The sequence below is a fragment of the Citrobacter sp. Cb004 genome (assembly GCF_030337065.1).
GTDB lineage: Bacteria > Pseudomonadota > Gammaproteobacteria > Enterobacterales > Enterobacteriaceae > Citrobacter > Citrobacter braakii.
In genome coordinates, this window is sequence record NZ_JAOWCH010000070.1 from 172487 (window position 1) to 283817 (window position 111331).

Genomic DNA, 111331 nt, shown 5'->3' on the forward strand with positions numbered 1-111331 from the left:
TGACCAAAGAGTCGCTGGAGTCGAGCCGTTATATTCTCACCGACAGCGTTGGCGTCGCCGCGGGGCTGGCCTGGAGCCTGAAGCGTGACGACATCATAATGTACGGACAAACGGGCGAGTTAAAATATGGCCTTAACTACCCGGATGCCCAGGGGCGTTTTGTCGGTCGGGGGAACTTTGCCGAGTGGTTAGCGCAACATCGTCAGCAAGGAAACATTACGCTCGTGCTCACAATTGATAAGGATGAAGATATTAATCGACTTGCTATCCCTCCCGCTGACTATATCGATAATCAGGGGCGCCTGGTCCTGATTCAGTATCGGCCGAAATGATCTGGATAGCCTTAGTTCTCGCCAGCCTGCTCAGCGTCTGCGGTCAGTTATGCCAGAAGCAGGCGTCGCGACCCGTTCCCGTTCAAGCGCGAAAGCGCCACATTACGCTATGGATTGGGCTTGCTCTGGCAAGTCTCGGTCTGGCCATGCTGCTATGGCTGGCGGTGCTGCAGAACATTCCGGTCGGCATCGCCTACCCCATGCTGAGTCTTAATTTTGTATGGGTGACTCTGGCTGCCTGGAAAATCTGGCGCGAACCCGTCACCCCGCGCCACTGGCTGGGAGTGGGGTTAATCATCACCGGCATCTTTATTCTTGGGAGCGCGGTGTAATGGGCATCTTTTGGGGATTATGCAGCGTTATTATCACTTCAGCCGCCCAGTTGAGTCTTGGCTTTGCGATGGATAATCTGCCGCCAATGCTGCAGCCGCAGCAATTCATTTCCGCCGTATTCTCTCTTAGCGTCGGCGCATTTGCTTTGTATGCCGGACTGGCAGGGTATTTACTGTCGGTGATTTGCTGGCATAAAGCGCTGCACCAGCTCGCACTGAGCAAAGCGTATGCCCTGCTCAGCCTGAGCTATGTACTGGTGTGGGTTGCATCAATGATCCTGCCCGGCTGGCAGGGAATATTTTCAGCGAAAGCGCTCGCCGGAGTGCTGTGCATCATGGCAGGGCTACTGACGATTTTTTTACCTTCACACCAGCGCCAACCCTGAGATTATTTATCTTCAGACAGTCGTAACAGGCGTTCCCATTCCTCGCACGTGTACTGTCTGGCATCAATTATTTTGATTAACCGTGAGGTATCGCGATTAATGCAATACAGTGCATCTTTCAGCGGTGAAAGGAGGTCTCCGGGCTTAACCCACTCGGAAGAGTGCGCCTCAGCCAGCATCTTTAGCGAACCGCCGCCATCACAAAGTACGATATAGAGCCTGCCTGCTTTTTTGTGACAGCAAGACTTCTTCACATGCCATTCCATAGCGCACCTTTTGTTAAAAAATTTCACAACAGGTTACACATTAGCAGATAAACAAAATGACAATAGCGACTCAATAGCGAAAGTGAGAAATGTAATTACTGTTTGCTTAATTTTAAGAATGAAGCACTTACCCAATCTGACAGCGCACGACGAGAGATTTTAATCCCTCCGGATTTTAGTTCGGGTGGCAATGTCAGCCAGCATACCGGTTGCTGAAAGCGGGCCAGCTTATCTTTCACCCACTCTGCCAGATTGGTGTCACCCGCATTGGTGTCATACTCAACGACCGCCACCGGGCGATGACCAAACTCTTTGTCTTCTATCGGCACAATGAAGGCTTGCAGAACATGCGGATGCGCAGCAATCACGCGTTCCACCTCTTCCGGCTGTATGCCTTCCCCGCCGCTAAAGAACAGATTGTCCATCCGACCGACAATGGTTAACTTGCCGTCCTTCAACACCCCGCGATCGCGGGTGGCAAACCAGCCTTCCGCGTTTACTAAAGGAATCAGTTGCCCGTTACGCCAGTAACCTTGCGCCATGCTGGCGGCACGCAGCCAGACTTCACCATCAACGATTCTGACTTCTCTGCCTGCCAGGGGCGACCCCACATCTGCCAGGCCATCCGCTTCTTTCGCACAGACCGTAGAAGCAAACTCCGTTAAACCGTAACCGCACCAGCAGCGAATCCTTTGCTCGCGCGCCTGTTCCGTCAATTCAACAGGAATTGCCGCGCCACCCAGGAGCACTGCTTTGAGCGTTACCGCCGTTTTGTTGACCAGCAGGCGCCACAGCTGCGTGGGCACCAGCGAAGCATGAGTGCATCCAGCCAGCATTTGTTCCAATGGTTGCTTGTCGCGCACGGTCATTCGTGCCCCGGCAAACAACCAACGCCACAAAATACCCTGGCCGGAAACATGAAACAGCGGCAGCGAGAGCAGCCAATCATCTTCAGCGTCAAACGGCATTAATGACAGCACGCCCTGCGCGCTTGCCAGATGAGCCTGACAGGTATGCACCGCCGCCTTTGGCAATCCGGTAGAACCTGAGGTTAACGTCATCGTGCTCAAACGCTGGGGTAACCACGCGGCGGCATGCTTGCCTGGTACTGCCTGCATCTGCAACGGATGGAGTCCCGCGAGAACATTAGCTGCCTCAAGATCCAGCGCAAAACGCAGCGTTAAGCCCGGGACCAGCGCGTCAAGCAGCGATTGAGGCAGCTGTGGGTTCACAGGTAAAACCCGCGCCCCACATTGCAGCAATGCCAGCCAGGCCAGCAAAGCACGTGGATGATTCCAGGCGCGAAGCAGGACGCCATCGCCCTCTTCCACGCCCTGAGCGGCAAAACCGCTGGCCAGATGGTCAACGCGCGTGCAGAGCTCGCTCCAGCTTAATACTTCATCGTTGAGGCGTAGAGCAGGCACCTCTGCACGAACCTGTCGCCAGTGACGCCACGGCCAGTCATCGGGTTGTACCAGGCCCGATATGCTTACGCTATCGGGCATTTCCCGCTGGGTCATAGCAGGCGTTCCAGCGCATCAACATCGATACACGGCAATGCGCTACCCGGCCAGGTGCGTACCTGCTGGCACTGCATCAGGCTCAGGGTATCCAGCCCCGGAATGGTCTGCGGCGTCAGCCAGGCGGCAATTCGCGCCAGTTGGGTTAAGCCCAGGCTCGACTCGATCGACGAACTAATAACAGCGGTGAGACCAAGCGCATGCGCCGCTGCCACCTGTTCGCGCACTTTATCGAGACTACCCGTCAGCGTAGGTTTGATAACCACTGCCTTGACGCCCTCTTCGGCTTCGAAGAGGAAATCCGCTTCACGCAGGCTTTCATCCCAGGAAATGGCAATGCCGGTTTCACGCGCAAAAGCACGAGAGTCATCGCGGGTTTTGCATGGTTCTTCGAGAAAAGCGATGCGCCCGCGGTACTCTGGATTAACGTACTTCGCGAACTGCTGGGCTTTCAACGGCGTCCAGGCTCGGTTAGCGTCAAGCCGTAAATGCAGCTCCGGGATAGCCTCAAGCAGCAGGTTGGCGACCATACCGTCACGAACCGCTTCATACAGTCCGACCTTGATCTTCGCTACTTTTTCACCCGGCATGTCCGCCAGTTGCAGTACCAGATCATCAGGATCGCCCGTACACAGCGGTGCTGCACGGTAGTCTGCGTCTTCTGGCAATACGCCAGCCAGTTCGGCCAGCGCACAGCTTGCGCCAAAGGCGACCGAAGGCAGCTGCGGTAAGGAAGAATCCCCCTGTAGCCAGCCGTTGACCCAGGACAGCAGCTCGGTTTGCGCCTCTTCCCAGCTCTCCTGACTGAAGCCCGGCAGCGGGGAGATCTCTCCCCACCCTTCGCGCTCGCCGTCACAAAGGCGAACGTACAGCCCGTCACGCGTTTTTAACCGCCTGTCGCGCAGAATCACCCCCGCGTCCATGGGGATCTGCCAGCGGTATACCTGCGCGCTACGCATTACGGATTCCGTTTAAATTTGCTGAAATCCGGCTGACGTTTCTGGTTAAAGGCGTTACGGCCTTCCTGACCTTCTTCCGTCATGTAGAACAGCATGGTGGCGTTACCCGCCAGCTCTTGCAGACCAGCCTGACCATCGCAGTCGGCGTTCAGTGCAGCTTTCAGGCAGCGCAACGCCATCGGGCTGTTTTGCAGCATTTCACGACACCAGCGTACGGTCTCTTTTTCCAGATCGGCCAGCGGAACCACGGTGTTTACCAGGCCCATATCCAGCGCTTGCTTCGCATCGTACTGACGGCACAGGAACCAGATTTCACGCGCTTTTTTCTGACCGACAATACGCGCCATGTAAGAGGCACCCCAACCGCCATCGAAGGAACCAACTTTCGGACCGGTCTGGCCGAAGATGGCGTTTTCAGCCGCAATGGTCAGGTCACACATCATGTGCAGCACATGGCCGCCGCCGATGGAAAAGCCTGCAACCATCGCCACTACCGGCTTCGGACAGGTACGAATCTGGCGCTGGAAGTCCAGTACGTTCAGGTGATGCACACCGGAATCATCCTGGTATCCGCCGTAGTCACCGCGCACTTTCTGATCGCCACCCGCGCAGAATGCTTTGTCGCCAGCACCGGTCAGAATAATCACGCCAATGTTGTCATCATAGCGAGCATCCGCCAGCGCCTGGATCATCTCTTTCACGGTGACCGGACGGAAGGCATTGCGTACCTGCGGACGATTAATGGTGATTTTTGCGATACCGTCGGTGGATTTCTCGTAGAGAATGTCGGTGTAGCCTTCAGAGCAATCGTGCCATTCTACCGGTGCGTAAAGCATTGTTTCATCAGGATAGATCATAAAATGTCCTATAGTCAGCGATGCAGAATCTGAGCCAGACAGTCCACCACGCCAGCGGGATTGTCCCGATGCGCGTTGTGTCCGGCATTACGAATCACATGGCTTGGTACGGATATTTCCGCCGCCAGAGCACGGAATTTATCGTCACGTTCACCACATAAATAATAAAACGGAAATGTGCGCGTAGTGAGTTGCGCACGTAAATCAGGTTGTACGGCTAGCGAGGTGGCCTCCAGCATCGCTGCCAGCGTATGCCCGTTATTCTGGCTACGCAGTGCGACCAGCGCTTCTCTTTGCGCCGCATTCAGCGAGGGAAAAACCGGCTGTTGATACCAGTCAATAAACACCTCGCACAACGGCTCAGCGCGAAAACGCGCAGCCCAGCGACCATCAGAGAGGCGACGCTGAACGCGCGCCTCCTCACTTTGCAAGCCTGGATGTCCACCTTCAACCACCAGACCGCACAGCCCTGGCATCTCCTGACAAGCCGCCATCATCGCGACTCTGCCGCCAAGAGAGTAGCCTACTAGCCAGTATTTAAGTATGTTGTAACTAAGTAACGTGTTACGCAGCAAAGCGCTTACGTCGTCGAATCCGCTCACGCTGATGTCAGCGGAGCCACCGTGTCCCGGCAGGTCGATATACAGCCGCGAATAATTCTTAAACGCTTCGCCAACCGTCTGCCATTCCCGACAATCACCGGAAAAACCGTGCAGGAAAACCAGCCAGGGAAATCCCGTTTGGCCCACTTTCGCCTGCGCGTGCAGGATCATAGATGGCTTACCTGCGCCAGCAGTTGCTGCAGGGTTTGCGCCCCATCAGTTTCGTTTACTACCAGCTCAATCACCGTTGCCGCCGGAGTACGCCAGGCGTTAGTCAGCGCGCTCTCCAGTTGCTCCCAATTTTCCGGGCGCTGGTATTTAAGGTTAAACATGGCGGCAGCATGCTCAAAATGCACGTTCTGCGGCATCAGGTAGAACCGTTCGCGTTCGCTTGCTGGCGTCGGCAACAGGGAAAAAATTTGCCCGCCGTTATTATTGACCACTATCAGGACAAACGGCGCGGAAACCTGGCGCAATAACGCCAGCGCATTGAGGTCATACAGCGCAGATAAATCGCCGACGATAGCCAGCGTCGATTTCGCACTGGCACGCTGTACGCCTGCTGCCGTTGACAGCAGGCCGTCAATGCCGCTCGCGCCACGGTTGCTATAGACCGGGTAACCCGCCGGAAGCTGCGACAGCGCATCAATCAGGCGCACCACCAGACTGTTACCCACGAACAGTTGCCCCTGCTCCGGCAAGTATTCGCGGATACGGTGGGCTAATTGCGCTTCACCAAACGCGTCGCGACGGGCTTCTACCGCCTGCCAGGCCAGTTGCGCCAGGCGTGGGATCTCCACGCACCAGGGCTGACGTTTCTCCGCCGGATGCAGCTCCAGCCAGTCGCCAACCGCCGCTACCAGCCTGCGCCCACGATGGTGAGCTGGATCAAGGCGGCCTTCGATATTATCGACAATCCAGTATTCCTGCGGATCACAGCTGGCCTGCCACTGCAGGAGCCGTTTTCCGGTCAGGCTACTGCCAAGCTGCACCACAATCTGCGCCTGCTGTAATTCAGTGACCGCTTTCGCATTTCCCAGCCACAGGTCGGCGCACGGCAAAGGTTGTCCGGTTTGTGACAGAACATCGCCAATCAGCGGCCAGCCTAGCATCTGCGCCCACTGCGCAACCTTTTTGCCCTCTTCCGCGCTCATGCGGCCTGCAACAACAACGCCGCGTTTTTGTCGCCAGAAAAACCAGTCACGCTGTTTGTCGCTTTCCAGTCGACGCGCTTCACGCAGCCAGGGTTTATCATCCTGCCACCAGTCGCCAAGGCGCTGCTGCCAGTCAATCCCCGTTTCGTCCATGTCGCCATACAGCGGTTCCGCAAATGGGCAATTGATATGAACCGCCCCGCTATGCAGCGCAGCTAAGGCGTTATCAATGGTGGATACCAGCCAACTAGCCGGAATGTTCTGGGTCGGGCGCGGTAAAGAGAGCGTTTGCGATGGATGCGAGGCAAACATTCCGGCCTGACGAATCGCCTGGTTAGCGCCGCAGTCGATAAGCTCAGGAGGTCTGTCAGCCGTGAGTAGAATCAGCTTTTCACCGGTCAGGCCCGCTTCAATCAACGCGGGATACAAATTTGCCACCGCCGTACCGGACGTCACTATCACAGCGACAGGCTGCCGGCTGACTTTTGCCAGACCTAAGGCCAGATGCCCAAGGCCACGTTCATCAAAATGAGTATGGTGAATAAAAGCCGGGTTTTCCGCAGCCGCCAGAGTCAACGGTGTAGAACGAGAGCCAGGGGCAATGCAGACATGCCTGACGCCGTGGCGAGTGAGTGCTTCCAGAATGACCGCCGCCCAGCGTCGGTTAAATGCGCTTACTGACATGAGATTGTCCGGTATCAATATTGCGACACAGTATAAAGAATCGAATAAATGGATTTTTGATATGAGTCGGTAATATACAACTCATTACCCTTCCATCTGTAATAAAGTGCGCAGTCCTGCCGCTTTATTGTCTATTTCTTGCCATTCCTGTTCAGGATCTGAACCACGCACGATCCCTGCCCCGGCATACAGGCGTACCACGTTTTCACTAATTTTCGCCGATCGTAATGACACGCAAAACTCGCTTTGGCGCAGAGAAAGGTAACCCGCAGAACCGGCATACCACTCGCGTTCAAACGGTTCATTATGTTGGATAAATTCACGCGCCAGCTCACGCGGAATACCTGCGACTGCCGCCGTGGGCTGGAGCTGCATCAGACAAAGCGTATCATCAGCCTGATTCAGTTCCGTCCAGATACAGCGGCGCAGGTGCTGCACTTTGCGCAGTCTAAGCACCTGCGGCGGCAGCACATCAAGAGTTTGCGTACAGCCTTGCAGACGCTGGCAAATATCTTCGACCACCAGCATATTCTCGCGCTGGTTTTTATCATCTTTCATTAGCCATTCCCCCAACTGCCAGGCCCGATGATCCTCAGGGTGGTTGGCAACAGTTCCCGCCAGCGCCTCGGTGCGCAGCGCCGTGTCACGCCGCCGATACAAACGTTCAGGGGAAGAACCAAGAAACGCACACTTTGCGGAGAACGCCATAAAGAAATGGTAGCAGTTCAGGTTTAGACGACGACTGGAAGCCATCACGGCCGCGGCGTTAACCGACTGGGAAAACTGTAAATCGGTCGCCCGCGCCAGCACGACCTTATCGAGCTGTTCCCCATTGATCGTTTGCGTGGCGAGCTTTATCAGGTCTATCCAGCCAGTTTTATCCGGCCAGTTCTGTTCTCCCGTCAAACGCAGACGCAATGCGGGCAGCGGCTTTACGTTAGCGAGCGATGAGATAAACGCCACCGCCTGCGCGGCGTCTTCACGCAGCGACACGTCGCTAAAGAGATGTAAGCGTAAGCTCGCCACCCCGGCGCAACGTCGCCACTCCAGCCGTGGCAATAACAAATGGCCGCGCTGAGGCTCAAAGGCATTCAGGCCCCAGATACGCAGGTCAGGATTATCATCATGCTGGTGTAAAAAATGCTGGGCTAATTCGAGCGAGGAAAATGTGGCAACAGCGCCCAGTACGGCGGCTTCTTCATCGCCATTACGCTGTTGCCAGTAAAACTGGGGCCAGACAGGTTGACTGGCCAGCCATCCTAAAGCGTCAAACGCATCATTCAGTGGGAAAGGGATATCGTAAATACGAATTCCAGGTGCTGCTGGTATCTCTTGCGACAAATGACGCATCAGACTTTCCAGCGCAGTAGTGATTGAATGCACGCGGACCTCTCCCTGTTAAAAACCTCACATTATACGGGGTACTGAGCAGAAAAAGCAGTACCCCCAGTTAGGGAGTACGTACAAATGCGCTGACGGAATGGAATTTATCGCCGTGCTAACAATAATCCCATCACTAAACCGACCGTGGCACCAACGCCGATTCCGCGCCAGGGTTTTTCATGCACATAATCATCCGCCCGGCAAACGGCTTTCTTCGCGCGGTAATAGTAGCTGTCAGAGGCATGGCTGACGCGATTTCTCACCTCTTCTAACGCCCGCTCTGCCCGCGCTTTTAACTCAAGGTATTTTTGATCGGCTGGATCGCCGGAAGAACGCAGCACCTCCTCCAGCGTTTCACTCAATAATTCCAGATCGTCATCGATACGTGATTCATAAGAATGAAAAGACATTTTATTCTCCCTTTCTATTGACGTACCCGCTAACTATAGACAATCAGGCGTGTTTGCGCCTGTTTACGCCTGATGTGCTTCCCGCGCCATTCCGACGTGTGGAATACCGTCTTCGTCATAGATATCCGTGACCGGCACAAAGCCAAAGCGCGCATAGAATGATTGCAAATGTGCCTGCGCCCCCAGATACAGCGCCTTGTGCGGCCAATGCTGCGTACAGGAGGCCAACGTCTGAGTCATTAGCTGTTGCCCCAATTTTTCACCCCGCAGCGCTTCGCTTACGATCACCCGCCCAATGACGACCGGCTCAAGTTCATCATCGCTTTTCAGAATCCTCGCATACGCCACCAGTTCATCGTTATGCCAACCCAGAATGTGCCGGTTTTCACCACTGAGGTCATCACCATCCACATCCTGATACGGACACCGTTGCTCAACAACAAATACCGCACAGCGAAGCTCAAGAATGGCGTACAACTGCTGTGTATTGAGCTTTGCATGGTGGAGATCTTGCCAGTGAATCATAGTCTGCCCCTTTGTTGTGATAACCTGAACACCCTGCCTTATTGATGGCGAAAAGTGTAACGCGAAGATGGAATTACTATTTTTAGGCACGTCTGCGGGAGTCCCCACGCGCTCACGCAATGTAACGGCAATTTTACTGAATCTGCAACACCCGACTCAGGCGGGGCTGTGGCTTTTCGATTGTGGTGAAGGAACGCAGCATCAGATGCTGACCACGCCATTTAACCCTGGAAAACTCGAGCGTATTTTTATCAGCCATCTACACGGCGATCACCTGTTTGGTTTACCGGGGCTGCTGTGCAGTCGCTCAATGGCCGGGAACGTCCAGCCACTGACGCTTTACGGACCAAAGGGATTGCGAGAGTTTACCGAAACGGCTTTGCGTTTGAGCGGCTCCTGGACCGATTATCCGCTGGATATTGTCGAAATCACCGCGGGTGAAATTGTTGATGACGGCCTGCGTAAAGTAACGGCGTACCCGCTGGAGCATCCGCTGGAGTGCTACGGTTTTCGTGTTGAAGAGCACGACAAACCGGGGGCACTTGACGCCAGCGCCTTGAAGGCGGCTGGTGTTAAAGCGGGCCCGTGGTTCCAGGATTTGAAAGCCGGGAAAACCATCGTGCTGGAGGATGGTCGAGCGATTAACGGCGCCGATTTTCTCGGCCCTGCCACCAGAGGAAAATCTGTGGCTATTTTCGGCGACACAGGACCTTGCGCGTCCGCCATTGAACTGGCACGCGGTGTGGATGTGATGGTACATGAAACCACACTGGACTCCTCAATGGAGGAAAAAGCCAACAGCCGCGGTCACAGCTCGACCCGACAAGCCGCCCAGCTGGCGCTTGAGGCCGGAGTGGGACGCCTGATCATGACCCACGTTAGCTCACGCTACGATGAAAAAGGTTGTCAGCGGTTACTCGAAGAGTGCAAAGCGATATTTCCAGACACTGAACTGGCTCACGATTTCGCCATTTTCACCGTTTAATGCTCCATTTTTCCGCCTCAGTGCCGATAACAGTGGAAAGGCTGGCTTTCACACTGAGGACAGGATGAACAATTTCCAGAAAGATATTGATGACAGGACAAACCTAACCCTGTCTAACCGTTTTGAACTGCTGCTGTTTCGCCTTGGCAAATCCGTCGAGGAGCAGAAATCAGAACTGTTTGGCATCAACGTATTCAAACTGCGTGAAATCGTACCGATGCCGACCTTTACGCGTCCCGCAGGTATGAAAGCCCCGTTGCTGGGTATGGTTAACATTCGCGATCAGGTGATCCCGGTGATTGATCTGCCTGCCGTCGCGGGCTGTAAGCCAGAGACCGGACTCAACATCCTGTTGATCACGGAATATGCCCGCAGCGTTCAGGCGTTTGCGGTGGAGTCGGTAGAAAACATTATGCGTCTGGACTGGCAACAGGTGCATACCGCCGAAAAAGCCGTCAATGGTCGCTACATTACCAGTATCGCCTGTCTGGACGACAACAAAGAGACTAACAATCTGGCGCTGGTGCTCGATGTCGAACAGATCCTGTACGACATCGTACCGTCGAACCACGACCTGCGCGCAACAGAGCTGAAAACCAATAAGTTCAACATTACGCCGGGTGCGGTGGCGATTGTGGCTGATGATTCCAAAGTGGCTCGCGCGATGCTGGAAAAAGGGCTTAACGCCATGGAGATCCCACACTTGATGCATGTGACGGGCCAGGATGCGTGGGAAAAGATACAACAGCTATCTGAAGAAGCAGAAGCGGAAGGTAAACCAATCAGCGAGAAGATTGCGCTGGTGCTCACCGATCTGGAAATGCCGGAGATGGACGGTTTTACGCTTACCCGTAAGATAAAAACCGACGAACGCCTGAAGAAGATCCCGGTCGTTATCCACTCCTCACTTTCCGGTAGCGCCAATGAAGATCACGTACGCCGAGTGAAAGCAGATGGTTACGTGGCCAAATTCGAAGTCAATGAGCTGTCTTCAGTAATTCAGGAAGTGATGGATCGCACAGCGAAAGGCATCAGCGGCCCGCTGGTGAGCCGTCAACTTTCGGCCTGACACCCCAGCAACTTGAAGTATGACGAGTATAGACAGGTAAAAAAAAGAGTCTGGACATTGTCCAGACTCTTTTTCGATCACAGCATGACGAATTACATCAGCGGAGCCGCTAACTGCACGATGCTGATCAACGGTTGCGGGTAGATACCCAGCACCAGTACCAGCAGGGCAGAAATCAACACCACGATACCGCCCGCGCTGTACTGCCAGTTGGACGGCGCATCGCGATTTAGCTGCTGCGGTGCGCTCAGGTACAGGCTCACGGCAACGCGCAGGTAGTAGTACAAACCAATCGCGGAACCCACCACCACGGCGGCAACCAGCCACCACAGATTAGCCTGCACACCCACCGCCAGTACGTAGAACTTACCGATAAAGCCCAGCGTCATCGGAATACCCGCCAGAGACAGCATCATCACCGTCATCACCGCCGCGAGGATTGGGCGATGCCAGAACAGACCACGGTAGGAGAACAGAGAGTCTGCATCCGGACCGCGGTACGGGCTGGACATCAGGCTGACCACACCGAACGCACCGAGGCTGCTGAACAGATAACCGGCCAGGTAAACGCCAACCGCTTCCATCGACATCTCGCCGCTCTGCAGGGCAATCAGCGCCACCAGCAGGTAACCGAGGTGAGAGATAGAAGAGTAACCAAGCAGACGTTTGATGTTGGTCTGGCTCAGCGCCATCAGGTTACCGAAGATAATAGAAGCAAAGGCAATCACACCCAGCACGATCCGTACCGCTTCGCTATCACCTACCGGTGCGTACAGGAACAGACGCATCACCACGCCGAAGATAGCGATTTTGCTCGCCGTCGCCAGGAAGGTGGAAACCGGAGCCGGAGCGCCCTGGTATACGTCTGGCGTCCACAGGTGGAATGGAACCAGCGAGAGTTTAAAGCCGAGGCCAACAATCATCAGACCGAAGCCCGCCAGCAGCAGCGGTTCTTGCAGCATACCGTCGCCGAGGCTCTTACCGAGCGCGACAAACGACAGGTTGCCAGACTGCGCGTACACCAGCGCCATACCAAACAGCAGGAAGGAAGACGCTGCGGCAGACAGAATGGTGTATTTGATACTGGCTTCCAGCGAACGTTTCTGACGGAACGCATAGCCAACCAGACCAAACAGCGGCAGAGAGATAAGCTCAATACCAAGGAACAGCGCCGCCAGATGATTAGCGTTAGCCAGCAGAATACCGCCGAGCGCGGCAATCAGCACCAGCAGATAGAACTCTTCCCGGTTGTCGTCGTAGCCTTCCAGCCACGGGTAAGCGAAGGTACAGGTGGCAAGACTCGCCAGCAGCACCAGCCCGGTGTAGAGCATGGCGAAACCGTCAACCCGCATCAGCGGGGTGACGTCCATAGCGCCCGCCTGGCCAACAAACCAGAGCGAAACCAGTGCGGCGTTAAGCCCAATGACCGACAGCGTGGCATTGAGGAAGTGATTGCGTCGCCACGCAATGGAGAGCATCACAACCACCACCGTCAAGCCGACGATCAGCAGCGGTAGCAGCGCAATCAGGTGTTGTGGAGTTATTGTCATGGCGATTTACGGCCTTGTAGTAGTAACGGAATTAACAAACCACTGCTGGATGTTGCTCATCGCAGAATGCGAGGTATCCAGAATCGGCTGCGGATAGAAGCCAAGCAGTACCAGAAGCACGACCAGCAACAGGATGATAAACAGCTCACGCAGCGACATCCCTGGCAGTTCAACACTGGCAATCTGGCTCTTCGCCTTACCGAAGTAAGCGCGATGCAGCATCGCCAGCGAGTAAACAGAAGCAAACACCAGACCAAATGTCGAGATCACGGTAATAACCGGAACCACCTGGTAGCTGCCGAACAGAATCATAAATTCGCCAACGAAGTTACCTGTACCCGGCATACCCAGCGTACACACTGCGAAGAACATTGACAGCGCAGGCAACCATTTCATTTTGCCCCACAGGCCGCCCATCATACGCATATCACGCGTGTGCAGACGTTCGTACAGCTGACCACACAGGATGAACAGACCGGCTGCGGACAGGCCGTGCGCGATCATCTGAATCACCGCACCCTGGTATGCCAGCTGGCTGCCGGTGTAGATAGCAATCAGCACGAAGCCCATGTGGGATACGGAGGTGTAAGCAATCAGACGTTTGATGTCGTACTGATTAAAGGCCATCCACGCGCCGTAGAAGATGCCGATGACGCCAAGCCACATTGCGATAGGTGCAAACTCCGCTGACGCATTCGGGAACAGCGGCAGGGAGAAGCGCAGCAGACCGTAGGCTGCGGTTTTCAGCAAGATACCTGCCAGGTCAACGGAACCTGCGGTCGGTGCCTGGGAGTGAGCATCCGGCAACCAGCCGTGCAGCGGAACCACCGGCATTTTCACCGCGAAAGCGATGAAGAAGCCCAGCATCAGCAGGTATTCCACGCCGTGGGACATCGGAGTATTCAGCAATTCTTCATAGTTGAAAGTCCACACGCCGGTCGCTTTGTAGTGCACAAACACCAGCGCCAGGATGGCAATCAACATCACCAGACCACTCGCCTGGGTATAAATGAAGAACTTGGTTGCTGCCGTGATACGCGTTTTACCGTCAGAGGCTTTATGCCCCCATAGCGCGATCAGGAAGTACATCGGCACCAGCATCATTTCCCAGAAGAAGAAGAACAGGAACATGTCGATGGCAAGGAACACGCCGATTACGCCGCCTAAGATCCACATCAGGTTCAGGTGGAAAAAGCCCTGGTATTTTTCGATTTCATTCCAGGAGCAAAGTACCGCCAGAACACCGAGCAGGCCGGTCAGCACCACCATCAGCAGCGACAGACCGTCGATAGCAAGATGAATCGAGATGCCAAAGCGTGGGATCCACGGCAGGACAAACTCAGACTGCCACTGCGGAATGCCAGTGGATTGCGTCAGTGAATAGCCGCCCTGCAACCAAAGTTGCAGGCCAAGCGCCAGCGTCAGTCCCATGGTAATCAGCGCGATCCAACGCGGCACCTTCACGCCAAAGCGTTCGGTCTGCCAGCACAGGAAGCCACCGATAAAGGGAATCAATATTAGCCAGGGTAGTAACATGGCGATTTTTATTCCTTTTTAAGGCCCCTAATAGAGGCCTGATTTTCAACGAATTTGGATAAAATTCACTTTACGATCAACGCAGTACCATCAACAGAGCCAGCACAACGACGGCACCGATGCTCATTGATGCTACATACCAACGCAGATAGCCGTTCTCGCTTAACAACAGGCCTTTACCTGCAAAGCGGGAAAGGATCGCCGGAATGTTCATCATTGCGTTCAGCGGATCGCGTTTCAGCAGCCATGCAACGCCCAGGAACGGCTTGACGAACACTTTGTCGTACAGCCAGTCGAAGCCCCAGGCGTTATACCACCAGGTACCCAGCAGACGGCCTGGCGCACTGTTGGCAATCGACGTCACCAGCGTACGTTTACCCAGCCACAGCCATGCAGCGATCAGAATGCCTGCAATCGCGACGATACCGGAGGTAATTTCCAGGGTCATCACGCGACCATGCTCAAGCTCGGTCGTCGCAGGCAGTACACCCTGCAGCGGTGGCACAATCAGTGCGCCAACGAAGGTGGACAGGATCATCAGCACAATCAGCGGCAGATGATGTGTAATCCCCTTCCCTGCGTGAGCGTGAATTTGCTCTTTACCATGGAACACGATGAAAATCATACGGAAGGTGTACAGAGAGGTCATGAACGCACCGACCAGACCTGCAACCATCAGATTGATATGACCGTTCGCCATCGCACCGGCCAGAATCTCATCCTTACTGAAGAAGCCTGCGGTAATCAGCGGCAGAGCCGACAGCGCCGCGCCACCGATCAGGAAGCAGAGATACACCAGCGGAATAGACTTACGCAGACCGCCCATCTTGAAGATGTTCTGTTCGTGGTGACAGGCCAGGATAACCGAGCCGGATGCCAGGAACAGCAGCGCTTTAAAGAAGGCGTGCGTCATCAGGTGGAAAATCGCCGCGTCCCACGCCTGAACCCCGAGAGCCAGGAACATATAACCAATCTGGCTCATGGTGGAGTATGCGAGAACGCGTTTGATGTCGGTCTGTACCAGCGCGGCGAAACCAGCCAGTACCAGAGTGATAGCCCCGATAATCCCCACCAGATGCAGGATTTCCGGCGTCATCAGGAACAGGCCGTGAGTACGTGCAATCAGGTAGACACCGGCGGTAACCATCGTCGCGGCGTGGATCAGCGCGGAGACAGGCGTCGGACCTGCCATCGCGTCAGCAAGCCATGTCTGCAACGGCAGCTGCGCGGATTTACCCACCGCACCGCCCAGCAGCATCAGGGTTGCCCACATCAGCATGTTGTTACCATCTGCAAAGTGAGCAGGTGCCAGTTCCACCATTTCGCGGAAGTTCAGCGTGCCCAGCTCGTTGTAGAGGATAAACAATGCGAAGGCGAGGAACACGTCACCCACACGGGTCACGACGAAGGCTTTCATTGCCGCAGCGCCATTCTTCGGATCGGTGTAATAGAAACCGATCAGCAGATAGGAGCACAGGCCCACGCCTTCCCAGCCGAGGTACATCAGCAGCAGGTTATCCGCCAGTACCAGAACCACCATGCTGGCGATAAACAGGTTGGTGTAGGCGAAGAAACGGGAGTATCCCTCTTCACCGCGCATATACCAGGAGGCGAACATGTGGATCAGGAAACCCACACCGGTCACCACACTGAGCATGGTCAGCGACAGGCCGTCCAGCACCAGGTTAAAACCGATATTGAAGTCACCGACAGACATCCACGTCCACAGCGGCTGGCTGTAGGCCTGTTGACCATTAGCAAAGAAGTCAACGCCAACAAACGCGGTCACCAGCGCCGCCAGGCCAATCGACCCGACACCCACGGTCGCGGACAGATTTTCTGACCAACGACCGCGAGAGAACGCCAGTAATACAAAGCCAATAAATGGCAGAATAATGGTTAAGGCAAGCATGTTCATCCACGCATCTCACTTACTGAATCGATGTTCAGGTTCTGGCGACGGCGATGAAGTTGCAGCAACAGCGCAAGTCCAATGCTCGCTTCCGCAGCCGCAAGGCTGATGGCGAGAATATACATCACCTGACCATCGGTCTGGCCCCAGTAGCTTCCGGCGACCACGAAGGCCAGCGCGGAGGCGTTAATCATGATTTCCAGCCCGATCAGCATAAACAGCAGATTGCGGCGGATAACCAGACCGGTTAAGCCCAGTACGAATAAGACAGCCGCGAGGATCAGTCCATGTTGTAAGGGGATCATGCGTGCTCCTCCGTTTTTCTTTTCGCGCGGTCATCGGTGCGATTGCTCAGCACTTCACCAGAACGCTCTTCGCGCCCTACGTGGAAGGCCACAACCAGACCTGCCAGCAGCAGCATCGAAGCCAGCTCGACCGCCAGTACATACGGTCCGAACAGGGAAATACCGACAGCTTTCGCGCTAATTGGCGTCCCGTCGATGCCCTGATCGTTAACACCCAGAATGGCATAAACAATAACCGCCAGCATGATGGCCGACAAAATCGCCGGTCCAATCCACACCTGCGGTTTCAGCCACTGGCGTTCCTGTTCAATTTCAGAACCACCGAGGTTGAGCATCATGACCACGAACACGAACAACACCATGATGGCGCCCGCGTAGACGATTATTTCCAGCGCCCCCGCGAAGTAAGCACCTAACGAGAAGAACACCCCGGAAATCGCCAGCAGCGAAATAATCAGGTACAGCAGTGCGTGTACCGGATTGGTGTGGGTGATCACCCGCAAGGTTGCGAGAATGGCTATCAGGCCACAGATATAAAAAGCGAACTCCATTGCCCCTCTCCTTACGGTAACAGGCTCTTGACGTCGATAGGCTTGGCTTCGTTCTCTGCTTCGCCCTTATCTTTGCCGTCGATTGCCATACCTGCCATCCGGTAGAAGTTATATTCCGGGTATTTACCCGGACCGGAGATCAGCAGATCCTCTTTCTCGTAAACCAGGTCCTGGCGCTTGTACTCACCCAGCTCGAAATCTGGAGTCAGCTGAATAGCCGTTGTCGGACAGGCTTCTTCGCACAGGCCGCAGAAAATGCAGCGTGAGAAGTTAATGCGGAAAAACTCCGGATACCAGCGGCCATCTTTGGTCTCTGCTTTTTGCAAAGAGATACAGCCTACCGGACACGCTACCGCACACAGGTTACAGGCAACGCAACGCTCTTCGCCGTCCGGGTCACGGGTCAGAACGATACGACCACGAAAACGGGGCGGTAGATAGACCGGCTCTTCCGGGTACATCTGCGTTTCGCGTTTCGCGAACGCATGCAGGCCGATCATCCAGATACTGCGTACCTGGGTGCCGAAACCTACGAACAATTCTTTTAAGGTCATGGTCTTTGTGTCCCTTATTGCGCCTGCCAGAGAATGACAGCCGCCGTTACCAGCAAGTTGACGAGCGTCAGCGGCAGACAGACTTTCCAGCCGAAGGACATTACCTGGTCATAACGAGGACGCGGTAACGACGCACGAATCAAAATGAACATCATCATGAAGAACGCGGTTTTCAGCGCGAACCAGACGAATGGCGGTAAGAACGGACCATGCCAGCCACCGAAGAACAGGGTAACCATCAGTGCAGAAATGGTGACGATGCCGATGTACTCACCCACGAAGAACAGACCGAATTTCATACCGGAGTATTCAATGTGGTAACCGTCGGCCAGTTCCTGCTCGGCTTCTGGCTGGTCAAACGGGTGACGGTGACACACCGCCACGCCCGCGATGGCAAAGGTGACAAAACCAAAGAACTGCGGAATAACGTTCCAGATATCAGCCTGGTTGTTGACGATGTCGGTCATGTTAAATGAACCGGCCTGCGCCACCACGCCCATCAGGGAAAGTCCGAGGAATACTTCGTAGCTCAGCGTCTGCGCAGACGCGCGCATCGCACCGAGCAGCGAGTATTTGTTGTTACTGGACCAGCCTGCGAACAGCACCGCGTATACCGCGAGGCCTGCCATCATCAGGAAGAACAGGATCCCGATGTTCAGGTCAGCAACCACCCAGTTCGGGCTCACCGGCACGATGGCGAAAGCCAGCAGCAGCGAGGTGAAGGCGATCATCGGTGCCAGGGTAAAGATGACGCGATCCGAGAATTTCGGGATCCAGTCTTCTTTAAAGAACATCTTGATCATGTCCGCAACCAGCTGGAGCGAACCGCCCCAGCCAACACGGTTCGGTCCGTAACGGTTCTGGAACAGACCGAGCAGACGACGTTCGCCAAAGCTCATGAATGCCCCGCAGGTGACCACCACCAGCAGAATCACGACCGCTTTGAGAACGCTCAGCAGGATCTCAATCAGATCGGGTGTAATCCAACTCATTGTTGTGCCTCCTGCAGATCCTCAAGACGTGCACCAGCCAGAACCGGCGCGATGCCAGGCATACCCATTGGCAAACCAACCTGCCCTGCCGTTAATCCTTCAGCGATTTCAACCGGCAGCGTAACCGTGTTGCCATCGTAGCTGAAAGAAACGCGCGTACCGGCATTAACACCCAACTTCGCGGCATCAGCCGGGTTGAGTTTGATGTACGGCTGCGGCATACGGGTCTGGAAGACAGGCGCACGCTGGGACATTTCGTCACTACCAAACAGATGATAGTAAGGCGCGACACGCCACTGACCATCCTGAGCCTGGAAGCTCGCCGGAACGGTTGTGAAGTAATCCAGACCATCTGCCGAAGCTTCGATCAGACGCACGCCCGGATCGCCATGACGCAGTTTACCGCCCACTTCATCCTGGAACTTGTTCCACGCCTGTGGGGAGTTCCAGCCCGGAGCCCAGGCAAACGGAATTTGCGAACGCGGCGCAGACGGTTGGTTGTTCCCTTCCATAGAGAAAGCGAACATGGTGTCTTTGTCCTGCGGCTGACGCGGTTCGTGGACGCTGATGTTGGCGCGCATTGCGGTACGACCACTGTAGCGGTGCGGTTCACGTGCCAGTTTCTGTCCACGGATACGGAAGCTTGCATCCGGCGCGGCATCTTTAATACCCGCCAACTGCGGTAACTTCTCAACGACCGCGTCGATAACATGGTCGAGCTGCGTCCAGTCCACTTCACGGCTCTGCACGGTACTGTGCAGCGAGTGCAGCCAGCGCCAGCTTTCCAGCATTACGGTGTTGCTGTCGTAGTAGGATGGGTCATAGACCTGGAAGAAACGCTGGGCGCGACCTTCGTTGTTAATTACCGTACCATCGCTTTCGGCGAAGCTAGCGGCGGAAAGCACCAGATGGGCGTTTTCCATAATAGCCGTGCGCTGATGGTCAACAACCAGTACCAGCGGCGCTTTCGCCAGCGCGGCGTTCACACGCGTTGCTGAAGCATGGCGATGCAGGTCATTTTCCAACACCACAACGGCGTCAGCACGACCGGTTTCCAGCTCGGTCAGCGCGTCGTCAAGGGAACCACCGCCAATCATACCCAGCCCCATGCTGTTAACAGAGCGAGCAATCATGGTGATCCCGACGTCTGCGCCACGGCCTTTCAGCGCCTTCGCCACGTTGGCAGCAGCCTGAATCACGTCGGCGCTACCGGCGTTGGTACCGGAAATAATCAGTGGTTTCTTCGCCCCGGCCAGAGCCTGAACGATGACGTCAATTTTGTTCTGCAGGTCACGGTCGATACCGTCAACCGCCGGTGCGTTGTTATCCAACGCATGGGCGATAGCGAAACCTAAACGCGCCTGATCTTCAACCGGCGCACGGTAGGTCCATGCCGCGATATCATCCAGACGGGTGTTATCGACGTTGGTAACGAACAGCGGGTGCTTGGCGCGCTGGCCAATGTTGAGGATTGCCGCAATCTGCCAGTCGGCCACTTTCTGCGCCGCCGCCATTTCACGCGCTTTACCTTTCACCGCCTGACGCACTGCCAGCGCAACGCGCGCGCCGGTTTGGGTGACATCTTCGCCCAGGACCAGAACCGCATCGTATGACTCGATTTCGCGCAGTGCCGGGGTATGAATACCGCCGTCACGCAGCACGCTCAGAGCCAGTTGCAGACGTTCCTGCTCGCCCTGGGCAATACCGGTATAGAAGTTATCCGCACCGACCAGTTCACGCAGCGCGAAGTTACTTTCAACGCTGGCACGCGGGGAGCCGATACCAATCACTTTCTTCGACTGACGCAGAATATCTGCCGCGCCCTGCATCGCCTGTTCGGCGTTCAGCGTGATCAGGTCATCGCCACGACGCTGTACCGGCTGACGCGGACGGTCTTTCAGGTTCACGTAACCATAGCCAAAACGACCACGGTCGCAGAGGAAGTAGTGGTTAACGGTACCGTTGTAGCGGTTTTCGATACGACGCAGTTCACCGTAGCGCTCGCCCGGGCTGATGTTACAACCGATAGAACACTGCTGGCAGATGCTCGGCGCAAACTGCATGTCCCATTTACGATTATAACGCTCGGAGTGCGTTTTATCGGTGAAGACGCCGGTCGGGCAAATTTCCACCAGGTTACCGGAGAATTCGCTTTCGAGCGTACCGTCTTCCGGACGACCAAAGTAGACGTTGTCATGTGCGCCATAGACGCCCAGATCCGCGCCATCGGCGTAATCTTTGTAGTAACGTACGCAGCGATAGCAGGCGATGCAGCGGTTCATTTCGTGAGAGATGAACGGCCCCAGGTCCTGGTTGCGGTGTGTACGCTTCGTGAAGCGGTAGCGGCGGAAGCTATGACCGGTCATGACGGTCATATCCTGAAGGTGGCAGTTACCGCCCTCTTCACAGACCGGACAGTCGTGCGGGTGGTTAGTCATCAACCACTCCACTACGCTTTCGCGGAACTGTTTCGCTTCTTCGTCATCAATTGAAATAAAGGTGCCTTCGGTGGCCGGTGTCATACAAGACATCACCAGGCGACCACGCGTGTCTTCCGCGTTTTGATATTGCTTCACCGCACACTGGCGGCAAGCACCGACGCTTCCCAGCGCCGGGTGCCAGCAAAAGTACGGAATATCAAGGCCGAGAGACAGACAAGCTTCCAGCAGGTTGTCCGCTCCGTTGACCTCATATTCTTTGCCGTCTACATGAATCGTAGCCATAGTCAGCATGCTTCCAGTTGGCTCGGTCTAAAACCGAGCGTTAATCGAATTTCTGATCGCGATTCAGGGTTACCCTGCTATTACCAGCGCTCTTTCAGCAGGTTCGGCTGAATACCACCAATCTGATGGGTATTGCTGAAGGACTGCTTGATGCCAGCTTCGAATTCTTCGCGGAAATATTTAATGGCGCTCTGCAGCGGCTCCACCGCACCCGGGGCGTGTGCACAGAAGGTTTTACCCGGGCCGAGGAAACGACACAGTTGCTCAAGCGTCTCGATATCCCCAGGCTGGCCTTCGCCACGCTCCAGCGCGCGCAGAATTTTCACACTCCACGGCAGACCGTCACGGCACGGCGTACACCAGCCGCAGGACTCGCGGGCAAAGAACTCTTCCAGGTTACGCACCAGAGGAACCATGCCAATCTCGTGATCGACGGCCATTGCCAGCGCGGTGCCCAAACGGCTACCGGCTTTACCAATGCTTTCGAATTCCATCGGCAGATCGAGGTGCGCTTCAGTCAGGAAGTCAGTACCCGCGCCGCCCGGCTGCCAGGCTTTGAATTTCAGGCCATCACGCATGCCGCCCGCGTAATCTTCGAGGATCTCGCGCGCGGTAGTACCGAAAGGCAGTTCCCACAGGCCAGGGTTCTTCACGCGACCTGAGAAGCCCATCAGCTTGGTGCCCGCGTCTTTGCTCTGCGAAATGTTCTGGTACCACTCCACGCCGTTCGCGAGGATAGCTGGTACGTTACACAGGGTTTCGACGTTGTTAACGCAGGTCGGCTTACCCCAAGCGCCAGAGCTTGCCGGGAACGGCGGCTTAGAGCGTGGGTTAGCACGACGACCTTCAAGGGAGTTAATCAGCGCCGTCTCTTCACCGCAGATATAGCGCCCTGCCCCGGTGTGGACAAACAGTTCGAAGTCGAAACCGGTGCCCATGATGTTTTTGCCAAGCAAGCCGGCTTCGGTTGCTTCGGCAATCGCGCGACGCAGATGCACAGCCGCTTCGATATATTCACCACGCAGGAAGATGTAACCACGGTACGCTTTCAGCGCAAACGCGGAGATCAGCATGCCTTCCACCAGCAGGTGCGGCAGCTGTTCCATCAGCAGACGATCTTTATAGGTACCCGGCTCCATTTCATCGGCGTTACACAGCAGGTAACGGATGTTCATGGATTCGTCTTTCGGCATCAGGCTCCACTTCAGACCGGTGGAAAAGCCCGCACCGCCGCGCCCTTTCAGGCCAGCGTCTTTTACCTGATTAACGATTTCGTCCGGTGACAGCCCGGTCAGGGCCTTACGTGCACCTTCGTAGCCGTTCTTGCTACGGTATTCGTCCAGCCAGACCGGCTGTTTGTCATCACGCAGACGCCAGGTCAGCGGATGCGTTTCGGGAGTACGGATAATGTCTTTCATTTATACCGCTCCAGCAGTTCGGGAATGCCTTCCGGGGTCAGGTGAGCATGAGTATCCTCATCGATCATCATGTTCGGCCCTTTATCGCAGTTCCCCAGGCAACAGGTCGGGAGCAGCGTAAAACGACCGTCAAAGGTCGTCTGCCCCGGCTTGATGTTGAGTTTTTTCTCAAGCGCAGCCTGGATCCCCTGATAGCCGTTGATATGGCACACCACGCTGTCGCAGTAGCGGATCACGTGGCGACCTACCGGCTGACGGAAGATCTGGCTATAGAACGTGGCAACACCTTCTACGTCGCTTGCCGGGATCCCCAGCACATCAGCGATCGCATAGATCGCCCCATCCGGCACCCAGCCACGCTGTTTCTGAACGATTTTCAGCGCTTCAATGGACGCCGCACGCGGGTCTTCGTAGTGGTGCTTCTCGTGCTCAATCGCTTCACGCTCAGCCGCACTCAGCTCAAAAGCCTCGGTTTGTGGTTGTTGATTCTCGTGCATAATTAGCGGTCCACATCTGACATAACAAAATCGATACTACCCAGGTGGACGATAAGGTCAGACACCAGGCTGCCACGTACCGCTACCGGGATCTGCTGCAGGTGCGCATAGCTCGGGGTACGGATACGGGTACGGTAACTCATGGTGCTGCCATCGCTGGTCAGGTAGTAACTGTTAATACCCTTGGTCGCTTCCACCATCTGGAAGGACTCGTTTGCCGGCATAACCGGTCCCCACGAAACTTGCAGGAAGTGGGTGATCAGGGTTTCGATATGTTGCAACGTGCGCTCTTTCGGCGGCGGCGTAGTCAGCGGGTGATCCGCTTTGAACGGGCCTTCCGGCATGTTATTGAGGCACTGCTCAAGGATGCGCAGACTCTGGCGCAGCTCTTCAACTTTCAGCATCACGCGGGTATAGCAGTCGGACACGCCGCCGCCAACCGGGACTTCAAAGTCAAAGTTTTCGTAGCCAGAGTATGGACGCGCTTTACGCACGTCAAAATCAATACCGGTCGCACGCAGCGCAGCACCGGTACAACCCCAGTCCAGCGCTTCTTTCTTACCGTAAGCGGCAACGCCTTGCGAACGGCCTTTCAGGATGGTGTTACGCAGTGCGGCTTTCTCGTAGGAATCCAGACGTTTTGGCATCCAGTCGAGGAAGTCACGCAGCAGTTTGTCCCAACCGCGCGGCAGATCGTGTGCCACACCGCCGATACGGAACCAGGCCGGGTGCATACGGAAACCGGTGATCGCTTCCACTACGTCATAGATTTTCTGACGGTCGGTAAAGGCGAAGAAGACCGGCGTCATCGCACCGACGTCCTGGATGAACGTGGAGATGTACAGCAAGTGGCTGTTGATACGGAACAGTTCAGACAACATAACGCGAATCACGTTGACGCGATCCGGCGTGGTGATGCCAGCCAGTTTCTCAACGGCCAGTACGTAAGGCATTTCGTTAACGCAGCCGCCGAGGTACTCGATACGGTCGGTGTACGGAATGTAGCTATGCCAGGACTGACGTTCACCCATCTTTTCAGCGCCACGGTGGTGGTAGCCGATGTCAGGCACGCAGTCGACGATTTCTTCGCCATCAAGCTGCAGCACAATACGGAACGCACCGTGAGAAGACGGGTGGTTAGGACCGAGGTTGAGGAACATGAAGTCCTCGTTTTCGGAACTACGCTTCATGCCCCATTCTTCTGGTTTGAAGGTCAGTGATTCCATTTCCAGATCCTGTTTGGCTTTAGTCAGCTCAAACGGATCGAATTCGGTCGCACGCGCCGGGTAGTCTTTACGCAGCGGATGACCTTCCCAGGTATGCGGCATCAGCAGACGCGTCAGGTGCGGGTGACCTTCGATGTCGATGCCAAACATTTCCCAGGTTTCACGCTCATACCAGTTGGCGTTCGGGAACAGTTTGGTGAACGTCGGTACGCGCAGGTCGTTTTCAGACAATGCCACCTTGAGCATGATATCGCGATTGCGTTCAATGGAGATCAGGTGATAGAAAACGGAAAAATCCGCGGCAGGTAACCCTTCGCGGTGCGTACGCAGACGTTCGTCCATGCCGTGTAAGTCAAACAGCATGACGTAAGGTTTCGGCAGTCTCTTTAAGAAATCGCCAACTTCCAGTAATTGTTCACGCTTGACCCAAACAACAGGTACCCCGGTGCGAGTCGCCTGAACGGTAAAGGCATCCGGCCCAAAACGGTTGCGCAGTTCGCCAATGACCGGGTCATCAAGGTGATCCCGTGTTTGCCATACAGCGTCTTGCGCGGTTAAGTCGGTCATATTGTTCACCATTGCAAATGGTCCGTGGTGGTCGGCAGTGCTTCGCGCTATTTATGTAGTGATAAGCGAAGGAAGTGCTGCTGCCGACAGGCGCAAATTAAATCTCGTCTGGTGTACGAAGATTCGTTACAGCAATACGTTCGCCGCGTTTACGCTCGCGTTCTGACTGCATATTGGCGCGATAAACGCCTTGATCGCCAACCACCCAGGAGAGCGGACGGCGTTCTTTGCCAATGGAATCTTGCAGCAGCATCAGAGCCTGCATATACGCTTCCGGACGCGGCGGGCATCCCGGGATGTACACATCGACCGGAATAAATTTATCAACGCCCTGCACCACAGAATAGATGTCGTACATACCGCCGGAGTTGGCGCATGCGCCCATGGAAATAACCCATTTCGGTTCCAGCATCTGATCGTAGAGGCGCTGAATAACCGGCGCCATTTTGGTAAAGCAGGTTCCGGCTACGACCATCAGGTCAGCCTGACGCGGCGATGCACGCAGTACTTCCGCACCAAAACGGGCCACATCGTGCACGGCGGTAAACGAGGTCACCATCTCAACGTAGCAGCAGGAAAGGCCAAAGTTATATGGCCAAATTGAGTTTTTACGGCCCCAGTTAACCATGTCATGCAGCTTGCCCATGAACACGTTTTTGTTAACTTCTTGCTCCAGGGGGTCGGTTACGATCTCCTGTTTTTGCAGGGGGTAACGGTCGTTCTCACCGTTAGGATCTATGCGGGTGAGCGTATAATCCATCTTAATGCCTCGCGGTTAGCGTTGACGATTAGCGATACTGTTCGTTTCCGGGTTCATACGCTCGCGGCGTGAACGCGCGGGCGTCCAGTCCAGCGCGCCAATACGCACCAGATAAACCAGACCTGCCAGTAACACAAAAATAAAAATTGCAGCTTCCACAAAGCCAATCCAGCCGCTTTCACGGATAGAAGTTGACCATGCGAACAGATACAGCGCTTCAACGTCGAAGATAACGAAGAACATGGCTACCAGATAAAACTTGGCAGACAGGCGCAAGCGGGCGGTGCCGACCGAGTCGATACCTGATTCAAACGGCACGTTTTTAGATCTCGCGCGCGCGCGACCACCTAAAAACCAGCCGCCGACGAGCATCAGGCAGCACAGGCCAATGGCAACAATAAGAAAGATAGCGAATGCCCAGTGATGAGCGATGATTTCAGTGGATGTTGACATACTCATTGCTTACTCATCAAAAGTAGCGCCAAATTCTCTGCTCTTTTCGGCAGATGAACGCCACATCGATTCATGGGGAGGAATAAAAAAAACCTTACAATCACTGTGAAAAACCATTTTATACAGCTAATTGATGGGGTTTTTTACTCCTTTCTATAACCTTTTGTCAACTTTAACAAAAGTTTCCTCACATTATTTTACACCGCTCCAACTTCATTAACATAAAGTGCTATTTAGACCAATTTCGATCGCATCATAGGTCATTTTTAATGTTGTTGAATCGTGTCCGTAGTGAAGTAAAAAAGATAATACTCACCTATTTTGACAGGAATTCACCCAGATGCCTCCCCCTAAATGGGAGTATTTTCTTGATCTGTGACACGCTTTTGTTAATTCACCATAAAAAACAGCAACAATTTCTCTAGTTTTTTAACATGGAAACAATTAGTAACGCTGCTGCTTATTTTTCAGCCAGGCGTCAGGCCGTTTTTTTACCTCCTGATTTTGTTAAGTTTTAGGATAGCAAATGACATAAAGCGGCAATATTTGCATAAAAAAAGAGCCGCTGGATGTTTTTTCATCACCAGTGGCTCTTTTTTACACTAACATTTTAAAACGATTTTTTGTGACGGATTACTCAAAGTCGCCTTCAACAATCAGCGAGTCATCTCCCCCTTCCGGGGTAAACTGATTGTATTGCCAAGGATTTTGATACGTTTGCATCGACTTAAAGATAACTTCTGCCAACTCATTTTGCGTGGACGGATCGCAGCACAACAGATACTCAGTATCAGGCAATGGCGGTAATCCGTCGGCGGCGCCCAGTACGCGTAAATCTGGACTCATCATTTCAACAGGCCGCGCAGTGACGCCGAGCCCTGCTTTTACCGCCGCGCGAACCGCAGGTAATGTTGAAGCAACATAAGCCAGACGCCACGGGATCTGAGCAGCATTTAATGTCGCCAGCACGATATCGCGAAACGGGCTCGGATCGTCCAGCAGAACCAACGGTACCGGCTCACCTTTTTGCAGAATATATTCGGCAGCACAGTACCAATGCGTTGGCGAGGTACGCAGATTCAGACATTCAAAATCGCCAGGACGGTTGGTAGTCACAACCAAGTCCACTTCTTGCGACTTCAGCATATCCACCATGTAGGCGTTACGCTTGACCCTCACATCCAGCGCAAGCTTCGGATAAACCGAACTTATCCGGTTGAGCAGGAAAGGCAGTATGGTATCGGCAGATTCATCAGAAGCACCGATAGTTAACACTCCCTGAAGATTATTAAACATTAATGATGAGCATGCCTCATCATTAAAGCGCAGTATTTTTCTGGCGTAACCCAACAGTTGTATACCATGTTCGGTCAGTAGTTTGTTGCGTCCATGGCGCGCGAACAACTCTTTCCCCACGAGTTGCTCAAGACGCTGCATTTGCTGACTCACCGCAGACTGAGTTCGACATACCGCAGCTGCCGCAGCCGCAAAGGTATTCAGGTCGGCAACAGCAACGAAGGTTCTCAGCAGATCGAGGTCGAGGTTAATTATCGGACGATTTGCATTTATCATAGTTTTTCACTTACTCGCGGGTCATACCGGGTTAATGCTGTGCATTTGGAATCAAACAACTCCATTTGTAATGTGCCTCCCTCGCAGTTTCGCTTAGTGTAACCAAGTGAAAATAAGGATGTATTTGGTTTAACAAACGAAACAATTCTCTTTCCTGGCTATTTTAATTCCCGTGATATTCATCGGAATATAGCAACGAGAAAGAGTCGAATTTTTAGCTGCTGGATGATTCTGACTTAGGGAAAACATGTAAATTTTGTAAATTTAAAAAAAAGTTAACGAACAATAATTTACACATTAAAAACTAACTTTTCAGTGTGTTAGGAACAACCAACAAACATTTGAATTATCTTAAAATTCAGACTACTTACCATTTCATGAGACTTATCTTAACCTAAAACCACTATATTTATAAGTGTTATCGTGAATAATTCCAGGCTACCAGGTGTTATGTCAGAGCAGCGGTTTTGCTATTATTGGCCCATCCAATTTAATGTCGTTTAAATATTAAATAATAATTAATTAAGAATTCTTCAATTCATTAATTATGCTTAACAATGAATTCACACCGTATCACGTACGGATCAGGCCGATAACAGACCCCGCAGATAAAACCTCAGTATTTTCGAATTACCTCATCCAGCTTAGACGCCCGTGACATTTCGCTTTACAGGCTTAACTTTTTTTGACCAAACAAATCACCACAACCAAACCAATAAAACAAAACATACTACCAACAAAATACATATAGATAGATTATTATCTCATAATATTTACATTATTTAGTTGTTAACAGTTAATTATCACTTCATAGCTTTTCAAAATCTTCTACTAAAGACCCTTCAAAACTCACCGCCGTGGGAGTACATTGTGCTGGGCTGACTTCCATGGCAGGGAGTGGCATTCACAGCTAAAAAGGTCAACGTTCATGTCCCCCATTGAAAAATCCAGCAAATTAGAAAACGTCTGTTATGACATTCGCGGCCCGGTTCTGAAGGAAGCAAAGCGCCTGGAAGAAGAAGGCAATAAAGTTCTGAAACTGAACATCGGCAACCCGGCGCCATTCGGGTTTGAAGCGCCAGATGAAATACTGGTGGATGTGATCCGCAATTTGCCAACAGCGCAAGGATATTGCGACTCAAAAGGCCTTTATTCCGCCCGTAAAGCGATTATGCAGCATTACCAGGCCCGTGGTATGCGCGACGTAACCGTGGAAGATATTTATATCGGCAACGGCGTTTCTGAATTAATTGTGCAGGCTATGCAGGCATTGCTGAACAGTGGGGACGAAATGCTGGTTCCTGCTCCTGATTATCCGCTGTGGACGGCGGCTGTATCGCTCTCCGGCGGTAATGCCGTGCACTACCTGTGTGACGAATCATCAGACTGGTTCCCGGACCTGGATGATATCCGCGCCAAAATCACTCCGCGTACGCGTGGGATCGTCATCATCAACCCAAACAACCCAACCGGCGCTGTTTACTCTAAAGAGCTGCTGATGGAGATTGTTGAGATTGCTCGCCAGAACAACCTCATCATCTTTGCGGATGAGATTTACGACAAAATTCTCTACGACGACGCTGAACACCACTCCATTGCTGCAATGGCGCCGGATCTGCTGACCATCACCTTCAATGGCCTGTCAAAAACCTATCGCGTTGCCGGTTTCCGTCAGGGCTGGATGGTGCTGAACGGGCCGAAGAAACATGCTAAAGGATATATTGAAGGTCTTGAGATGCTGGCCTCTATGCGCCTGTGTGCCAACGTTCCGGCGCAACATGCCATTCAGACCGCACTGGGCGGATACCAGAGCATCAGCGAATTTATCATGCCTGGTGGGCGTTTGTATGAACAACGCAACCGCGCCTGGGAACTGCTCAATGACATTCCTGGTGTCTCCTGCGTAAAACCGCGCGGCGCGCTGTATATGTTCCCGAAAATTGATGCTAAACGCTTCAACATTCATGACGACCAGAAGATGGTGCTCGACTTCCTGCTGCAGGAAAAAGTACTGCTGGTTCAGGGAACAGCATTCAACTGGCCGTGGCCGGATCATTTCCGCATCGTCACGCTGCCGCGTATTGACGATATTGAAATGTCGCTGAGTAAATTTGAGCGTTTCCTGTCAGGGTATCACCAGCTGTAATTAAACAAAGGCTGTCGGATGGATGACGAGTATTTGCATCTGACAGCCTTCTCTGCGCAAAATGACTCTTAGGTTGCCATCATATAAGGGTCGTTATGAAGCAGAGCCATTTTTTTGCCCACCTCTCCCGTCTGAAGCTCATTAATCGCTGGCCGCTGATGCGCAACGTGCGCACCGAAAACGTGTCTGAACACAGTCTGCAGGTTGCCATGGTTGCCCATGCGCTGGCCGCGATCAAAAACCGCAAATTTGGTGGTCAGGTTAATGCTGAGCGTATTGCTCTGTTGGCGATGTATCACGATGCGTCAGAAGTGCTGACCGGTGATCTCCCTACCCCGGTGAAATATTTCAACTCGCAGATTGCGCAGGAATATAAAGCGATAGAGAAAATTGCCCAGCAAAAACTGGTCGATATGGTACCTGATGAACTGCGCGATATTTTTGCGCCGCTCATTGATGAACATGCCTTAAGTGAAGAAGAGAGATCGATTGTTAAACAGGCCGATGCCCTGTGCGCGTATCTGAAGTGTCTGGAGGAACTCTCTGCCGGTAACAACGAATTTCTGCTTGCCAAGACGCGTCTGGAAAAAACGCTCGAGTCGCGACGCAGCGAAGAGATGGACTACTTTATGGACGTGTTTGTCCCGAGTTTTCACCTCTCATTAGATGAAATCAGCCAGGATTCTCCGCTATAAACGCATGACCCGGTGGCGGCGAAGATATCCCCGTCGCCATCCGCCAACAACATCAAAACGGAAACAGCATCGGGATCATCACCACGCACACCGCCATCACAATGATGGTAAACGGTACGCCAATCTTCACGAAATCGCTAAAGCTGTAGTTGCCAGGTCCGAGCACCAGAGTGTTTACCGGCGAAGAGACCGGTGTCATAAAGGCTGCGGATGCCGCCATCGCAATCCCCATCGCAAAAGGATACGGTGAAACGCCCATCGACTTTGCAGCCGCCAGCGCGATTGGCGCCATCAGCACCGCCGTCGCGGTGTTGGAGATAAATAACCCGATAGTCGCACACAGCACGAACAGGCAGCCCAACATCATATACGGGCCATACCCGCCGCCGACATCCATCAGCCCTTTCACCACCAAATCGACACCGCCGGTTTTTTGTAAAGCCAGCGCGAAGGGCATCATCCCGACAATCAAAATAATGCTTGGCCAGTGAATCGCTTTATAGGCACTTTCGGCATCAATACAGCGAAATTTCCCCATCAGCAGACAGGCGATGATCGCAGCCACCGTATTGGGAATTTCATCAGTGAGCATCAGAGCAACCATCAGCACCAGACAGAAAATCGCATGCGGTGCCTGGCTGTGCGCCGGAGAAGCTTCACTGACTTCCTCGGGCATATTCAGCACGACAAAATCACGCCCTTTTTGTCCCAACAGTGTGATGAGCTTCCAGTTGCCCACCACTAATATGATATCGCCCATCAGCAATGGCTCATCCACCACCGCTCCAGCCAGAGCCGCACCATCGCGCTTCAGCCCAACGACATTCAGCCCGTAGCGGGTACGAAAAGCGATTTCCCGTACCGTTTTGCCGATCAATTCCGATTCAGGAATCAGAGAGATCTCGGCCATCCCCACATCAAGCGCCTGCTCGGAGAAGTATTCGCCGCGCAGTACCATTGGTTCCAGAAACTGTTCACTGCAAAATTCACGCAGGTCGACATCGGCCGCGGACATATCAATCAACAATACGTCACGGGCGCGAAACTCAGAAACCCCGTTAACGTCGACTATTACGCGACGAAAGCGACGCCAGCGTTCCACGCCAATCACGTTTGCCCCGTAGCGCTCACGCAACTTCAGATCATCCAGACGCTGGCCAATCATAGGAGAACCGGGACGAATCGCCAGGCGACGCGCGCGCCCGGTCAGGCGATATTCTTTAATCAGATCGCGAAAGGTCCGGCGTTTCCAGCCGTCTCCCGGCTGCCTGGAATCTTCTCCCTTGAGCATAAAGCGCATCAGCAGCATATAAATTATGCCGAGTACCAGAACCACCAGCCCCAGCGGGGTAACGCTAAAAAAGCTGAACCCGTTAAGTCCTTCACGTAACAGTTCACTGTTGACGACCAGGTTCGGCGGCGTCGCCACCAGCGTCATCATGCCGCTTATCAGGCCGGCAAAGCTCAGCGGCATCATCAGGCGTGAAGGGGAAATTTCCATGCGCATGGAAACGCTTAAGACCACCGGGATAAAGATGGCGACCACGCCGGTCGAACTCATAAACGCCCCGAGCCCGGCAACGGTAATCATCAGCAACACCAGCATTTTGACTTCACTGCTGCCAGCCACCTTCACCAGCCAGGCACCCATTACCGTCGCCACCCCGGTACGCACCAGGCCGTCGCCGATAATGAATAATGCCGCTATCAAAATAACGTTAGGATCGCTGAATCCGGAAAAGGCTTCTGTGATGCTCAATGTTCCGCTCAGAACAAAGGCAATGATGACCAGCAAAGCGACCGCGTCCATACGCACTCTGCCAGTGACAAACAAGACGACGGCAATCGCCAGCAATGAGAGAACCCATGTCAATTCACCGTTCACAACATATCCTTGTTAAATGAGAGGGATGGATCGATTCTGCCATAAAAAAGCCCCAACAATCTGGGGCTAAATCATGTTCAGGTATTTCTTACAACGACCACATTGCCGTTGGGCTGTTTGGTCACAGAAATATGTTCCAGACTGGTCAGCGAAAAATCGACCTCATCCAGACGCGGCGTGTCCACAGGCGCGTTGACCGCTATCACATGACACCCTGCAGCCAGTCCTGAAAGCACCCCAGCGGGGGCATCTTCCACCACCGCGCATTCCTGTGGCGCAAGACCCAGAAGCTGGGCGCCTAACAGATAGGCGTCTGGCTCGGGTTTGCCTCTTTTTACCCGCTCGGCGGTGACAAACACTTCAGGAGCAGGCAGCCCCGCGACACGATGACGCGCTCGTGCGACCGGCATGGATCCGGAGGTCACAATTGCCCATGGAATACCCGCTTTATTGAGGTGGTTGAGTAAATCAACCGCTCCCGGCAGCGCTGTGATCCCCGCGGTTTCCGTCGCTTCGATCTGCTCCAGGCGGGTGAATTCCGCGGCGATCTCAGCCTCAGATTTGCCCACCATAAAGTGTCGCAGGGAGGTAATGGCCTGCTTGCCATGAATAAAGCCGAGCACCTCGGCGTGATCGAGGCCAAAACGATCGGCCCAGTTGCACCACGCGCGTTCTACTGCGGGTAAGGAATCGACCAGCGTTCCATCCAGATCAAACAGAAAACCTTTGCACTGCACGCTCGCCCCCTCAGGCATTAATGATTTGGTTAATTTCATTCGCACTCAGGTGATACTGGCGCGGGCAAGAGTGCCAGACATTCAGCATACGCTGATATTTTTCCCACATTGGGGTCTGGGCGTTGAAGCCATGCGTACCCGCATCAAAGTGGGTATAACGACCTTCCACATTAACCATAAAACGTACGTACCCGAGGTAACGGGCTTCCGTTGCGGCGTCAAAGCCAAGGAAGGTCACGCGGCGCTCATCAATAGCCTGCGCGTCCTTAAGATTAGTCCAGGACACATGTAATGCGTGATACATCTCCATAATATCGATAATCGTACGACAGGTTTCTTCCGTCAGCTCACCAAACTCACGATCCAGCTCGCGCATCTGCAAGCCGTAACCGCGTTCAATAATCGTCTGCAAACGACGATAACGCTCGGCGTTAGTGGGATCGAGCATAGTCATCATTTTGTACTGATTAGACAAAATCAGACGTTGAGCGTTGGTCATTTCCATTTGGGACTCCTGTATCACTACTACTGCGATGAAAAAAAAGAAGGCATCTTGTGCCTTCTTTTATATGCGTAATCAGGGGTCAATTACAAATCATCAAGGAAAGTTTTATCCAGTTGTTTGAAGGCGCGCTTAAGCGTGTCAGCCAGCGCCTGATAATCAGGCTTTCCTTCTACCGGAGTGAGCGCCTGCCCGGCTTCTTGCAATTTACCCCGAACTTCGTAGAACCAGTTGAGTATTGAAGGCGGCAGCGGCGTTACAGAACGTTTACCCAGCCACCACATGCCCTGCATCGGCAGGCTGAGCGCAAACAGCGCAGTCGCCACGGCCGGTCCCAACTGCCCACCTAACGCAATTTGCCAGCATAAGGTGAAGACGGCGATAGGCGGCATAAAACGGATCGCGTAACGCGTCATGCGGATCACGCGGTTCTCTACAAACACAGGTGCGAGGCGCTTTTCCATTGGCCACGTCTTCGCATAGTGCTGCCCCCGGCGAAACAAGCTAAAAAAATTGACGGAACGATTATCCGGTGTCGACATGGCGGTTACCTCAACTTCACATATAAAAATTAAAAAATTTGTGCAAAACAACAACTACAAAGGACATCGTTCAAAACATTTTGTCTTTAATACCCACATTCAGGTATCCTGTGCCGGCCTGTAAGGCCTTTAGTCCAAAATCATTGAGTCGTCAAATTGACACATAGTATGCCATTGGCTGAAAAATACGCAAAATGACATAGACTCAAAGGTATTTATTCCATCGTGCCCAAAAAGACTATGGCGCATGATGTTAATCATAAACGTCGGTGTCATCATGCGCTACGCTCTATGACTTCCTGACGTTTTTTTAGCCACGTATCATAAATAGGTACTTCCATGTCGAGTAAGTTAGTACTGGTTCTGAACTGCGGTAGCTCCTCACTGAAATTTGCCATCATCGATGCAGTAAACGGTGAAGAATACCTCTCTGGTTTAGCCGAATGTTTCCATCTCCCAGAAGCACGTATCAAGTGGAAAATGGACGGCGGTAAACAAGAAGCGGCTTTAGGTGCAGGCGCCGCTCACAGTGAAGCGCTGAATTTTATCGTTAATACTATTCTGGCACAAAAACCAGAACTGTCTGCTCAGCTGACTGCGATTGGTCACCGTGTTGTTCACGGCGGCGAGAAATACACCGGCTCTGTGGTTATCGACGATTCTGTTATTCAGGGTATCAAAGACGCAGCCTCTTTTGCACCGCTGCATAACCCTGCACACCTGATCGGTATCGCAGAAGCGCTGAAATCCTTCCCGAATCTGAAAGACAAAAACGTGGCTGTATTCGACACCGCGTTCCATCAGACCATGCCGGAAGAGTCTTACCTCTATGCTCTGCCATACAGCCTGTACAAAGAACACGGTGTTCGTCGTTACGGCGCGCACGGTACCAGCCACTTCTTCGTGACTCAGGAAGCGGCAAAAATTCTGAACAAACCGGTTGATGAGTTGAACATCATCACTTGCCACTTGGGCAACGGCGGTTCTGTTTCTGCTATCCGTAACGGTAAATGTGTTGATACCTCCATGGGTCTGACCCCGCTGGAAGGTCTGGTGATGGGTACGCGTTCCGGTGACATCGACCCGGCGATCATCTTCCACCTGCACGACACCCTGGGCATGAGCGTTGACCAGATCAACAAAATGCTGACCAAAGAGTCCGGCCTGCTGGGTCTGACCGAAGTCACCAGCGACTGCCGTTATGTTGAAGATAACTACGCGACTAAAGAAGACGCTAAACGTGCAATGGACGTTTACTGTCACCGTCTGGCGAAATACATCGGTTCTTACACTGCGCTGATGGATGGTCGTCTGGATGCAGTTGTCTTCACCGGTGGTATCGGTGAAAACGCAGCGATGGTTCGTGAACTGTCTCTGGGCAAACTGGGCGTTCTGGGCTTTGAAGTTGACCACGAACGTAACCTGGCCGCACGTTTCGGCAAATCTGGTTTCATCAACAAAGAAGGTACCCGTCCTGCGGTGGTTATCCCAACCAACGAAGAACTGGTTATCGCGCAAGACGCGAGCCGTCTGACTGCCTGATTTCACACCGCCAGCCTAGCTGGCGGTGCTGTTTTGTAACCCGTCTACATCGACGGTAACGAAAGAGGATAAACCGTGTCCCGTATTATTATGCTGATCCCTACCGGAACCAGCGTCGGTCTGACCAGCGTCAGCCTTGGCGTGATCCGCGCAATGGAACGCAAAGGCGTTCGTCTGAGCGTCTTCAAGCCGATCTCTCAACCGCGTGCCGGTGGCGATGCGCCAGACCAGACTACCAGCATCGTCCGTGCTAACTCTTCTCTGCCAGCCGCTGAGCCGCTGAAGATGAGCCACGTTGAATCTCTGTTGTCCAGCAATCAGAAAGATGTGCTGATGGAAGAGATCATCGCGAACTACCACGCGAACACTAAAGACGCTGAAGTTGTACTGGTTGAAGGCCTGGTCCCAACCCGTAAACATCAGTTCGCACAGTCTCTGAACTACGAAATCGCGAAAACGCTGAACGCAGAAATCGTCTTCGTAATGTCTCAGGGTACCGATACCCCGGAACAGCTGAACGAGCGTATTGAACTGACTCGCAGTAGCTTCGGCGGCGCGAAAAACACCAACATCACCGGCGTAATCGTTAACAAACTGAACGCACCGGTTGATGAGCAGGGCCGTACTCGCCCAGATCTGTCCGAGATTTTCGACGACTCTTCCAAAGCAAAAGTGATCAAAGTTGATCCGGCTAAACTGCAAGAATCCAGCCCGCTGCCGGTTCTGGGCGCGGTGCCATGGAGCTTCGATCTGATCGCAACGCGTGCAATCGATATGGCGCGTCATCTGAACGCCACTATCGTTAACGAAGGTGATATCAATACCCGTCGCGTGAAGTCTGTGACTTTCTGCGCACGCAGCATTCCGCACATGCTGGAGCACTTCCGTGCCGGTTCTCTGCTGGTGACTTCCGCCGATCGTCCTGACGTGCTGGTTGCAGCATGCCTGGCAGCCATGAACGGCGTGGAAATCGGTGCCCTGCTGCTGACTGGCGGCTACGAAATGGACGCGCGTATCACTAAACTGTGCGAACGTGCATTTGAAACCGGCCTGCCGGTATTCATGGTGAACACCAACACCTGGCAGACCTCTCTGAGCCTGCAGAGCTTCAACCTGGAAGTTCCGGTTGACGATCACGAACGTATTGAGAAAGTTCAGGAATACGTTGCTAACTACATCAACGCTGACTGGATTGAATCCCTGACCGCGACCTCTGAGCGCAGCCGTCGTCTGTCTCCGCCAGCGTTCCGTTATCAGCTGACCGAGCTGGCACGTAAAGCCGGCAAGCGTGTTGTTCTGCCGGAAGGTGACGAGCCGCGTACCGTTAAAGCAGCGGCTATCTGTGCTGAACGCGGTATCGCAACCTGCGTACTGCTGGGCAACCCGGATGAGATCACCCGCGTTGCGGCCTCTCAGGGCGTTGAGCTGGGCGCTGGCGTAGAAATCGTTGATCCAGATGTGGTTCGCGAAAGCTACGTTGCTCGCCTGGTCGAACTGCGTAAAAACAAAGGTATGACCGAAACCGTTGCCCGCGAACAGCTGGAAGACAACGTGGTTCTCGGTACCCTAATGCTGGAACAGGACGACGTTGACGGTCTGGTTTCTGGTGCAGTTCATACCACCGCGAACACCATCCGTCCGCCGCTGCAGCTGATCAAAACTGCACCGGGTAGTTCCCTGGTGTCTTCCGTGTTCTTCATGCTGCTGCCGGATCAGGTTTACGTATACGGCGACTGCGCGATCAACCCGGATCCGACTGCAGAGCAACTGGCAGAAATCGCGATTCAGTCCGCTGAATCCGCCATTGCCTTCGGTATCGAACCGCGCGTAGCAATGCTCTCCTACTCCACCGGTACTTCTGGTGCAGGTAGCGACGTAGAAAAAGTTCGTGAAGCCACGCGTCTGGCGCAGGAAAAACGTCCTGACCTGATGATCGACGGTCCGCTGCAGTATGACGCCGCCGTTATGGCTGACGTAGCAAAATCCAAAGCGCCGAACTCTCCGGTTGCAGGTCGTGCTACCGTGTTCATCTTCCCGGATCTGAACACCGGTAACACCACCTACAAAGCGGTACAGCGTTCTGCCGACCTGATCTCCATCGGGCCGATGCTGCAGGGTATGCGCAAGCCTGTGAACGACCTGTCTCGTGGCGCGCTGGTTGACGACATCGTCTACACCATCGCTCTGACCGCGATCCAGTCTTCCCAACAGCAGCAGTAATCTGTCGAGTGTGCCGGATGTCTTATCCGGCAACACTTCTGCTTATTAAACCGGAAATAGCTTATATTTCCGGTTTTTTTATACCTGTTTTTCTCGTTGGCATATTCTGAAACATTTGCCAGGATGCGCTGCATCAATGAATAACTATTCTCCTGTTTGCATACTTATCCTCTTTTGCATTGCAACAGGGATAGTCTTTCATGTCAGCAGTAACAGAAACACAGCCAGCTAAAAAATGGGCGATGCCCGATACGTTGGTGATTATTTTTTTCGTTGCCATTTTAACCAGTCTGGCGACATGGGTTGTTCCCGTCGGGATGTTCGACAGTCAGGAAGTGCAGTATCAGGTTGATGGACAAACCAAAACCCGTAAGGTGGTCGACCCCCACTCTTTTCGAATTCTGACCAACGACGCGGGCGAAGAGCAGTATCACCGGGTGCAGTTTTTCACCACCGGTGATGAGCGCCCGGGCCTGATGAATTTTCCGTTTGAAGGGTTAACCTCCGGCTCTAAATTCGGCACTGCCGTCGGCATTATTATGTTTATGCTGGTGATTGGCGGCGCATTCGGCATCGTTATGCGTACCGGAACCATCGATAACGGCATCCTGGCGCTCATCCGCCATACGCGAGGAAACGAAGTCCTGTTTATCCCGGTGCTGTTTGTTCTCTTCTCATTAGGCGGCGCGGTGTTTGGCATGGGGGAAGAGGCGGTCGCCTTTGCCATTATCATCGCACCGTTAATGGTACGGTTAGGTTACGACAGTATCACCACCGTTCTGGTCACCTATATTGCGACTCAAATTGGATTCGCCAGCTCATGGATGAACCCGTTTTGCGTGGTCGTCGCGCAGGGGATTGCGGGCGTGCCGGTGCTCTCTGGTTCCGGTCTACGTATCATTGTTTGGGTGGTTGCGACCCTGATAGGGCTGACCTTCACGCTGGCCTATGCGGCACGCATCAAAAAGAATCCGCTTTTGTCCCGGGTACATGAATCCGACCGTTTCTTTCGCGAACAGCAGGACGACGTTGTGGAACGACGCTTCACGCTGGGCGACTGGCTGGTGCTGCTGGTGCTGACTGCGGTAATGATTTGGGTTGTCTGGGGCGTGATCGTCAACGCGTGGTTTATTCCTGAGATCGCCAGCCAGTTCTTCACCATGGGCCTGGTAATTGGCATCATCGGCGTGGTCTTTCGTCTCAACGGCATGACGGTCAACATCATGGCCTCCTCATTCACTGAAGGCGCGCGAATGATGATTGCCCCTGCCCTGCTGGTCGGTTTTGCCAAGGGCATATTACTGCTGGTCGGTAATGGAGAAGCGGGGGAAGCCAGCGTGTTGAACACGCTGCTGCACAGCATTGCCAACGGCATCAGCGGGCTGGATAACGCCATCGCGGCGTGGTTTATGCTGCTGTTCCAGGCGGTGTTTAATTTCTTCGTTACTTCCGGCTCTGGTCAGGCTGCATTGACCATGCCGTTATTAGCACCCTTAGGCGATCTGGTTGGCGTAAACCGTCAGGTCACCGTACTGGCCTTTCAGTTTGGCGACGGATTCAGTCATATTATCTATCCTACATCGGCATCGCTGATGGCGACGTTAGGCGTGTGTCGGGTGGATTTTCGTAACTGGCTGAAGGTAGGCGCCACGCTGTTGGGACTGCTGTTTATTATGTCCAGCGTGGTGGTAATTGGCGCGCAGATAATGGGTTACCATTAAAAAACGATTGCCCGGCCTACACGATTTCTCGACGCTGTAGGCCGGATGAGCAGATTTTACTCAGCTTCTTCCTGCTTTTCGGCTTTCGCCCCTTCATTCTTAGCGTTGCGGGTCATCCACAGCGCCAGGGCTTTCAGTGAGTCCGGCGTAAATTCGTCGCAGCGCGCGGTAATTTCTTCCGGCGTCAGCCAGCAAACTTCACTAACCTCTTCTTCCTGAAGCGCAAACGGTCCGTGGGAAACACAGCTAAACAGCCCGCCCCAGACGCGACAGTTCTGGTCTTCAAAATAAAACTGCCCATGCTCGGCAAACGGTACGCCCGCAATCCCCAGTTCCTCTTCCGCTTCACGGCGCGCTGAGTCCAGTAGTTGCTCGTCAGCCTGCACAACACCGCCAGCGGTGGCATCCAGCATGCCGGGCAAAAAATCTTTTGTCTCAGTACGGCGCTGAACCAGAATTTTGCCCATACCATCATGCACGACGATATACGTTGCACGATGGCGTAAGCGTTGCGCCCGCATTTGTTCCCGGCTGGATTGTGCAATGACTTCGTTGTCTTCATTCACAATATCCACCCATTCCGTACTTGCCAAACGACGCTGTTCCACCATCAGGAAACCTTCTTTTTTCTTGCGCTCTTACGGCGCGTTTATGTTTGTGGGGTAAATTACGGATTAATCTCGACCTGTGCAATAACACTTTGATCATTGAGTGCCATTACGCTGAGAACATTATCATCCAGAATCCCGTAACTTGCCGCAAAGCCCCCTTTCGGGATGCTTACCGAGCCGGGATTGAAGTGGTAAACATCCCCTTGACGCTCAGCGACGGGCAAATGTGTATGCCCATAAACCAGTACATCTCCCACGTTGAGTGCCGGCATATTTTGCGGGCCAAAAAGATGCCCGTGCGTCAAAAAGAGTCGCTGATTTTCTGTCAGAATTTGCTGCCACGGCGCGGTCATCGGAAAATGCAGGAGCATCTGATCCACTTCGCTGTCACAATTGCCACGCACCGCGATAATCCGCGCTGCCAGCGCATTCAACCGCTCAGCAACCTGCGCAGGCGCATAGCCTTCCGGGAGCGCATTACGCGGTCCGTGGTTTAAAACATCACCCAATATCACCAGCCATTGCGCACCGCTTGCGGCAAACCGTTCAAGTACGCGTTCCGTGGCTGGCAACGAACCATGAATGTCCGATGCGAACATCAGTTTCATCACTCACTCCTCGTTGAAAAGTACCTTGTAATGATACTGGATTACGCCCCGTTTTTCAGCAGGAACGCTTCGCTGAAAGCGCGATAAAACGCTGGACTGAAGCGCGCTGCCACTGGAAGGCGGCATATTCTGCAAGCGCTTCGGGAACCTCATCGCCGTTAAGGACCAGACGATTCAGCATTAGCGCTAAATCGCAGTCGGCAATACACCATTCGCCAAATAAATTCTGCTTACCGTGGCTCAATAAATGGCTCGCAGTGGCGAACAATTTCTCCGCACTGACTTTTCCCGCTTCGCTTAACGGACCTTTTTTCACGCCAGCAAAAACCACGTCCGTTGAGCGTTCTTCACGGATAGGCATCAGATCGCTGCGGATCCACGCCTGAACCTGGCGCGCCCGCGCGCGCTTTTGCACATCGTGTGGGTAGATACGTTCCCACTGCGGTGGTGCAAAGCTCTCTTCCAGGAACTCAGTTATCGCTGATGATTCGCTCAGCTCGAAACCGTCGATTTCAAGCACCGGCACGCGCCGCGTTAACGCATACCCTTGCCATGAAGGTTGCAAGTGTTCGCCGCTGTTGAGATCAACGGTTTTCAGCGTAAAAGGCAGTCCTTTCTCTTGCAGAGCGACATAAACAGACAGCACGTAAGGGGAGAAAAAATTGGCATCTGACCACAGCGTAATTGCAGATTTGCTCATAATGTCCTCTGAAATGTATTGGCTTGCCTTCAAAATATAGAGTCTTTCTCTCACTGTCACTTGATGAAAACTCACGCACGCCAACAGGCTCTATACTTGTTATGACCCGGTTCATGACAAAACGGACGCTGAAAATGATCGATCTCTATTACACTCCATCGCCAAACGGTCACAAAATAACGCTGTTTCTTGAAGAGGCGCAGCTGCAATACCGTCTGATTCATGTCGATATCAGCAAAGGTAGCCAGTTTCACCCTGATTTTCTGCAAATCTCACCAAACAATAAAATCCCGGCCATTATCGACAGTGTCCCGGTAGACGGCGGAAAGCCCATTAGCCTGTTTGAGTCCGGAGAAATTTTACTCTATCTGGCGGAAAAGAGCGGTAAGCTGCTGAGCGGTGAGTTACGTGAACGCCACACTACGCTGCAGTGGCTGTTCTGGCAGGTCAGCGGCCTCGGACCCATGCTGGGTCAGAATCATCATTTTAGCCACTACGCCCCACAAACGATTCCCTACGCCATTGAAAGGTACCAGGTTGAAACCCAGCGCCTGTACAACGTGATGAATAAACGTCTGGAAACGTCCCCCTGGCTGGGAGGCGATCACTACAGCATTGCCGACATTGCCTGCTGGCCGTGGATCCACGCCCATCAGCGTCAGCGCATCGACCTCGACAACTACCCGGCGGTCAATAACTGGCATGAACGCATCCGTACGCGTCCCGCAACGGAACGCGCCATGCAACAAGCACAAAGTGAGAAGCGGTGACGCGATTCGGTTCTCGTGTATCATGCAAAGGTTCATACATGGAGGAAACCTGCAATGTCACAACCTGACGCAATTATTCGTATAAAAAACCTTCGTCTGCGCACTTTTATCGGCATCAAAGAAGAGGAGATCCTTAACCGCCAGGATATCATCATCAACATTGCCATTCACTATCCGGCAGACAAAGCCCGTACCAGCGAAGATATCAACGACGCGCTGAATTATCGCACTATCACCAAGAGCATCATTGCCCACGTGGAGGGTAACCGCTTCTCATTGTTAGAAAAATTAACTCAAGATGTGCTCGATATCGCACGCGAACATCACTGGGTCACTTATGCTCAAGTAGAGATAGATAAACTTCACGCATTACGTTACGCCGACTCAGTCTCTATGACGCTGAGCTGGCAGCGCTAAACATAACCCGGGAGGCGACATGCAGATTCTGATTACCGGCGGTACTGGCCTGATTGGACGTCATCTGATCCCCCGCTTGCTGGAACTGGGGCATCAGATAACCGTAGTGACCCGTTCTCCTGATAAGGCCCGTCAGATTCTCGACTCCCGGGTTACGCTGTCCAAAGGGCTGGAAGAGCGGCAAAATCTCAATGACATTGATGCCGTCATTAACCTTGCCGGAGAGCCGATTGCGGACAAGCGCTGGAGTGCCCAGCAAAAGGAACGCCTGTGTCAGAGCCGCTGGGTCATCACGCAGAAGTTGGTCGATTTAATCAATGCCAGCGAGACACCGCCCGCAGTGCTAATTTCCGGTTCCGCTACCGGTTACTACGGCGATTTAGGCGAAGTGGTGGTCACAGAAGAAGAGCCGCCGCATAACGAATTTACCCATAAGCTGTGCGCCCGCTGGGAGCAAATTGCCAGCACCGCGCAAAGCGACAAAACCCGCGTGTGTATGCTGCGCACCGGCGTGGTACTGGCCTCTGCTGGCGGCATTCTGGCGAAAATGGTCCCGCCGTTTCGTCTTGGCTTAGGCGGACCAATTGGCAACGGACGCCAGTATATGGCCTGGATCCATATTGATGATATGGTCAACGGAATTCTCTGGCTGCTGGATAACGATCTGCGCGGTCCCTTCAATATGGTTTCACCGTACCCGGTGCACAATGAGCAGTTTGCCCACGCACTGGGCCACGCTCTGAACCGCCCTGCCATTCTGCGCGTTCCCGCCACCGCAATGCGGTTGCTGATGGGCGAATCTTCAGTGCTGGTTCTCGGCGGGCAGCGAGCGTTGCCAAAACGCCTGGAAGCATCCGGTTTCGCGTTTCGCTGGTACGATTTAGAAGAAGCGCTGGCGGATGTCATCCGATAACCCCTAAGCGCTATTCACGGTCGCCGTTGTGGTGGTAAGGTTATAGGCCAGATTTCTGCAATGGCGACGTTATGGCGATAATTTCGACTCCCCGACTAACCCTCTCTTTGTTTCAGTTTTCTGACTGGTCATTTTTCCAGAAACTACGTGAATGTCCTGAAGTCATGCGCTATATGGGCAACATCGCCCCGGCGAAAGATACGCGTCTGTTATTCGCCAGACGCCTTGCCGCACAGCACACTTTTGTCATCCGCGAGCACAACAACCCGACGCCGCTCGGCGATATTGGTCTGCAAATCAGCCATCTCTACCCGCACGAAGCCGACCTCGGCTACGCCATCATGCCACAGGCGCAGGGGAAAGGTATTGCCAGCGAAGCCGTACGCGCGGTGTGCCAGTACGCCTTCGAGCACGCGGCGGTCACAGCGATAAATGCTTACGCACTGGCGGATAATAAGGGCTCAATACGGATTCTGGAAAAAACGGGGTTCGTGCGTACGCAGGTGCTGGAAAAGGCGTATGAGATTGATGGTATCGCCTACGACGACTGGGTTTATCGTCTGGAGTGCGACGCGCTAAAATCCCAGGCCCGGAAAGCGTAGCGCCTCCGGGCAGGTGACTTACTTCAACGAACCTTTGAGGAACTGCTGCAAACGCGGACTTTGCGGATTACCAAATACCTGCTCCGGATCGCCCTCTTCTTCAATCTTCCCTTGATGCAGGAAAATCACGTGCGTGGAGACATGACGGGCAAACCCCATTTCGTGGGTCACGACCACCATGGTTTTTCCCTCTTCGGCCAGTTGTTGCATAATGCGCAGCACTTCGCCCACCAGCTCCGGGTCAAGCGCCGACGTGGGTTCATCAAACAGTAACACTTCCGGTTCCATCGCCAGCGCACGAGCAATGGAGACACGTTGCTGCTGACCACCGGACAGATGCACCGGATATTTGCCCTGAGCGCGCTCATCAATACCCACTTTCGCCAGATACTTCACCGCACGTTCGCGAGCTTCCTGCTTGCTCAGCCCCAATACCTGGATCGGCGCTTCCATCACGTTTTCCAGCACCGTCATGTGGCTCCACAGATTAAAGTGCTGAAAGACCATCGTCAGTCGCGTGCGCAGCAAGCGCAGCTGATTTTTGTCTGCAACCTTAAGCTGGCCGTCTTTGTCGCGTACCAGACCAATGTTCTGACCACTGACGACAATCGACCCGGCGCTCGGTTTCTCGAGAAAGTTAATGCAGCGCAGGAAGGTACTTTTACCGGAACCTGACGAGCCAATAATACTGATAACATCACCCGCATTGGCCTGCAGCGATACCCCTTTCAGCACTTCATGTTCGCCGTAGTGCTTATGTAAATCGATAACGTTTAATTTATTTTCAGACATCGTGTTACTCGAATCATTTAGAGGATACATGCTGCAACCAGCGTTTTTCCGCTTTACGGAACAGACTGATCAGGACATACGAAATAATCAAATACAGAACAGCGGCAATACCGAAGGCGGTAAACGGCTGATACGTTGCCGAGTTGATATCGCGGGCGATTTTCAACAAATCAGGCACCGTTGCGGTAAATGCCAGCGCCGTGGAGTGCAGCATTAAAATAACTTCATTGCTGTAAGCCGGCAGCGCAATACGCAGCGCGGAAGGCAAAATAATGCAGCGATACAGTTTAAACGACGAGAAACCGTAAGCGCGCGCGGCTTCAATCTCACCATGGGGTACGGAACGAATAGCCCCGGCGAAAATCTCCGTGGTATAGGCGCAGGTATTCAGCGTCAGCGCCAGCACGGTGCAATTTAGCCCACTGCGGAAAAACGCGTTGAGGAAGTCCGTGCCTTTGACTATCTCCAGCGTATACATCCCGGAATAAAACACCAGCAACTGGACGTACAGCGGCGTCCCACGAAAAATATAGGTGAACAGCCAGATGGGAAACTGGATAAATTTATTACTGGAAACACGACCAATTGCCAAAAACAGCGCCAGTATCCCGCCCATCACCACCGATGAAATCAGAAGCCACAGGGTGATAGCCACGCCGGTGTAGCGATACCCGTCGGTCCACAGCAGGGACTTCCAGTATTCCTGAATAATCTCAATCACAGGTCAGCCCTCTTCACACCCACGGAATAGCGGCGCTCAAGGTACAGCAGCACACCATTAGAAACAGTGGTAAACACCAGATAGATGACCCCGCACACTACGGCAAAATAGAACGGCTCCCAGGTACTTTTTCCGGCAAGCTGAGTGGCTTTCACCACGTCTTCCAGGCCGAGCAACGATACCAGCGCCGTGGCCTTAAGAATGACCTGCCAGTTGTTGCCAATTCCCGGTAAGGCATAGCGCATCATCGCCGGGAACATAATGCGGCGAAATATTTGTGAACTGGTAAAACCGAATGCCGTCGCGGCTTCAATATGTCCTTTTGGCACGGCCATAAATGCGCCACGAAATGTTTCGGTAAAATAGGCTCCGTAGATAAACCCGAGCGTAATAATACCCGCGACCATCGGATCGATATCAATCTGGCTGATACCGATTGCATCGGTAAGGGTATTCAGCGCGATTTGTAATCCGTAAAAGATGAGCAGCATTAAGACCAGATCGGGCACGCCGCGGATAAGCGTTGTGTACCCTTCGAAAATAAGCGCCAGCGCCCGGCTTTGCGACAGCTTTGCTGCCGCGCCGACAAGGCCTATCAGAACCGCCAGTACCACCGAGCTAAGTGCCAGCTCCAGCGTAACAATTGCGCCCTGTAAAATAACACCTGAAAAGCCATACAACATGCTGCCTGTCCTGTCGTGTGTGGTGGAGTAATAAGCCTCTTTTGATTTCAGACAAACTGTTAAATGCGGGATGGCGGCTTTGCCTTATCCGGCCTACAAAATTGCTGTAGACCGGATACGCGCAGCGCCATCAGGCATAAATTCAACACGTCAAAAATCTACGGGCTTTATCAGCACCTGCGGTGATTAACCGCCATAAACATCAAAATCGAAGTACTTTTTCGCCAGCTTCTCGTAAGTACCGTCAGCTCGCATCTCGGCAAAGGCTTTGTTCAGTGCTTCGCGCAGTTCGTTATCATCTTTGCGCAGCCCCATACCGGTACCCACGCCGAATAACTTCTCGTCTTTTACAGATGGGCCGCCGAATTTGTAATCTTTACCGACCGGCTGTTTCAGGAAGCCTTCGCTGGCCGCGACTTCATCCTGGAATGCAGCATCAATACGCCCGGCAGTCAGGTCAGAATAGATATTGTCTTGCCCCTGATAAGAGACAATTTCAATGCCTTTTGGCGCCCAGTGCTCGTTGCCGAAGGTTTCCTGAGTCGTGCCCTGCAGCACTCCAACACGTTTACCTTTCAGCGACTCAATGGTTGGTTGAATAGCAGAATCTTTAGCGACAACCAGACGCGAGTCGGCTGCATAAAGCTTGTCGGTAAAGGCGATTTCCTGCTGACGTTTTTCAGTGATGGAAAGCGAGGACATAATCGCATCGATTTTCTTCGCTTTTAACGAAGGGATAAGCGCGTCCAGCGGGTTTTCCACGAAGGTACATTGTGTATTGATACGTTTGCACAGCTCTTTAGCCAGATCGATATCAAAACCGACTAATTCACCCTGTGCATTTTTCGATTCGAACGGCGCATAAGTAGGATCGGTACCGATACGAATTTTTTGCGGAATGGCTGCAAATGCTGCGGTAGCACTGGAGAAAGCCAGGACCAGAGAAAGAGACAACACCAGTTTTTTCATAACTATCCTCAACAGACTGTCTTTTATAGGGGATCTTTACAGGACCAGGTGCAGTTATCGTGCCATTAATCGGGCCGACAAGGCAAAGCATTCTACCCTGTCGACGGTATTTATTTGCATGAAAAGCGCTTAAGTATGCACTCATGCTTATTAAGACAGCGACAAAAGCACCAAAACAGTGCACTGAATTTATTATGCACCGTAATGGTTACCCGCAATGGTGCAGTCCATTCCCCGCTGCGGCGTATTAATCGCCGTAGACATTGAAGTTAAAATACTTGCTCGCCATTTTGTCGTAGGTGCCGTCTTTGCGCAGTTCGCCCAGCGCTTTATCGAAAGCAGCTTTCAGCTCTGCATCATCTTTGCGCAAGCCAATCCCGGTGCCGTCACCAAAGTATTTTTTATCTTTCACCGACGGACCAGCAAAAGCGTAGTCCTTACCGGCAGGCTGCTTCAGGAAACCTTCGCTGGCCGCGACTTCATCCTGCAACGCCGCGTCCAGACGACCCGCTGTCAGGTCAGAATAGATGAGGTCCTGGTTCGCATAGGCCACTACATCTACGCCTTTGCTGCGCCAGTTGTCATTAGCATAGGCTTCCTGAGTCGAGCCTTGCAGTACGCCAACATGTTTACCTTTGAGGGAATCAAGAGTCGGTTGAATTGGGGAACCTTTCGCGGCGATCAGACGTGAGTCTGCTGCGTAAAGCTTGTCTGAAAACGCAATCTCTTGCTGACGCTTCTCAGTGATTGAAAGCGAGGAGATGATGGCATCAATTTTTTTCGCTTTCAGCGACGGGATCAGCGCATCAAAGTCGCTGGCTACCCAGGTACATTTGATCTGCATGCGCTTACACATCTCATTTCCCAGATCGATATCAAAACCGACAAAGTCGCCTTTGGCATCTTTAGAGGAAAAAGGTGCGTACGTTGTATCTGTACCAATACGAACCGTCTGCGGAAGTGCTGCGTAGCTGGCCGCGGTGGCGGAGAGTCCTACCAGCAAAGACAAAGCAAGAACCGTCTTCTTCATACATAACCCTCAAGTGGCGTAATTTTATTATGTTTTACGTTGTGTTGTGTGTTTGCAGACTTTTTCATGCAGGTCTTATGCCATTGTCGCGTCGATGAGGATATTCGACGTTAAATATGTTAATAAAACGTTGCAATAATGTCCTGATTTTGAAGATAGCAGGTCTGACGGTTGAACCGCAGCGTTTCGTTGAGTTTTAACGAATTAAATGTTGAGGATATGATCGCGGTTACAAAATTGCCCTGAAACAGGGCAATGGATGTTTCTTTGCACGCTGATGGAACGGTTTTACGCCCCTTGCCAGCGGGTGAACAGATCCTGTGGAAGGGAGATATCAAACTGGTCGAGTACGCGGTTAACCGTTTGATTAATCACATCATCTAGCGTTTGTGGGCGATGATAGAATGCCGGGACTGGCGGCATAATCACCGCGCCAATTTCTGCCGCCTGCGTCATCAGTCGCAGATGCCCCAGATGCAGCGGCGTTTCACGCACGCACAGCACCAGCGGGCGGCGTTCTTTCAACACCACGTCTGCCGCACGGGTAAGCAGCCCATCGGTGTAACTGTGGACGATGCCTGAAAGCGTTTTGATTGAACAAGGTAATATTACCATTCCGGCGGTCTGAAAAGAGCCGGAAGAGATACTGGCGGCGATATCGCGCGTATCGTGATTTACATTCGCCAGTGCCTGCACGTCGCGTACAGAGAGGTCTGTTTCCAGCGCCAGCGTCTGTCGGGCAGCAGCACTCATCACCAGATGGGTTTCCACATCAGTAACGTCACGCAAAACCTGCAGCAGGCGCACGCCATAAATCGCGCCACTGGCACCGCTAATCCCTACAATGAGTCGTTTCATTTTTTCGCCCTTACTTGCTTCAGGGCTGACTTTGCAGGTTTTTATGCGCAGTTGCAAGTCAGTCCACTCTATGTGTCCTGACCTGCAACAGAACATTACCCTTCGTTATGCATCTCGAGGTTTTCCGCTTCGTTCTGACGCAAAATTGCTTTGGCATCATCATTACGCAGGGAGTCAAGGAAATCGAGATATTGCTGGTCGACGTCTTTGGTGACGTACACGCCGTTAAACACTGAACATTCAAACTGCTGAATATCCGGGTTCACAGCGCGGACCGCTTCAATCAGATCGTTCAGATCCTGGAAGATAAGACCGTCTGCACCGATTATCTGGCGAATCTCGTCCACTTCGCGACCATGAGCAATCAGCTCCGTCGCCGTAGGCATATCGATACCATAAACGTTCGGGAAGCGAATTTCCGGGGCCGCAGAGGCCAGATACACTTTCTTCGCTCCGGCTTCACGCGCCATCTCGATAATCTGTTCCGAGGTGGTACCGCGCACGATGGAGTCATCCACCAGCAGCACGTTTTTATCACGGAATTCCGCACGGTTGGCGTTCAGCTTACGGCGCACGGATTTACGGCGCAGCTGCTGACCGGGCATGATAAAGGTACGGCCCACGTAGCGGTTTTTCACAAAACCCTGACGGTACGGCTTACCGAGAATACGGGCAATTTCCAGCGCAATATCGCAGGAGGTTTCCGGAATCGGGATCACCACGTCAATGTCCAGATCTTCCCACTCGCGAGCAATTTTTTCGCCAAGCTTGGTACCCATATTTACACGGGCGCTGTAAACGGAAATCTTGTCGATAAAGGAGTCAGGACGTGCGAAGTAAACGTATTCAAACAGGCACGGATTGCTAACCGGGTTATCGGCACACTGGCGAGTAAACAGCTGACCTTTTTCGGTGATATACACCGCTTCGCCAGGTGCCACATCGCGCAGGAATTCAAAGCCCAGCGTATCCAGCGCCACGCTCTCGGAGGCCACCATATACTCGGTACGACCATCCCCGATATCGCGTTTACCCAGTACCAGCGGACGGATACCGTTAGGATCGCGGAAGGCAACCATACCGTGGCCGATAATCATCGCCACGCAGGCATAGGCGCCGCGGATCTGGCGGTTGGTTGCCGCAATAGCAGCAAAAATATTATCGGCTTCCAGCGGATAATGGCGGAAGTTATCCAGCTCGCTGGCGAATATATTCAGCAAAATTTCAGAGTCTGAAGTGGTATTGATGTGGCGGCGCTTTTCTTCAAACAGCTTTTTACGCAGCTCATGCGCATTGGTCAGGTTGCCATTATGGGCAAGCGTGATGCCATACGGTGAGTTGACGTAAAAAGGTTGAGCTTCGGAGGCGCTGGAGCTGCCAGCCGTTGGGTAACGCACATGACCGATGCCCATATTGCCCTGCAAACGCTGCATATGGCGCGCTTCAAAAATATCGCTCACCATTCCGTTTGCTTTACGCAAGCGGAAGCAGTTGTTGGCATCAATGGTGATGATGCCTGCGGCATCCTGACCACGATGCTGGAGCACCGTTAACGCGTCATAAATCGACTGGTTTACCGGCATAACACCGGCGATACCGACAATACCGCACATACGTCTTTTCCTCGTTCAGCAACAACCCAAAGTTTATACTTTGGGCAAGAAACTTGACGAGCTTTGCAGATAGTCAAAGAACCATCTGATGATGAAACTGAACTGCGGGATCAGCTGCGACTTGCTCCAGTCTTCACTTTTCGACAGACCGGTAAAGGTATCGAGAAAGAACAGTATGGCGGCGACGATCAGCGCTCCTCGCAGAGCACCAAAGCAGATCCCCAACACCCTGTCAGTACCCGACAGGCCTGTTTTCTCTACCAGTTGGCCTATCACAAAGTTAACGATAGCGCCGACGATAAGTGTCGCGATAAACAGTATCGCGATAGCAATCCCATTTCGAACGAGTTCGTCTTCAAAGCCCGTAAACCAGACAGACAGGTAAGTGTAGTAATGGCTGGCGACAAAGAAAGCACAACCCCAAGTCACCAACGATAATGCTTCACGAACAAAGCCACGGATCAGGCTAACCAGACAGGAAAAACCAATCACCGCGATAATGGCGTAATCAATCCAGACCATAAGTGTCCCACGATTTAACGCCCTGTCGTCCTGTTCGGGGCGCATTCTAACAGAAAAAGAAAACGTTTGCGTAGGGATTTCCTTTCCACGCGTAAATAAAAATGGCGCTGAAAAAATCTTCAACGCCATACCGTTTTATGCCTCTTCGGGCACTGCCGGATAGCGGTAAAAACACCCTATCCGGCCTGAATTAAGAGCAGCGCCGTGAACAGCGCAATCCCTTAATTAGGGGTGTACCCCATCACTACGCCACTCAGACCGGAGATCTTCTGCAGCTCGCCCAGCGAGTTCTTCAGCTTATCTTTGGAGGCGTCAGGTCCTACGAGAATACGGGTTATTTTACCCTGCACCGGCGTTGACGGGGAAGTATATACCCGGAAGCCCGCGCCACGAAGTTTACCCACGATCTCATTGACCTTATCCGCATTTTTCAGCGCACCGAGCTGTACAACGTACGCTTTGCCGGTTGGCGCTGGCGGTTCCACCGCGGCCGGTTTCGGCGCTGGAGCCGGTGCTGGCGTCGGAGCGACGGCAACCGGCTGCGGCTTCGGTTTGGGTTTCGGCTGTTCTACAGGCGCGGGGACAGGATCTAACTCCGCGCTGTTTGCCGTCGTCAAACGTGACGGATCCAACGATGGCGCGGCAGCATCACCCGCGCGCACCTCTTCAGCCGCCCCTTCCGGCGGCTGCGTCGGCAGCGCCTGCGTGGCTGCAGGCATCATGTCTGGTTCATCGCGATCGCCGGGTTTCGGCACCAGCGGGATCGCCGCAAACTCATCCTGATAATGCTTTTTCTGCCCGTCAAGCAGCCCGGGGAGCACAATCACCCCCAGCGCGACCAGCACAATTGTGCCGACTAATCGATTCTGAAACTTACTCGCCACCGCTTCTCCCCACGTCTATCACTTCCATGACATGTGCGACAGTGTGAAACGATCCACACACCAACACGGTATCTTCTGGCTTCGCCTCAGCTAGCGCCGCAGACCATGCCTGCGCCACGCTGTCATAGGCGTAGCCTTTGCCCAGATGCTCCAGCAGTTGTTCTGCAGTAGCACCACGCGGCCCTTCCAGGGGCGCACAGTACCAGGCGTCAACCACGCTTTTTAACCAGGCTAACGTACCGGCAATATCTTTATCATGTAGCATACCGATAACCGCAAGTACACGCCCGCTTTTCACTAATTTTTTCAGACGGCCGGTCAGATACTCCGCCGCATGCGGGTTATGGGCAACATCAAAAATCACCCGCGGCGACTCGCTCACAATCTGGAAGCGCCCCGGTAAAATCGCCTGTTCAATACCGTCACGAATGGCCTGCTCGCTGACGTTAAGCCCGCTTGCGCGCAGTGCTGCCAGTGCGGTAGCGGCGTTAGGTTGCGGGACCAGCGGCAACGGCAGGTGCGCCAACGTGCCGTGATCGTCCGTAAAGGACCAGTCGTTCTCCGTGACCGCATAGCGCCAGTCCACGCCGCAGCGTTGCAAAATCGCCCCGCTCTCTTGTGCAACATCGGCGATGGTGTAAGGCATTTCCGGCTCGCCGACGATAGCCGGTTTCTCTGCACGGAAAATTCCCGCCTTCTCACGACCAATGCTTTCGCGATCCGGGCCCAGCCAGTCAGTATGGTCAAGCGCAATGCTGGTGACCACCGCAACATCGGCATCCACGATATTGGTCGCGTCAAGGCGACCGCCTAACCCAACTTCCAGGATGACAACATCCAGTTGGGCCTGTTTAAACAACCAGAGCGCCGATAAGGTACCGTATTCAAAGTAGGTCAGGGAAATGTCGCCACGCGCGTCTTCAATCTCAGCAAACGAGGCGGTATGCGCTGATTCCGGCAGTTCACCTCCCTGCACGCGTACGCGTTCCGTGTAGCGTACCAGATGCGGCGAACTGTAAACGCCAACTTTATAACCTGCTGCGGTCAGCACAGATTCCAGCGTACGGCAGGTTGTGCCTTTCCCGTTGGTTCCCGCCACCGTAAAAACAAATGGCGCGGGTTTCAACACACCCAGTTTGCGCGCCACCTGACTTACGCGTTCCAGGCCGAGATCGATGGTTTTACTGTGCAGGTTTTCCAGATAAGAAAGCCACGATGCCAGGGGCGACGCGGCTTGAGGAATACGTTTATTGTCCATGATGGCTGTAGATTCTTTACGTTGAGAAAAGCAAAAGGGCAGCACCAACCGGCCTGCCCTTTTTTACACGTTGTTTTTCACGTTGCAGATGCGTTGGCTGTGCTCGCTCACCCGAATCACTTACCTGTGTAAGCTCATCGGGATCAACTCTCTTATCGCCTGCCTGCAACCCGAAACCCATAGAGTAAACTATCAGGCCTCTGATTCCTGATCGGGAACCGGAGGTACCACCTCGCCTTCACGCGGCTCATCCGGATTCGGCGTAGGAAGATTCATCAGCTTCGCCAGAATGCTTGCCAGTTTCAGGCGCATTTCAGGACGGCGGACGATCATATCGATAGCGCCTTTTTCAATCAGGAACTCGCTACGCTGGAATCCCGGCGGCAGTTTCTCACGTACGGTTTGCTCGATAACACGCGGACCAGCAAAGCCGATCAGTGCTTTCGGTTCTGCAATGTTGAGATCGCCCAGCATCGCGAAGCTAGCAGAAACACCGCCCATTGTTGGGTCGGTCAGTACAGAAATATACGGTAAACCGCGTTCCTGCATTTTCGCCAGCGCAGCAGAGGTTTTCGCCATCTGCATCAGAGACATCAGCGCTTCCTGCATACGCGCCCCGCCAGAAGCGGAGAAGCAGATCAGCGGACAGTTATCTTCCAGCGCCTGCTCAACGGCACGGACAAAACGCGCGCCGACCACAGAGCCCATGGAGCCGCCCATAAACGCGAACTCGAATGCAGCAGCAACGACCGGCATACCGTGCAGCGTGCCTTTCATTACCACCAGCGCATCTTTCTCGCCAGTTTCTTTCTGCGCAGAAGCCAGTCTGTCTTTGTACTTTTTGGAGTCACGAAACTTCAGCACATCTTTCGGCTCAAGCTCGCTACCCAGTTCCACAAGAGAACCTTCATCTAACAGGCTATGCAGGCGATTGCGCGCCGACATGCGCATATGATGGTCACACTTCGGACAGACCTCAAGATTACGTTCCAGCTCAGCACGGTATAAAACCTGACCGCAGCTATCACACTTGGTCCACACCCCTTCAGGAATGCTTGCCTTGCGGGTGGGAGTAATGTTGCTTTTAATTCGTTCAATCCAGCTCATTGGTGACCTTTCTGCCTGAACCCTAGTCAGCTTTGTTATAAGGGGCGCATAATGCCATTTTTGCCCCTAACAGACCATGAATGTTGCACATTAAAACATAACAGCCCGAAACTTTGGATAAAAAAGTGGTCGAACCGCTGAGTTACTTTCTATTTTGCAGCCCGTGACGCAGCGCGTTTATGGCGAATCACTTCAATTATGCCCGGCAATACGGAAAGGACGATGATCGCCACAATCAGTAATTTCAGGTTTTCCTGAACGATCGGCAGATCGCCGAACAGATAGCCTGCATAGGTGAACAGCAATACCCACAGCAGCGCGCCTGCGACGTTATACATCGCAAAATGACGGTAGGACATGTGCCCCATACCGGCAACAAACGGTGCAAATGTACGCACAATAGGTACGAAACGCGCGAGGATAATCGTTTTGCCGCCATGACGCTCGTAGAACGCATGGGTTTTATCCAGGTAACTGCGACGGAAAATTTTAGAGTTCGGGTTACTGAAGAGTTTTTCACCGAACAAACGGCCAATCGTGTAGTTCACCGCATCGCCGATAATCGCCGCCACAATCATCAACATCACCATCAGATGAACATTGAGATCGTTAGTTGGCAGCGCAGAAAGCGCGCCAGCGACAAACAGCAGCGAGTCTCCCGGCAGGAACGGCGTCACCACCAGCCCGGTTTCGCAGAACAGGATCAGAAACAGAATCGCGTATACCCAGATACCGTATTCCGCAACCAGCTCCGCCAGATGCACATCAATGTGCAGGATAAAATCGATAAGAAAGTAAATCAGGTCCATAGTTTTGCCTTTATACGACTCAAATTAGTCCGCCAGAAATAGCGGGCCCATAGGCGGTTTTGGCAGGTCGAACCGTTCCGGGTAATCTACTGCAACCAGATACAGTCCTTCCGCTTTCGCCGTTGCCGCTGCCAGCGTTCTGTCCTTCGCCGCTAGCAGTTCTGCTATCCAGCTCTCCGGCTGGTTGTTGGCGCCTACTTCCATCAGGCTGCCGACAATATTCCTGACCATATGATGTACAAAGGCATTCGCTTTAATATCCACCACCACATATGCACCAAAACGTTCAACGTTAATGTGCATCACGTTACGCCACGGTGTGCGCGACTGACACTGCACCGCCCGAAACGAAGTAAAATCATTTTCGCCAATCAAACACTGGGCCGCACGATGCATACGCTCAGCGTCCAGCGGTTCATAGTAATGGGTTACCCCTTTACCTAAAACCGCAGGGCGCAACCGATGATTGTAGATGATGTAGCGATAACGGCGAGCCGTAGCGCTAAATCGGGCATGGAAATCATCGGGTACAGCTTTCACCCAGCGCACAGCAATGTCACCAGGTAAATTCGCATTTACCCCCAGTGTCCATGCCGCATCTTTACGCTGGGCAGTCGTTTCAAAGTGCACGACCTGCCCTGTGCCATGAACGCCCGCATCCGTGCGTCCCGCACAAAAGACAGTGATGCGTTCATTCGCCACCTGAGAGAGCGCTTTTTCCAGTTTTTCCTGAACGCTACGCACTTCGTTCTGGCGCTGCCAGCCATAATATTTGCTGCCGTCATACTCTATGCCCAGCGCAATTTTATGGGTTGACGGCTGTTGCAGGTCAGACATTAGTACAGGTACTCCTGCACCAGTTTTTCCGCAATTTTTACCGCCATCAACGCGCCGCCAAAGCGTACGTTGTCTGCCACAGACCAGAACTGAACCTGTTCCGGCATCCCGTAATCGTTATGCACACAGCCAACTGAAAGGTGCGGAGTACCTGACGCATCGCCAACCTGCGTCGGGATATAGGTCTCTTCTGACAACACTACGTCCTCACCGCGTGAAAACGCATCGCGTGCTTCTTCCGCCGCCAACGGACGCAGAGCTTCAAAATTCACCATCTGCGCGTGGCCATAAAATACCGGTGACTGCACGATGCTGGCGGAGATAAGTAGCCCGTCGTCCTGCATAATTTTGCGCACTTCATCGACGATACGACGCTCTTCGCGCACGCTACCTTCGCGATCCGGCAGCATCGGCAGCATGTTGAACGCCAGCTGACGACCAAAGAAATCGTCATCGTCAATCGGGATGCCGTTCAGTAGTTTCGCGCTCTGTCCGGCAAGCGCATCTACGGCTTTTTTACCGTGAGCGGAAGCAGAAATAATATTGGTCACCGTAATACGTGACAGCCCGCCGTCATCAATTAGCGGCTTCAGCGCAGACAGCAGTTGGCTGGTCAGGCTGGAAGGGACCGCAATCACATTGCGGTTGCGGTAATCGGCCAGTACGAACGGGTTAACGTCCGGAACCACCAGCGGAACGTCCGGCTCAAGCGCGAACAGGCCACTGCTGTCGATAACCAGGCAACCGGCATTGGTCGCTTCTTCCACCCATGCGGCGGTGGCTTCAGCGCCCGCAACAAAAAATGCCAGTTGCGCCTGCGTCCAGTCAAAGTCTACAACGTCCTGAACAAGGACCGATTTACCGTTAAAACGCAGATGCTCACCCGCGCTTTCATTACGCGCCAGCGCATAAATTTCACCGACCGGGAACTGGCGTTCAGCCAGCGTATCGAGCAGGGCTTCGCCTACGGCGCCCGTTGCGCCCAGAATGGCAATATTCCAGCCTTCAGACATGGTGATTTACTCCAGAAATACGTAAGCGTCCCTGTCGCATTATTCGACAGGGAGCATTAAGAAGACATTAATGTGCCGGGTGATAAACAGCGTTAAAACCCAGCTTACACAGCAAGGCAGCAGCCGTTGCGTCGTCACACATCACGTATAAAGACGACCATTCACGGCGCTCAAGATAATTTTTACGCAGCTTATCAAACTCACCCGGAATTCCAGCGACTTTACGCAGCGGCGCATCATCGCGGCGCACATCATACACTAAATGCACCAGCCTTTTCAGCGTTGGCTGATCTAACGGGCCATGCAGAGTGATACGACCAAATTCCGGCGCAGGTAACAGGGTATTGAGCGCAACGTGTTGTTCGCGACCAATAAACTTGCTAAAAGCCTCAAAGACCTGCGTGGTGCCGCGCGCTTTTCCTTCCAGGGTATACCCGGCAATGTGCGCCGTGCCGATATCGGCTTTCTCCAGCAATGCCACATTGAGATCCGGCTCCCCTTCCCAGACATCCAGCACGACGCTCAGCGACTGCCCGGCATTCAATCGGTTCAGCAATGCCGTATTGTCGATGACCGGCCCGCGGCAGGCGTTGATCACAATGGTGCCCGGCTTCAGCCGGCTAATCAGCGCATCATCTGCCAGGTGCAGCGTTTTGTACGGTCCGTCTTTAAACAACGGCGTATGGAAAGTCAACACATCGGCTTGCTCTACCAGTTGGTCCAGCGAGCGGAAATCTCCCTCGTCACCGCGATCGGCTCGCGGCGGATCGCACAGCAGCGTGCGGATCCCCAGTGCTTCCAGACGTGCCTGCAAACGGCCGCCCACATTGCCCACGCCTACGATGCCTACAGTACGATCGCGTAACGCAAACCCGTCGCGCTCCGCCAGCATCAGCAACGCTGAAAAAACATATTCTACGACCGCAATCGCGTTACAGCCGGGCGCTGCGGAAAAGCCGATCTTCGACTGCGCAAGCCAGGCTTCATCCACATGGTCCGTGCCTGCGGTTGCCGTGCCGACAAATTGAACCGGTTTTCCGCTAAGCAGTGATTCATTTACTTTCGTCACCGAGCGCACCATTAAGGCATCCGCATCATCCAGTTCGGCAACGGGAATCGGGCGACCGGGAACCGCTTTGACCTCCCCCAAACGACTGAACAGTTCGCGGGCATAGGGCATATTTTCATCAACGAGGATTTTCACGTCTTTCGCACCTGTTTGAGAACGAGAGTTAACCGGGCAAGTGTGCCATAATCTCGCCGCCAGGCATACTGCGAGACCTGGTCAGCACAGATTTAAGGAACAGAGATGATGCAGCCCATTTCAGGTACACCCGCACGCCCTCCCGGCGAAGGCCAAAATGCCCCTTCTGCTGCGGGTGAACAACCGTTATCCACACAACAACGTACCGTGCTGGAACGACTGATTACCCGTCTGATTTCACTCACCCAACAGCAAAGCGCCGAGGTGTGGGCCGGAATGAAGCACGATCTGGGCGTCAAAAGTGATACACCGCTGCAATCACGTCACTTTCCTGCCGCGGAGCAAAACCTGAATCAGCGGCTGGGTGTTGCTCAGCAAAATCATGCTAATCGTCAGGTTCTCTCACAGCTCACTGAATTACTGAGTCAGGGAAATAACCGCCAGGCGGTAAGTGATTTTATCCGTCAGCAGTATGGGCAAACGGCCCTCAGCCAGCTCACGCCTGAGCAGTTGAAGAACGTGCTCACGCTGCTGCAACAAGGGCAGCTTTCTATACCGCAACCGCAACAGCGCCCGGCCACCGATCGTCCGTTATTACCCGCAGAGCACAATACGCTGAACCAGTTGGTTACCAAACTGGCGGCGGCCACGGGAGAGTCAGGTAAGATGATCTGGCAGTCAATGTTAGAGCTGTCTGGCGTAAAAAGCGGTGAGCTGATCCCCGCCAAACAGTTTACTCATCTGGTCACCTGGCTGCAGGCGCGCCAGACGCTCAGCCTGCAAAGCGCCCCGACGCTACAAACGCTCCAGGCGGCCCTGAAGCTGCCATTAGAGCCGAATGAGCTGACGGCAATAAAAGAGTATGCGCAGCAGACGTATCAGATCCAACCACAAACGATTCTGACCACGGTGCAGGTGCAGGACTTGCTGAATCAAATCTTCCTGCGCCGCGTAGAACGGGAACGCGAGCTAAACGATCCGCGCCATCTTCAGCCTATTTACAGCCCGTTCGCGCCGATGATTGAAACGGTAAAATCTCTGTCGGCACGACCGGGATTGCTGTTTGTCGCGTTAATGATCGCATTAGCCATTTTCTGGCTGGTCGCTTAACCTTTGCGCAGCGTAAGCAGCGTCACGACAATCCCCACCACGGCGGATATCGCTCCGGCAAGGAATACCGAGGGATAACCGTACGCGGTGGCCAGCACCCCGGCGACCGGGCCGCTTATGCCGTAGGAGATATCCTGAAACGCGGCGTAACCGCCCAGCGCCGTACCGCGAACCTGCGCGGGCACTCGCTTCACAACCTCTACGCCCAATGCCGGGAAGATAAGCGAACATCCTGCCCCGGTTAATGCCGCCCCGAGCAGCGCAATCCATGCTGATGGGGCCTGCCACAGCAGAATCAGCCCCGCGGTTTCAACCAGTAAGGAGACAACGGCTACCTTCACGCCTCCGAACCGATCCGGCATCCAGCCAAACAGAATGCGCATCAGCACAAACGCCCCGCCAAACGCGGTCAGGGTGAACCCCGCCATCGTCCAGCCGTTGCTGACAAAATAGAGTGAAATAAACGTACCGATCACCGCAAAGCCAACGCCCTGCAGCGCCAGGCCCAGGCCCGGTTTCCAGATAAGCCCTACCACGCTCCATAACGAAGGGCGCTCTCCTGCATGAGCGGGCACTTTGCGAACGGTGCCGTTGAATGCCCATGCCAGCAGCGGTAATACCATTGTCGTTCCCGCCAGCGCCGCAAAGCCAAAGTGGCTATGGATCAGCAAGCCCAGCGGTGCACCGGCGGCCAGCGCACCGTAAATCGCCATCCCGTTCCACGACATCACCTTACCCGAGCGTGTTGGACCGACCAGCCCAAGCCCCCAGGTCAGCGTTCCGGTGAGCAGTTGGCTTTCGCCAAAACCGAGGATCAAACGCCCGACGATTAACAATGCAAATTTTACAGGGACAGAAACAGGCAATAGCGCGGCTAACAACCACGCCGCGCCCGCCAACCCACAGGCAAACATCCCCTGTAGCGCCGAACGTTTGGCGCCATATTGATCGGCTAAGCGCCCGGCGTAGCCGCGCGTTAATACCGTTGCCAGAAACTGTACGCCTACGGCGATACCAACCATGGTGTTGCCATAGCCCAGCTCCTGATGCACAAACAGAGGAATAACGGGCAAAGGTAGACCGACCGTCATATAGGTCAGGAAAACTGCAAAAGCGATACGAAACAGCGAAAAGTTCGCCGAAGGTGTTTTTTCTTGTTGGGTTACAGCTGTCATGCGTTACTCCAAAATGCAGAGTAAGGCGAGGAATGTCCACGCCCCCTCTACCTGACTTTCAGGATTAAGGTGCGTTGGATAACGTTAAACGCTTACGCATTATCAGATAGATAATGTTGAGTGCGAAGTCTGCCTGTGAGCCACTAAATTTGTCAACCCTGAAATCTCACCAGGTTGGTTCACGGTAAAGACGACTTTTCGTCGAATAAAAAAGGAAATACCGCATCAATTCCTTTTGTGCCAAACAGTCCGGTCACCTGCTTGCGCTGCCCCGGCGTCAGCAGTCTGAACATCATATCCCAGATCTCTTTCGGTTCCGCTTCCTGTACGCAACGGCTCTCTAAGGCCATCACCTTTTCAGTTTCTTTCAGGTAAGGACGGACATACAAAGGGAAAATGGAGATATGGAACTCCTCAGCCTTTGATTTAACACGTTTGCGCTTCACGCCCTCTTTGCCTTCACTGTACATGTTTAAACGGGAACGAACCGCAGGCGCGCTTCCTGGAAACCCCGGCAATTCAAGACATTCCTTTACCGTGAACCACTCTTTTGCCATTAGTTTCTTTCCTTTCTGCCTGTGGAATAAAAAATATTTTTTCTTTTGCGCGAAATTTCAGTTTTATTCTGGCAATATTCCAGTGACCAAAAAGAAAGTTACATTCTTTTGTTTCTCTGGTTTATACCCTGAAAAATATCGGCGCCGATAACACATTTCCTTAGGATTACAGAATGGAACACAAAAGCCAAGACTGGCATCGTGCAGATATTAAAAGTGCACTGGAAAAAAAAGGAATCACGCTCAGAGATCTTTCTCGTGCGGCTGGATTATCACCCGATTCACTGCGCAATGTATTTACCCGAAGCTGGCCCAGAGCGGAACAGATCATTGCGCAGGCGCTCGAAACCTCGCCAGACGTGATTTGGCCGTCACGCTATCCACGCCAGCAGCCAGAGGATAAAACAAGTAATACTTAATATTAAATAGATCACTCGTAATTTATCGAGCATATAAATTAATAAATATCCCAGCTTAATATATTGAGAATATTAATAGCACTATTTGCCATTTCCAATTGCGTAAATACTGTTAAAGCATCACGTAATTGCTATTACGTATGTTATTAACAGGAGTCGTTATGAGTTGGGATAAAAAGGTGGCGGTCAATTACGCCAAATCGCACGCGAGTTCACATTCACAAGGGCGCTGTGCGGAATATACCCGCAAAGCTGTTCAGGCAGGCGGCGTTACTCTTGGGCGCACTTACCATGCCAAAGATTATGGTCCGATGCTGAAAAACGCCGGTTTCAGCGCCATTGGCGCGCTTGAAGAGCCGCGCGAAGGGGATGTCATCATCATTCAACCTTATGCTAATGGAAACCCGAGCGGTCACATGGCGATATATGACGGTCATGACTGGTATTCCGACTTCAAACAGCGAGACATGTGGGCCGGTCCAGGTTATCGGACCGCAAAGCCGTCATACACCATTTACAGGAAGAAGTAATGAAAGCCTTTCCACTGATTGTTCTCATCCTGCTGATTTGTGGCTGTACCCCTTCTCACCGTGACAGCACGCAGGATGTGAAACAGTTCTATCTTTCGTGGATGAAGAACTACACTCAGGATCCGGATGCGCCCCGCGAAACATCAGCATTACTGCAACGCTATGTCGCCAAAGAGGTTATCGGGCGTCTGGCGCTAATTGATACGCTTTATGAGCAGGAGATCGTGCAAGCGGACTACTTTATGTATGTGCAGGATTACGCACCGGCATGGATCCCGCTGTTGCGGGTTGGACAGGCGCAGCCATTCCTCGGCGGTGAAAAACTGAACCTGCAGTTAGGCACTGAGTCAGCCCCTATTCAACTGGAGGTATATACCCGTTGGGAGGAAGGACAGTGGAAAATTTATCGTGTCCGGGACGCGGGTCGTCATTACGAGCAGCCCATTTACAATGCCGGAGAGATTACGCGAGCCAGAGCATGGTCCGCTGAGATCGCGCCGGAATACGAAAAAATGCCGAAGTAAACACGGTAAAAAGGGAGCCTGTCGGCTCCCTTTTTTCGTATTCAAGCGGAGACTTACGCCTTCAGCTTACGCATAACCAGCGTAGCGTTGGTGCCGCCAAAGCCGAAGCTGTTGGACATCACGGTGGTCAGCGCCTGCTCGGTCGGTTTGGTCACGATGTTCAGACCTGCCGCCTGCTCATCCAGCTCTTCAATGTTGATGCTTGGCGCGATAAAGCCATGTTCCAGCATCAGCAGAGAGTAGATAGCTTCCTGCACGCCAGCCGCGCCCAGTGAGTGACCGGTCATCGCTTTGGTTGCGGAGATTGCCGGGCTGTTGTTGCCAAACACTTCGCGGATTGCGCCCAGTTCTTTCACGTCGCCTACCGGAGTCGAGGTACCGTGAGAGTTCAGGTAGTCGATCGGCGTGTCTACACCGTGCATCGCCATCTGCATGCAACGTACTGCGCCTTCGCCAGACGGAGCAACCATGTCTGCGCCATCGGACGTTGCGCCGTAACCGACGATTTCCGCATAGATGTGCGCGCCACGTGCCAGAGCGTGCTCCAGTTCTTCAACCACGACCATACCGCCGCCGCCAGCAATAACGAAACCGTCGCGGTTTGCGTCATAGGTACGGGAAGCTTTTGACGGATCGTCGTTGTATTTGGTAGACAACGCGCCCATTGCATCGAATTCACACGCCATTTCCCAGCACAGCTCTTCGCCGCCGCCAGCAAAAACGATATCCTGTTTGCCCAACTGAATTTGTTCTACCGCGTTACCGATGCAGTGCGCAGATGTCGCACAGGCAGAACTGATGGAGTAGTTTACGCCGTGGATTTTGAACGGCGTTGCGAGGCAGGCAGAAACGCCGGACGCCATCGCTTTGGTGACCACATACGGGCCAACCGCTTTCAGACCACGTGGGCTACGCATTGCGTCAGCGCCGAACACCTGAAAACGTGGGGAGCCGCCGCCGGAACCTGCAATCAGGCCAACGCGCGGGTTGTTCTGGTAATCTTCTGCAGCCAGGCCGGCATCAGCCACTGCCTGCTCCATTGATAGGAATGCATAGATGGATGCGTCGCTCATGAAGCGCACTACTTTGCGGTCAATGAGGCCAGTGGTATCCAGTTTTACGTTGCCCCAAACGTGGCTACGCATGCCGGAGTCCTTCAGCTCCTGAGAGAAAGTGATCCCTGAACGTCCTTCACGCAGAGATGCCAGGACTTCCTGCTGGTTATTACCGATGCTGGAAACGATGCCCAAGCCAGTAATCACTGCACGTTTCATTCAATACCTCTGTAAGTCGCACTATTTTAAAGTTTCGAATGGCACAATAGCGTACACTTGTACGCCGAACAAGTCCGATCAGCCATTTTATGTGGAAATTTGCGCAGCCAGGCACTCATCGCTAAGATCGGGGCACAGCCTGTCAGACGAGTAACTTACGTGAAACAATACGCTATACAACCTGCCAACCTTGAATTCAACGCTGAGGGTACACCTGTTTCCCGAGATTTTGACGATGTCTATTTTTCTAATGATAACGGGCTGGAAGAGACACGTTACGTCTTTCTCGGCGGTAACCATCTCGCACAACGATTCCCTGCGCATTCACGTCCTCTCTTCGTGGTGGCAGAAAGCGGGTTTGGCACCGGACTTAACTTCCTCACGCTCTGGCAGGCATTTGCCGATTTTCGCGATACCCACCCTGAAGCTACCCTGGAAAGATTACATTTCATCAGCTTTGAAAAATATCCGCTGACGCGTGAAGATCTCACCTTAGCCCACCAGCACTGGCCAGAACTTGCCCCGTGGGCCACGGCACTGCAAGAACAATGGCCGCTGCCGCTGGCGGGATGTCATCGCCTGCTGCTTGATGATGGGCGCGTCACGCTGGATCTGTGGTTTGGCGATATAAACGAACTGACCAGTACGCTGGATGACTCTCTGAATCAAAAGGTGGACGCCTGGTTCCTGGACGGTTTCGCACCGGCAAAAAACCCGGATATGTGGACGCCAAAGCTGTTTAACGCGATGGCCCGACTGGCTCGTCCCGGCGGGACGCTGGCAACCTTTACATCGGCAGGCTTTGTACGTCGGGGGTTGCAGGAAGCCGGGTTTACAATGCAAAAATGCAAAGGCTTTGGGCGCAAACGCGAAATGCTCTGTGGCGTGATGGAACAGACTCAGGCGCTCACGTCCTCGGCGCCATGGTTTGCGCGTACGGGAACAGATAAGCGTGAAGCCGCCATTATTGGTGGAGGAATTGCCAGCGCATTGCTGTCACTGGCGTTATTGCGCCGCGGCTGGCAGGTCACACTGTATTGCGCCGACGATAAACCTGCCGGGGGCGCCTCCGGTAATCGCCAGGGGGCGCTCTACCCCCTACTTAGCAAACATGACGCGGCCATTAATCTCTTTTTCCCCAATGCGTTTACCTTCGCCCGTCGACTGTATGACGTCCTCCCCGTTGAGTTCGCGCATGACTGGTGCGGCGTGACGCAACTCGCGTGGGATGAGAAAAGCCAGCAAAAAATCACCCAGATGCTGTCCCTTGAACTGCCCGCAGCGCTCGCAGTCGAGGTTGACGCACAGCAGGTTTTACAAACAACAGGTGTGGAAACCGGATGCGGCGGGATTCAGTATCCGGCCGGAGGATGGCTGTATCCGGCGCAGTTAACCGCCGCGGTACTGGACTATGCAACAACCCTGGGATTACGCACCCGCTACCAACATGCGCTGGCCTCACTGACTCGCCAGACAGCAAGCTGGCAATTGCAGTTTTCCAGTGGAGAAACCGCCTCTCACGCAGCAGTCGTTCTGGCTAACGGTCATCGCATTAGCAGCTTTGAGCAAACGCAGCCGCTACCGGTGTACTCCGTGGGCGGTCAGGTGAGTCATATTCCCACCACACCTGCACTTTCAGCGTTACGTCAGGTGCTGTGCTATGACGGCTACCTCACGCCGCACAACCCGCAAAATCAGCAGCACTGCATTGGCGCCAGCTATCATCGAGGGAGTGAAGAGACAGCGTATCGCGAGGACGATCAGCAACAAAACCGTCAACGCTTAATCGACTGCTTCCCGAACGCTGTGTGGGCAAAAGAGGTAGACGTTAGTGACAATGCCGCCCGCTGCGGGGTGCGCTGCGCCACGCGCGATCACATGCCAATGGTCGGCAACGTCGCGGACTATGACGCCACGCTCAGCCAGTACACCACACTTGCTGCAGACAAAGAGCACGCCGTAAGCGCACCAGTTTATTCCGATTTATTTATGCTGGGCGCGCTGGGATCGCGCGGGCTGTGTACTGCCCCGCTGTGTGCAGAAATTCTGGCTTCGCAAATGAGCAATGAACCGATTCCCATGGATGCCAGCACGCTGGCGGCGCTAAATCCAAATCGTCTGTGGGTCAGGAAGTTATTGAAGGGTAAAGCGGTGAAATAAAAGGATGGGGTGCCCTCTCGTCATGGCCTGATGACGCTACGCTTATCAGGCCTACCCCCCCCAACAAGGTAGGCCGGATAAGACACCAGAGCGTCGCCATCCGGCACAATTTACCGCAATTATTGTGCAGTAGCCTTCTGGAACAGAGTGTCCCACATTTCTTTCACTAACGCCTGGTCACGCGGCGATAGTTCGCCTGCACTGATGGCTTTTTCCAGGCTGCTGGTCACATTGGCGTACAATGCCTCAGCGGAATGGTCCTCGCCAGCGTCCAGTTCGGCCACGGCCAGCGTCAGGTGTCCACGCAAATAGCCACTGGCAAACAACTCATCATCGCTGGCGTGCTCTACCATATCGTCGATTAATGCCAGAATGCGTGATTCAAACTCCGCGATCATCTTCTTTCCTCATTGTAAACGTGGCAGCAACTTCAGTTGAGCGCTTCGGGCCACGGGAATTGTTCCGCCTTAAGTTCAGGCGTGTGATAATAATTCTGTAACGCGTTAATGAAGCGCGCCGGACGTTCAGGGATCCCCTTTTCCAGGTACTCCATCACCTGAGCATGAACACGGCGCTGGAATACCACGCGATCCGGTTCAAAGTCCCCTTCAAGGTTGTCGCAACTGACGTTAAACGGGTAGCCCGCCGCCATGCAAAACAGCCAGTCAAACGCCTGCGGCTTCACTTCCACGTCTTCAAACTGGCATTGCGTCTTCGCGTCGCGTCCGTCCGGACAGTACCAGTAACCGAAGTCGACCAGTTCACGCCGCGCCTTACCGGCGATGCACCAGTGTGAAATTTCGTGTAACGCGCTGGCGTAATAGCCATGCGCAAAAACAATACGGTGATACGGTAATTCCGCATCCGCAGGAAGATAGATCGGTTCGTCATCGCCTTTAATCAGACGGGTATTAAATTCATCGGCAAAGCAGCCGTTAAAAATCTCAATTAACTGTTCGTAGTGATGGGTATTATTCATTAGTTCATCCCCAGCCAGTGGAGAATCTCCTGTCCATGATTATCATAAAGTAGCTTGGCGCTCATCACGGCGGAGACAATGACGATCATTGGCCGAATGAGTTTTTGTCCTTTACTGAGCACCAGCCGTGAGCCCATTCGTGCGCCAATAAACTGGCCAATGAGCATCACAAATCCGGTCGCCCAAATCACTTTGCCGCCGAGGGCAAACAGCAACAGCCCGCCGATATTCGATGTGGCATTTAATACTTTGGCGTGGGCCGTCGATTTCGCCAGGTTGTAGCCGCACAGCATGACAAAGGCCAGCGCGTAGAACGACCCCGCAGCCGGACCAAAAAAGCCATCGTAAAAGCCGACGCAACCCCCGGCCACCAGCGCGAAAGGCAACCCATGCAACCGACGCTGTCGGTCCTCCTCCCCCACTTTCGGCATCAACAGAAAGTAAAGACCAATACAGATAACCAGAACCGGCAGGATCTGGCGCAGAATATCTGACTGCACGTGCTGAACCAACAGCGCGCCACTCATTGAGCCGATAAAAGTCATGAAGATATTGAGCTTCTGATCCGCCAGATTAACCACGCCCCGGCGAATAAAATAGAGGGAGGAAGAGATAGATCCTCCACAGGCCTGCAGCTTATTGGTGGCCAGCGCTTGCGCGGGTGGCATCCCGGCCGCCATCAATGCCGGGATAGTGAGTAAACCACCGCCTCCGGCCAGAGAATCAATAAAACCTGCCAGCATCGCCACGAAAAAAAGCACACCTAACAGTAGTGGCGACACCATAAACAGAGAGGCAAAATGATCCATTAGAGTACATGCTCGTCCAGTAGCGCCTGGCAGGAAGGCGGCAACGGCGGCGGTGTCTTCTTCTCAGGCTTGGTGGTTCCAGGTTTCGGAGGTTCGAACCAGCTTTGCAGCTCCGCGCCGCAGCCGTCACCCGGTGGTGGTAACGATTGATCTTCGCACTCAAGACTGTCGGCAGGACAACGCAACCGTACGTGCATATGCGCACGATGCTGGAACCATGGCCGCACTTTACGCAACCAGTCCCTGTCGGTCCCTGCATCCAGACAAAGTTGCTGCTTAATCGCCGGATTCACGAAAATACGCGTGACTTCATTATCTTTTGCCGCCAGCCTGATCAGGCTGAAAATCTCCGGCTTCCAGAGTGACGGCACGACACGTTTGCCATCCTGTGAGACCAGATCTAACGCCTGCGGCCGCAGCAGTTGCGACTGAGTCCAGCGGGTTTTCGGCAATTGCAGGAAAATATCTACATCCAGTCCCGTCTGGTGGCTGGCGTGACCGCCATTGAATCGCCCACCGGCCGGCATGCCCATATCGCCGATTAACACCGTACCCAGCCCCAGATTGTTGGCCTGATTACTCAGACGCTGGATAAACATCACCAGATCCGGATGGCCAAAGTAACGGCGCTGATCGGTGCGCATCACCTGATAGTGTTCTGACTGTACAGGCAGCGTATCTGCGCCAACAATACAGCCATTGGAGAACGCGCCGATAGACTGCGCGCTACCTGCAACCGGATGGGTAATTTTCTGCCAGGGCGTCGCCGCCAGACAGGCGGTGCTGGCAAACAGAGCCAGCGCCGCAAGTGCCGTTTTTTTCATCTCTTACCAGCGTGGAATATCGGTCTTCACGTCCGCATTTTGCGCCCGCTGACGCAGCAGGTGATCCATCAACACGATCGCCAGCATCGCTTCGGCGATTGGCACGGCGCGGATCCCAACACACGGATCGTGACGACCTTTGGTGATCATTTCGACTTCTTCACCAAAGCGATTAATAGTGCGCCCTGGAACGGTAATACTCGAGGTCGGTTTCAGCGCCATATGAGCAATGATTTGTTGCCCACTGCTGATCCCACCAAGAATGCCGCCCGCATGATTACTCTGGAAACCTTCTTTGGTGATTTCATCACGGTTCTGGCTGCCGCGCAGTGCAACAACGTCAAAACCGTCGCCAATCTCAACGCCTTTAACGGCGTTAATGCTCATCAGCGCGTGAGCGATATCAGCATCCAGGCGGTCAAATACAGGTTCGCCGAGACCCGCTGGTACGCCGCTTGCAACCACGGTCACCTTCGCCCCGATGGAGTCGCCCTCTTTCTTCAGCCCACGCATCAGTTCGTCCAGCGCTTCGAGTTTATCCGGGTCTGGACAAAAGAACGGGTTAAGTTCCACCTGGGACCAGTCTTTGATCTCCAGCGGAATATCACCCATCTGCGTCAGACAGCCGCGAATTTCAACGCCGAATTTTTCCGCCAGATATTTTTTGGCAATCGCTCCGGCCGCAACGCGCATCGCCGTTTCACGTGCGGATGAGCGTCCGCCGCCACGGTAGTCACGCAGGCCATATTTCTGCTCATAGGTATAGTCGGCGTGTCCTGGACGAAAAACGTCCTTAATCGCGCCGTAATCCTGTGAACGCTGATCGGTATTTTCGATCAACAGGCCAATACTGGTGCCGGTGGTAACGCCTTCGAACACGCCGGAGAGGATTTTCACCTGATCCGGCTCACGACGCTGCGTAGTGTAGCGCGATGTGCCCGGACGGCGTCTGTCGAGATCGTGCTGCAGGTCAGCTTCTGTCAGAGAAATGCCCGGCGGAACACCATCGACAATACAACCGAGCGCCAGCCCGTGTGATTCACCGAAAGTGGTTACGCGAAAGAGTTGCCCAATTGTGTTTCCTGCCATCACGGCTCCGTTATGAGTGTTGTGTATGTGCGCGTGTATTTAGTCTTTATAAATGCTGAAGTGCTCACGAGCAGCAACTAACTGCTCTTTGGTCAGCATGAATACACCTTCACCGCCGTTGTCGAACTCCAGCCAGGTGAACGGTACATCCGGGTATTGCTCTATCAGATGTACCATGCTGTTTCCGACTTCACAAATCAGAATACCGTTATCTGACAGGTAGTCCGGAGCGTTACCCAGAATGCGACGGGTAAGTTTTAGTCCATCGCTGCCAGACGCCAGACCCAGCTCAGGTTCATGACGATATTCGTTTGGCAGATCGGACATATCTTCCGCATCGACATACGGCGGATTGGTCACAATCAGGTCATACTGGACTTTCAGCAGATCGCGGAACAGATCGGAACGGATCGGCGTAACATGATGGATCAGGCCGTGCTCTTCAATATTGTGTTCGGTCACCGCCAGCGCGTCTGTGGAAATATCCACCGCATCCACTTCGGCCTCCGGGAAAGCATAGGCGCAGGCAATGGCAATACAGCCGCTGCCGGTACACATATCCAGGATATGCTGCGGCTGCTCATTGATAAGGCCCGCAAAGCGGTTATTAATAAGCTCGCCAATCGGCGAACGTGGCACCAGCACGCGTTCATCAACATAAAACTCATGCCCGCAGAACCAGGCTTTGTTGGTCAAATAAGCGACCGGAATGCGCTCGTTGACGCGGCGAATCACGCGTTCAACAATGCGATGGCGCTCGCTGGAAGTCAGACGCGCGGTACGCATATCTTCTGGAATATCCAGCGGCAGATAAAGTGACGGCAGCACCAGTTGTACGGCCTCGTCCCATGGGTTATCCGTGCCATGGCCATACCAGATGTTCGCCGCGCTAAAACGGCTGACCGCCCAACGCAACATGTCCTGAATGGTATGCAGTTCACTCACTGCTTCATCGACGAAAATTTTATCCACGTATTCCTCCAGGGCATGCTCGTATTAATTTCGGCGGCTAGTTTGCCACGAAGACGGCGATAAATCAGCATTCACACAGGGCCTGAGCGCGAAAATTGCGTTTTAAGCGATCGGATGCCCGCCGAGTCGGGTTAAACTAACGAAAAATAAAAGATGAGACTCTCGAATGAAAAAGAAAACATCGCTCAGCGAGGAGGATCAGACGCTGTTTCGCCAGCTGATGACCGGCACGCGTAAAATTAAACAGGACACCATTGTTCACCGACCGCTACGTAAAAAAATTACCGAGGTTCCGGTTAAAAGGCTGCTGCAGGAACAAGCTGATGCCAGTCACTATTTCTCGGACGAGTTTCAGCCGCTGCTGAATACGGACGGCCCGGTAAGATATCTGCGTGCCGACGTCAGCCATTTCGAACTGAAGAAAATGCGCCGTGGCGATTACTCCCCGGAGCTGTTTCTCGATCTGCACGGGCTGACCCAGCAGCAGGCCAAACAGGAGTTAGGCGCGCTGATTGCCGCCTGTCGTCGTGAGCATGTGTTTTGCGCCTGCGTGATGCATGGCCACGGAAAACATATTCTTAAGCAGCAAACGCCGCTCTGGCTGGCGCAGCATCCGCACGTGATGGCCTTTCATCAAGCGCCAAAAGAGTACGGTGGCGACGCCGCGCTGCTGCTGCTGATTGAAGTGGAAGAGTGGCAACCGCCCGAACTTCCCTGATGCAGAAAAACAGAAAGAGCCGCATTTGCGGCTCTTTGATTTTCCGGATGATGGCTGTGCCTTATCCGATTCCAGGCTTTTTAAATCGCTTTTGCCATTTTCAGGTTACACGGGCTCATCTGCCAGTTAAAAGTACCCTTCCCGCTCTCATCAAGCGTTACGCTGGCAATCGCTGATGTGGTAAACATCGGCGGTGTTTCGCCTGGGCAAAGTTCAGACACCAGATACCCCACTAAAGGTAAGTGAGAGATGACCAGCGCCGTGGCGATACCTTCATTGGCCAGAGCCTGTAAATAGGCGCTGACCAAACCGACATCGCCGCAGGGAGTCAGCTCCGGCAAAACATCCACACCGGTTGGCAGGTTCATACACTCCCCCACCACATCCAGCGTTTGTTCGGCTCGTAGGAACGGGCTCACCAGAACACGTTCGATATCCACTTTTTGACCTTTCAGCCAGTTCGCCATCAGGCGAGATTCGTCACAACCACAGGAGGTTAAGGGACGAACCGAATCACTGGCGGCATCGAGGGCTGCGTCGCCGTGACGCATGATAAAAACTTGCATATTGCACCGCTTTTGTTAACCAGAATCACCGACACCTTTATCCATAGCCCCTATTGACCGTGGTAACGATGTGGTGGCCGGCATTGTGCCTTATCCATTCACCGAATGAAACGCTGTTTTTTACCTCAACGGCGTAAGTATAGTCAATCTCTGTTTACATTTTGAGCGCGACCCATACATTCAGTGCGGATTCATCCTACCTTTGACCTCATGAATTCAGGTCAGTTTCCCCATTACTCCAGAATCTTTCACCGCGTTCCGCCATCTGCAATAACTGCTCACACGGCGTAAACCGCGAGCCGTATTGCGTGGTCAGTCGTTGCAGAGCAGCAACCACTTCACCCGCGCCGAGCGAACCCATATACCGAAACGGGCCGCCGAGGAAGGGCGGAAAACCAATACCAAATACAGCGCCGATATCGCCATCACGCGCGCTGCGGATAATCTTCTCATCGAAACAGCGTGCTGCTTCATTGAGCATTAACATGACGCACCGCTCGGCGATCTGCGCGGCGGTGAGTCGGCCCTGCCCCTGGACGCCAATAAGCGTATAAATTGCAGGGTCGACCTGTTTTTTGCTTTTACGCCCTTTCGCTCCATAAAGATAGAAACCACGACCATTTTTTCTACCTTTGCGATCGTCATTCAAAATTGAAGCAACAATATTTGCAGGCGCGCTAAAACGTTCTCCATATGCAGCCTCAAGCACTGGTATAATTTTAGTGCCCGTATCAATTCCGACCTCATCCAAAAGTTGGATTGGCCCGACCGGAAAACCAAACTTAACCAGCGCGGCGTCAATGGCTTCAACCCGCTCGCCTTCGGTCAGCATACGAATAGCTTCGTTAATGTATGGCGCTAAAATGCGGTTAACATAAAATCCGGCATTATCTCTGACCACTATCGGCGTTTTGCCCTGCTTTTTCGCCAGTTTAACGGTTGTGGCAATTGTCTGCTCAGAGGTCGTGGCATGCGGGATAACCTCGACCAGCGGCATTTTTTCCACCGGGCTAAAGAAGTGCAAACCAATTACTTGTTGAGGCCTAGCAGCATTCGCCGCAATATCGCCAATCGGCAAAGATGAGGTGTTAGAGGCAAAAATGGTATGAGATGCGCAATTTTGCTCAACTTCTGCCACCATCTGTTGTTTTAACACCAGATCTTCAAATACGGCTTCAATAACCAGATCGCGATGAGCGAAGCCACGGTAATCGGTTGATCCCGAAATCAGCGCCAGCTGTTTATCACGCTCGCTGGCTTTGATATGACGGCGGCAAACCTTCGTTTCAAGCTGATCCCAGCTGTACTTCAGCGCGTGGTTGATTCCCTTGGCATTTATATCTTTGATACGCACTGGCAAGCCGCCTTTACAGGCCGTCACATAGGCAATACCGCCCCCCATCAGACCGCCGCCCAAAATGCCTACACTGTTTAGCGGGCCGGGCTTCACATCACTTCCGGGATCCTTTTTCACATCGGTGTTGGCAAAAAAGATGTGCCGCAGCGCCTGAGACTGAGATGTCATCGCCAGTTCGCCAAACGCGCGGGCTTCGGCGTCGTAACCGCTGCTGCTGCCTTGCGCCAGGCCGGTTTCGATGACCTCAAGGATACGTTCTGTTGCAGGGTAGTTGCCCTGCGTTTTTTGCGCCGTCTTTTTACTGGCCATGCGGAATAACAGCGCCCGCCCCAGCGGCCCCGCTAGCACACGCTCTCGCACCGGCAGAGTACGGTGTGCGGGACTGTCCTTTTTGGCCAGTTCTACGGCCGCTTCCAGCAAAATGGTATGCGGTACAACTTCATCCACTAAACCCACTTTCAGCGCCTGTTTTGCGCGTAGTTGTTTTCCGGTGAGGATCATATCCAGCGCGGTACTGACGCCAATCAGACGGGGCAACCGCTGGGTACCGCCAGAGCCGGGCAGCAGACCAAGCTGCACTTCCGGTAAACCCAGTACGGTTTTAGCATCATCGGTACAAATACGATTGTGGCACGCCAGCGCCATCTCCAGGCCACCGCCGAGACAGGCGCCATGAATTGCGGCGATTACGGGGATCGGCAAGGCATTAATTTCCGCCATAATCTGCTGCCCCTGGCGTGCCAGCGTTTCAGCTTCCTGCGCGCTGCGACAGCGACCAATCATGTTGATATCCGCCCCGGCAATGAAATTATCGGGTTTCGCCGAAATGAACACCACGCCGCGTAATGCTTTGTTATCGCGAATTTGTTTCAGAATGACCCGAACCTGGGAGGCAAATTCCGCCTTCAGGGTATTCATTTTCTCTCCGGGCACATCAATGGTAACAACAGCGACGTTATCCAGACGTACGTTTAGCGTAAAAGCCGATGCCATTTCCATTATTCCGCCTCCAGAACCATTGCCGCACCTAGACCACCTGCAGCACAGGCTGTCACTAAACCAAAACCACCGCCACGACGTCGTAACTCATGGAGAGTTTGGGTGATCATGCGAGCACCGGTGGCGGCGAAGGGGTGTCCATAGGCAATCGATCCGCCCAGCACGTTAAATTTACTGTCATCAACCTCGCCCGTGGCATGCGCCCTGCCAAGCACTTCGCGGGCAAAACGTTCGCTACCCAGCAGTTGAAGATTCGCCAGCGTTTGTGCGGCAAATGCTTCATGCATATCGATCAGGGTTAAATCAGCCATGGTCAGACCCGCTCTCTCCAGGGCAAGCGGCGTTGACCACGCCGGCCCCAACAGCATGTCCTGCCAGACATCGATGGCGGTAAAGGCAAAACTACGCAGGTATCCCAGCGGCACCAGCCCCAACTCTTTCGCACGCGATTCCGTCATCATAATCACGGCGGCTGCGCCGTCCGTTAGCGGGGTACTGTTCGCCGCGGTAACGGTGCCGTGCTTTCGGTCAAAGGCCGGACGCAGTTTGGCGTAATCGGCCAGCGTAGAGTTGCCGCGAATATTGTTATCTTCTGAAAAAGGATCTTTGAAAGGTGGCGCGTAGGTGGTCATCACCTCATCTGCCAGTTTTCCTTCAGACCACGCCTGAGCGGCGCGCTGATGAGAACGGTGCGCCAGGGCATCCTGTTGCTCTCGCGTAATCCCATAAGTTTTGGCCATTTGCTCGGCCGTATCCCCCATGCGTAAACCGGTGGAATACTCGGCGACGGCTGGCGGTACGGGCATCAGGTCACGTAAGCGCAGTCGGGAGAAAAGTTTAAGACGCTGACCGGTGGTCCGGGCCTTATTGACATCCACCAGCACCCGCGCCAACTTTTTGCTAACGCCAATAGGCAGAACTGACGAGGAGTCCGCACCGCCGGCAATTCCTGCGCGAATAGTCCCCGCCATCAGGCTTTCCGCGACATTCGCCACCGCCTGGAAACTGGTGGCGCAGGCTCGGCTTACGCTGTAGGCATCGGTGTGCACATTCATCCCGGTTCCCAGCACGATTTCACGAGCAATATTTGGGGCTTCGGGCATTTGCACCACCTGGCCAAAGACCAGTTGCTCAATCACATCAGCAGAAATTTCGCTGCGCGCCAGCAACTCGCCAACGACCATTTTCCCCAAATCTACGGCGGGAATGCCATGAAACGCGGTTGCCTGGCGGGCAAATGGCGTACGCAATCCGCTTACGATGGCGATGCGATCGCCCTGGCGGGTAACCAGCGGTAAAGCCTGACTCATAACACTCCCCTGTAAAAAATAAAAATAAGTGGTCTGACCTGATCACAGTCTTAACCAATTTTTTACATTTAGCCAAGCAGGGAGAAAAGAAAGTGGGAGCTAAGACACAGTGAATAATCACTGACAGTGACGAAAAAGCCCTTGCTACTGGGTAACAAGGGCTTTTAAAGAAGGGATTAACGCAGACCCAGTTGGAAGATCAGCGTTTCAGCTTCACAGGCAAAAACAAAGTCGATATCCAGACGCACACCTTCAGACTCTTCAGTAAAGGTCGAGGTGATTTGGCAAGGCTCAGATTCCACGCCACGCGCCTTCTCAGTCAGAGCGGCCAGCGTTTCTTCTGCCTCTGCACGATTCGCGAACACACGGCTGTATGACGCGGTGCAATCGGAGTTGTCCATGATGGTGCCAACATCCATACAGCAGCAAACCGGGGTTTCATCAGCACTGCATTTACTCATTGTAGATTTCCTCTGTATTCGCACCTGTGGTGCCAGATAAACGATGGGGATATTTTACGCTCCCCTTATTCGCCTCTCCAGTCGTTAATTGTATGAAATGGGATAAGTGACCGAAATCACACTTAAAAATGATCTAAAACAAAAATCACCCAAACAGGTGAGTGTGCATACCCGCAATTTTGCCAGCTGGATCGCGTTTCCGAGATCAGAATTGAAAATATTTATAAACATACTTGCAACATTTCAGCTGGTCAGACCTATACTCTCGGCACTGGTCTGATTTCTAAGTTGTACCTCAGACCCTACACTTCGCGCTCCTGTTACGGTATGTAACATTGTTTGTATAAAAATAAATCAATGAGGTTATGGTCATGAGCCAGAAAACCCTGTTTACAAAGTCTGCTCTCGCAGTCGCAGTGGCAATTATCTCCACACAGGCCTGGTCTGCAGGCTTTCAGTTAAACGAATTTTCTTCCTCTGGCCTTGGCCGGGCATATTCGGGTGAAGGCGCTATTGCAGATGATGCAGGTAACGCCAGTCGTAACCCGGCGCTGATTATGATGTTTGACCGCCCTACTTTTTCAGCGGGTGCGGTGTATATCGATCCAGACGTGAATATTTCCGGTAAATCGCCATACACCGGACGCAGCACCGATGCGGACAACATCGCGCCTACGGCGTGGGTTCCCAATGCTCACTTCGTAATGCCGATCAACGAACAGTTTGGTTGGGGGGCTTCTGTCACGTCAAACTATGGCCTGGCAACCGAATTTAACGATAACTACATCGTCGGCGAATACGGCGGGAAGACCGATCTTAAAACGGTCAACCTGAACCTGAGCGGTGCCTACCGTCTGAATGATAGCTGGAGCTTTGGCGTTGGTTTTAATGCCGTCTATGCCGATGCAAAAATTGAGCGTTATTCCGGTGAACAAACTGCTGCATTGCCAAAAGTCAGCCAGAAAATTGCCAGCCTGAAAGGTGACGAATGGGGTTACGGCTGGAACGCCGGTATTTTGTACGAGCTGGATAAAAATAACCGCTACGGTTTAACGTATCGTTCTGAAGTCAAAATCGACTTCGATGGCGATTACAAGAGCGGCATCCGCACCCAGGCCAACGCGTTACCTGGCGCAGGCACGGCGTTCCCTTGGGGAACCACCAACGCCACCGTCCCAGGTTCTCTGACGCTTAACCTGCCGGAAATGTGGGAACTGTCGGGTTACAACCGCGTTGCACCACAGTGGGCTATTCACTACAGCATGGCTTACACCAGTTGGAGTCAGTTCCAGGAACTGAAAGCAACCGGCACCAACGGGCAGACGCTGTTCTATAAAGAAGAAGGCTTCAAAGATTCTTACCGCATCGCGCTGGGTACGACTTATTACATGGATAAAAGCTGGACCTTCCGTACCGGTATCGCCTATGACGATAGCCCGGTTCCTGCGAGCAAGCGTTCCATCTCCATTCCAGACCAGGACCGTCTGTGGCTGAGTGCGGGTACCACTTACGCCTTCAATGATGACGCGTCCATTGACGTAGGCGTTTCTTATATGCACGGCCAGAAAGTGACCGTCAAAGAAGGCCCGTATACTTTCGATTCTGAAGGTAAAGCCTGGCTGTTCGGTACCAACTTCAACTACGCATTCTGATTTTCTTCAGATATAAAAAAGGTGAGCTTTTTAGCTCACCTTTTTATTTTCATCCTTCCTTACTCAGAATCGATCTCTTTTAAATCGTCCTGAATATCTTTCGCGTTCGGGTTTTCTTCTGGTTTGAGTTTCCCACCGTTCGCAATAAAGTCATGACGCTGGAAGTAAGCTTCTCGCACCATGATGTAAGGGTCGGAAGATTGACGCAGCAGACCGTCGGAATCAAGCAGTTGCGCGCGGGTTTCAATCCCTTCAACCGTCCATTTACCTATCGACAACGGCCAGGTCAGCCAGGACAGTACCGGATACAGCGTATCCACCATGTCGCCGCCATCATCACGCAGCGTGAAGCTGCCGTAGAATGGAAGCTGCATATACGGTCCATAACCAACGTCATAGTGGCCTAACGTACTACCAAAACGGTGTGGTTCAACGCGCTGTAACTTCGGATTAGCCATACCCGCCACGTCGATAAATCCGCCCATACCTAACAGGGTGTTCAGGAAGAAACGGGTGAAGTGCACCATACCCTGATAGGGGTCGCCTTGCAGGAAGTAGTTGACCATAACGGCCGGCTCTTCAAGGTTGCCGGTAAAATTGCTCAAACCGTTACGCGCCGGCTGCGGGACATAATCACGCCAGGCAACTGCCACCGGTCGAACAACGTATGGATCTAAAACATTAAAGTTGAAGTTGTACATGGTGCGGTTGAACCCTTCAAATGGGTCCGAACGCCCCTGCTGTTCAGTACCAGAGCTCGCACACCCCACCAAAAGTGTGGTTCCCAGCGCAAGCGCCGACAGGCGAAGCTTCATAAGTGTCTCCCTGTGTATTATGGCTATCGCTGATTGCCATCCATGACGGAACGATGACGTATCCGCCTGTTTAGATGTGAGCGATTGTAACAGCACGTCAAATGATGTCTATATACCCTGTGTTACTGATTTGATCATAGCCTGGTAATGCGCACTCCGCGGCGGCTCTATTCTAGCTACCCCAATAAAAACTAACGTTACCATTTTTGCTATCTCAGACTTTCTCCCGCTGATTTTCGGACAAAAGCCGCTACGCTTTAGCAATACGTGCTAATTCAGGATTCGGCTATGAATGACATTGAGAACGAAAAGATTGATCGGCACAGCGACGAACTTCAGGTCGACAGTGACGAAAAGCTAGAGGGTAAAAAGATTGAGGTCAATGAGGACAGACTCCCCTCCCGCGCCATGGCGATCCATGAACATATCCGCCAGGATGGGGAGAAAGAAATGGAGCGCGACGCGATGGCGCTACTGTGGTCAGCCATCGCTGCGGGACTGTCGATGGGCGCCTCGCTACTGGCTAAAGGAATTTTTCATGTGCAACTGGAAGGTGTGCCTGGGGGATTTTTGCTGGAGAACCTCGGTTATACCTTTGGCTTTATAATTGTCATTATGGCCCGCCAGCAACTGTTTACCGAAAATACCGTCACCGCCGTCCTGCCGGTAATGCAAAACCCTACGCTCGGCAATTTTGGCCTGCTGATGCGCCTGTGGAGCGTGGTTCTGCTGGGTAATATTATTGGCACCGGGGTTGCGGCATGGGCGTTTGAGCATATGCCGATTTTTGATGAAGAAACCCGCGATGCTTTTGTCAAAATAGGCATGGATGTGATGAAAAACACGCCAACGGAGATGTTTTCCAACGCCATCATTTCTGGCTGGTTAATTGCCACAATGGTATGGATGTTTCCCGCCGCCGGTGCGGCAAAGATTGTGGTTATTATTCTGATGACCTGGCTGATTGCGCTGGGCGATACCACGCACATCGTCGTCGGTTCGGTGGAAATTCTCTATCTGGTCTTTAATGGTACGCTGCACTGGAGTGATTTCTTCTGGCCCTTTGCTCTCCCTACGCTCGCCGGGAATATCTGTGGCGGGACGTTTATCTTCGCGCTGATGAGCCACGCGCAGATCCGCAATGATATGAGCAACAAACGCAAGGAAGAAGCCAGGTTACAAGCCAGGCGGGATGAGCAAAAGCAGAAAAACCAGAAAAAACAGGCTTGAATGGTGACGGTTTGAGCAGTTGGGCGGCCTGAGGCTTACCGTTGTGAGTAAAAAACGCTATACTCGTGCCGCTTCGTCCCCTTAGTTAAATGGATATAACGAGCCCCTCCTAAGGGCTAGTTGCAGGTTCGATTCCTGCAGGGGACACCATTTCACAGTTCGCCACTCTCCGCAGTAGTTCGCAAAATCCCTTACACAGCAAGCTCTCAATAAAATATCAGTTCGTCATAGTTCGCAATGGAACGTTGACAGCCGTATGCTTCGGCGGGTAAAAAACGAGTAAATAATTTTACCCATCGGAATTTTACCCATGCTCACCATCAAGCAGATCGACGCGGCAAAGCCGAAAGATAAACCGTACCGGCTGCTCGACAGCAACGGTCTTTACCTTTATGTGCCGGTTACCGGAAAGAAAGTCTGGCAATTGCGTTACAAGCTCGATGGTAAAGAGAAGGTGCTGACGGTAGGAAAATATCCGCTCATGTCATTGCAGGAAGCCAGAGACAAAGCGTGGCTTGCCAAAAAGGATGTGTCTGTCGGCGTCGATCCGGTAAAGGCTAAAAAGCTGTCAGTCAAAGACAACTCGTTCGGCTCTATATATAAGGAATGGTACGAGCATAAAAAGCAGGTATGGTCAGAGGTATACAGCACAGAACTGTCACGCATGTTCCAGGATGACATTCTGCCGTTGATTGGCGGGATGGAGATTAACGAGATAGAACCAATGCAGATACTGGAAGTGATCCGCAGGTTCGAAGACCGTGGAGCAATGGAGCGGGCCAATAAGGCGCGGCGGCGGTGCGGGGAAGTATTCAGGTACGCGATTGTTACCGGGCGCGCGAAGTATAACCCGGCTCCTGACCTTGCTGATGCAATGAAGGGATACCGGAAGAAGAACTACCCCTTCCTTCCTGCAGACCAGATACCGGCATTCAATAAGGCGCTTTCTGGCTTCTCTGGCAGCATCGTTTCACGCATAGCGACTCAAGTTCTGCAATACACGGTACTCAGGACAAAAGAACTCCGGTCCATGCAATGGTCGAACGTCGACTTTGAAACCAGGACGATTACGATCACCGAAGAAGTGATGAAAGGCAGACGTCCTCACCTTGTCCCAATGTCAGATCAGGTTGTCTCTCTGCTTGAAACATTGAAGCCAATAACTCAGCCAATATCAAGATTTGTGTTCGCCGGGCGCAATGATAAAACAAAGCCGATCAGTGAAAACGCAGTACTGCTGGTTATTCGCCAGATAGGATATGAAGGTCTGGCGAGCGGACACGGATTCCGTCACCAGTTCAGCACCATAATGAACGAGCACGAATGGCCCGCAGATGCCATTGAGAAGCAACTGGCGCACGCTAACAGCGGTTCCATTCGTGGGATATACAATCATGCTCAGTACATGGATAAGCGTCGGGAGATGATGCAGTGGTGGGCAGATTGGTTGGATGAGAAAGTGTCATAGGGAATAAGCACAAAGCCTTGCAAACCGATGCAAAGCTTTGTGTGTCCCGCTTTTGTCTCACTATCGTGTAAAACACATCCGCACGGCATTCTCCATCAAGCCTGGTCGATCATCCAGATGTATGATGATAGAATGCTGCCTTCTTAAAACTCATTGACAACTCGAATGATATTTTTGGTTATTTTATATGCTTAAGAGAATTTCGAATTTTGTTGTTAGACTTGCAGCTCTGGTGAGCTTTTGCGGGATAGTTACAGGGTTTCAATCAAATGACATGGACCTTAAATGGATGGAGGTAGTCATGATATTGATATGGCTGCAAATGGATTTTAAATTGATATATTCATTTTTCAGAAAAAAATAACCACTTGCAGCATTAATTATTAATCATTTGGCGTTTTAGGCCAGATAGGATTCTCTGTGTCTACTCTCATTAACTGTATCCTGTACTCCCTCCACTTATCTAATAATACTGATTCCTCTTCTGTTGCAATACCAGAGTTGACTGCATCTTGTAGCCATTCGATCTCCGAATCGGCTAGTGCTCGCAGTCTCAATTTTTCAGATTCATCGGAGGGTTGTGATTCGGCATCGGGCTGTGATGGATTTTTAACAACATATCCATCTGAATAAATCCAGCCTCCAAAAATATCTACTTCATCTGATATCTCTTCAACCTCAGCAACACTGTGTTGATGTGGATAGAGAGTTGATACATCAGTAGTAATTGATCTCACAACATTATCACTATCGTACATTATTTTAACTGTATTGGTACCGAATAGTCTTTGAGAACTATACCACTCACGCCCCTGCTCATCGCGAAGGATGATAGCGCCATGCTTAGCTAAGAATTCTTCGTCTTCTGTTTCAGGGGAGGAAATAACAAAATTCTTCATATCCATCATGATAAACCTACCGTTACCCAAGTTGTGTTAATAAGCATTTGAAGCGGACGAACGTTTACAGTCTGCGCCCCCGCAGTGAATGTAATACCTCTGATTAATAATCCGGTATCGATAGCAATAAAGTTTGTAGAGGATGTCCCCACTGTCGATACCGATCCTTCCCTAAGCCTAATAACACCTTTTGCTGAGTCAGCCACTGTGACGGAGATGTTTGCGTCTGCTGAACCATTGAACGGAGCGGAACCAGTGGCATCTCCTGATATAGAAATGTTTCTGGCTGTTGTTAGCGTTGGAACCGATGCAGGAGGATTCCTTGTTGTATACACCTCAGCCCAGTCACTTTCTGTAGCGCCTGAGCGATTTTTTATAAAAATTCTCGGGTTATCAGTTCCGTTCATACTAAGTGCTATTCTTGATGAATAGAAATTTGTTCCCGATAAATTTAAATGGACATAGTTTTGAAAAGGATCCGGATTACCTGGGTCACCAATTGGCAGCGTATAAATGTTTGTGATACTGGTATTTGCTGTGCTTGCGCCAACCCCACCGAATCCGAACGCGCCAACAAGCATGAGAGCACCCGCAGCATTGTCAAAGACATTTGACTGCGCGTTCTTTTTGGCTGCTGTACCAGTTCCAAGATAATTAAGCATCCCATCGGCGCTATCTCTGGCTAAAAGACTTCTTGCTGCCGGGGTGAAATCAGTCTGTCCTGCTGTGGATGTTCCAGTGAAATATGGTAATTTATCCGCTCCTCCCGCAAGGGCAGAAATTGAAGTTATTTTCGCCAAACTCAACCAATTAGTGGTTGAGCTGTTTGGGTTATTTGTATTTGCATCAGCGGTGCTGATATATATTGTCGTTCCATCATTGCCAAGCAGCATCGCGCCTTTTGGGTAACCTGAGATGGCTGTTGAAAACGAAGGATCGTATGAGTTTAATGCTCCAGAGCTTGCCCATCTGGATAATGCTGAAAGTTCATAAAGAATTTGGTTCATATCCTGACCTTTGGGCGGTAGGCCGCCGGCAGATTTCAGGATCATAGTTATAGGTGGAAACCCTTGCTCATATGAAGCAGTGTTGTCTCCTGCCGGAGTTGTTGCAAGTAATGGCTCTCTTTGACCATTTATACCAAATGGCTTAGCCTGTTTTGCGGGGGCGTCTGTACGATTCATATCTAATCTCTGTAGAATGTGCCATCATTGAACGGATAGGCATCTGATGAAAATCCAAAATAAGGACTAACTATCTGTCGTATATTTACGAGAACTCCGCTTGGTACAGGGGTTACCTCGTAGTTATTCAGAATAGATTCTTCGTATGGTGCTAACTCAAATTCAAAAGTAATACCTATCGTCATATCTCGATAATTTACGCAATATGCCCTTCCTCTCTTATAAAATAGAATTTTAAGGAATTTATTTATATCTGGAATTGTTGCTACACTTATGTTGGTAAAAGCCTTGCAAAATATTAATGTTCTGTATGCGTCATCTCCAAGCCTGACATTGGTGGTTTCCTGAACTCCACCATAGAACGGAGAGTCATTAAATGGTGTGGGGTAATCAGGGCTTGCATCATCAGCTTCGCTGAAACCAAATGAATCGCTATCTATTGGCGCGACAATATATCTGCTTATCCCAACTTTTTTACCCCACATATCAAGGCCAAATGTTTCACACGTTGTCAAATCCCATACCCTTCTGATGAATTCATCTGTGAAATCATCAAGGTTTACAGCCTGATTAAATGTGTCAATTATGGATAATAGTTTTTTACTTGCTGAGTATTGGGTAAGTATTGTGTCTTCCCACATGACTCACCCCTTATGTTAATGTTACGGTAATGTCAGATTCCTGAATTGTTGGTACCTGATCTATCCCCATTGTTATGGCTGGACCATAGGTTGAACCATTAGTGGAAACCTCAAGAGATAAAATCCCAACCGTGTCAGGAGATATCGAAATGACTGGAGCGTAATATTTACCTGCGTTTATTGTTGATCCAATTCGTGCTTTCCCTATACCCTCATAACCACCATTGAATACCTTGGCAATCATGGCTTTCACTTGTGATGTGATGTCACTTGGTGGGTTAAGAGAATTATCTAGCTCAACTTTAAAATATACCCGAGTGGGCGTTGCTTTTTGCCACTGCATCACGTAAGAGGGGTATGGAGGCAGATAGTTAATATTATCGTAAACAGTATAAGAGGTATCTCCGTTCAGGTTTGCACCAGGGTTGTACGTCTGGAAAATAGACTCAGCCACATCTTCATCGGTGCCACCATACACACAGATGTAAATAGAGTGCGCCAGAACGGGAAAGCTTGTCGTCCCCTGATTTACTGTGGCTGCAGTTCTGTTTGACCATACATAGGCATCCAGCACGCCATTAGTTGCAAGCAAAGCGGAAAGCGTGGACGCGTCCTGATTTCGGCTGTTTCTGGCTACTGATTGTTTGCGTCGAGTTTCAAACGCAATGCGAGATTCAACGTCTACGCCTACAACGCCAGGGCTAACGTTTGTGATCGCATCCCATCCAGGTACTGCCCGGTAAATCTGATTTAATGCACCGGCTGCGCAGGGGATTGGCCCGGTTGTGTTATTAACAAACTGAACATCAATGCTTCCTGACGCTGGTATCGTTGCGGTGTCGATAGACCGGTAAATATATCCGTTGGTATCAACGGCGGTACTACCCGCTGGGATTGTGGTTTCAACCTTACCAATGCACGTCGCAGTAACAACTGTACCCTGCGCAGAAATCCGTTCCATGAAATAAATCTGACCAATCCCGTCCTGAAACCTGCCCGTTGCGTAGTCAGGGTTGACCTGATTAAACAGGCAGAGAAGCTTGTCATATTCCTGTGCGATAATCTCTGTATCGGATTGTGCGATCTGCCCTTGTGGTGAGCTAAGAGATTGGCTAGCCCCGCCACCGAGCGCCGTCGACATGTCAGTTAGTCGACCCGCGAGTACGTCAGAAACGTCAGGTACCAGCAGGCCATTCTCGGTGATGGTGACATCAGGAACGGCTGTATTTAATGTCGTCATAAGGTGGCCTGTGCAATATTTCCGTTTATATCGGTGACTCGGATCGTGCCGCGAGTTGTGCGTGTGTTTTTGTCGAAGAATACGGATGCCAGAGCCTGATCAACGATTGGCAACTTGAGCGCCTCTGTTTGCATCTTTTGCGCTATGAACCCAGGTGACGGACGCTTCCCAAGCACCTCTGTTTTCCACGGAATCCCTAGCGTGTTGTCGTAGTAGCATTCACCAGAGAACACCAGGCATGCGCTGGCAACATCCTGAGCGACGGAATACGACTCATCGGCGATCGCCATATTACCGTTGCCATCCAGCGTCAAATCCCACGTAGACGTGTCTAATTGCATGGTTCTGTATGTCATGTTGGCTTATCCGTTACGTTGGAGGTGACTGTTGACCCACCCGTCTGAACCCCTTCAACCGGATGCTTATGCTGGTCGTAGTTGTCTCGCAAGGTCTTGAGAGATGCGCTCTGTGTGCCGTTGTTATCGGTGATGTTGCCGCCAGCCGTGATATCCCCAGTTACATGAAGCATTGGGGTTGTCATTGTCACCCCATCAGGGGCGGTGACCGTTGCAGATGAGCACGTGATATTTACCGGATTTGGCGTTGTGATATTTATTGCGCCGTCTGAAAATTCAATGAACTGCGTGGGCTGGCCATTCAGGAAGCCGCCAAGATACAGCGCATCGGATTTGCTGTGCTTTCTGCCGCTGCCTGGCACCGATTCTTTTCGGTTTGCCCGAACCAGTGTTGTGTCTCTGTCGCATACGGCGATCATCCCAATGTCATCAACCACGGGATTCATGATGATTGCGCTGCTTCCTCGCTGCAGACGAAATACCGGTATGTTGAATATGGTCGAGTTCTGAATCATCGCCCCGCTCTGGTCCGTTCTGGTTACCAGTGGAATTGCATCCACAACAAGGTTAGGAGCTTCCCCTCTCACAGCCCGTACTTTCACAAGTTCAATAAAAAAGGCCCCTGACAGGAGCCTTTCAAATGTGAATTTAAGCGATTCGGGTTCATTTACTTGCGCACTGGTTGGTGTGAACAAATTTTCAGCCATTACCACCCTCTCCCTGCACTCTGTAAGCGATACATATTGAATGCCATGGTCCATCATTCACCCATGATGACAACTCATGGTTAACGCTGGTCAGCTTATAAACTCCGCTGGCATGAGGCAGGGATGTCTCTATCTGCACATTTCTTCCGGTAGTTAGCAGCGTTGAGAATTGAGTCTGAAACATCAGGCCGCCGTTTGAAAATATCGGATATCCAATGAGACCGTATTCCGGAGATATGAGCGGCATAACATCATCTCTGGTGCTATCCTGCGGCCAGAAAGAAATAGATGGCGGTGCGACAGACATGGCCACATTAACATCGTTACACAGTGATTCTAACTGAGTGAAAATGCTTCCCTCATAATGAGGGTTGGTAACAACCAGACCATCAAGTCCGGTGATATACGCCTTATACCCTGCCGCGTTACAGATTGCGTTAATGATGTCAGGAACCGGCGTTGCGCCATTAAATGAGAATGGTGATGCGGGTTTGTTCTGCAGGTCTGCATTTGCCGTAGCTGTAATCATCAATGCGGCATTTGGTATTGCATTCATGTTAGCGATGGATGATGTCATGTAACCAGCGAAGATGGCTGTTTCACCGACGAATACTTTCATGCTGATCCGCTCAGTATCGCTACCAAATAGCCCCATTGCCTTCGACGATAGCGCCGCCAGCATCTCAATACCCAATCCGAAAATGCTTACGTTAATCTGCGTACCGAACAGATTTCCAGCAGACTGAAATGAAACTGTCGCCCGGGCTTCGCTGATGGAAATGGTGTTATTGCCAGACTCATCGAAAGAAGATGTTTCATTCACAAACTCAAAGCGGAGAGATCGTTTACTGTACAAGCTCACTCTCCTCTATGTAGTAAAGAATGTATCTGCTTCCCAGTCCTTCCCAGTACGGATCTTTTTGTCCTACATTATCCAGGAAAACCAAATCGCCTACGAAGCCAAGATAGGAATATCTGACCATTCGGTTACCGTATAAACACGGAACTCCCTGCATAATTGGGTTACCGTTCACCGTTAAGTCCATATACATAAAGCTTTCGCGCTGAATTAAGCGGATTGTGCATTGCTGGCCGGCTAAGTTTACAGATACGGATTGCGACTTCTGAGGAACAAGGGAAACAGTTCTCATGTGATGTTCTCGTTTATTTCCTTAGCCAGCTCCGCAGCTTTCTGCGTTGCGCTGTTGGTTACGTCAAGAACTGGCTTTGAAACGGTGTCCAGAGCGCTTTGAAAGCCGGTTGTGATGGCATTTGTTGCCTTCCCGGCAATATCGCCTACAGAAGTTTTTAGCGATGACCATGATTTACCAAGCTCATCGACTGTCGATGGTGTAGAGCCAGCATCCTTTGTTGCGGACCCGGTTCCTGTTACACCCTGGCTGATTTCATCGTTAGTTGGCTTGCTGTTAGACTGTGAGCCAGAGAGAACAACTTCCATCTGCTGCATAACCTCCTGAAACACCAGATACACCGTCAGCATGGATACGCCGCGCTGAGAATTTACGTTGTAATCGTGATCAACAAGGTCATAACTCTGCAGCGTTTCTTTCGGCGTCTCGATGTCATATGTGTTTGCCGTTTCCAGCATTGTTTTGATGGTTTCAAGAGCACTGCTTTGGCTGGTAAACGTCAGATCGAAGATGTTTGGAATGCTGCCAGTCAGCCCCGTCAGGCCAGTAATGATGATCTCGCACCTGACAAGAGATGGCTCTTTCACCTTGTTGATTGACTGGTATTTACCATTCTCCACCGGAGCGTTGGTGATCTGTGCCCGTCCGCCAGGTTGAATAGATGCCATGCCGCTGAACTCAAGCGCCACTGCATTGGTTTTGCTGTTGCGGATCACGTACTGAGGGTGGAGAACGCTGTCGATTATGGAGAGCGGAGAGCCGCCACCGATCGCGTTGAATATGTCTGCTGTGTTGAGACTGAGAATGCTCATCGGTTCTCCGGGCAATAAAAAACCCGCCGGAGCGGGTTTATCTAATTGGAAATTTTCGTAGGCCAAAAATGAATGATGTGAACAATGGCTGCAGAAATCACCACCCATAGCGCCACTAACATCAGCGCGTACCAGGCATCAACCCCCATCATTATGTCGATTGGTTTAGCGAAGAACATCAATGTGAAAACATAGATAAATAAATACAGCACCGAACGTCTCATATCACGATTCCCCGTGTTTTCCATGAGTAAATTATACGGCAATTTTCACTATATTACATAAAGTTAGCTGTTATTTTACCGAACTTGAGAATGCTGCGTTTGTAGATGCGCGGCTTGCTTGTTGATTAATACTCTTTGTCAGCGCGTCAACTGTGGTCGGGTTACTGTTCACATTCACGGTGTTGATGTGGGTGCTGTTTTGTATCTGAGGCTGTCCGCCACTCGATGCAAGTTGATATGGCCTGTTGTCTGCCATTCTTCCCTGTGTCGCGTAATAGTTTCTGGCATTGCCCATGTTTCCATAGACCTTGCCGGTGTACTCTCGCGTTTCTTTTGGTAGTTGTGAAATATCGCTACCATTGGCGATCCACTTATCAACGTTGCCCATCCCCCAGTTATAGGCTCTGAGAGCGTTGTCGACGTTGCCATCGTAGCGCTTCAGTAACTGGCGCATGTAAACGGAAGCAGCAGCGCGAGACTTCTCTGGGTCGAGTCTTTCATCAATCGTTGAGTCCACTCGCAACCCCATATCTCGGGCGGTTGCTGGCATGAACTGATAAGCCCCGGCAGCACCTGAACTGGTGTTGTATGCCAGTGGGTTACCGCTTGATTCAGTCATCATCACGCCGTGGAGAAGATCATCCATTTCCCCCGGCACCTGCTGCATTCTTCTTGCTGACTGTGCGTGTTGTGCTGGTTCGTCAATGCCGAAAAATGACTTTAATGACTCCCATGTGATGAAAGGCGTTTTATCTCCATGCACCTTGTCATACATATAGTCGCCAATATTTTTACCTTCGCCTTTAGCGTCAGCATTGGCTTTATCTACAGCATTGGCGGCTGTTGTGGCCGCGATAGCTGCCATAACCAATGGGTTGGCTCTTAGTCCGGCAGCCAGCAACAGAAGAAGCGCATTCGCCCCGCCGACTGATTCTGTAAGTTTCTTAACTGATTCTCCGGCATCGCGAAAGAACCCAATGATGTCGCCATGGTGGTCTTTGATCCAGTCACCAAACTGTTTTAGCGCACTCATAACTTCAGGCGCAAAGGCGATGGCTATATCCTGTCTGATACGGTCAAATTGCGCGTCGAGTTGCCCCAAAGTAACCAGCAAGTTTTCCTGCTCTTTCACCTGGGCGGCGGTGATGTTCGACTTCTTCGTTTCTGAGTCGACCAGAGACTTTAACTCACCAGATTTAATCTTAGCTGCGTCTGTCGGGTCGAATCCGGCGGCCGCCATCACCTGCATCAGATTTTCCTGAGAGTGTGATTTGCCGTAGCGGGTGAATTCCCCCAGCGCCTTGTTAGGGTCGCCAAGGTTATTGATGTTCAGACCGGTACGCGCTCCCAACACCATCAGGTTTTGCGCCGCGCCAGTTAACCCACCAAAGATTGTCGGGTCTTTGATGTTTGCCAGCGCCATTCGTGCATTACCAGAAGCACCGATGAACGCATCGCCGTTTAACCCTGCCTGCTGGAATCCGCGCCGCATGCCAAACATCTTGTTAACGTCAGTGCCAAAAAACTTCGCCTGATTGCTCGCTCGAACGATTTCGTTTGAGGTTGATGTGAATAGTTGCTTTATGCCGTAAAGACCGGCACCGATACCGAGGAACCCGGCGGCCGCCGCATATGCTCCACGAAAGGAAGTCGTTGCTGCATTACTGAATTTCTTTACATCAAAAGCAGTATCTTTTAGATCTCTTCCTGTTTTTCTGGTAGACCGCTGAATTTTATCACCGGTCTTAACAATTTCCTCACCAGTTTCAGAAGTGGTTGCACCTATCCCCTGCCATTCCTTGGTAATCGTATCACCAAGTTCCTTAACGCCATCTTCAACCTTTTTCTTGCCGTTCAGGAACTCGTCAGCCTTGATTGTGACCTTATAGGCCAACTCGTTGATGATCATCGTTGCTCCTGGTACTTATGCCACACGCGCTGATTAAAGTTTTCCACTGAGATAATCTCGAGCAGGTTGTACATATCCGCTACGGAAAGCCTCTCCTGCAAATCGAGGTAAGAGGCTTTTCCGGAGCAGATAATGGCGTTGATGGTTGATGAGATATTGACGGGGAAGACTAACTTAGCCGGTAGAGCATCTTCCTCAAGAAAGGGATACTTTACTCTCCGGCGATCGTTAAAAAATCGAAGTTAACCTGAAATACCTTGTCCAGCAGGGAGCGAATGGTCGACACCTCTTCGAAGTCCAGAGAACCATTCACTTTCCGCTGCTGGCGATGGCCTTCACTGGTGATGATGATATCCACCGTCGACATCAGGCGATCGCGCAACTGACGGGCGACTTCCGGAGATGAGGCAGAGATGACGCTCAGGCCAACTGTTGCCAGCCCGGCGCACCCCATTGCGATCACATCAGCCGGGATGCTGCTGTAATTAGAATCACCCATAGCGCGGAAGATATCCTGCGCCAGAGTGTCGGCATCCCACGCCGACATCTCAGTAATGATGAATTCCTTACCCTTATCGCGGCCTTCTGTTTCAACGATGAAGGGGATCTCTTTACGTGCCATCAGATTGCGCTCCGTGTGACGGTCTCAAAGTGGAATACTGCCGGGCGTGGTTGAAGAACGCGGCGACCAGGAGGAGTCGGGGTCCAGGTGTACAGAACACCGTTAACGAAGTTCCACTTCGCGCCCAGCGCCGGTACGGTCAACGTGGCGTTGCATGCAAACGCAGAAATTGCCGTTCTCTCGGCAGCAATCCAGTCATCAATCAGGCTGCTGGCATTCGATGTAGCCATCAGGTTAATGGTGAACTCTGTCGGGTTGAAGATGAAGCCGGCATGGTATTTACCATCCGCAGACATCATGTCTTCTTTGTTCTGCAATGCGCCGGTTTCAAACATGTTGTCGGCTGCGTAATCGTCTACATCAAAACCGCCAGGATAGTAAGCAGGTACGACGATGCGCAGCTTGGAATTAGCACTTGTAATGTCAATTGGCATTTTGTCGTCCTTACAGAATTGCGGTTGAAGACATGCTGATGGATTGGATTAACTGACCGTCTACCCAGTAGAAGATCGCCCCCTGCAATTGACGCTCAAGTCGCGCCGCGCCGGTTTGCGTCGGGATATACAGATACCATCCCTCAGAATACAGCGTCGCGGAGATATCTTTGCCAACCGTGTTGTTCACGATACGGATTTGCGCATTATCCAGCACCACTCCCTTCTGAATTGCACCGAAAGTCAGAGCCTGGTTAGCAACGTCAATTGTCGCTGCCTGAATCGCACCGTAGCCGTTTTGGTTGAACGGGTAGGACTGATTGTTGGTGAACAGGTTGGCGTATGCGCTGACAAGATTAGCGTTAATCCAGACCTGATCGATGAAGGTATCCAGCCAGACGAATTTACCGGTAATAGCACCGTCAGATGCGTACTGAGCCATGGTCTTATTCAGGCTGTAAGCACCGTAGAAGTTGTAACCGTTCGATTTCAGAGCCTGAGCCGTAGCCAGATCGCTCACGTTAGGGGTCAGGCCTGGGAACCCACGGAACTTGAACGAGATACGCCCATTGGTGCGAGCAAAGTCAACCGATGCGGCATAGGCCAGTGCGGTTACGCTGTACAGATATGTGCCGTACACCGGGAAAATGTTCTCGTAGCCATTAGCCACAACCACTTTCTGCACGAAGCAGTTAGCATTGTTGGCGACAGTTCCCTCAGACGTGGTGTCATGCACGACATAGCCAAAGCGGTTTTTGCTGCTGCTTGCCCATGCGCACAATTCTGTTTTCTGGTTATCGGTAAGCTCGACCAGCGAGTTAAACAGGATCCAGTTCTGGTTGACGTTGATGATGTTATTCATCGTGTCTGTCAGCGTTACAGCATCGGAGCCCGGAGATACGATTGCTGCAGTAGCCTGTGTCAGCAACAGACCGGTTGCCAGTGCTCCAGCGGTCGCATAAGACACTTCGCTATCTGCGCCGGTAGTAGCAGAGCGAATGATGAAGCGATTAGCAATTGGCAGCCATTCAACTGCGACCTTGCTTGCCCCGATACCAACCTGCAGCTTTGATGCAATGTCGCTGAAGCTGGTAGCCGTTGACAGGTCGATTGACGTACTGGTGACCGATACGCCGTCAACTGACAGGGTAATGGTGCCAGCCGGGATTGCTTTCAGGGTAGCCAGTGCCACGCCTTTCAGATTACCGGACAGCAAATATCCAGCAACGTCAGCAGTAACGATGCGGTACATCAGCAACTCACCAGGAATGACGGATGAGTTTTCGTAGCCGTTGAAATACTGCTGAGCGGCGAGGAATTCTTTCGATTCACTGCCCATCAGAGCAGAGACATCGGAGGATGAGAAATAAGATTGCACCGCGCCGACCGGAATAAGCTCGTTATCGGTCAGCATCAGGCCGTTAGCATCAACCGCAGAACCGGCAGGCGTAACGACATTGGGCGTGATATTGAAATCTACGGATAAAGGGATTGTGCTCATTGGCGTCCATCCACCTGTTGGGTTGTAATTTCTGCTTTGTCGAAATAGTCCTGCGGGAACGACACGGTAATGTGCGCCTGCAGGGATAGCGTGAGGGTATATCTTTCCTGCCATTGGCTTTCGGCGTCGATCATCGGCGCTTGAATTGCAGGTGATGAGTAAAGCGGAGCGAGCCGGACATCAATGGCTTTGATGGTGTCGTAGCCATAACTGCTCGCGAACGTGGTTTCGAGTGCAATGGCCCGATCCCCTGCACCCTGACCGTAGATATCCACCTGAATATCAGCCTGGCGAACTTCGGTGTATCCCATGGCGCTTGTTGCCGGAGAGCCAGTGTCCTGCTTGATGTCTCTCGTCGTGGATAACCGGGGAAATCGCAAAGGGGTCAGGATGCAGAACTGGCCTTTTGGCATCGGAACACGGTTAGCCTGAGCTTGCTGGCATGTTCCGGCTATCGGCTCGATGTAGCCAGCCAGCACATCGATCACATCATCTACAGTGAAATCATTCATGTGCTCACCTGCAACACGGCAATCAGACGACACCAGTCAGGCCATAGCTCCACCGGATCGACGACAAGCCATTGCTCGCCATTAATCACGAAGATATCTCCGCCTTGCTCCAGTTCACGCTGCACGCTGAAGTAGTTGCCATTGACGTAAATCACCTTCGCCAGCCCCTGAATGTTCAGGCCGTCGACGTGCTGCATGTCGCCGCGGCTGATTGGCTGCAACTGGATGGTAACGTTCTGGTCTGGAAGGTAAGACGGAACCGGCTTTCGCCCGGGCCCGATGGTTTCACCGGCGTATTTCTTCAGGATTGCTGAGATATTGGGGTTGATGCTGGTGATCGCGTTATTGGCTATCTGTCTGAGATTCAATTTCGCTCACCTCATAGCTGACGCTGTTTAGCATGTTGGACGTGTCAATCAGCGGTTTATCGAACCCTTTTCTAGCAATCGTCACTGGAGACAGTGGCGGGGTGTCAAGTTGTCTTATGGACCCTTTGATATCATCGACAATGATTTCACCAATAATCGAAAGTACATCACGGGTATCGCCACCATTTTCTATAAGATTTGCCATTGCCTCCTGCCATTCACCTTCATGCTCAGCTATGGCATTCCTGAAATAAGGGCGAGGAGGTTGATTATTTGCTGGATTGCCAAATTCGTTAGTTGCCGCCACCATTGGAACCTGAGTTCCGTCTGGATATGTGGCACCTTCAAGAAAGCCAGCCTTTAATTGCAGGTTTTCAAAAGAGCTTGCCGCTTTATCCAGTGCATCCATCACCTTATCCATCAGTACCTCCGGTAATATCCGTAGGGATAATTTGATGGGGAATGACCGCTTATGTACTGGAAGGTGCGGAATGGTGCCGTAGCATTCCAGTAATCAGCGCCATACTTTGTTTGCATGTACCATGCTGAGTTTGCTGTTACCCCTGGCATATCCGCATGAACGCTAACTGAACCCTCTGAAGCGCTATCTATTCGCCCGACCAATCCTGATGGAGACTGCCCATTAGCGCCCGAATACAGAAAGGCGATATGGGCAACTAGCATATTCAGCAGCATTGCGCGGACAGCCAGATCCGACACACGACTAAAGTCTGTGTTATCGAGATATATGGTTGCCTGAGTGAAATACTGCTGAAGGAGTGCGTCGTCGACAGATGAGAATTCAGGATAGCGTAGCTTAAATACGGCGGGGTCAAATATTACGACGCCCATTCACTGCTCCCGCTATTTGGTGTCAGCCTTTTTGACGCCCGGAGCCGGATTTTCCGGATCCAGACCTTCGAGGCCAGTTTTGGCTTTTTCCAGATCTTTACCCTGTGCCTTCACGCTGCGCTCGTCTTTCTGGATGAATACCGCGTTGTTCTGGATATAAGCCGCATCGTGATAGGTCGCAATGAACTTATCCATGAAGTCTTTCTCGACCTGAGTTACGCCGAAAGCACCTTCAGGAATTGCACCATCAAGACCACGCAGGGCGGTTGATGCCGCCCCGTTCAGGATTACTGTTTTGCCATCCAGAGTGACCTGAAGGCCGTTTGGCAATTTGCAGCCAACACTTACCATTTCTGCCATGAATTAAACTCCCAACATGCTTGCAAATGCCAGCGGCTGGCGAATGATTGCGCCCCAGGTACCACCGGTTTTCTTTTGTTTGTACGCGGATAGATCAACAACCACCGGATGCGCACGCATTTTTTCTGTGAATGCACAGTAGCCAGTGTCCTGACCATCCAGATCGTCAGCAATCAGTTGAACCAGTTCGCCTGATGCGGTGTTGTACTCAACAGCGGTAACAACGCGCAGGTTCGGGAAGTTTTTCTTCAACTGGTCCGATACGTTGACGTTGTACATGTTGGTCTTGGTCAGGTTTGCTTCTGACTCAGGAGACATCGCCAACGTCATCTTGCTGTCGCGTTCAACGTAACCTTTGGTCTGCTTGATCAGTTGCGTGTACAGCGCCTGAATATCGTCATACACGGCCTGACCGTCTTTGGTTGCCCATGTAGTGCCACCACCGGTCCCCGTTGCACCTGGGGTGATTGATGCTGGAAGATTCGGATCGTTCAGGATGCCGTAGTTCTTCAGGCCAGCAACGCCGAAGAAGTAGGACTTGTTCTGGAACTTGTTCAGGGTCAGAGCTGAAGCGGTGTTCAGTTGCTGAGCCCATGCGATACGCCCTTCACCATAACGGTCCAGTTCCAGTTCACCCCACTGAGTGATGGTCTGGTACAGGTAGGATTCGCGCGCAACCCAGTTTACGTTTGCACTTACCTGCCCGTTGTTGTTGTAGTCGCCGTAGCTGGAGACCTGACCTGTGGATTCAACAACCGGGAATTGCGCGGTCATGGTGGTCCAGTCGCCCTTCTTGGTTTCTCCAATGATTTCCACCGCTTTCATTGGGGTAACCAGGATGCGAAGCAGTTCCGGTTCAACTAAATTGGTAAAGTACCATGGAATACCAGCGTTGCTGGCAGTAACCAGAGTTGGCTGGGCATCCATTGCGTAGGAATAGCTACGCGCTTCCGCGTCGGTCAGATAGGCTTTGGCTTCCGGCAGGATTACACCGTAATCCCGTTCAGCCATCGCTTTGTGTTGTAAAAATTCTGCGTTATTCATTGATTAGCTCCAGGTGCCCATCTGAATCAGTTCGCCAGCAGCGCCAGCGCTACCAACAACAAATTTGGTTTCTACATAGCCGGAAATGGTCGCACCGGCCGCGCCAGTGGTTACTGAACCATCAGACAGCTTCGCGAAGATTTTCTGACCTACGGTTGCCGCACCTGCGGTTTTCACCCAGAAGTCGCCAGCGGTCATCAGAGTCATCTGGAAGCCAGGCTGAACAGTCATTGATGCCTCAGCCAGCCATGTGGTAATAGATGCTTGCCCTTCACGATGAACGAATCCAGCCGGAACGCCTGTACCGGTATTGTCGACAACGCCGTTGGTTACCCATGCGAAGCGACCGACGATTACACCATTGGTGCCAGCTACCAGAGCACCTTCACCCGCCAGCAAGCTTGCTTTCGGGTTAGCAGAAGCGAAATCACCTTCAACGCCCGGTGCCTGCTGCTGATTAATTACACTTTGAAAGCCGCTCATTGCTTAGCTCCGTTTCATTTTGGTTGCGCCAGGGAATGCTTTGGCGAAGGAAGTCGTTGCCGCTGAGTCCATACCCAAGCCGTGGGAAGGTTTGCGGGCATCAGATTTCTGGCTGATGGCAAATTCAACCATCGATTTCAGCGCTGAAGCATGGACGCCTTTATGGTCTGCGCCGATGGAATCGAGAGCGAATCGATAAATAGACTCTGCTGAATCCATTGCTACCAGACTCACATCACCTACCAGAGAGCGAACACATTCACGCGCTTCATTGGCCTGACGGATGCGACCCATCACGTTTTCTTCAGCTTTGCGGATTAATGCGGCATCCATAGCTGCTTTGTCCTCTTCGTCATCTTCATCTTCGGCTTTCTTTTTATCTTTGCCGTCATCATCTTCGTCTTCCGCTTCTTTGCGGTCGCGATCACGGTCTTTACGTTCACGTTCTTCACGCTCTTTGAGTTCTTTCTCTTCGCGTTTCAGACGTTCAGCCTCTGATTCGTTGTCTTTCTCTGCCTGTGTGGCTTCGTCCTCGACAACCTTTTGTACTTTCTTTTCCACGTCTTCTGGCTTCTCATCACTTGCCAGCATGGGCGTGATAATTGCCATCAACTTTTTGGTAAGTTCTGACATTGATTTCATTCCTGTAGGTATTGAATCCCCGACAACGACGTCGGATCCGGCTCTGCCCTCTATTACGAGAGCAACGTGGTTCCCGACGATATCGCGCATTACGCCATCATATGGATGGCCTTCATGCACGCCGGGGGTCATGTCAGCTACATATCTGTAGGCCGACGAAAGCTCTTTCTTCTCGTCCGTCTCGATTCCAGCGATGGAATCCGCATCCCAGACGACAAGAGAGTTTTTAAGGTAAGTCCCGTCAAACTCAGCATCAGTGCCAGTAGACCCAACCACAGCCATCTTCTGAGGGTCTGCGGCGGTAACCGGGATGTGTTCGTTAAGTAGCGGGATGTTGTTGAATGTCGATGCTGCTTTGGCTAACTCTTTCGGGTCGCGAAGCAGGTAGTAAACTTTGTCAGGCTGTAGGCCTAGCGATCTGGAATTTGGGATTTCACGACCATAGTAGGGGCAGATGTTAGCCTTGCTGATTGGCGTCAATTCGATGTGCAGGCGACCGTCCTTATCAAAGGAGCGAACCGTTGCCCTGTCGAATGCCAAAGCGGAGTCGCCAGTGTAGCCATTAGCGTAAGCCGCTTGCTCCTGCTCTTCTGCTTCTTCTTTGGTTGGATAAACCTTGCCGTGATTTTCCCATTGCCAGCCGCCGTCAACTTTGCGTACGGGCATGGATTTACCTTTCTTAAGGCAATAAAAAAGCCGCCTCAGCGACCATTGTTTTTCTTCAAAGCGGTTATTGTAAGAAGCGCTATAACCACGCCGCCAAATATCAATGTCAGGCCTAATGCCTTGAACACTTCAATCATTTTCTCTCCAGGCCAGGGATGATCGGAGACCACGTGCAACGGCAGTTGATAGCCTCTCCCGGCAACACCCATTCACCATCGAGATACAATCCCTTATCGAGATCGAACTCTTTTCCGTCTGCTTTCACGTGGGATGGCCTTGGTTGCTTCCCAGCGTGGGAGTGTCGCCAGATGCCTTTAGTGATACCTAACTTCTTCTGACGCTCAGACTGAATTACCGCTGTCGCTTTGTTGTTCTGGTCACGAGCGATAGTTTCCGCACGTCTGCGCGTGATTCCGTAGCGCTTAACCAGTTCATCAGTGAGGTAGCCAAGGTCGCGACCGCGGCTGACTGACTGCATCACCATCGTCTCCACCTGAGTGTGATAGTGTTCAGGTATTGACTTAATCAGATTAACGTTCTCGTTAATGACGGCCTGCATCGCGTTTTTAAGCTCATCGTTCATCGTGAACTTAACCGTGAAGCCGCCAGCCTTTAACGCGGAGTGAAGCGAAACGTCAGTGTTGCGTAGTGTCTTGTCGACGAAGCGATCTGCCAGTTTCTTCGCCAGTTCATTGAACTTGCCTTCCCACTGCTTACCGAGCTTAGCCAGTCTGCGCTTTAACTCATTCGCCGGGCTGGCATCCATTGCCATGCTGTCTTTGTAGCCAGCCTCAAGCCAGTACCGGTATGACTTGTTCATCTCCCGAACCAACTTGAGAAGCTCAGCACGATACCATTCGTGAACGCCTGCGTTAGCTCTGACCGGACGAAGGGTTTTCTGGGTCTTCGAATCCTTCTTCGATGGACTCGTTTTCGTACTCTTCTTCGTCATTTTCCGCTTCCATCAGATGATATGGACTGGACTTATCCGACTGACGCATGGAGGCGATCGCATCAATGTCATAAATACCAGCTTCGGCATAGTTCTTGTCTGCCTCAGACTGATGCTTCATTACCTCGGCTTTCTCGGCTTCTGTTAGCTCGTACAGCGGCAGGAACTCGAAATCGATGTCAGGGTCAATCTCGCCAAATTCGTTTAACTGAATGACATCCAGAACCGTTTTCAGTGGGCTCCTGAATAGATTCTCCTGCATGGCATGAATAGAGTCGTAGAAGACACGAATCTCACCATCAGATGATGCGTTGAGTCCGTTTGGCGTAATGCCAAGTAGCTTAACCAGAGGAATGCTTGATACCGATGCCATCTGCTCTTGTGCTTGCGCCTGAAGGGCGTCGACACCGGACAGACTTGTTACGAACTGGAAGAATTCTTCCGCATCCTTATCAACAAGGAACATTCCGCGATTGTCGCGAACCTTATTGAAGAATTCAGCACGCATAAACAGGTTTGGATCCGCAACTCCGGATAAAACGTTTTGCATGTTCGTCTTAAGGCCGTAGACCACAAACGAGTGAACAAGATCGCTAACGCTGTCACGCGTTCTCAGCCAGTTCTGCACGTAGGGTTCAGCCATCTGACTCAGCGATAGGCCGCCAAAGTTATACGCCGCCTTGAGAATGTCGGGAACCTGGCGAGAAATCATCGTCAGCATGCGGCTGGCGTGAACTGTGCGCCCCATGACGTACCATTCAGCCGGGTTGAAGAAGTCAGGGCTTAGCGGGTTGTCAGCGTTATACACGCCCGGGTAGGTCCACATCGCCTCGATAACGCGGAACCCGTTCAGGCTGCCTTTGGTTATCTTACGCGGACTGATGTAGAGCTTCTTGTCCAGCTCATCAGGAACCAGCCAGGCAGAATTACCGCTCGGCGTCTTCACATCGATGTAAATCTGGCCGCGACCGAAGTAACCGTCATGCTCAGCAGCTTCACGGAACTTTTCACGCACCTGAAAGCGCCTTAACGCGTCATCCAGTTGGCGAATCTTGTCGGCCTTATCGTCACCCTCATCTTTCCCGACGTGCTTCAGCTCAATCCACTTGCGCGTCATTTCCTCGGCGATTGTGCCGGTAATCTTGCGATATTCCGGCAACTGAGCAAGTTGTGACAGATATGGATAGCCGGGGAAACCGCCATATCCATATGCGGTGATATTGGCTGAATTCAGGTAACTGTATGGTGTGGAGTCCATAGCCAGAGCTGCATCACCGATATGCTCAGGGATAACTCCCGGTGGCGGTGTGTAGCGCTCAATCTGGCGAAGCACTTCACCCTCTGACTTAATCCTTTCTTGCTCATTCATCATCGCCAGCGCAGTAGCCAGCGACATGGGCTGTTTTGCCTCTTCCTTTGGAGGCTCAGCTTTTTTCTTTTTCCAGCGTTCAAACACTATGCGAGCCTCAAAAGTTCTTCAGATATGCGTAACGGGCCGTTGCCATTCTTCATTTCGTCGATGGCATCCATCATTGGATCGAGTTGGTCGTCGTGCGTATTGAAATCAGGGTTGATGGCTTCCATCTCTACGAGGAAGTCGTTAATGAATGGGGCGTTGCTGGGTAGCTTGATATATCCGGATTCGATATAACCTTGTACATCCATCAGGCGCGTGTACTTGTCTTTGTCACGCTGAATGGCCTTGATGGGGCATATCGCCTTTTTACGGATGTTCTGTATCAGGCCGGTTCCGGATGATTTGTCCTCTATCGCCATGTGACGAAGTGGTCCATTCTTCAGCGTCTTGCACTTTTCCCAGAATGCGACGGCGCGGCGCTGCAATTCATCGGCTTCCCATTTACCGCGGATCATGTCTATCAGGTAGATGTAACCGTCAGTGCCAAGCCCCCAATGCTCAAATACAGAGAAGTCGTTGACCTCTTTTGTCTTCTGCGCGGTATCGCCATAGACGGCTCGCCACTGCATGGGAGGCAATACGGAGTATTCGCCGAACCATTCAGATTTAATCAGGCCGCCGCCTTTAGCGGTTGGCCTCTGCTGATACAGGGCATTCCAGACCAGGGATCCGCGCTGCTTGCATTTCTCGACAAACTCTTGTGGCATGCGCTCAGGGAAGAGAATTTCACCGGGATTGCGCAGGTGATACACGTTGCCGTTAAGCTCGTGAATCTCTTCCTTCTCAGCCTCCATTGGGAAGCTAACCACACGCCAGCTTTCTCCGCCCTCTTCAGCCAGTTTGAGTAATTGGCCCGCCAGGTCGCTTTGATGCCAGCGCGTAAGAATGATGACGATGCCGTTTATCTTTGGATCAACACGAGTGAAGAACGTCGTGTCGTACCAGTCCATCACCGCTTCCTGATAGGTTGGAGACGATGCTGTTTTGTAATCTTTTGCGGGGTCGTCAATTACCCCGATGTTCATACCCTGCCCGGTGATACCGCCGTTAACGCCAGCAGAACGATATGAGCCGCCGTGTAGCTCACCTTTCGCGTCTACAGGCTCCCATAGCTCAGTTTTGTTGATGCCGCCCGCCAGACTGCGCCCTGAAGGTATTTTCACATCAGGGAAAACGTCAGCGTACTTATCAGAGGTAATGATGCGCTTAACATCCCTGCTCATTCGGTCTGACAGGTCAGAAGAATATGAGCAAGAGATGATATTCCACGATGGATGCTGCCCTAACACGTATGCGGGGAATCGCCGAGAGCAAAGCTCACTCTTTCCTGATCGAGGAGGAGCAAAAACCATCAGACGCGGCATGTTCCCGGCTTTAACTTCATCGAGGAAGTGATCTAACTCCGCGCAAAGCAGCTCGTTAAACCAGCCTGTTTCGTATTGCGGATTGGTGTACAGCGTGAAGTCGAGAAGGTTTTTACGTGCAGAGCGAATCGCCAGTTCTTTATGAAGCTCATAAATCTGAGCGTTTCGATTCAAGCTGATTGGAGCGCCTGCCATTTCCCAGCTCCTTCAGTTTCTCTTCAAGCAATTCTTCGGACATGTCGGCATAGCGAACTGGACCACCGTTAGCGCCGGTAATCTCTGTTGCCGTTTGCTCTTTGAATGCCTGGACTGTTACGTGCTTGCCGAGTAGCTCAAGGTTCTTCACCTTGTCAGGCCATTTAATCTTCTTCAGGATGCCAACCATCTCTCGGTCATCGCCGCGTCCTTCGAACATTTCCGCAAGGTCAAATCCACTGAGATAGCGCCGCCATGATGCAGGCCACTCAGAGACGGGCTTCAGACTCATGTCATCAGTCATGATGTCGAGCACGTCCATTTGGTCTATCTCAACCAAGCGTCGGAGAACATAGGCGGCATCGATACCAGTCTGCTCAATGCGGGCTGCCTTAAGTTCGGCGACAAAGTTTTGGACATTAACATTTGCTAACAGGCGTGATGCTTGTTCATTGGCGGTCTTCTCGCTGTAACCCGCCCTGATAGCTGCCTGAGTGGCATTGAGGTCTTTCAGGTACTCACGGGCAAACAGCTCTTGTTTGTCGGTGAGCTTTGCCATAATTAGAATTTCCTGCTTTCCGCTCACGGGAGCGAATTGCATTTCACAGAATTAAATATCAGGAAGCCAGAATACCGGCAGTACGAAGTTTTGCTAACAGGCCATTGAAATCAGCCTGAGTTGGTGCCGCTGTTAAATCAGCGATGGCTGGCATCTGCTTAACTGTACCTGCGGTGCTCGTGGTTGCCGCTACTGGAACATCCGAAGTGCTCGGCACTGTAGTAGGTACGCCACCAGTTGAAATTACGCGTTTAGTCATTTTGTTTATCCTAAGCGTTGATGATTACGGATACGCCTTCCACCATAGCCTTCACGTAGACAGGCGTTCCGCTGGATGCGACATATGTGCTTTTTGAATCTGACAGCGACGTTAGTGGCAGCCCGATAAGGCTGTTTGATGGCGCGGATGTTGACTGGCAAATCTGAGCAACTGCCGGGGAGTGCGTCCCGTATACGGCAATGGTCGCCGTTGCAGTTCCGTCATAAACCTGAATCCAACCACCAACAGCTACTGGCACGTTTAGTAATTGCATAATTCACCTTATAGGGATGGGACCATCTGCTCTGCAACAAGAAGAATCGCTGTTGCGGTAAACGTCGCTCCGTTCGATACGATGGTGATGTCACTACCGCTGGTTGCCAGATTCCCGTCTTTGTCGACACTGAAGAATGTCGGGAAAGAAAGAATATCTGTCGTGACCTGGGCGTCTCGCGTTTTTGTCAGCGAGTTACCATTGGTCTGCGGGAAATCAACCGTCATGCTTCGGTTAGTGGAAGCACCAGACCATGTACCAATGACGTTAACCTTGAACGTTACCGTAGTGTTCTGGTTGAAAACGTTCAGTTTGTTAGTCGTTGTGTTGAAGAATGGCGCAAGGGATCCGGTGTGCGTCAGGTTTTTAATCAGGTTAATAAGATTGGTTGGCGTGGTTGGGATAACCAGACTTAACCCGCTGAAGTAGCATTCTGATTTCTGCCTGACTGATGATGCCCCTGCTGGACCCGGTGGACCTGATGGCCCCGGAACACTACCAAATGGATAAAGCGACATACCTTCTCCTTAGCGCAACGGTTTCTCTGCTTCTCAGTAGTGATTGGTCACTTCCGGCTTACCCGTCAGCAAGATTTGATCACCGCCTTATTGGGGTTGAGCAATCTTTCCTTGTCGGGAGGATTCTATTTCTCGGATGGTTCGTACCTGTCCGTTGCAAGTATCAAGAGCACTCAGTAGAGCAACGTTAAGCTGCACACTGTCGCCAAACGTCATGTCTTCTTTTATGGTCGGTATGAAGCAATCAACCAGAAGATTTGCCGGTATCGGTACTGCTGGCGTCTTTACCACTTCGTATTGAATCTGCCTGTCTGCGCAACTGCTCAATGACAGAATCAGGAATAAGCTCGATAGAGCACTTGTTGTTTTTAAGCGCATCTTTCACCTCTTCCTGCAATCTCTGTGATTTCATTTCTGCTGCTGCCCGGCGCTTGGCTTCTTTATCTACCAGCTTGTTCATGTCAGTGACGGCGTCGGTCAGGTTCTGCAGCGTTGTTGCCAGATCGTTGTTCTTGACGTTGAGTTGCTTTGACTCTGCTGTCAGAGATGCGTTACTGATGCGCAACTGCCGGTTATCTGCTCCGAGCTTTACGATAAAGCCGATGATGATCAGCGCGAAAATGAATGGTATGAGGTTTTTAATCGTGGTGATGCTCATTTCAGAACTGCCTCCGCTTTATTCGTGCGGTCGATTCTGTCCTGTAGCCCATTGAATCCACCATTAATACGCCTGGTTAAGCCCTTAACATCACCGGCATCAGCAAACTGATTGCAGTTATTAGCCTTCCAGAACCAACCAGCGGAACGAGCCGCGTTTGAGTCCTGAAGAAGCAAATCCGGATTGGAAACCAAATCAAGATTCAGCGCTTTCCCGCAGGAGGAGTAATTATCCTTAAAGGTGATCTGCTTCAGTCCACGCCCACGATATTTCCAGCCATCGCCGTTTTGATTGTTCCCGTACCGGCCACCGTAAACGATATTCGCAATGGCTTCTTGTCGCGCTGGAGATAGCGACAGTTCACCGGACTTTCTTCCCAGTTGCTGTCGTTGCGGTTCGGTTAACCGGGATCCGAATATCTGTAGTCCAGATACCGAGTAATTAAGAGATTCCTGCACGGACCTGAACCCATTTGATTCAGTACCAATCTGTGCAAGAAAGTGAGCTTGTCTTTTTGGCGTGTCGATACCGAATTCCTTCATGGTATCGACTATGCACTGGTACCACTTGTCGGCTAAAGCCGGTGTGATACCTGTTGCTTTGATAAACTGGTCTTTATTCATTATCAGCTTCTTTCCCCGCCGCTTTGCTTAGGAAGCGACCTTCCAGAGCTTTAATTAGAGATGAGCCAGACCAGCCAGCCATACCACACACACCGCCAGTTACTTCCTGCGGCCATGCGTAATGTATGGCAATCATGATCATGATAAGCCCGGCGAAAATCGACACGATTAGTTGTAGGCACATGGTCCTCCAACTAAATGCTTCACCGTTGAGGACTTTGAATGAATAACTGGCTATTGCGCCGACTAGGGTCATGCCGAAAGCGATGAGGATCGACCAGAGGTTCGGATCGCTTTTGTATGGCATTCTGTTCATTTCCACCCCCAGACTCGGGGACTTGTTCAAAAATAAGATTGCGGTTGATTGTTAGATGAACAAATCCGATCTAATGTCTATACCGTCTGATCAGACGATATGGGCCTTCGGTCTTTGTTCGTGATTCGAGTCACGGGCAAGATGGCGGTGAGTAGTTGACGCTACTTACCGTCGCCCATTTTCACGAAGCCCGCCATTGAGCGGGTTTTCTTTTTTGAAGCGCACTAGACCACCGTAGCCACAGATATTCAGCAATGAGTTGGTTGGGTCTGGTTCTTGGTGGTAATGCGCTTTAAAAAAGCCAGCGGCGATGCTGGCAAGATGAGGGTAGTGCGTTGAGCTTTCGCTCTTATGGTCCTGGTTGGAATTTGGTGTGTGGTGGCCGGTGCTGAACTCCGGCATGGGGCTCTGAGCTGACCCTACGAGCGTGCTGGATGGCGCATCAGCCTGCGCATTCACCACAACGATAATTGCACTGCGCCTGTTTCGGTTAGCGTAACGGGATTAACCGGTCACCCCAATGCAATTACCTGTTGTGCAGATATAAAAAAGCCCCGCATTTCTGCGAGGCTATTAATTCTTCGATACCGCCAGTGCATACAACATTGGCACAATATCAGATTTACATGAAATATATGCTTTTCAATCCAGTTTTGCAAGACTTACATCTAAATTTGTCGCCTTTTGTTGTGAACGTGATCGCGTTACTTGCAATAAGGCGCTGCTATCAAGACGCATGAATGTGCGTTTCATCTCCAGCCATCGATCGGTAAATGTCTCAGACCAGTTCTTTGGTGTGACGCCAACAAGCTCTGCCAGTTGCTGGTATTCGTAAGTTTCTCGCCCTGCCAGTTCTGCTTTAACGTCCTGCGCCGCTAACCAGATAAGGGACTTCATCCTATCCAGCGTCTTTCCTGCTACCTTCTTTGTGCCAAGAGACGCTTTGAACTCTGCCCATGCCCACTGAGTGATCGAAACCTGATTTTCCCATCGCACATTCTCGCTATAGTTCCAGAGAAGCCACGCCTTCTGGTGCTCATCGAGCGACATCACTGCGCGACGCCATGATGCTGTTGAATACTCAACCGGTTGCACCAGTGCGATAGATGAACCTTTGGCGCGTGATTGATGCCCTGGTATTGGTGGGCTGGTTGGATTCATCAGGCGACCGTTAGCAGGATTAACCACCTTCAGACGAGAACGGCTTCGCGGTGTCGCTTCAAACATCGCATTCTCGGCAAACGCCACCAACTGGCCTTTCGTTGCTCCGCTCAGGTCAGCAGTCGCTACAATGAGTTGCTCGCGTACAAACTGCAGGTATTGAGTATTCATGCTTCTGCTCCTGATGGTTTATAGCGGCTGATGTAATTGCGTAAAATTCGGTAGTCCGTAGCAAATGAACCTGGGTGGCGATAGATGCGTAACCGAGTCCAGCGCAGACGAAGGTGATCAGCAAAGTAGGATTCGAATGTCATGCGGACTCCAGTTCCGTAATGGTCAGTTCAAGTCGACCGCCTTTGACGATCGGCATTTTCACCACGCGGTAATCGACGACCTGAACGTCATCGGCCCAGAACCCGGCTTTGGTCAGCGCGTCGAATGCTGCCTTTTGTAGGTTGTCCAGATCACGGCGGCGGCGATCTGGCATATGGCACTCTATGCGAACCTTCAGCGGTGAGTTGATCCCGATATCGAGCATTTCCTGTTTGATAACCTCAGCTACCAGGTCGCGATACTGTTTCCCTTCCTCGCTGATGTGAGTACGTCCACGGTTATGCCGGTAGTAGCGGTTATTGCTTGGAGGCCATGCCAGGCTGATTCGATAAGTATTCATATTTTTACTAGCCCCTCTTTCAGCCACATAACCTGAGTACGTGCCATACCTTCCAGAGCACACTCTTTCGCGTATTCCGCATCAACCAGATGGGTGCGGCGATCAATCTCATCATGGCACCGGCTGCATGCGATAGTTGCGATCAGGTCTGGTGGCTTAATTCCGGTACCGCACAGGCCAGCAAGACGGATATGCGCAAGGATGGTTGTTTCAGAGTTGCCGTTGCATACGCCGGGGATCCGCACCTGGCATTCACGCCCACGTGCCGCTTTACGTAAATCAGCCATTACGCCTCCTGCTTATCGCGCAATTGTTGGAATTCGCAGTTTCTTGGGATAGTCAGCGCCAGACCAAACTGGGCGCACCACGCTTCGACTTTGCACAGGAAGATGTGCATCTCTCCGGTATCGAGTTGAGACGTGTGGCGAGGTTCCCAGGTGGTTTCTTTGGCACCGGTGATGAAATCGGTGTAGGTGACTTCCTCGCAGCCGAGGTATGTCTTTTTGAGGTTACGCTTGACCCACTCAGGGGTAGCGTCAGTGCGTCCGGATTTAACCAGGTATTCGCTGATTTCCGTGTACCACATGTGGCTAAGCGCATTTTGACTAAGGCTACGTTTCTCTCTCCATGGCTTTAACTGGAGGCGATAGCATTGGCCGTCATTGAGATATGGTTGCAGGTGCTGACCGATGGCGGCGAAGTTGCCAGCATGCAGCTTGATTCCCTGCTCAGGGATATTCATACGCCACCTCCGAGAGGTAACGCAGAATGCAGAAAACCCTCAGCATTAGATAACGCTGACGGCATATGGTAGGTCGTACTCTTTGTGTTTCGCATCTAATTTCCCAATCAGATGCAGAGGTCACAGCCGGGTGCTCAATCCGACTGCGACATAATTATAACACTAATTTTGAGAGTGGGTAATGTTGCTTGACGTTGCGCCAGTATTAAATATTCACCTTGATAGCGAACACTTTAACCGGGTCGTCACCAAAATGTTTATGGGTGATTACCTGCTCAAGGTATCCGAGATATGGCACATCAATTCGACGGTCAGTATCATCTTTTCTCGGGTAACCTCTGGTGATTATCAATCTGTCATAATCTCGATTAACCAGGCGCTTTCGCCAGTAGTCATTCAGCAACCGGTACTCGAATTTCTTCTCGCCAGACTTCATCTGGTCAAAGTATTCACCGTTAACTGCCAGTTGAAGGTTAGCCATGCTGAACCGCCGAAGTAATCGTATTGAATGGGCAAGCAACGCCGATTGGGTGGCGACCGTTACAGATAAAGCAACGGATAGTGTTTAGCGGCTCATAGGTGCTTACTATCTGCTCGCGCTCTTCTTGTTCGCTTAGCGCATCGCGGAAGGCCACTGCAACAACCTTGCCTCCAAACGCCTGCATGTAAGCATGTACAGGAGGCTCTTTACCGTCTTCAAACTCAATAACGAAGGTTAACCTTGCCATCACTTATCCCCTTCAGACAGTTTTTGCATAGCTCCGGCGTAACGCTGCATCCCATGTTTAAGCGCTGCTTTCACCTCCTGCTGCGGTGCTGCTGGCAGTTCCATCCAGTGAGTTACCTTCCTAACCGTTTCGTCATCTACGGTCCACCACTTGTTTCTCGTTGCATCGTAGTAAGCTTCAAAACCATCTGATTCTGTCCACCCAGAGACATATCCCCAACACCATACAAAGTCTTTATCGTTTGGCATCCGCTCGCTTACCGGAATCCATGTATCCGGAGTTGCCGGAGAGTTGCCAGCCTGAGCGGTAGGTGTATTCACATGGTTATTCCATGAGCCGATTTCATCATCAGATTTACCATGTGCGCTGCCCAGCATCGCTTTAAACTCAGCAATCCCTGCGTCATGCTCTGCTCGCTGTTCCGGCGTCATAGTTTCCAGTTCAGCGTAATAGTCAGCACGTCGACGCAATGCTCCAAGAACTAAACTAGTAGGCACTCCTTTTCCGAATTTAAGACCCGGCTCAAGATGAACAGGGCATGGCAATTTTTCAGGTATACTCATAACTTCATCAATCACCTTCACAGCATCAGCCATTGCGTAGCCGAGATTACCGCCATCGCTTTGCGCTGCCGCTTTGCTGAGTATTTCGCGTATCTGGTGCAGGCGATCGAGTGATACAGGACCGTTCGCTGGGTGGTTGTTAGTTGTCATGGGTTAGTCCTCATCATCTGGCATTACCAGCGCAATATCATCAGGTACTGAAATCGTCAGCAGCGTGCTGTACCCACGCTCATGAACACTGTACGAGGCAGGCCATGTTGGCAGCGGTACGTCTTCGGCAATTTGGCTGATGCCTACACTCCACAGCCCAGAATCAAGGTAATAACCGACTACCTGCATTTCACCTTCTGCAGATTTCAGGTGATATATGCCAGGTTTGTTAAAGCAGCCAATTTCCTCGCGAATGGCACCTTCACATTCGAAAAGGTCATCGCTTGCACCATAAAATCTCAGTTCTTTCATATCTCATTCCCCCTTCACGCCAATGCCAGCGTCGCGGATTGCTTCGTCGAAGAACTGAGTAATTTCTGTGACTTTATCACCAGTGACTCGATATCTGTATGGTTGCCCGACTGAATCCAGAGTGTCACCCAGCGCATACCAGTCGTCAGAATACGGACAAGATTCAAATTTCCGACCATCTCCACCAGTGACATAACGATTACGTCGAGTCACTCCGCGATGGGTGCAACTACCACCTTGCCAACAGGTTGCGCCTTCTGGCTTAAAGTCTCGCTTTCCCATCACATATCCTCCACACTGAATCCAGCCAGACGAACCTGACGCTTAGCGAGCGTAATGGCTTCTTCATACGCCTTTTCTTGCTCAGTCCAGTAGCCGTTTGTTTTTGGCAGCAAAACGGGATAGGCTAACTTTTCCTCCAGTTCTGCTATGCGCTTTTCTGCGGCTTCGCGCATGTTCTTTTCGGCTTCCAGCTCATCCAGCAGCATCAATACCGCATCAGGTGTTGCTTTGTCGTGAAAATTATCATCGTCATATCCCCAGTCATCACTTGATTGGGCATGAATCGCCGCTTCACGCAGCGCCTGTTTGTTGAGTGCTGTCATTGGGCTGCCTCCAACTTCAATTCTTCAGAAAAATTCTGCAATTCATTGATGATTGCTTCGGTCTTATCTGGATTGCATTCGTTGCGAATAATCCATTCAATTCGTCCGATAAAATCGTTACGCGCACTGGCCCGCACTTCAGCCAGGTGCGCGTCGGTCGCTGGGGTTTCTGGCTCGTAACCATCGGCGCTGACGTAACGGATAATCTCCTCTTCGTAGAACGTCTCCGGCTTGACGTGTGCAACATGACAATCGTTGATGATGAAATTTTTCAGTCCCGCATTCTCCGCCGCCAGATCACTGCACTTGCTCTCGGCGTTAGCGAGCTGTACTGCAAGGTCTGTGAGTTTCAGCTCAAGATTGTGAATAGTCGCGTCTGCTGCCCGGAACTCTCGACGGGATTCTTCGAGTTCCCGATCAACTTCTGCATGATCCGCGTAGCGCACAAAAGCCCCTGTTAGATGCTCATTCATTGTGTATCGGCCGCCACCAAGTCCATACATGTCATAACGTTTAATTTTCATAACCCTACCCTCATAAAAAAGGCCCGCTAAGCAGGCCTGTTAATTTGTTAATTCGTCTGGTAAATCGACTTCATCACCGAGCTTTGAGAACACAACGGCTCGGCATATTGCCACCCTAGGGTTATCTGCAATTAATCCTCGC

At 52.2% G+C, this 111331-nt stretch carries 127 protein-coding genes and 1 tRNA gene (2 of these 128 cut by a window edge); 24 read left to right on the forward strand and 104 right to left on the reverse strand.

Annotated elements, in window-relative coordinates; all coding sequences use genetic code 11:
* The 3 genes in view from arnT to arnF are tightly spaced (each overlapping or abutting the next) and all read left to right on the forward strand, a layout consistent with a single transcriptional unit that may run on beyond the window.
* Positions 1 to 332, forward strand: the 3' portion of a protein-coding gene (gene arnT / locus OGV65_RS22100) for a lipid IV(A) 4-amino-4-deoxy-L-arabinosyltransferase (RefSeq protein WP_103766574.1). 1327 nt of this gene lie to the left of the window's left edge; the window shows 332 of its 1659 coding nt (coding positions 1328–1659); its start codon lies beyond the left edge, outside the window; the stop codon is at positions 330 to 332.
* The gene (gene arnE / locus OGV65_RS22105; RefSeq protein ID WP_286455422.1) at positions 329 to 664 is read left to right on the forward strand and encodes a 4-amino-4-deoxy-L-arabinose-phosphoundecaprenol flippase subunit ArnE; all 336 of its coding nucleotides are present in this window, start codon (positions 329 to 331) and stop codon (positions 662 to 664) included. The genes arnT and arnE overlap by 4 nt, the downstream gene beginning before the upstream one ends.
* The gene (gene arnF, locus OGV65_RS22110; protein WP_016153820.1) at positions 664 to 1050 is read left to right on the forward strand and encodes a 4-amino-4-deoxy-L-arabinose-phosphoundecaprenol flippase subunit ArnF; all 387 of its coding nucleotides are present in this window, start codon (positions 664 to 666) and stop codon (positions 1048 to 1050) included. Before arnE ends, arnF begins: the two co-directional genes overlap by 1 nt.
* 2 nt (positions 1051 to 1052) lie before the next feature.
* Here arnF and pmrD read toward each other — a convergent pair whose 3' ends face one another.
* From pmrD to OGV65_RS22155, 9 genes are all read right to left on the reverse strand, one after another.
* On the reverse strand, positions 1053 to 1316 hold the full coding sequence (gene pmrD, locus OGV65_RS22115) for a signal transduction protein PmrD (RefSeq protein WP_047416297.1): 264 nt from the start codon (positions 1314 to 1316) through the stop codon (positions 1053 to 1055).
* Between the two features lie 95 nt (positions 1317 to 1411).
* Complete coding sequence (gene menE / locus OGV65_RS22120) at positions 1412 to 2836, reverse strand: o-succinylbenzoate--CoA ligase (protein WP_286455423.1); 1425 nt, start codon at positions 2834 to 2836, stop codon at positions 1412 to 1414.
* Positions 2833 to 3795: an o-succinylbenzoate synthase gene (gene menC, locus OGV65_RS22125; protein ID WP_286455424.1), complete on the reverse strand. Its 963-nt coding sequence runs from the start codon at positions 3793 to 3795 to the stop codon at positions 2833 to 2835. The genes menE and menC overlap by 4 nt, the downstream gene beginning before the upstream one ends.
* Positions 3795 to 4652 carry a 1,4-dihydroxy-2-naphthoyl-CoA synthase gene (gene menB, locus OGV65_RS22130; RefSeq protein WP_003027671.1) on the reverse strand — a complete coding sequence of 286 codons (858 nt, stop codon included), beginning with the start codon at positions 4650 to 4652 and terminating at the stop codon, positions 3795 to 3797. The genes menC and menB overlap by 1 nt, the downstream gene beginning before the upstream one ends.
* 14 nt (positions 4653 to 4666) lie before the next feature.
* A complete protein-coding gene (menH, locus tag OGV65_RS22135; RefSeq protein ID WP_286455425.1) occupies positions 4667 to 5425 on the reverse strand; it encodes a 2-succinyl-6-hydroxy-2,4-cyclohexadiene-1-carboxylate synthase in 759 nt (252 codons plus the stop codon).
* On the reverse strand, positions 5422 to 7092 hold the full coding sequence (menD, locus tag OGV65_RS22140) for a 2-succinyl-5-enolpyruvyl-6-hydroxy-3-cyclohexene-1-carboxylic-acid synthase (protein ID WP_279263967.1): 1671 nt from the start codon (positions 7090 to 7092) through the stop codon (positions 5422 to 5424). Before menD ends, menH begins: the two co-directional genes overlap by 4 nt.
* An 84-nt stretch (positions 7093 to 7176) precedes the next feature.
* Complete coding sequence (menF, locus tag OGV65_RS22145) at positions 7177 to 8475, reverse strand: isochorismate synthase MenF (protein WP_200080066.1); 1299 nt, start codon at positions 8473 to 8475, stop codon at positions 7177 to 7179.
* Positions 8476 to 8579: 104 nt separating this feature from the next.
* On the reverse strand, positions 8580 to 8885 hold the full coding sequence (elaB, locus tag OGV65_RS22150; RefSeq protein WP_003027683.1) for a stress response protein ElaB: 306 nt from the start codon (positions 8883 to 8885) through the stop codon (positions 8580 to 8582).
* Positions 8886 to 8948: 63 nt separating this feature from the next.
* Entirely contained in the window at positions 8949 to 9410 is a 462-nt protein-coding gene (locus OGV65_RS22155) for a GNAT family N-acetyltransferase (protein ID WP_016153827.1), read from the reverse strand.
* Positions 9411 to 9477: 67 nt separating this feature from the next.
* Here OGV65_RS22155 and rbn point away from each other — a divergent pair, with 67 nt between their 5' ends.
* Both rbn and OGV65_RS22165 read left to right on the forward strand, forming a co-directional pair.
* On the forward strand, positions 9478 to 10395 hold the full coding sequence (gene rbn / locus OGV65_RS22160) for a ribonuclease BN (protein WP_016157040.1): 918 nt from the start codon (positions 9478 to 9480) through the stop codon (positions 10393 to 10395).
* A 64-nt stretch (positions 10396 to 10459) separates the two neighbouring features.
* The gene (locus OGV65_RS22165) at positions 10460 to 11464 is read left to right on the forward strand and encodes a chemotaxis protein (RefSeq protein ID WP_016157041.1); all 1005 of its coding nucleotides are present in this window, start codon (positions 10460 to 10462) and stop codon (positions 11462 to 11464) included.
* A 92-nt stretch (positions 11465 to 11556) separates the two neighbouring features.
* Here the strand turns inward: OGV65_RS22165 and nuoN are convergent, their stop codons facing one another.
* The 14 genes from nuoN to lrhA form a co-directional block, all read right to left on the reverse strand.
* Entirely contained in the window at positions 11557 to 13014 is a 1458-nt protein-coding gene (gene nuoN / locus OGV65_RS22170) for an NADH-quinone oxidoreductase subunit NuoN (RefSeq protein WP_016153830.1), read from the reverse strand.
* A 6-nt stretch (positions 13015 to 13020) separates the two neighbouring features.
* On the reverse strand, positions 13021 to 14550 hold the full coding sequence (gene nuoM, locus OGV65_RS22175; RefSeq protein ID WP_016153831.1) for an NADH-quinone oxidoreductase subunit M: 1530 nt from the start codon (positions 14548 to 14550) through the stop codon (positions 13021 to 13023).
* A gap of 76 nt (positions 14551 to 14626) precedes the next feature.
* Positions 14627 to 16468 (reverse strand): NADH-quinone oxidoreductase subunit L, encoded by a 1842-nt coding sequence (gene nuoL, locus OGV65_RS22180; RefSeq protein ID WP_016153832.1) that lies wholly within the window; start codon positions 16466 to 16468, stop codon positions 14627 to 14629.
* Positions 16465 to 16767, reverse strand: coding sequence for an NADH-quinone oxidoreductase subunit NuoK (nuoK, locus tag OGV65_RS22185; RefSeq protein ID WP_006683663.1), 303 nt, complete (start codon positions 16765 to 16767; stop codon positions 16465 to 16467). Before nuoK ends, nuoL begins: the two co-directional genes overlap by 4 nt.
* Complete coding sequence (gene nuoJ / locus OGV65_RS22190) at positions 16764 to 17318, reverse strand: NADH-quinone oxidoreductase subunit J (RefSeq protein ID WP_016153833.1); 555 nt, start codon at positions 17316 to 17318, stop codon at positions 16764 to 16766. Before nuoJ ends, nuoK begins: the two co-directional genes overlap by 4 nt.
* An 11-nt stretch (positions 17319 to 17329) precedes the next feature.
* Positions 17330 to 17872: an NADH-quinone oxidoreductase subunit NuoI gene (gene nuoI / locus OGV65_RS22195; RefSeq protein WP_003028062.1), complete on the reverse strand. Its 543-nt coding sequence runs from the start codon at positions 17870 to 17872 to the stop codon at positions 17330 to 17332.
* A gap of 14 nt (positions 17873 to 17886) precedes the next feature.
* Complete coding sequence (gene nuoH / locus OGV65_RS22200; protein ID WP_016153834.1) at positions 17887 to 18864, reverse strand: NADH-quinone oxidoreductase subunit NuoH; 978 nt, start codon at positions 18862 to 18864, stop codon at positions 17887 to 17889.
* On the reverse strand, positions 18861 to 21587 hold the full coding sequence (nuoG, locus tag OGV65_RS22205; RefSeq protein ID WP_032931989.1) for an NADH-quinone oxidoreductase subunit NuoG: 2727 nt from the start codon (positions 21585 to 21587) through the stop codon (positions 18861 to 18863). Before nuoG ends, nuoH begins: the two co-directional genes overlap by 4 nt.
* A gap of 80 nt (positions 21588 to 21667) precedes the next feature.
* Positions 21668 to 23005 (reverse strand): NADH-quinone oxidoreductase subunit NuoF, encoded by a 1338-nt coding sequence (gene nuoF, locus OGV65_RS22210; protein WP_016153836.1) that lies wholly within the window; start codon positions 23003 to 23005, stop codon positions 21668 to 21670.
* Positions 23002 to 23502 (reverse strand): NADH-quinone oxidoreductase subunit NuoE, encoded by a 501-nt coding sequence (gene nuoE / locus OGV65_RS22215; protein ID WP_003028069.1) that lies wholly within the window; start codon positions 23500 to 23502, stop codon positions 23002 to 23004. The genes nuoF and nuoE overlap by 4 nt, the downstream gene beginning before the upstream one ends.
* A gap of 2 nt (positions 23503 to 23504) precedes the next feature.
* A complete protein-coding gene (gene nuoC / locus OGV65_RS22220) occupies positions 23505 to 25307 on the reverse strand; it encodes an NADH-quinone oxidoreductase subunit C/D (RefSeq protein WP_016153837.1) in 1803 nt (600 codons plus the stop codon).
* Between the two features lie 85 nt (positions 25308 to 25392).
* Positions 25393 to 26055: an NADH-quinone oxidoreductase subunit NuoB gene (gene nuoB / locus OGV65_RS22225; RefSeq protein ID WP_003028075.1), complete on the reverse strand. Its 663-nt coding sequence runs from the start codon at positions 26053 to 26055 to the stop codon at positions 25393 to 25395.
* A gap of 15 nt (positions 26056 to 26070) precedes the next feature.
* Positions 26071 to 26514 (reverse strand): NADH-quinone oxidoreductase subunit NuoA, encoded by a 444-nt coding sequence (gene nuoA / locus OGV65_RS22230; protein ID WP_003028077.1) that lies wholly within the window; start codon positions 26512 to 26514, stop codon positions 26071 to 26073.
* A gap of 627 nt (positions 26515 to 27141) precedes the next feature.
* Positions 27142 to 28080: a transcriptional regulator LrhA gene (gene lrhA / locus OGV65_RS22235; protein WP_016153838.1), complete on the reverse strand. Its 939-nt coding sequence runs from the start codon at positions 28078 to 28080 to the stop codon at positions 27142 to 27144.
* Positions 28081 to 29008: 928 nt separating this feature from the next.
* On the opposite strand from lrhA, the gene alaA reads away from it, so the two are divergent.
* Positions 29009 to 30226 (forward strand): alanine transaminase AlaA, encoded by a 1218-nt coding sequence (gene alaA / locus OGV65_RS22240; RefSeq protein ID WP_005129483.1) that lies wholly within the window; start codon positions 29009 to 29011, stop codon positions 30224 to 30226.
* A gap of 95 nt (positions 30227 to 30321) precedes the next feature.
* Complete coding sequence (yfbR, locus tag OGV65_RS22245; protein WP_003028083.1) at positions 30322 to 30921, forward strand: 5'-deoxynucleotidase; 600 nt, start codon at positions 30322 to 30324, stop codon at positions 30919 to 30921.
* A 52-nt stretch (positions 30922 to 30973) separates the two neighbouring features.
* On the opposite strand, the gene OGV65_RS22250 is transcribed toward yfbR, so the two are convergent.
* The 4 genes from OGV65_RS22250 to yfbV all read right to left on the reverse strand — a co-directional run bounded on the left by OGV65_RS22250 (position 30974) and on the right by yfbV (position 34587).
* Entirely contained in the window at positions 30974 to 32806 is a 1833-nt protein-coding gene (locus OGV65_RS22250; RefSeq protein ID WP_141875457.1) for an SLC13 family permease, read from the reverse strand.
* Positions 32807 to 32883: 77 nt separating this feature from the next.
* Positions 32884 to 33561 (reverse strand): sugar phosphatase, encoded by a 678-nt coding sequence (locus tag OGV65_RS22255; protein WP_085951065.1) that lies wholly within the window; start codon positions 33559 to 33561, stop codon positions 32884 to 32886.
* On the reverse strand, positions 33554 to 34048 hold the full coding sequence (locus OGV65_RS22260) for a YfbU family protein (protein ID WP_016153841.1): 495 nt from the start codon (positions 34046 to 34048) through the stop codon (positions 33554 to 33556). Before OGV65_RS22260 ends, OGV65_RS22255 begins: the two co-directional genes overlap by 8 nt.
* A gap of 83 nt (positions 34049 to 34131) precedes the next feature.
* Positions 34132 to 34587, reverse strand: coding sequence for a terminus macrodomain insulation protein YfbV (gene yfbV / locus OGV65_RS22265; RefSeq protein ID WP_016153842.1), 456 nt, complete (start codon positions 34585 to 34587; stop codon positions 34132 to 34134).
* A 339-nt stretch (positions 34588 to 34926) separates the two neighbouring features.
* Here yfbV and ackA point away from each other — a divergent pair, with 339 nt between their 5' ends.
* The 3 genes from ackA (at position 34927) to yfcC (ending at position 40070) form a co-directional block, all read left to right on the forward strand.
* Entirely contained in the window at positions 34927 to 36129 is a 1203-nt protein-coding gene (ackA, locus tag OGV65_RS22270) for an acetate kinase (protein WP_016153843.1), read from the forward strand.
* Between the two features lie 75 nt (positions 36130 to 36204).
* Complete coding sequence (gene pta, locus OGV65_RS22275) at positions 36205 to 38349, forward strand: phosphate acetyltransferase (RefSeq protein WP_016153844.1); 2145 nt, start codon at positions 36205 to 36207, stop codon at positions 38347 to 38349.
* Between the two features lie 200 nt (positions 38350 to 38549).
* Positions 38550 to 40070, forward strand: coding sequence for a putative basic amino acid antiporter YfcC (gene yfcC / locus OGV65_RS22280; protein WP_016157044.1), 1521 nt, complete (start codon positions 38550 to 38552; stop codon positions 40068 to 40070).
* A 56-nt stretch (positions 40071 to 40126) separates the two neighbouring features.
* Here the strand turns inward: yfcC and yfcD are convergent, their stop codons facing one another.
* The 3 genes from yfcD to yfcF are packed head-to-tail and all read right to left on the reverse strand — an operon-like array spanning position 40127 to position 41989.
* On the reverse strand, positions 40127 to 40681 hold the full coding sequence (gene yfcD, locus OGV65_RS22285; protein ID WP_006683645.1) for an NUDIX hydrolase YfcD: 555 nt from the start codon (positions 40679 to 40681) through the stop codon (positions 40127 to 40129).
* Between the two features lie 56 nt (positions 40682 to 40737).
* A complete protein-coding gene (gene yfcE, locus OGV65_RS22290; RefSeq protein ID WP_016153846.1) occupies positions 40738 to 41289 on the reverse strand; it encodes a phosphodiesterase in 552 nt (183 codons plus the stop codon).
* A 55-nt stretch (positions 41290 to 41344) separates the two neighbouring features.
* A complete protein-coding gene (gene yfcF, locus OGV65_RS22295; protein ID WP_016153847.1) occupies positions 41345 to 41989 on the reverse strand; it encodes a glutathione transferase in 645 nt (214 codons plus the stop codon).
* 134 nt (positions 41990 to 42123) lie between these two features.
* Here yfcF and yfcG point away from each other — a divergent pair, with 134 nt between their 5' ends.
* The 4 genes from yfcG (at position 42124) to OGV65_RS22315 (ending at position 44691) form a co-directional block, all read left to right on the forward strand.
* Entirely contained in the window at positions 42124 to 42759 is a 636-nt protein-coding gene (gene yfcG, locus OGV65_RS22300) for a GSH-dependent disulfide bond oxidoreductase (protein WP_141875537.1), read from the forward strand.
* A 54-nt stretch (positions 42760 to 42813) separates the two neighbouring features.
* Positions 42814 to 43176, forward strand: a complete 363-nt coding sequence (gene folX, locus OGV65_RS22305) for a dihydroneopterin triphosphate 2'-epimerase (RefSeq protein WP_286455427.1) — start codon at positions 42814 to 42816, stop codon at positions 43174 to 43176.
* Positions 43177 to 43195: 19 nt separating this feature from the next.
* The gene (locus tag OGV65_RS22310; protein ID WP_016153850.1) at positions 43196 to 44089 is read left to right on the forward strand and encodes a TIGR01777 family oxidoreductase; all 894 of its coding nucleotides are present in this window, start codon (positions 43196 to 43198) and stop codon (positions 44087 to 44089) included.
* Between the two features lie 71 nt (positions 44090 to 44160).
* Positions 44161 to 44691: a GNAT family N-acetyltransferase gene (locus tag OGV65_RS22315; RefSeq protein WP_016157046.1), complete on the forward strand. Its 531-nt coding sequence runs from the start codon at positions 44161 to 44163 to the stop codon at positions 44689 to 44691.
* A gap of 18 nt (positions 44692 to 44709) precedes the next feature.
* Here OGV65_RS22315 and hisP read toward each other — a convergent pair whose 3' ends face one another.
* The 15 genes from hisP to pdxB form a co-directional block, all read right to left on the reverse strand.
* Positions 44710 to 45483: a histidine ABC transporter ATP-binding protein HisP gene (gene hisP, locus OGV65_RS22320; protein ID WP_043017062.1), complete on the reverse strand. Its 774-nt coding sequence runs from the start codon at positions 45481 to 45483 to the stop codon at positions 44710 to 44712.
* Between the two features lie 13 nt (positions 45484 to 45496).
* Complete coding sequence (gene hisM / locus OGV65_RS22325) at positions 45497 to 46204, reverse strand: histidine ABC transporter permease HisM (RefSeq protein ID WP_003028116.1); 708 nt, start codon at positions 46202 to 46204, stop codon at positions 45497 to 45499.
* On the reverse strand, positions 46201 to 46887 hold the full coding sequence (locus OGV65_RS22330) for a histidine ABC transporter permease HisQ (protein ID WP_016153853.1): 687 nt from the start codon (positions 46885 to 46887) through the stop codon (positions 46201 to 46203). The genes hisM and OGV65_RS22330 overlap by 4 nt, the downstream gene beginning before the upstream one ends.
* A gap of 186 nt (positions 46888 to 47073) precedes the next feature.
* Positions 47074 to 47856: a histidine ABC transporter substrate-binding protein HisJ gene (gene hisJ / locus OGV65_RS22335; RefSeq protein WP_003028120.1), complete on the reverse strand. Its 783-nt coding sequence runs from the start codon at positions 47854 to 47856 to the stop codon at positions 47074 to 47076.
* Positions 47857 to 48103: 247 nt separating this feature from the next.
* On the reverse strand, positions 48104 to 48886 hold the full coding sequence (gene argT / locus OGV65_RS22340; RefSeq protein ID WP_006683634.1) for a lysine/arginine/ornithine ABC transporter substrate-binding protein ArgT: 783 nt from the start codon (positions 48884 to 48886) through the stop codon (positions 48104 to 48106).
* A 288-nt stretch (positions 48887 to 49174) separates the two neighbouring features.
* The gene (locus tag OGV65_RS22345; protein ID WP_019077299.1) at positions 49175 to 49744 is read right to left on the reverse strand and encodes a UbiX family flavin prenyltransferase; all 570 of its coding nucleotides are present in this window, start codon (positions 49742 to 49744) and stop codon (positions 49175 to 49177) included.
* 95 nt (positions 49745 to 49839) lie between these two features.
* On the reverse strand, positions 49840 to 51357 hold the full coding sequence (gene purF / locus OGV65_RS22350; protein WP_286455428.1) for an amidophosphoribosyltransferase: 1518 nt from the start codon (positions 51355 to 51357) through the stop codon (positions 49840 to 49842).
* Positions 51358 to 51390: 33 nt separating this feature from the next.
* Positions 51391 to 51879, reverse strand: a complete 489-nt coding sequence (cvpA, locus tag OGV65_RS22355) for a colicin V production protein (RefSeq protein WP_005129678.1) — start codon at positions 51877 to 51879, stop codon at positions 51391 to 51393.
* Between the two features lie 221 nt (positions 51880 to 52100).
* Positions 52101 to 52763: a cell division protein DedD gene (dedD, locus tag OGV65_RS22360; protein ID WP_016153857.1), complete on the reverse strand. Its 663-nt coding sequence runs from the start codon at positions 52761 to 52763 to the stop codon at positions 52101 to 52103.
* Complete coding sequence (gene folC, locus OGV65_RS22365) at positions 52753 to 54021, reverse strand: bifunctional tetrahydrofolate synthase/dihydrofolate synthase (RefSeq protein WP_286455429.1); 1269 nt, start codon at positions 54019 to 54021, stop codon at positions 52753 to 52755. The genes dedD and folC overlap by 11 nt, the downstream gene beginning before the upstream one ends.
* Positions 54022 to 54213: 192 nt before the next feature.
* Positions 54214 to 55128, reverse strand: coding sequence for an acetyl-CoA carboxylase, carboxyltransferase subunit beta (gene accD, locus OGV65_RS22370; RefSeq protein WP_016153859.1), 915 nt, complete (start codon positions 55126 to 55128; stop codon positions 54214 to 54216).
* Positions 55129 to 55277: 149 nt separating this feature from the next.
* On the reverse strand, positions 55278 to 55937 hold the full coding sequence (locus tag OGV65_RS22375) for a DedA family protein (protein WP_016153860.1): 660 nt from the start codon (positions 55935 to 55937) through the stop codon (positions 55278 to 55280).
* Positions 55938 to 55961: 24 nt separating this feature from the next.
* Positions 55962 to 56774, reverse strand: coding sequence for a tRNA pseudouridine(38-40) synthase TruA (gene truA / locus OGV65_RS22380; RefSeq protein WP_016157050.1), 813 nt, complete (start codon positions 56772 to 56774; stop codon positions 55962 to 55964).
* On the reverse strand, positions 56774 to 57787 hold the full coding sequence (locus tag OGV65_RS22385) for an aspartate-semialdehyde dehydrogenase (RefSeq protein WP_131405184.1): 1014 nt from the start codon (positions 57785 to 57787) through the stop codon (positions 56774 to 56776). The genes truA and OGV65_RS22385 overlap by 1 nt, the downstream gene beginning before the upstream one ends.
* 67 nt (positions 57788 to 57854) lie before the next feature.
* A complete protein-coding gene (pdxB, locus tag OGV65_RS22390) occupies positions 57855 to 58991 on the reverse strand; it encodes a 4-phosphoerythronate dehydrogenase PdxB (RefSeq protein WP_101700098.1) in 1137 nt (378 codons plus the stop codon).
* A gap of 108 nt (positions 58992 to 59099) precedes the next feature.
* On the opposite strand from pdxB, the gene flk reads away from it, so the two are divergent.
* Complete coding sequence (flk, locus tag OGV65_RS22395) at positions 59100 to 60101, forward strand: flagella biosynthesis regulator Flk (protein ID WP_016153864.1); 1002 nt, start codon at positions 59100 to 59102, stop codon at positions 60099 to 60101.
* On the opposite strand, the gene OGV65_RS22400 is transcribed toward flk, so the two are convergent.
* Both OGV65_RS22400 and OGV65_RS22405 read right to left on the reverse strand, forming a co-directional pair.
* A complete protein-coding gene (locus tag OGV65_RS22400; RefSeq protein WP_016153865.1) occupies positions 60098 to 61276 on the reverse strand; it encodes an MFS transporter in 1179 nt (392 codons plus the stop codon). The genes flk and OGV65_RS22400 overlap by 4 nt on opposite strands.
* Positions 61277 to 61455: 179 nt before the next feature.
* Entirely contained in the window at positions 61456 to 61833 is a 378-nt protein-coding gene (locus tag OGV65_RS22405) for a hypothetical protein (protein WP_181221387.1), read from the reverse strand.
* 173 nt (positions 61834 to 62006) lie between these two features.
* Here OGV65_RS22405 and OGV65_RS22410 point away from each other — a divergent pair, with 173 nt between their 5' ends.
* The 3 genes from OGV65_RS22410 (at position 62007) to OGV65_RS22420 (ending at position 63306) form a co-directional block, all read left to right on the forward strand.
* Positions 62007 to 62252, forward strand: coding sequence for a helix-turn-helix domain-containing protein (locus tag OGV65_RS22410; protein ID WP_141875460.1), 246 nt, complete (start codon positions 62007 to 62009; stop codon positions 62250 to 62252).
* 161 nt (positions 62253 to 62413) lie between these two features.
* Entirely contained in the window at positions 62414 to 62782 is a 369-nt protein-coding gene (locus OGV65_RS22415) for an NlpC/P60 family protein (protein WP_016153868.1), read from the forward strand.
* Positions 62782 to 63306, forward strand: a complete 525-nt coding sequence (locus tag OGV65_RS22420; RefSeq protein ID WP_286455430.1) for a YqhG/Tai3 family protein — start codon at positions 62782 to 62784, stop codon at positions 63304 to 63306. The genes OGV65_RS22415 and OGV65_RS22420 overlap by 1 nt, the downstream gene beginning before the upstream one ends.
* A gap of 53 nt (positions 63307 to 63359) precedes the next feature.
* Here OGV65_RS22420 and fabB read toward each other — a convergent pair whose 3' ends face one another.
* Positions 63360 to 64580, reverse strand: coding sequence for a beta-ketoacyl-ACP synthase I (gene fabB, locus OGV65_RS22425; RefSeq protein ID WP_016157055.1), 1221 nt, complete (start codon positions 64578 to 64580; stop codon positions 63360 to 63362).
* A 159-nt stretch (positions 64581 to 64739) separates the two neighbouring features.
* Here fabB and mnmC point away from each other — a divergent pair, with 159 nt between their 5' ends.
* Entirely contained in the window at positions 64740 to 66740 is a 2001-nt protein-coding gene (mnmC, locus tag OGV65_RS22430; RefSeq protein ID WP_286455431.1) for a bifunctional tRNA (5-methylaminomethyl-2-thiouridine)(34)-methyltransferase MnmC2/FAD-dependent 5-carboxymethylaminomethyl-2-thiouridine(34) oxidoreductase MnmC1, read from the forward strand.
* 119 nt (positions 66741 to 66859) lie between these two features.
* Here the strand turns inward: mnmC and OGV65_RS22435 are convergent, their stop codons facing one another.
* Genes OGV65_RS22435 through prmB form a run of 6 tightly spaced genes read right to left on the reverse strand, consistent with a single transcriptional unit; the run spans position 66860 to position 71413 of the window.
* Positions 66860 to 67138, reverse strand: coding sequence for a YfcL family protein (locus OGV65_RS22435; protein WP_016157057.1), 279 nt, complete (start codon positions 67136 to 67138; stop codon positions 66860 to 66862).
* 32 nt (positions 67139 to 67170) lie between these two features.
* Positions 67171 to 67719, reverse strand: a complete 549-nt coding sequence (locus tag OGV65_RS22440; RefSeq protein ID WP_016153873.1) for an elongation factor P hydroxylase — start codon at positions 67717 to 67719, stop codon at positions 67171 to 67173.
* Positions 67719 to 68528, reverse strand: coding sequence for a sulfite exporter TauE/SafE family protein (locus tag OGV65_RS22445; RefSeq protein ID WP_016153874.1), 810 nt, complete (start codon positions 68526 to 68528; stop codon positions 67719 to 67721). Before OGV65_RS22445 ends, OGV65_RS22440 begins: the two co-directional genes overlap by 1 nt.
* The gene (mepA, locus tag OGV65_RS22450; RefSeq protein ID WP_204565608.1) at positions 68528 to 69352 is read right to left on the reverse strand and encodes a penicillin-insensitive murein endopeptidase; all 825 of its coding nucleotides are present in this window, start codon (positions 69350 to 69352) and stop codon (positions 68528 to 68530) included. The genes OGV65_RS22445 and mepA overlap by 1 nt, the downstream gene beginning before the upstream one ends.
* Before the next feature lie 3 nt (positions 69353 to 69355).
* A complete protein-coding gene (aroC, locus tag OGV65_RS22455; protein WP_003028170.1) occupies positions 69356 to 70441 on the reverse strand; it encodes a chorismate synthase in 1086 nt (361 codons plus the stop codon).
* 39 nt (positions 70442 to 70480) lie between these two features.
* On the reverse strand, positions 70481 to 71413 hold the full coding sequence (gene prmB / locus OGV65_RS22460) for a 50S ribosomal protein L3 N(5)-glutamine methyltransferase (RefSeq protein ID WP_016157058.1): 933 nt from the start codon (positions 71411 to 71413) through the stop codon (positions 70481 to 70483).
* Positions 71414 to 71579: 166 nt separating this feature from the next.
* Here prmB and smrB point away from each other — a divergent pair, with 166 nt between their 5' ends.
* The gene (smrB, locus tag OGV65_RS22465) at positions 71580 to 72131 is read left to right on the forward strand and encodes an endonuclease SmrB (protein WP_016157059.1); all 552 of its coding nucleotides are present in this window, start codon (positions 71580 to 71582) and stop codon (positions 72129 to 72131) included.
* An 80-nt stretch (positions 72132 to 72211) separates the two neighbouring features.
* On the opposite strand, the gene sixA is transcribed toward smrB, so the two are convergent.
* The 4 genes from sixA to OGV65_RS22485 form a co-directional block, all read right to left on the reverse strand.
* Complete coding sequence (sixA, locus tag OGV65_RS22470; protein WP_003028179.1) at positions 72212 to 72697, reverse strand: phosphohistidine phosphatase SixA; 486 nt, start codon at positions 72695 to 72697, stop codon at positions 72212 to 72214.
* A gap of 208 nt (positions 72698 to 72905) precedes the next feature.
* Positions 72906 to 75053, reverse strand: a complete 2148-nt coding sequence (gene fadJ, locus OGV65_RS22475; RefSeq protein ID WP_286455432.1) for a fatty acid oxidation complex subunit alpha FadJ — start codon at positions 75051 to 75053, stop codon at positions 72906 to 72908.
* Entirely contained in the window at positions 75053 to 76363 is a 1311-nt protein-coding gene (gene fadI, locus OGV65_RS22480) for an acetyl-CoA C-acyltransferase FadI (protein ID WP_016153879.1), read from the reverse strand. The genes fadJ and fadI overlap by 1 nt, the downstream gene beginning before the upstream one ends.
* 176 nt (positions 76364 to 76539) lie before the next feature.
* Complete coding sequence (locus OGV65_RS22485; protein WP_003834838.1) at positions 76540 to 76824, reverse strand: YfcZ/YiiS family protein; 285 nt, start codon at positions 76822 to 76824, stop codon at positions 76540 to 76542.
* A 371-nt stretch (positions 76825 to 77195) separates the two neighbouring features.
* Between OGV65_RS22485 and fadL the strand changes: the two genes are divergently transcribed.
* Complete coding sequence (gene fadL, locus OGV65_RS22490; protein WP_016157062.1) at positions 77196 to 78476, forward strand: long-chain fatty acid transporter FadL; 1281 nt, start codon at positions 77196 to 77198, stop codon at positions 78474 to 78476.
* 59 nt (positions 78477 to 78535) lie between these two features.
* On the opposite strand, the gene mlaA is transcribed toward fadL, so the two are convergent.
* Complete coding sequence (gene mlaA, locus OGV65_RS22495) at positions 78536 to 79291, reverse strand: phospholipid-binding lipoprotein MlaA (RefSeq protein WP_003028190.1); 756 nt, start codon at positions 79289 to 79291, stop codon at positions 78536 to 78538.
* A gap of 288 nt (positions 79292 to 79579) precedes the next feature.
* On the opposite strand from mlaA, the gene OGV65_RS22500 reads away from it, so the two are divergent.
* From OGV65_RS22500 to OGV65_RS22510, 3 genes are all read left to right on the forward strand, one after another.
* On the forward strand, positions 79580 to 80521 hold the full coding sequence (locus OGV65_RS22500) for a formate/nitrite transporter family protein (RefSeq protein WP_286455433.1): 942 nt from the start codon (positions 79580 to 79582) through the stop codon (positions 80519 to 80521).
* A gap of 75 nt (positions 80522 to 80596) precedes the next feature.
* Positions 80597 to 80671 (forward strand) — tRNA-Arg (locus OGV65_RS22505).
* Positions 80672 to 80831: 160 nt separating this feature from the next.
* A complete protein-coding gene (locus tag OGV65_RS22510) occupies positions 80832 to 81989 on the forward strand; it encodes a tyrosine-type recombinase/integrase (protein ID WP_286455434.1) in 1158 nt (385 codons plus the stop codon).
* A gap of 383 nt (positions 81990 to 82372) precedes the next feature.
* Here OGV65_RS22510 and OGV65_RS22515 read toward each other — a convergent pair whose 3' ends face one another.
* From OGV65_RS22515 to OGV65_RS22730, 45 genes are all read right to left on the reverse strand, one after another.
* Positions 82373 to 82897, reverse strand: a complete 525-nt coding sequence (locus OGV65_RS22515) for a tail fiber assembly protein (protein ID WP_286455435.1) — start codon at positions 82895 to 82897, stop codon at positions 82373 to 82375.
* A complete protein-coding gene (locus tag OGV65_RS22520) occupies positions 82894 to 84072 on the reverse strand; it encodes a hypothetical protein (protein ID WP_286455436.1) in 1179 nt (392 codons plus the stop codon). Before OGV65_RS22520 ends, OGV65_RS22515 begins: the two co-directional genes overlap by 4 nt.
* 2 nt (positions 84073 to 84074) lie before the next feature.
* The gene (locus OGV65_RS22525; RefSeq protein ID WP_286455437.1) at positions 84075 to 84713 is read right to left on the reverse strand and encodes a baseplate wedge 1 family protein; all 639 of its coding nucleotides are present in this window, start codon (positions 84711 to 84713) and stop codon (positions 84075 to 84077) included.
* Between the two features lie 10 nt (positions 84714 to 84723).
* A complete protein-coding gene (locus tag OGV65_RS22530; protein WP_286455438.1) occupies positions 84724 to 85953 on the reverse strand; it encodes a baseplate J/gp47 family protein in 1230 nt (409 codons plus the stop codon).
* A complete protein-coding gene (locus tag OGV65_RS22535) occupies positions 85950 to 86309 on the reverse strand; it encodes a contractile injection system sheath initiator (protein WP_133085999.1) in 360 nt (119 codons plus the stop codon). The genes OGV65_RS22530 and OGV65_RS22535 overlap by 4 nt, the downstream gene beginning before the upstream one ends.
* Positions 86306 to 87016, reverse strand: coding sequence for a phage baseplate protein (locus OGV65_RS22540; protein ID WP_286455439.1), 711 nt, complete (start codon positions 87014 to 87016; stop codon positions 86306 to 86308). The genes OGV65_RS22535 and OGV65_RS22540 overlap by 4 nt, the downstream gene beginning before the upstream one ends.
* On the reverse strand, positions 87009 to 87872 hold the full coding sequence (locus OGV65_RS22545; protein ID WP_286455440.1) for a hypothetical protein: 864 nt from the start codon (positions 87870 to 87872) through the stop codon (positions 87009 to 87011). The genes OGV65_RS22540 and OGV65_RS22545 overlap by 8 nt, the downstream gene beginning before the upstream one ends.
* Complete coding sequence (locus tag OGV65_RS22550; protein ID WP_071685182.1) at positions 87862 to 88167, reverse strand: phage baseplate plug family protein; 306 nt, start codon at positions 88165 to 88167, stop codon at positions 87862 to 87864. Before OGV65_RS22550 ends, OGV65_RS22545 begins: the two co-directional genes overlap by 11 nt.
* Entirely contained in the window at positions 88164 to 88979 is an 816-nt protein-coding gene (locus OGV65_RS22555; protein WP_286455441.1) for a hypothetical protein, read from the reverse strand. The genes OGV65_RS22550 and OGV65_RS22555 overlap by 4 nt, the downstream gene beginning before the upstream one ends.
* A 294-nt stretch (positions 88980 to 89273) precedes the next feature.
* Positions 89274 to 91112, reverse strand: a complete 1839-nt coding sequence (locus tag OGV65_RS22560; protein WP_286455442.1) for a lytic transglycosylase domain-containing protein — start codon at positions 91110 to 91112, stop codon at positions 89274 to 89276.
* 211 nt (positions 91113 to 91323) lie between these two features.
* The gene (locus OGV65_RS22565) at positions 91324 to 91734 is read right to left on the reverse strand and encodes a hypothetical protein (protein ID WP_286455443.1); all 411 of its coding nucleotides are present in this window, start codon (positions 91732 to 91734) and stop codon (positions 91324 to 91326) included.
* Complete coding sequence (locus tag OGV65_RS22570; protein WP_181633841.1) at positions 91734 to 92168, reverse strand: phage tail fiber protein; 435 nt, start codon at positions 92166 to 92168, stop codon at positions 91734 to 91736. The genes OGV65_RS22565 and OGV65_RS22570 overlap by 1 nt, the downstream gene beginning before the upstream one ends.
* A 10-nt stretch (positions 92169 to 92178) precedes the next feature.
* Positions 92179 to 93669: a DUF3383 domain-containing protein gene (locus OGV65_RS22575; RefSeq protein WP_286455444.1), complete on the reverse strand. Its 1491-nt coding sequence runs from the start codon at positions 93667 to 93669 to the stop codon at positions 92179 to 92181.
* Complete coding sequence (locus OGV65_RS22580; RefSeq protein ID WP_502874464.1) at positions 93666 to 94181, reverse strand: phage neck terminator protein; 516 nt, start codon at positions 94179 to 94181, stop codon at positions 93666 to 93668. Before OGV65_RS22580 ends, OGV65_RS22575 begins: the two co-directional genes overlap by 4 nt.
* Positions 94178 to 94549, reverse strand: coding sequence for a hypothetical protein (locus tag OGV65_RS22585; protein ID WP_286455446.1), 372 nt, complete (start codon positions 94547 to 94549; stop codon positions 94178 to 94180). Before OGV65_RS22585 ends, OGV65_RS22580 begins: the two co-directional genes overlap by 4 nt.
* Positions 94524 to 94970, reverse strand: coding sequence for a hypothetical protein (locus tag OGV65_RS22590; protein ID WP_286455447.1), 447 nt, complete (start codon positions 94968 to 94970; stop codon positions 94524 to 94526). The genes OGV65_RS22585 and OGV65_RS22590 overlap by 26 nt, the downstream gene beginning before the upstream one ends.
* Positions 94970 to 95401: a DUF4054 domain-containing protein gene (locus tag OGV65_RS22595; RefSeq protein WP_286455448.1), complete on the reverse strand. Its 432-nt coding sequence runs from the start codon at positions 95399 to 95401 to the stop codon at positions 94970 to 94972. The genes OGV65_RS22590 and OGV65_RS22595 overlap by 1 nt, the downstream gene beginning before the upstream one ends.
* Before the next feature lie 12 nt (positions 95402 to 95413).
* Positions 95414 to 95761 (reverse strand): hypothetical protein, encoded by a 348-nt coding sequence (locus tag OGV65_RS22600; protein ID WP_286455449.1) that lies wholly within the window; start codon positions 95759 to 95761, stop codon positions 95414 to 95416.
* Between the two features lie 3 nt (positions 95762 to 95764).
* The gene (locus OGV65_RS22605; protein WP_286455450.1) at positions 95765 to 96805 is read right to left on the reverse strand and encodes a major capsid family protein; all 1041 of its coding nucleotides are present in this window, start codon (positions 96803 to 96805) and stop codon (positions 95765 to 95767) included.
* A 3-nt stretch (positions 96806 to 96808) separates the two neighbouring features.
* The gene (locus OGV65_RS22610; RefSeq protein ID WP_286455451.1) at positions 96809 to 97288 is read right to left on the reverse strand and encodes a structural cement protein Gp24; all 480 of its coding nucleotides are present in this window, start codon (positions 97286 to 97288) and stop codon (positions 96809 to 96811) included.
* Between the two features lie 3 nt (positions 97289 to 97291).
* A complete protein-coding gene (locus OGV65_RS22615) occupies positions 97292 to 98596 on the reverse strand; it encodes a DUF2213 domain-containing protein (RefSeq protein WP_286455452.1) in 1305 nt (434 codons plus the stop codon).
* A gap of 133 nt (positions 98597 to 98729) precedes the next feature.
* The gene (locus OGV65_RS22620; protein WP_286455453.1) at positions 98730 to 99416 is read right to left on the reverse strand and encodes a phage head morphogenesis protein; all 687 of its coding nucleotides are present in this window, start codon (positions 99414 to 99416) and stop codon (positions 98730 to 98732) included.
* 52 nt (positions 99417 to 99468) lie between these two features.
* Complete coding sequence (locus OGV65_RS22625) at positions 99469 to 100944, reverse strand: DUF1073 domain-containing protein (protein ID WP_286455513.1); 1476 nt, start codon at positions 100942 to 100944, stop codon at positions 99469 to 99471.
* Between the two features lie 59 nt (positions 100945 to 101003).
* Positions 101004 to 102524, reverse strand: a complete 1521-nt coding sequence (gene terL / locus OGV65_RS22630) for a phage terminase large subunit (RefSeq protein ID WP_286455454.1) — start codon at positions 102522 to 102524, stop codon at positions 101004 to 101006.
* The gene (locus tag OGV65_RS22635; protein ID WP_286455455.1) at positions 102478 to 103083 is read right to left on the reverse strand and encodes a terminase small subunit; all 606 of its coding nucleotides are present in this window, start codon (positions 103081 to 103083) and stop codon (positions 102478 to 102480) included. Before OGV65_RS22635 ends, terL begins: the two co-directional genes overlap by 47 nt.
* 58 nt (positions 103084 to 103141) lie before the next feature.
* A complete protein-coding gene (locus OGV65_RS22640) occupies positions 103142 to 103342 on the reverse strand; it encodes a head fiber protein (protein ID WP_286455456.1) in 201 nt (66 codons plus the stop codon).
* A gap of 10 nt (positions 103343 to 103352) precedes the next feature.
* Positions 103353 to 103616, reverse strand: coding sequence for a hypothetical protein (locus tag OGV65_RS22645; protein ID WP_286455457.1), 264 nt, complete (start codon positions 103614 to 103616; stop codon positions 103353 to 103355).
* 8 nt (positions 103617 to 103624) lie between these two features.
* On the reverse strand, positions 103625 to 104134 hold the full coding sequence (locus tag OGV65_RS22650) for a tail needle knob protein (protein WP_286455458.1): 510 nt from the start codon (positions 104132 to 104134) through the stop codon (positions 103625 to 103627).
* Between the two features lie 87 nt (positions 104135 to 104221).
* On the reverse strand, positions 104222 to 104425 hold the full coding sequence (lysC, locus tag OGV65_RS25565; RefSeq protein WP_502874463.1) for an Rz1-like lysis system protein LysC: 204 nt from the start codon (positions 104423 to 104425) through the stop codon (positions 104222 to 104224).
* The gene (locus OGV65_RS22655; protein ID WP_286455459.1) at positions 104379 to 104792 is read right to left on the reverse strand and encodes a DUF2570 domain-containing protein; all 414 of its coding nucleotides are present in this window, start codon (positions 104790 to 104792) and stop codon (positions 104379 to 104381) included. The genes lysC and OGV65_RS22655 overlap by 47 nt, the downstream gene beginning before the upstream one ends.
* Complete coding sequence (locus tag OGV65_RS22660) at positions 104789 to 105415, reverse strand: glycoside hydrolase family 19 protein (RefSeq protein ID WP_286455460.1); 627 nt, start codon at positions 105413 to 105415, stop codon at positions 104789 to 104791. The genes OGV65_RS22655 and OGV65_RS22660 overlap by 4 nt, the downstream gene beginning before the upstream one ends.
* Positions 105408 to 105722 carry a phage holin family protein gene (locus OGV65_RS22665; protein WP_053389185.1) on the reverse strand — a complete coding sequence of 105 codons (315 nt, stop codon included), beginning with the start codon at positions 105720 to 105722 and terminating at the stop codon, positions 105408 to 105410. Before OGV65_RS22665 ends, OGV65_RS22660 begins: the two co-directional genes overlap by 8 nt.
* A 651-nt stretch (positions 105723 to 106373) precedes the next feature.
* A complete protein-coding gene (locus OGV65_RS22670) occupies positions 106374 to 107063 on the reverse strand; it encodes a bacteriophage antitermination protein Q (protein ID WP_286455461.1) in 690 nt (229 codons plus the stop codon).
* The gene (locus OGV65_RS22675) at positions 107060 to 107206 is read right to left on the reverse strand and encodes a YlcG family protein (protein ID WP_003833635.1); all 147 of its coding nucleotides are present in this window, start codon (positions 107204 to 107206) and stop codon (positions 107060 to 107062) included. Before OGV65_RS22675 ends, OGV65_RS22670 begins: the two co-directional genes overlap by 4 nt.
* On the reverse strand, positions 107203 to 107565 hold the full coding sequence (gene rusA / locus OGV65_RS22680; protein WP_286455462.1) for a crossover junction endodeoxyribonuclease RusA: 363 nt from the start codon (positions 107563 to 107565) through the stop codon (positions 107203 to 107205). The genes OGV65_RS22675 and rusA overlap by 4 nt, the downstream gene beginning before the upstream one ends.
* Positions 107562 to 107852, reverse strand: a complete 291-nt coding sequence (locus tag OGV65_RS22685; protein ID WP_151225680.1) for a DUF1364 domain-containing protein — start codon at positions 107850 to 107852, stop codon at positions 107562 to 107564. The genes rusA and OGV65_RS22685 overlap by 4 nt, the downstream gene beginning before the upstream one ends.
* Positions 107852 to 108307 (reverse strand): YbcN family protein, encoded by a 456-nt coding sequence (locus OGV65_RS22690; RefSeq protein ID WP_286455463.1) that lies wholly within the window; start codon positions 108305 to 108307, stop codon positions 107852 to 107854. The genes OGV65_RS22685 and OGV65_RS22690 overlap by 1 nt, the downstream gene beginning before the upstream one ends.
* 205 nt (positions 108308 to 108512) lie before the next feature.
* A complete protein-coding gene (locus tag OGV65_RS22695; protein WP_219988195.1) occupies positions 108513 to 108788 on the reverse strand; it encodes an ASCH domain-containing protein in 276 nt (91 codons plus the stop codon).
* On the reverse strand, positions 108781 to 109035 hold the full coding sequence (locus OGV65_RS22700; protein WP_268064897.1) for a hypothetical protein: 255 nt from the start codon (positions 109033 to 109035) through the stop codon (positions 108781 to 108783). The genes OGV65_RS22695 and OGV65_RS22700 overlap by 8 nt, the downstream gene beginning before the upstream one ends.
* Positions 109035 to 109748, reverse strand: a complete 714-nt coding sequence (locus OGV65_RS22705) for a DUF551 domain-containing protein (protein WP_286455464.1) — start codon at positions 109746 to 109748, stop codon at positions 109035 to 109037. Before OGV65_RS22705 ends, OGV65_RS22700 begins: the two co-directional genes overlap by 1 nt.
* Before the next feature lie 3 nt (positions 109749 to 109751).
* Positions 109752 to 110060 carry a hypothetical protein gene (locus OGV65_RS22710; RefSeq protein WP_137361862.1) on the reverse strand — a complete coding sequence of 103 codons (309 nt, stop codon included), beginning with the start codon at positions 110058 to 110060 and terminating at the stop codon, positions 109752 to 109754.
* A gap of 3 nt (positions 110061 to 110063) precedes the next feature.
* The gene (locus OGV65_RS22715) at positions 110064 to 110342 is read right to left on the reverse strand and encodes a hypothetical protein (protein WP_286455465.1); all 279 of its coding nucleotides are present in this window, start codon (positions 110340 to 110342) and stop codon (positions 110064 to 110066) included.
* A complete protein-coding gene (locus OGV65_RS22720; RefSeq protein WP_286455466.1) occupies positions 110342 to 110665 on the reverse strand; it encodes a hypothetical protein in 324 nt (107 codons plus the stop codon). Before OGV65_RS22720 ends, OGV65_RS22715 begins: the two co-directional genes overlap by 1 nt.
* Positions 110662 to 111189, reverse strand: a complete 528-nt coding sequence (locus tag OGV65_RS22725) for a hypothetical protein (RefSeq protein ID WP_286455467.1) — start codon at positions 111187 to 111189, stop codon at positions 110662 to 110664. The genes OGV65_RS22720 and OGV65_RS22725 overlap by 4 nt, the downstream gene beginning before the upstream one ends.
* Before the next feature lie 39 nt (positions 111190 to 111228).
* Positions 111229 to 111331: the 3' end of a phage protein NinX family protein gene (locus OGV65_RS22730; protein WP_286455468.1), read on the reverse strand. 302 nt of this gene lie beyond the right edge of the window; only the last 103 of its 405 coding nucleotides appear in the window; its start codon lies beyond the right edge, outside the window; its stop codon occupies positions 111229 to 111231.

Bases quoted from the DNA above. Each gene is read 5' to 3' on its own strand.
- nuoB (WP_003028075.1), bottom strand. From the start codon at position 26,055: ATGGATTATACGCTCACCCGCATAGATCCTAACGGTGAGAACGACCGT.
- yfcG (WP_141875537.1), top strand. From the start codon at position 42,124: ATGATCGATCTCTATTACACTCCATCGCCAAACGGTCACAAAATAACG.
- OGV65_RS22375 (WP_016153860.1), bottom strand. From the start codon at position 55,937: ATGGACCTGATTTACTTTCTTATCGATTTTATCCTGCACATTGATGTG.
- OGV65_RS22555 (WP_286455441.1), bottom strand. From the start codon at position 88,979: ATGAGCATTCTCAGTCTCAACACAGCAGACATATTCAACGCGATCGGT.
- OGV65_RS22700 (WP_268064897.1), bottom strand. From the start codon at position 109,035: ATGGCAAGGTTAACCTTCGTTATTGAGTTTGAAGACGGTAAAGAGCCT.
- OGV65_RS22410 (WP_141875460.1), top strand. From the start codon at position 62,007: ATGGAACACAAAAGCCAAGACTGGCATCGTGCAGATATTAAAAGTGCA.
- folX (WP_286455427.1), top strand. From the start codon at position 42,814: ATGTCACAACCTGACGCAATTATTCGTATAAAAAACCTTCGTCTGCGC.
- menC (WP_286455424.1), bottom strand. From the start codon at position 3,795: ATGCGTAGCGCGCAGGTATACCGCTGGCAGATCCCCATGGACGCGGGG.
- nuoC (WP_016153837.1), bottom strand. From the start codon at position 25,307: ATGGTGAACAATATGACCGACTTAACCGCGCAAGACGCTGTATGGCAA.
- nuoA (WP_003028077.1), bottom strand. From the start codon at position 26,514: ATGAGTATGTCAACATCCACTGAAATCATCGCTCATCACTGGGCATTC.
- nuoN (WP_016153830.1), bottom strand. From the start codon at position 13,014: ATGACAATAACTCCACAACACCTGATTGCGCTGCTACCGCTGCTGATC.
- menH (WP_286455425.1), bottom strand. From the start codon at position 5,425: ATGATCCTGCACGCGCAGGCGAAAGTGGGCCAAACGGGATTTCCCTGG.
- OGV65_RS22540 (WP_286455439.1), bottom strand. From the start codon at position 87,016: ATGGCTGAAAATTTGTTCACACCAACCAGTGCGCAAGTAAATGAACCC.
- accD (WP_016153859.1), bottom strand. From the start codon at position 55,128: ATGAGCTGGATTGAACGAATTAAAAGCAACATTACTCCCACCCGCAAG.
- OGV65_RS22500 (WP_286455433.1), top strand. From the start codon at position 79,580: ATGAATGACATTGAGAACGAAAAGATTGATCGGCACAGCGACGAACTT.
- elaB (WP_003027683.1), bottom strand. From the start codon at position 8,885: ATGTCTTTTCATTCTTATGAATCACGTATCGATGACGATCTGGAATTA.
- OGV65_RS22705 (WP_286455464.1), bottom strand. From the start codon at position 109,748: ATGACAACTAACAACCACCCAGCGAACGGTCCTGTATCACTCGATCGC.
- OGV65_RS22445 (WP_016153874.1), bottom strand. From the start codon at position 68,528: ATGGATCATTTTGCCTCTCTGTTTATGGTGTCGCCACTACTGTTAGGT.
- truA (WP_016157050.1), bottom strand. From the start codon at position 56,774: ATGTCTGACCTGCAACAGCCGTCAACCCATAAAATTGCGCTGGGCATA.
- nuoM (WP_016153831.1), bottom strand. From the start codon at position 14,550: ATGTTACTACCCTGGCTAATATTGATTCCCTTTATCGGTGGCTTCCTG.
- nuoF (WP_016153836.1), bottom strand. From the start codon at position 23,005: ATGAAAGACATTATCCGTACTCCCGAAACGCATCCGCTGACCTGGCGT.
- nuoK (WP_006683663.1), bottom strand. From the start codon at position 16,767: ATGATCCCCTTACAACATGGACTGATCCTCGCGGCTGTCTTATTCGTA.
- OGV65_RS22415 (WP_016153868.1), top strand. From the start codon at position 62,414: ATGAGTTGGGATAAAAAGGTGGCGGTCAATTACGCCAAATCGCACGCG.
- yfbV (WP_016153842.1), bottom strand. From the start codon at position 34,587: ATGTCGACACCGGATAATCGTTCCGTCAATTTTTTTAGCTTGTTTCGC.
- OGV65_RS22255 (WP_085951065.1), bottom strand. From the start codon at position 33,561: ATGCCTGAGGGGGCGAGCGTGCAGTGCAAAGGTTTTCTGTTTGATCTG.
- OGV65_RS22685 (WP_151225680.1), bottom strand. From the start codon at position 107,852: ATGGCTGATTTACGTAAAGCGGCACGTGGGCGTGAATGCCAGGTGCGG.
- cvpA (WP_005129678.1), bottom strand. From the start codon at position 51,879: ATGGTCTGGATTGATTACGCCATTATCGCGGTGATTGGTTTTTCCTGT.
- arnF (WP_016153820.1), top strand. From the start codon at position 664: ATGGGCATCTTTTGGGGATTATGCAGCGTTATTATCACTTCAGCCGCC.
- OGV65_RS22310 (WP_016153850.1), top strand. From the start codon at position 43,196: ATGCAGATTCTGATTACCGGCGGTACTGGCCTGATTGGACGTCATCTG.
- menB (WP_003027671.1), bottom strand. From the start codon at position 4,652: ATGATCTATCCTGATGAAACAATGCTTTACGCACCGGTAGAATGGCAC.
- OGV65_RS22345 (WP_019077299.1), bottom strand. From the start codon at position 49,744: ATGAAACGACTCATTGTAGGGATTAGCGGTGCCAGTGGCGCGATTTAT.
- nuoE (WP_003028069.1), bottom strand. From the start codon at position 23,502: ATGCACGAGAATCAACAACCACAAACCGAGGCTTTTGAGCTGAGTGCG.
- rbn (WP_016157040.1), top strand. From the start codon at position 9,478: ATGGAATTACTATTTTTAGGCACGTCTGCGGGAGTCCCCACGCGCTCA.
- fadI (WP_016153879.1), bottom strand. From the start codon at position 76,363: ATGAGTCAGGCTTTACCGCTGGTTACCCGCCAGGGCGATCGCATCGCC.
- OGV65_RS22675 (WP_003833635.1), bottom strand. From the start codon at position 107,206: ATGACATTCGAATCCTACTTTGCTGATCACCTTCGTCTGCGCTGGACT.
- OGV65_RS22385 (WP_131405184.1), bottom strand. From the start codon at position 57,787: ATGTCTGAAGGCTGGAATATTGCCATTCTGGGCGCAACGGGCGCCGTA.
- mepA (WP_204565608.1), bottom strand. From the start codon at position 69,352: ATGAAAAAAACGGCACTTGCGGCGCTGGCTCTGTTTGCCAGCACCGCC.
- OGV65_RS22660 (WP_286455460.1), bottom strand. From the start codon at position 105,415: ATGAATAAAGACCAGTTTATCAAAGCAACAGGTATCACACCGGCTTTA.
- OGV65_RS22725 (WP_286455467.1), bottom strand. From the start codon at position 111,189: ATGAAAATTAAACGTTATGACATGTATGGACTTGGTGGCGGCCGATAC.
- OGV65_RS22590 (WP_286455447.1), bottom strand. From the start codon at position 94,970: ATGGATAAGGTGATGGATGCACTGGATAAAGCGGCAAGCTCTTTTGAA.
- fadJ (WP_286455432.1), bottom strand. From the start codon at position 75,053: ATGGAAATGGCATCGGCTTTTACGCTAAACGTACGTCTGGATAACGTC.
- pmrD (WP_047416297.1), bottom strand. From the start codon at position 1,316: ATGGAATGGCATGTGAAGAAGTCTTGCTGTCACAAAAAAGCAGGCAGG.
- argT (WP_006683634.1), bottom strand. From the start codon at position 48,886: ATGAAGAAGACGGTTCTTGCTTTGTCTTTGCTGGTAGGACTCTCCGCC.
- OGV65_RS22625 (WP_286455513.1), bottom strand. From the start codon at position 100,944: ATGTCGCTGGCTACTGCGCTGGCGATGATGAATGAGCAAGAAAGGATT.
- OGV65_RS22635 (WP_286455455.1), bottom strand. From the start codon at position 103,083: ATGGCAAAGCTCACCGACAAACAAGAGCTGTTTGCCCGTGAGTACCTG.
- OGV65_RS22565 (WP_286455443.1), bottom strand. From the start codon at position 91,734: ATGGCACGTAAAGAGATCCCCTTCATCGTTGAAACAGAAGGCCGCGAT.
- OGV65_RS22440 (WP_016153873.1), bottom strand. From the start codon at position 67,719: ATGAATAATACCCATCACTACGAACAGTTAATTGAGATTTTTAACGGC.
- nuoJ (WP_016153833.1), bottom strand. From the start codon at position 17,318: ATGGAGTTCGCTTTTTATATCTGTGGCCTGATAGCCATTCTCGCAACC.
- yfcE (WP_016153846.1), bottom strand. From the start codon at position 41,289: ATGAAACTGATGTTCGCATCGGACATTCATGGTTCGTTGCCAGCCACG.
- OGV65_RS22615 (WP_286455452.1), bottom strand. From the start codon at position 98,596: ATGCCCGTACGCAAAGTTGACGGCGGCTGGCAATGGGAAAATCACGGC.
- folC (WP_286455429.1), bottom strand. From the start codon at position 54,021: ATGGACAATAAACGTATTCCTCAAGCCGCGTCGCCCCTGGCATCGTGG.
- OGV65_RS22670 (WP_286455461.1), bottom strand. From the start codon at position 107,063: ATGAATACTCAATACCTGCAGTTTGTACGCGAGCAACTCATTGTAGCG.
- OGV65_RS22330 (WP_016153853.1), bottom strand. From the start codon at position 46,887: ATGTTGTATGGCTTTTCAGGTGTTATTTTACAGGGCGCAATTGTTACG.
- fadL (WP_016157062.1), top strand. From the start codon at position 77,196: ATGAGCCAGAAAACCCTGTTTACAAAGTCTGCTCTCGCAGTCGCAGTG.
- nuoI (WP_003028062.1), bottom strand. From the start codon at position 17,872: ATGACCTTAAAAGAATTGTTCGTAGGTTTCGGCACCCAGGTACGCAGT.
- ackA (WP_016153843.1), top strand. From the start codon at position 34,927: ATGTCGAGTAAGTTAGTACTGGTTCTGAACTGCGGTAGCTCCTCACTG.
- menD (WP_279263967.1), bottom strand. From the start codon at position 7,092: ATGTCAGTAAGCGCATTTAACCGACGCTGGGCGGCGGTCATTCTGGAA.
- OGV65_RS22405 (WP_181221387.1), bottom strand. From the start codon at position 61,833: ATGGCAAAAGAGTGGTTCACGGTAAAGGAATGTCTTGAATTGCCGGGG.
- OGV65_RS22260 (WP_016153841.1), bottom strand. From the start codon at position 34,048: ATGGAAATGACCAACGCTCAACGTCTGATTTTGTCTAATCAGTACAAA.
- flk (WP_016153864.1), top strand. From the start codon at position 59,100: ATGCAGCCCATTTCAGGTACACCCGCACGCCCTCCCGGCGAAGGCCAA.
- terL (WP_286455454.1), bottom strand. From the start codon at position 102,524: ATGGCAGGCGCTCCAATCAGCTTGAATCGAAACGCTCAGATTTATGAG.
- OGV65_RS22525 (WP_286455437.1), bottom strand. From the start codon at position 84,713: ATGTGGGAAGACACAATACTTACCCAATACTCAGCAAGTAAAAAACTA.
- OGV65_RS22435 (WP_016157057.1), bottom strand. From the start codon at position 67,138: ATGATCGCGGAGTTTGAATCACGCATTCTGGCATTAATCGACGATATG.
- OGV65_RS22580 (WP_502874464.1), bottom strand. From the start codon at position 94,181: ATGAATGATTTCACTGTAGATGATGTGATCGATGTGCTGGCTGGCTAC.
- sixA (WP_003028179.1), bottom strand. From the start codon at position 72,697: ATGCAAGTTTTTATCATGCGTCACGGCGACGCAGCCCTCGATGCCGCC.
- OGV65_RS22420 (WP_286455430.1), top strand. From the start codon at position 62,782: ATGAAAGCCTTTCCACTGATTGTTCTCATCCTGCTGATTTGTGGCTGT.
- OGV65_RS22155 (WP_016153827.1), bottom strand. From the start codon at position 9,410: ATGATTCACTGGCAAGATCTCCACCATGCAAAGCTCAATACACAGCAG.
- OGV65_RS22690 (WP_286455463.1), bottom strand. From the start codon at position 108,307: ATGAATATCCCTGAGCAGGGAATCAAGCTGCATGCTGGCAACTTCGCC.
- OGV65_RS22315 (WP_016157046.1), top strand. From the start codon at position 44,161: ATGGCGATAATTTCGACTCCCCGACTAACCCTCTCTTTGTTTCAGTTT.
- OGV65_RS22165 (WP_016157041.1), top strand. From the start codon at position 10,460: ATGAACAATTTCCAGAAAGATATTGATGACAGGACAAACCTAACCCTG.
- OGV65_RS22535 (WP_133085999.1), bottom strand. From the start codon at position 86,309: ATGACATACAGAACCATGCAATTAGACACGTCTACGTGGGATTTGACG.
- OGV65_RS22600 (WP_286455449.1), bottom strand. From the start codon at position 95,761: ATGGCAGAAATGGTAAGTGTTGGCTGCAAATTGCCAAACGGCCTTCAG.
- menE (WP_286455423.1), bottom strand. From the start codon at position 2,836: ATGACCCAGCGGGAAATGCCCGATAGCGTAAGCATATCGGGCCTGGTA.
- fabB (WP_016157055.1), bottom strand. From the start codon at position 64,580: ATGAAACGTGCAGTGATTACTGGCTTGGGCATCGTTTCCAGCATCGGT.
- OGV65_RS22620 (WP_286455453.1), bottom strand. From the start codon at position 99,416: ATGAACAAGTCATACCGGTACTGGCTTGAGGCTGGCTACAAAGACAGC.
- OGV65_RS22720 (WP_286455466.1), bottom strand. From the start codon at position 110,665: ATGACAGCACTCAACAAACAGGCGCTGCGTGAAGCGGCGATTCATGCC.
- arnE (WP_286455422.1), top strand. From the start codon at position 329: ATGATCTGGATAGCCTTAGTTCTCGCCAGCCTGCTCAGCGTCTGCGGT.
- rusA (WP_286455462.1), bottom strand. From the start codon at position 107,565: ATGAATACTTATCGAATCAGCCTGGCATGGCCTCCAAGCAATAACCGC.
- OGV65_RS22530 (WP_286455438.1), bottom strand. From the start codon at position 85,953: ATGACGACATTAAATACAGCCGTTCCTGATGTCACCATCACCGAGAAT.
- lrhA (WP_016153838.1), bottom strand. From the start codon at position 28,080: ATGATAAATGCAAATCGTCCGATAATTAACCTCGACCTCGATCTGCTG.
- smrB (WP_016157059.1), top strand. From the start codon at position 71,580: ATGAAAAAGAAAACATCGCTCAGCGAGGAGGATCAGACGCTGTTTCGC.
- OGV65_RS22510 (WP_286455434.1), top strand. From the start codon at position 80,832: ATGCTCACCATCAAGCAGATCGACGCGGCAAAGCCGAAAGATAAACCG.
- aroC (WP_003028170.1), bottom strand. From the start codon at position 70,441: ATGGCAGGAAACACAATTGGGCAACTCTTTCGCGTAACCACTTTCGGT.
- purF (WP_286455428.1), bottom strand. From the start codon at position 51,357: ATGTGCGGTATTGTCGGTATCGCCGGTGTTATGCCGGTAAACCAGTCG.
- mlaA (WP_003028190.1), bottom strand. From the start codon at position 79,291: ATGAAGCTTCGCCTGTCGGCGCTTGCGCTGGGAACCACACTTTTGGTG.
- OGV65_RS22575 (WP_286455444.1), bottom strand. From the start codon at position 93,669: ATGAGCACAATCCCTTTATCCGTAGATTTCAATATCACGCCCAATGTC.
- OGV65_RS22645 (WP_286455457.1), bottom strand. From the start codon at position 103,616: ATGCAATTACTAAACGTGCCAGTAGCTGTTGGTGGTTGGATTCAGGTT.
- OGV65_RS22520 (WP_286455436.1), bottom strand. From the start codon at position 84,072: ATGAATCGTACAGACGCCCCCGCAAAACAGGCTAAGCCATTTGGTATA.
- hisP (WP_043017062.1), bottom strand. From the start codon at position 45,483: ATGTCTGAAAATAAATTAAACGTTATCGATTTACATAAGCACTACGGC.
- OGV65_RS22665 (WP_053389185.1), bottom strand. From the start codon at position 105,722: ATGCCATACAAAAGCGATCCGAACCTCTGGTCGATCCTCATCGCTTTC.
- OGV65_RS22640 (WP_286455456.1), bottom strand. From the start codon at position 103,342: ATGACTAAACGCGTAATTTCAACTGGTGGCGTACCTACTACAGTGCCG.
- OGV65_RS22400 (WP_016153865.1), bottom strand. From the start codon at position 61,276: ATGACAGCTGTAACCCAACAAGAAAAAACACCTTCGGCGAACTTTTCG.
- OGV65_RS22550 (WP_071685182.1), bottom strand. From the start codon at position 88,167: ATGAGAACTGTTTCCCTTGTTCCTCAGAAGTCGCAATCCGTATCTGTA.
- alaA (WP_005129483.1), top strand. From the start codon at position 29,009: ATGTCCCCCATTGAAAAATCCAGCAAATTAGAAAACGTCTGTTATGAC.
- OGV65_RS22595 (WP_286455448.1), bottom strand. From the start codon at position 95,401: ATGGGCGTCGTAATATTTGACCCCGCCGTATTTAAGCTACGCTATCCT.
- yfcD (WP_006683645.1), bottom strand. From the start codon at position 40,681: ATGGTGGAACAGCGTCGTTTGGCAAGTACGGAATGGGTGGATATTGTG.
- OGV65_RS22560 (WP_286455442.1), bottom strand. From the start codon at position 91,112: ATGATCATCAACGAGTTGGCCTATAAGGTCACAATCAAGGCTGACGAG.
- OGV65_RS22605 (WP_286455450.1), bottom strand. From the start codon at position 96,805: ATGAATAACGCAGAATTTTTACAACACAAAGCGATGGCTGAACGGGAT.
- OGV65_RS22515 (WP_286455435.1), bottom strand. From the start codon at position 82,897: ATGATGGATATGAAGAATTTTGTTATTTCCTCCCCTGAAACAGAAGAC.
- yfcC (WP_016157044.1), top strand. From the start codon at position 38,550: ATGTCAGCAGTAACAGAAACACAGCCAGCTAAAAAATGGGCGATGCCC.
- nuoG (WP_032931989.1), bottom strand. From the start codon at position 21,587: ATGGCTACGATTCATGTAGACGGCAAAGAATATGAGGTCAACGGAGCG.
- hisJ (WP_003028120.1), bottom strand. From the start codon at position 47,856: ATGAAAAAACTGGTGTTGTCTCTTTCTCTGGTCCTGGCTTTCTCCAGT.
- OGV65_RS22655 (WP_286455459.1), bottom strand. From the start codon at position 104,792: ATGAGCATCACCACGATTAAAAACCTCATACCATTCATTTTCGCGCTG.
- OGV65_RS22610 (WP_286455451.1), bottom strand. From the start codon at position 97,288: ATGAGCGGCTTTCAAAGTGTAATTAATCAGCAGCAGGCACCGGGCGTT.
- yfbR (WP_003028083.1), top strand. From the start codon at position 30,322: ATGAAGCAGAGCCATTTTTTTGCCCACCTCTCCCGTCTGAAGCTCATT.
- nuoL (WP_016153832.1), bottom strand. From the start codon at position 16,468: ATGAACATGCTTGCCTTAACCATTATTCTGCCATTTATTGGCTTTGTA.
- OGV65_RS22570 (WP_181633841.1), bottom strand. From the start codon at position 92,168: ATGCCAATTGACATTACAAGTGCTAATTCCAAGCTGCGCATCGTCGTA.
- nuoH (WP_016153834.1), bottom strand. From the start codon at position 18,864: ATGAGTTGGATTACACCCGATCTGATTGAGATCCTGCTGAGCGTTCTC.
- OGV65_RS22715 (WP_286455465.1), bottom strand. From the start codon at position 110,342: ATGGGAAAGCGAGACTTTAAGCCAGAAGGCGCAACCTGTTGGCAAGGT.
- OGV65_RS22650 (WP_286455458.1), bottom strand. From the start codon at position 104,134: ATGTCGCTTTATCCATTTGGTAGTGTTCCGGGGCCATCAGGTCCACCG.
- OGV65_RS22695 (WP_219988195.1), bottom strand. From the start codon at position 108,788: ATGGCTAACCTTCAACTGGCAGTTAACGGTGAATACTTTGACCAGATG.
- OGV65_RS22710 (WP_137361862.1), bottom strand. From the start codon at position 110,060: ATGAAAGAACTGAGATTTTATGGTGCAAGCGATGACCTTTTCGAATGT.
- OGV65_RS22485 (WP_003834838.1), bottom strand. From the start codon at position 76,824: ATGAGTAAATGCAGTGCTGATGAAACCCCGGTTTGCTGCTGTATGGAT.
- yfcF (WP_016153847.1), bottom strand. From the start codon at position 41,989: ATGAGCAAATCTGCAATTACGCTGTGGTCAGATGCCAATTTTTTCTCC.